This is a genomic window from Acinetobacter sp. H1(2024) (assembly GCF_046557555.1).
Lineage (GTDB): Bacteria > Pseudomonadota > Gammaproteobacteria > Pseudomonadales > Moraxellaceae > Acinetobacter > Acinetobacter seifertii.
In genome coordinates, this window is the sequence record NZ_JBKGFO010000004.1 from 173,015 (window position 1) to 288,357 (window position 115,343).

A 115,343-nucleotide genomic window follows, 5' to 3' on the forward strand; every position below is an offset into this window, starting at 1 on the left:
TTTCAAGTCATATCGATGTCGAATGGCTTAAACAGCACAGTAATAACGGTGCAACTCCACGCCTTTCCCCTTCAGCATTCCGTCATGAGTTAGTGCAAAAATCAATTGCAGCAAAAAAACGAATTGTGCTTCCAGAAGGCGATGAGCCACGTACTATTGAAGCAGCTGCTATTTGTCAGGCTCGTGGTATTGCACATTGTATTTTGCTAGCAAAACCAGATGCAGTTCAAGACGTTGCAAAAGCACGCGGTATTGAACTACCAGCTGACCTAGAAATTATTGATCCGGACAGCATTCGCAACCAATATGTTGCATCTATGGTTGAACTCCGCAAAGGTAAACTCAACGAGTTACAAGCCAAAGATCAATTACAAGACACTGTTGTTCTTGGCACTATGATGCTGGCTCTAGATCATGTAGATGGTTTGGTTTCTGGTGCAGTTCACACAACCGCGAACACCGTGCGCCCTGCTTTTCAGCTCATTAAAACCGCACCGTCTTACTCTTTAGTTTCGTCCATATTCTTTATGCTTTTACCAGATGAAGTTTATGTTTACGGTGATTGTGCAATTAACCCAGACCCTACAGCCGACCAGCTTGCTGAAATTGCGATTCAGTCTGCTGACTCTGCAAAAGCGTTTGGAATTGACCCACGTATTGCCATGATCAGCTATTCAACTGGTACATCTGGCACTGGTGCTGATGTTGAAAAAGTACAACAAGCGACTCAAATTGCACAGCAACGCCGCCCTGATTTACTGATTGATGGCCCACTCCAATACGATGCAGCTTCTGTTGAAAGTGTAGGACGCCAAAAGGCACCAGACTCACGCGTAGCTGGTCGTGCCAATGTATTTATTTTCCCAGACTTAAATACAGGTAATACGACATATAAAGCAGTACAACGTGCAGCAAATGTAGTCAGCGTTGGACCAATGCTGCAAGGCCTAAACAAACCAGTGAATGACTTGTCTCGTGGTGCTTTAGTAGATGACATTGTCTTTACTATTGCATTAACAGCAATTCAGGCTGAACAACAAGCTGCTGCCAAATAATTAATATCATTTAATCTTTTCTACCTCTCGCCATTTGATGTCCGCTCAAATGGCTTTTTTTACTCTTAAATAACTGCCTTCGCAGTTGGTTGTTCTTAGTTTTAAATCACTTAGCACTGGTCCTATTCGACTTTCGGTCAAAAGATCAACCAATCCCCCACAAGTTTGTGTTTTTGTCATATAATTTAGCCCGCTAGCTAACAGCCCGCTCAAGAGATTTTCTGGTATGACAACGATTATCAAACAAGATGACTTGATTACATCAATCAAGGACGCCCTACAGTTTATTTCGTACTATCACCCGCAAGACTTTATCCAAGCGATGAGCCGTGCTTATGATCGCGAAGAAAACAAAGCTGCAAAGGATGCAATTGCACAGATTTTAATTAACTCTCGCATGTGTGCGGAAGGTCATCGTCCAATTTGCCAAGATACTGGTATTGTTAACGTTTTCCTTGAAGTGGGCTTAGATGTTAAATTCGATTTAACAATGAGCTTAGACGATGCAGTAAATGAAGGTGTTCGCCAAGGTTACCTTGAAAACAGCAACGTTCTTCGTGCATCTGTACTTGCTGACCCTGCATTTGGTCGTAAAAATACAAAAGACAACACCCCTGCTGTTATTCACTACAAACTCGTACCGGGTAACAAAGTAGATATTACTGTTGCTGCTAAAGGTGGCGGTTCAGAAAACAAATCTAAACTTGCGATGCTTAACCCATCTGACTCGATTGTTGACTGGGTTCTTAAAACTGTTCCAACTATGGGTGCAGGTTGGTGTCCTCCTGGTATGCTCGGTATCGGTATTGGTGGTACTGCTGAAAAAGCCATGATGCTTGCTAAAGAAGCACTCATGGAAGAAATCAACATGGACGAATTACTTCGCCGTGGACCAGAGAACAAAATCGAAGAACTTCGTATCGAAATCTTTGAGAAAGTAAACGCTCTTGGTATTGGTGCTCAAGGTCTTGGCGGTTTAACGACTGTTCTTGATATTAAAATCAAAGATTACCCATGTCACGCTGCTGGTAAACCAGTAGGCATGATTCCGAACTGTGCTGCGACTCGTCATGCTCACTTCCAGCTTGATGGTACAGGTGTAGCTCATATTCAAGCACCAAAACTTGAAGACTACCCTTCAGTAACTTGGGACTCTTCACAGTCTAAACGTGTAAACCTTGATACCATTACTCAAGAAGAAATGGATTCTTGGAAACCGGGCGACACATTACTTCTTAGCGGTACAATGTACACAGGTCGTGATGCTGCGCACAAACGTATGGTTGAAATGATCGACAACGGTGAAGAATTACCAGTTGATCTTAAAGGTAAATTTATTTACTACGTTGGCCCTGTTGATCCTGTGGGTGATGAAGTCGTTGGTCCTGCTGGTCCTACAACTGCAACACGTATGGACAAATTCACACGTAAAGTATTAGAGCATACTGGTCTATTCGGTATGATTGGTAAAGCTGACCGTGGTCCAACAGCAATTGAAGCGATCAAAGACAACAAAGCAACTTACCTTATGGCAGTTGGTGGTGCGGCTTACCTCGTATCTAAAGCTGTTCGTGAAGCTGAAGTTGTTGCCTTCGCTGACTTAGGTATGGAAGCAATCTACAAATTCGTAGTTGAAGATATGCCTGTATCTGTTGCAGTTGATGTAAACGGTACTTCAATTCACGCCGTGGCTCCAAAAATCTGGCAAGCGAAAATTGGAAAAATTCCAGTGACTGATGCAACTGCATAAATAATGAAAAAGGAACATCAATGTGATGTTCCTTTTTACTTCAATGATTATACTCTTAAATAAAAAAATTTATTGAGCTCGCATGGATTATAAATATACGTTATCTTTATTTTTTGGATTATTCTTCTTTAGCTTAACAAGTGCTTGCGCAAAACCCGCAAAACCAGAAACTATTAATAAATATCTTGAAGTGACTCATTCAAGAGAAACTTTTGAACTATTACATGAAATAAGAAAAGCTTATTATTTAGAACTTGCTACTCAACGCGTTCTTTACCACATTCAAGCACCCACTCTTGATGCACGTTTACTTACACCCCAGCAATATCAAGTCGCTGAAAGAATTGCAGCCTTATATCTCAAAGAAGACCCTATTTTCAGCTCATCAGAAAAACAATATCAACTTGTATTTAAACAACTTCAACAATATGTTTCAGAAGAGAGTCTTCTCTATTTTATTGAACACTATCAAACTGAGTCTGGACAAATACTTGTTAAAAAAAATCTTTTAAAAGAATTATATTTAGCAGATCATCTCCCTAAACTTTTAACTAATTATTTAGATGAAAGTAAGTTCATGCTTTATATTTTTCGAGATATTTTGACGTATAAAAAGCCGTATACAGAGGAACAATAAAAAAATGTCTTTTAATATTAATCTATCATTATCAATGTCTAGCATCTTATTAGGTATTATAACCACTACAAGCTTTGCAATACCTCCAACTCAAGACACAGCAATAGAAGTATTAAAAACAAGTTTATTTGATCAGACTATACAACACTATCAAACTGAACGTTTGGCACAAAGCTATAGCAAAAACCTTTTACAAGGTATTCCTTCAAAAGATTTAGTTGAAGATAAAGCGTATTATGCGCCTAAAATAGAAAGACAATTATTAGAGCGAATGCAAAGTGATGATTTTAAAAATTATTATATCCAACAGCTAATTCAACCTTATTTAAATTTTTTTGAGGAGGAAGAGTTAGTTTATCTACTACACATATATGAACATCCTTTAGCCCAAGAGTTTTTCAAACAAAATCAAAAGGCCATAAAAAACCAACAAGATGAAAATTATAAACCTGAGCAAATAGTAAAATACTATCAACAAGAGCAACAAGTACTTAAAATACTAAAAACATTGACTCCCGAATAAAAAAGCAGGCTAATACCAGCTCATTTTTAACAAAGTTAAAGAATTCCATAATTTAGTTGATGTAAACGGTACTTCAATTCACGCCGTGGCTCCAAAAATCTGGCAAGCGAAAATTGGAAAAATTCCAGTAATCGATGCCGCAGCAGGCTAATCAAGAAAAGCACCGAATTCGGTGCTTTTTTTATGCCTTATAATTTTTTTTGGAAATTGAAAAGAATTGTAACAATTAGTTCGCCAATCTATGTTATTAATAAATACACCCACCCGCCATATATTGCATATAGGTCATTTCATGACTATCCGCCCTATTCTTAAAAATCTCTCAATCAGCCTCTGCCTAAGCTGTATTACAACAAGCTTATTTGCTTCTCCTGCCAAATTAAGTTCAGTGAAAGAACTCATGCAAATGAGCCAAATTGATTATTTGCTTAAAGAATCAATTAATGAATTAACGCCTTATTATGATCAACAAGCTGAACAGATCATTACTAATATTACGGGCATCAAAACTTTAGGTCCGAAAGAAAAAGAGGCCGCCAAAAAGTTAGGCTTACTTTTAAAAGATTCGAGTAACCAGCTCATTAGTAGCCCAAAAACCACGCAAGCCTTACAAGATATTTATTTAAAGACATATACTGAAGAAGAAATTCAGGTAAATCTGAAATTTTTAAAAACCCCAGAAGGTCAATCAATTACACGTAAAAACGTACAAATTATGGGACAAATTTCAGAATATATGATGGAGCTGGGTCAACAAACCTTTAATGACCCTAAAGCCCGCGATCATATGCAAGAAGAGATGCTTAAAATTATTGCGCCACTCATGAAAGATAAAGAAAAGTCTTAACTTTTCTTTATCTTTTGTAGGCCATTACCACGTTAAAGGGTTCCACAACTTAAATGGTTTAATCAGATGGACATCTGATTTTTCATCATATTTGGCTGGTTTTAGCTCTTGCGGTTTATGTCGAATTTTTCCTGAAGCATCTTCAGCTACAAAGTTGAAGCTAGAAGATTTAAGCTCCGTAAAAGCAATCTCTCTACGTCCGATATTGTCTTGCATTAACATAAATGGGCCAGTGTGTTCACCGCGGTCCATTTTGTTTTCTTCATCGTATTTTAAATAATAAGATGTTCCTGCATCGACCGTAATATCAATATATTTTGGCTCTTGAAAATGAATACCTAATAAAGGCCGACTTGCAGAAATACGATAACTTCCTGCTGGCAGTTCAATCCAATAATAATGGTTATGCAATAAGCTTGGAATTCGTTTGCCATTTACAAATAAATTAATTGCTGCAATTTCCTGACGGTTCCATTTGGTATCTGGCCGATAGAGATAGACTACTGCTGCATGTTCATTTTGCGGTTTAATCGGAACAAATGTCTGACCTAGTTTTTGGTTGACCCATCCCCCCATGCTAAAACCACCCACATGGTATTGATCAAATACACCAGGTGCTTTATCTACATCAACTTTCGGTAAAGTCGCAGTCAGCTCACCTGAATTTTTTGCTAAGTGTGATGAACTTTGGCAACCCACAAGTAATGCGGTACAACTTAATGCAATAATTAAATAACGCATGACATCCCTCAAAGCGTTTTCTTTTGATTTTTCTATATCGCAAAACTATGCGTATTTTGTTTTTTTAGATTAACACCACCTACGTGAATTGAAAACAAAAAAAGCATGAATCACTTACGCGATTCATGCTTTTTAGATGAATGAAATCTAAGCAGACTTCGAATCAATTACTTTTAAATCTGCCTTAGCAACACTTTCATGAGTTGCTGTTTCTTTAGGCTGACGTTCTGGCTTATAAACAGGTTCAGCTTCACCATTAATCACTGCTTCATTAATGAAAACTGTTCCCACATCTGTACGACTTGGTAAGTCATACATTGTTTCAAGTAAAACATTTTCCAGAATCGAACGTAGACCACGAGCTCCGGTATTACGCTCAAGCGCTCGCTTAGCAACTGCACGTAAAGCAGAGTCTTCAAATACAAGATCAACATTTTCCATATTGAACAAGTATTGGTATTGACGAGTTAATGCATTTTTCGGTTCTGTCAAAATTTGCATTAATGCTTCTTCATCAAGCTCTTCAAGCGTTGCAATAACTGGTAAACGACCAATAAATTCTGGGATCAAACCAAATTTCACTAAGTCAGTTGGCTCAACTTGACGGAACAGTTCAGCAATTTTCTTGCTTTCATCTTTTTTCTTCACGTCAGCTGTAAAGCCAATTCCGCCTTTCTCTTGGCGTTGTTGTACAATTTTTTCCAGTCCAGCAAATGCACCACCACAAATAAATAAGATATTTGAGGTATCAATTTGAATGAACTCTTGCTGCGGATGTTTACGTCCACCTTGTGGTGGAATTGAAGCTACAGTACCTTCAATCATCTTAAGCAATGCTTGTTGTACACCTTCACCAGAAACGTCACGCGTAATCGAAGGATTTTCAGATTTACGTGTAATCTTGTCGATTTCATCGATATAGATAATGCCCTTTTGAGCTTTTTCTACATCGTAATCTGCTTTTTGCAAAAGCTTTTGTACAATATTTTCAACGTCTTCGCCGACATAACCCGCTTCAGTTAAAGTGGTCGCATCTGCCATCGCAAATGGAACATCTAACAAACGAGCTAATGTTTGAGCAAGTAATGTTTTACCTGAACCGGTAGGTCCAATCAGTAGAATGTTACTTTTAGCAATTTCCACATCTTTAGACACATGACCAGATTGCCCGACTTTCAAACGCTTATAATGGTTATAAACGGCAACAGATAATGTCTTTTTGGCAAGATCCTGACCAATCACATATTGATCAAGCGCAGCACGTATTTCATGTGGTTTTGGCAATGCCTTGCTCGCCCAGTCACCTGCTTCAACCTGTTGGCTGGTTTGTACAAGGTCTAAGCAGACATCTACACACTCATTACAAATATATGCGTCCTCGCCCGCAATCAGTTTCCCGACTTCAGACTGCGTTTTACCGCAAAATGAACAATGTTTTTGTCCTTGAGGATGTTCGGACATATTCTCTCCACAAATAGAATCTTAAATATGAGGGCAAGCGATAGGGTTAAATGACTATATGGAGACGTTTTCTAACAACTCAAGCCACTTAAAAACTCCCCTTATGGACGCTTACTTAATACCTGATCGACTAAGCCATATTCTTTTGCTGCTTGTGCAGTCATAAAGTTATCACGATCAGTATCACGGGCAATCGTGTCATAGTCTTGACCACTGTGTTCTGCCATCAAACGATTCAAGCGTTCTTTAATAAATAGAATTTCACGAGCGTGAATTTCAATGTCTGATGCCTGACCACGGAACCCACCTAATGGCTGGTGAATCATTACACGTGCATTTTCAAGGCAATAGCGTTTACCTTTAGCACCAGCATTTAATAAGAATGCGCCCATAGATGCAGCCTGCCCCATACAGTATGTTACTACATCAGGTTTGATAAATTGCATCGTGTCATAAATCGCCATACCAGCAGTTACCGAACCACCTGGCGAGTTAATATAAAGATGGATATCTTTATCTGGGTTTTCAGCTTCTAAGAACAACATTTGAGCAACAATCAAATTTGCCATGTTGTCTTCAACTTCACCAGTTAGAAAAATGACGCGCTCACGTAAAAGTCGTGAATAAATATCAAAAGAACGTTCGCCGCGAGAAGATTGTTCAACCACAACAGGAACTAAAGCATTTTCAATTGTTGGAACATACATACGTTATTTATTCCTAAATTTTTTGTGACTTAACCTATGGCAACAATATGCGGGATAATTTCTCAAATTGCAAAAGGTTCGCACTGAAATATTATATTATTTATACCTAAGTACTGCATGGCGTACTCAAATTAACCACATACCCAAAAATGAAAAAGGCGCCTAAAGCGCCTTTTCCAGATTTCTCAAAAGATTAGCCCATACGGCGAGCTTGTTGTTCTTTCAATAAATCTTCGTAAGATACTGCTTTGTCAGACACTTTAGCTGCAGCTAAGATGTGATCAACAACTTGATCTTCTAACACAACAGCTTCAATTTGTTGACGTTGTTGAGCATCATTTTTGAAGTATTCGATCACTTCAGTTGGATCTTCATAAGAAGAAGCCATGTCGTCGATGTAAGCATCAACACGTGATTGGTCAACTTCAAGTTTAGCATCAGCTAATACTTTGCTTACTAAGATACCAAGCTTAACTGAACGCTCTGCTTGCTCTTTGAACAATTCGTCAGGAAGCATGCTCTTGTCGAAAGATTGAGCACCAGCACCGCCAAATTGTTGAGTGAACTGTTGAACCATTTGTTGACGTTGACGGTCAATTTCTTGAGCAACCATTGCAGTTGGAACTTCAACTTCGTTAGCAGCAACAAGAGCATCAAATGCAGCTTGTTTAACTTGGTTACGTAAACCATTGCGAACTTCACGTTCCATGTTTTTACGAACGTCAGCTTTTAATTTTTCAACGCCTTCTTCTTCAGTAACACCGAAGATTTTCAAGAATTCAGCATCAATCTCTGGAAGTTTAGGTTTTTCAACTTGCTTCACAGTGATTTTGAATTGAGCTGCTTTACCAGCCAAGTTCTCAGCTTGGTAATCTTCAGGGAAAGTTACATCAATTACTTTCTCTTCACCAGCTTTCATGCCAACGATGCCGTCTTCGAAGCCAGGAATCATACGACCTGAACCTAACACAAGTTTAAAGTCTTCAGCAGAACCGCCTTCAAACTTCTCACCGTCGATAGAACCTTCGAAGTCAAAAGTCACTTGCATGTCTTTTTTCGCCATACCCTTGGTCACAGCCCAAGTTTGACGTTGTTTTTGCAAGTTTTCGATCATAGTGTCAACGTCAGCGTCTTTAATTTCAGCTGTTTTACGTTCAACTTCTAAACCGTCAAATGCTTTTACTTCAACTTCAGGATAAACTTCTACAGTTGCTTCAAAAACTAAAGCATCTTCTTTATGTTCAACTTTCTCAATGTTCGGCATGCCTACCGCATTGATTTTTTCTTGTTGAATCGCTTCAAATACGCTGTCACGAATGATGTCATTCACAACTTCTTGATAAATACTTGCACCGTATTCGCGACGAACAACGTTTGCAGGTACTTTGCCTGGACGGAAGCCGTTGATCTTCACAGTTTTGGCAGTGCGCTTCAAACGAGCTTCAAATTGCTCGTTAACACGGCTCGTCGGTACAGAAACATTTAAACGACGGGCAACGCCCGAAACCGCTTCAGTCGTTACTTGCATGGCTTCCTCGATAAAAATTAGTTAGTAGGAACAGTTTTTAAAAAAGTGCTGTATTATATGACAACTTTCAAGATATACAAAATTAACCGATCAGATCAGTAAATTGAAGGCCGTTTTTTCAGTAAATTTCACAATAATTTTATGATTTTTTAATTTTTTTTAACTCAACCTTAAGCCAAAGTAATTTTTTAGTTATTCTTCATAAATCTAAAATTACAATTAATTTATCAATAATTATCGTTTTTCATAAAAATTAATAATAATTAATTAATTAGCAATTTTTAGCGACAAAACCCGATTAAATCTTTCATATTTTCTTCACAATCCTATCGGCAAATCCAATTAACACAAACTGTACATATAAATAAGAATTATTATTATTCGCATAACGTTTTGTATTTAAGTCCTGAAAGTCATGTCATTGATTAGAACACGTAAAAAAATTGTTTCATCTGCAATCGCATCATCCCTTTCTATGATCGCAACAACTGCAATGGCACAAGAAGCTGTTTCACAACTACCCACCATTCATACTCAAGCAACACAAGAAGAATCTTTAAAGGTAGATCAATCAGCAAATTCTAAATTTGTAGCTCCTCTTTTAGATACTCCCAAATCCGTTTCAATTATTTCAAAACAACTGATTGAAGATACAAAAGTAACAACCTTATCAGATGCATTACGTACAGTTCCAGGTATTACTTTAGGTGCTGGTGAAGGTGGTAATCCAAATGGCGATCGACCTTTCATTCGTGGCTACAATTCAGAAAGTTCGATGTATGTAGACGGCGTTCGTAACGCAACTTCCCAAAACCGTGAGATGTTTGCTGTCGACCAAGTTGAAGTTATCAAAGGTTCTTCATCTGCTTTAAGTGGTGCGGGTGGTTCAGGCGGTAGTATTAACCTGATTACGAAAGTTGCGAAAAAGGGTGACTCTCTTGAAGGTTCTGTTGCTGGGGGCACAGATAACTATGCACGTGTTACTTTAGATGGCAATAAAGACTTCGGTAATGGAGTGGCTGCCCGTGTTATTGTGATGGGACACCAAAATGACAAAGCTGGACAAAGTAATGGTGCGGAATATAAACGCGCTGGTATCGCACCAAGTATTAGTTTTGGTCTAGATACTGCTACTCGTGGAACATTGAGCTACTACTATTTAAAAACTGATGATACACCTGATTCTGGTGTACCTTATCAATATGACGTCATTAAAAAAGCAACAGTTGGTAAACCAGTTGATGTTAAACAAGGTATTTATTACGGTTGGAAAGATCGTGATTTTCAAAAACAAGAAAACCAGATTGGTACACTTAAACTTGAACATGACTTTAATGATAACCTGACCCTCAGCAATACCGCTGTATATGGTAAATCTAAAAATAACTATTTATGGACTCAACCAGATGACAGCCAAGGTAACATCGTTAATGGTAAAGTTTGGCGTCGTGTAAATACCAATCTTACTGATACAGACAGTTTTACTGATCAGTTATCACTGAAAGGCAAGTTTAATACGGGTTCGCTTAAACATAGTTTTAATATTGGTGCGGAATATAGTAAACAAGATTCAGATCGTGGCACAAACATCGTAACTGATCCAAATACTTCACAAATTGGTGGTAGCGGCACAAACAATGCTTGTTCACTTGCTAATTCAAATGGCTGGTGTACCGACCTAAATAACCCTAATCCAAATGATGCATGGTTGGGTCGTATACAAGCAAACCCAAATGTTACCAACATTACATCTAAGACCCAGTCAATTTACGCATTAAACAACATTGAAATTACACCTCAATGGTTAATTGACTTAGGTGTACGCTGGGACAAATTTGATACTGATGTTAAATATAATAAGGACTCAGGCTCAGGTGCAACGCTCATTAAAGCTGGCACAAAATACAGTTCAAGCAATGACTTCTTTAACTATCAGGCAGGTGTGACATTTAAACCTGTTGAAAATGGTTCTATTTATTTGAGCTATGCAACGTCAGCTAACCCAGTAGGTGTAGATGCTGGTGATGGTTCAGAAGGAATTAGCGTTCCAAACCGTAATACAACCGATGAACAAGCAAGAGCTATTAATAACCTTAAGCCAGAAGAAGTTAAAACTTATGAGCTGGGTACAAAATGGGATGTATTAAATAACCGTTTAAACTTAACTGCTGCAATCTTCCGTACTGAAAAGACCAATACACGCGCTTTAGGCACGGATGGTTTCACAAGAAATATTGGTGAAACACGTGTTGACGGTATTGAATTAGGCGCGAACGGTAACATTACTGAAAAGTGGGCAGTCTCTGCTGGTTATACTTATTTAGATAGTGAAATCGTTGATGGTGGATATGCTAAAGATAGTAACGGCAACTATGTTCCAAGTCCAACCAACGGTAATCAAGTACAAAACGTAGCGAAAAACTCAGCGACACTTTGGACAACTTATAAAGTATTACCACAAGTGACAGTAGGTGCTGGTGCAGTCGCTATGGACAAAGTATTTGGAGACGCTGCAAATACTAAATATGTTCCTGGTTATGTGCGTTACGATGCCATGGCTCGTTATGATGTAAATAAGAACGTTAATTTACAGCTTAATCTAAATAACTTATCTGATAAGCGCTATTTCACTAAAGCGTATGCTTCTCATTATGCAACAGAAGCAGAAGGCCGTAGCGCAGTACTCGCAATTAACTTCAAATACTAAGTTCATTTAGAATCCCATAATATTTTTATGGGTTCTGATATAAAATGGCCTCTATTGTTAGAGGCTATTTTAATTTTCTACTATTATTACTCGCAGGTATCACCGTGATCCACCATATTCCCAATGTATTGAGTAAAGAACAGGTCCAATATTTCCGTAATGAAATGGACAAAATTGAATGGGTCAATGGCAAAGTAACCGCTGGTACACTTTCTGCAACTGTAAAACGCAATCAGCAATTACCTGAAGATCATCCGCTTACTCACCATCTGAGCAATATTATTCTTGAGGCATTAGGGACTCACCCATTATTTTTATCTGCTGCAATACCACTTGATATTATCCCTCCCCTATTTAATAGATATGAAAATCAGGAGTCTTTTGGTTTTCATGTAGACAATTCTATCCGTCGCATACGTGGTACAAACGAACGGCTTAGAACCGATTTGTCATGCACTTTATTTTTAAGCGAACCTGAAGAATATGAGGGTGGTGATCTGGTCGTAGAAGACACTTATGGTTATCACGAAGTGAAACTTCCAGCAGGAGATATGATTTTATATCCATCTACCAGTCTGCATGAAGTGACAGCAATTACTTCCGGCTGTCGTATTGCTTCTTTTTTCTGGGTGCAAAGTATGGTGCGTGATGATGCTGAGCGACATATGCTTTTTAATCTAGATCAAACAGTACAAAATCTGAGAATGCAGCTTGGCGACAACCATAGTGAAGTGATTAAACTGACTAACCTTTACCATAATCTAATGCGTAAATGGGCTGAACTGTAACTCTATTTATTTTTGCCTTATTTAGTCTAATCAATTATTTTTATCTCAATAAGGCAAAATAGTGAAAATTATTTTCCATAAAACATCAAACAACGCAAAATTAGAAAATTATTTCCTGAACACTGAAATTAAAATGAGTATAAGACTTTTGCACAACGTGTAATCATTGTTCAGATGTGGTATATCTAGACAAAGAGCATATTCGCAAACCACTAAACTTACTATTTCATGGTCTATAGATGAAAACGAATTACTTGTTTGCCCCGCCTATCCAAGCAAGACATCATCTCGAACTCCTGATGCTGCGCCTCGCGCGCGTATAAATTTTTGTCTGCATTTTAGAGCAGACCTTTTCAAATTCGCTTTAATTTTTCTGTATTAGATACCATATATAACTGTAGAACGTTGCCTTTCACACGATACCTAGAGCAACCGTGCTACGAGATAAGGAGTTTTCTCATGATGTTGGCTGACCCAAGCAAAAAATACCGCCGTATGTACCAGCGAGTCGATTTACCAGACCGCCAATGGCCAAATAATGAAATTACAAAAGCACCGATTTGGATGAGCACGGACTTACGTGACGGTAACCAAGCAATTTTTGAACCAATGAACATGGAACAAAAATTCAAAATGTTCAAAATGCTTGTAAAAATCGGTTTTAAGCATATTGAAATTGGCTTCCCTTCTGCGTCTCAAATTGACTTCGATTTTACTCGTATGTTGATCGAAGAAAATCATATTCCTGATGACGTATACATTGAAGTATTGGTTCAGGCACGTGATCATTTAATTGAACGCACTTTTGAATCTTTAGTAGGTGCTAAACGCGCAATCGTACATATTTATAACTCGAACTCTCCAACTTTCCGTCAGAAAGTATTGAATGTAGATGTAAATGGTGCAAAACAGTTAGCAATTAATGCAGCTCAAAAAGTGAAAGAGTATGCAGCGCAATATCCTCAAACTGACTGGATTTTCCAATACAGCCCAGAATGTTTCTCTGCAACTGAATTAGAAGTTGCTAAAGATGTTTGTGATGCTGTGACAGAAATCTGGGATGCTCGTCCAGACCATAAAGTAATTTTAAACTTACCTGCGACTGTCGAAGTTTCTACACCAAATGTTTATGCAGACCAAATTGAATGGATGCATCGCAATTTGGCACGTCGTGATGGCGTGATCATTTCTGTTCACTGTCACAACGACCGCGGCTGTGGTATTGCAGCATCGGAACTTGCCATTATGGCGGGTGCTGACCGTGTCGAAGGTTGTGTGTTTGGTAACGGCGAACGTACTGGTAACGTTGACGTTGCAGCCATTGCATTGAACATGTATACCCAAGGTGTAGCGCCAGAGTTAGATTTCTCTAGCATTAATGAAGTCATTGCAACGGTTGAAGAATGTACTGGCTTACCTGTACACCCTCGTCATCCATATGCAGGTGACTTGGTATTTACTGCATTCTCTGGTTCACATCAGGATGCGATCAAAAAAGGCTTCGAGTACCAGAAAAACGAAGAAATCTGGGATATGCCTTACTTGCCAATCGACCCGAAAGATTTGGGCCGCGACTATGACGCAGTTATCCGTGTAAATAGTCAGTCTGGTAAAGGCGGTATCGCTTACTTATTGGAATCAAACTACAACGTTGTGTTGCCTCGTCGTTTACAAATCGAATTCAGCCAAGTTGTTCAACAATACGCTGATGAGAATGGTACAGAAATTAATGCCAAAGAAATCTGGACATTATTTAAAGACACATATGTTGATGTGAAAAACCAACATTACACAGTCAAACACTACAAGTTATCAGACATTAACGGTACTCAAATTATCGAACTTGATGTTGATGTCGAGGGTGAAACACAACAACTTCGTGGCGAAGGTAATGGTCCTATCTCTGCATTCTTAAACGCACTTCAATTACCAATTGACGTATTGAACTATGAAGAACGTAGTATTAGTTCAGGCGCAAATGCCAAAGCATTAACCTTAATTGAACTTCAAGTGAAAGGTACAGGTAGAGGCTCATTTGGTGCTGGCGTTCACGACAACACAGTTACCTCATCAATTGAAGCTATTATTGCATGTACCAACCGTTTGATTGATCAAGGTGTTCTAAGTACAGATCAGGTTGTTGCCGCCGCTGTTTAATTTAAAAAAACTCTTTTGAAAGGATACCTAGCTTGGTATCCTTTCTTTTTATTCCTGAAAGATTTAAAAGGCGAAATGTTCCCGTGTCTTTTCCAGCTGATTCAGTGGGGTTAGTCACTCCGCAAAAGTTCCAATTTGAAGAACCATTACATCTTGAATGTGGCCGTGTTTTGCCACGTTTTGAATTAATGGTTGAAACTTACGGCACTTTAAATGCAGATAAATCAAATGCCATTTTAATCTGTCACGCCCTTTCCGGACATCATCATGCAGCGGGTTATCACCACGAAGATGATAAAAAAGCTGGATGGTGGGATAGCTGTATTGGCCCGGGTAAAGCAATTGATACGAATAAGTTCTTTGTAGTTTCGCTCAATAATATTGGTGGTTGTAGTGGCTCAACTGGCCCAACTTCGCCAAACCCTGAAAATGACAATCGCCCTTATGGACCAGATTTTCCATTAGTAACGGTACGCGACTGGGTTAAGACTCAAGCCATGCTTTCCGACCGTTTGGGTGTAGATGTCTGGTATTCGGTTGTTGGTGGATCATTAGGGGGCATGCAAGCACTACAATGGTCTGTAGACTACCCTGACCGCCTGCAAAAATGTGTGATTATTGCTAGCGCACCAAAACTTTCAGCACAAAATATTGCATTTAATGAAGTGGCTCGTCAGTCGATCTTGTCTGATCCAGACTTCCATCATGGTCGTTACTTAGAAAATGATAGCTATCCGAAACGTGGCCTGATTTTGGCTCGTATGGTCGGCCATATCACCTATCTTTCTGAAGAAGCGATGAAACAAAAATTTGGCCGTGATTTAAAATCAGGCAAATTTATGTACGGTTTTGATGTCGAGTTTCAAGTCGAAAGCTATCTGCGTTATCAAGGTGAACAGTTCAGCCGTAACTTTGATGCCAATACTTACCTCATTATGACCAAAGCTTTGGATTATTTCGATCCTTCACGCGAATACGGTCATTCACTTACAGAAGCAATGGGTAAAACCAAATGTCAGTTCCTCATCGTTTCATTCACAACTGACTGGCGTTTTGCACCAAGCCGCTCTCAAGAAATAGTAGACGCGCTTATTACCAATCATAAGCCGGTCAGTTACTTAGATATTGATGCTGAACAAGGTCATGACTCGTTTTTATTTCCGATTCCACTGTATGTCAAAACCATGCGCGCTTTCCTAGGCGGTGAAGAACATTTAAAATCGACATCACTGGAGGCAAGCTAATGCGTATTGATCAACAACTGGCAGAAAAGTGGATTAAACCCGGCTCAAGCGTGCTCGATTTAGGGTGTGGTGACGGTGAATTACTCGCTCATATGAGCCAAAAACATCAAATTCGTGCTTATGGTTTAGAAATTGATCAAGAAAAGATTGCAATTGCCGTCAGTCGCGGGTTAAATATTATTCAACAAGATTTGAATCTCGGTTTAAGCCGCTTTGCTGACCAGTCTTTTGACTATGTGGTAATGGCACAAGCTTTGCAAGCCGTAGATGCACCCGATGTTTTATTAAGAGACATGGTGCGTGTGGGTAAACAGGCAATTATTACTTTTCCGAACTTCGCGCATTGGAAGACTCGCTCTTTTCTTGCATTAAAAGGAATGATGCCTGTGTCGGATGCTTTACCATATATGTGGTATAACACCCCGAACATTCATTTATGTACATTTAAAGATTTTGAAGCACTCTGTGCTGAAAATCAGATACAAATTATTAATCGACTCGCCGTCAATGGAAACCAGCAGGGAAGCCTGTTAAGCAAACATATTCCGAATTTGTTTGGTGAAGTCGCTATTTATCGAGTGAGTGCACTATGAAAAAGACATTATTTAGCACACTATTTGCAGGACTGCTAAGTATGCAGGCTCATGCAGATTATATCGCCCAGCCACAATCGGTTGCGAGTCAGGCTGCACGCTTTTCAACAATGGGGGTAAGTGACCTTCAGAAAGCTGCAAAATCTGGTCAAGCAGGCGCACAGTTTTACCTAGGTACACACTACCAATATGGTAAAGATGTAGAAAAAGATGAGAAGCAAGCTTTCGCATGGTTTAAAGCTGCTGCTGACCAAGGCTTATCACCAGCACAGTTAAATGTAGGTCGTATGTACGCCGATGGTATTGGCGTTAAGAAAGATGAGTCTATGGCTCGTAAATACTTCGAAAAAGCAGCAAGCAACGGTGATAACCGTGCAAGCTATAATCTTGCGATGATGGAAGAGCAAAAGAAAAACTACGTTGGTGCTTACCAATGGTATGAACTTTCAACTCGTGATGGCATGCTAGACAATAAAGTAATTAGTTTATCTGAAGGCAAGAAAACTGCGCTTGCAGCGAACTTAACACAAGAACAAATTCGTACAGCACGTGACCGCGCTGACAAATGGATCCAAGCACAATAATAACGGTTCATCTGTAAAAAACCTTACTCGACTAAAACCACCTTGTATGCTGTACAAGGTGGTTTTAGTTTTTATATTCTATTTATTTTCCTCTATATCCCCTCTTAAAAAACACGTAACATAACTCATGTTCGATATTAGCTATAAAGTTTGGTTTTATTATGTCTACCCCACATTGGTTTGATCAGGGCAGTTTAGTTCTTGCCAGCAATAACAAAGGTAAGGTCGCAGAGTTTGAAAAACTTTTTGAACAACTTAAGTTACCTGTAGAAATTATTCCTCAAGGTCGCCTTAATATTCCTGATGCCATTGAAGACGGCTTAAGCTTTATTGAAAATGCGATTATTAAAGCGCGTCATGCCTCTAAAATTTCAGGCAAACCTGCTATGGCTGATGACTCAGGTATTTGTGTTCCGGTTTTAGGTGGTGCACCTGGTATTTACTCTGCACGCTATGCTGGAGAACACGGTGACGATGCAGCGAATAATGCCAAATTATTAAATGATCTTTTACCATTTCGTAAAAATGGTGAAGTGATTGAAGGTATGTTTGTGTGCGTACTTGCTTTAGTCACACATGCAGAAGATCCATTACCACAAATTTTCCAAGGCATCTGGCACGGCGAAATTTTAGAAGCGCCGCGTGGTGAAAATGGTTTTGGTTATGACCCACTGTTCTGGTTGCCTGAGCTACAAGTTTCTAGCGCTGAACTTTCTAAAGAAGATAAAAATAAGATTAGTCATCGTGGGCAAGCGATGCAGTTATTTAGAGAAAGTTTAGTGTAATTTTTTCCATATAGCCTTTGAATATCACGTTAGAGAGTATTCGGCTTTGTATAGGCAATACTTTACTTTTGTTTTGGCAAAAGTAACAAAACCATTTATGTCACTGACGGTACATCCTTGCTACCGCAGTGACATGGCGGCATCCATGCCGCCTTCGCACAAGCAAATGTGGAGAAGAAAATTTAAAATTAATTATAGTACTACGTGCAAAAACACTGCATAAATCGCAATACACACACAACTCACAATCGTCCCCGAAGCGATATAAGCCGCCGATCTCCCCGTCCCTTGATAATGTGTTTCTAGTGCTACAATATTGGCTGCTGGCGGCAGGCAGAACATTAAAAACATCACCCCTATTTGCTGGCTTATATTTGGAATGGGTAAAAATCTATAAGTTAAGCCACACAAAATGGCTCCACAAGTAATTTTAAAAATTTGAGCTTTGGTACTGTAAATTAAATCTTTTGTATAAACTCTGGTACGGCGTAGCCACATTCCAAGCACACACATACCAGCAAAAGTCATCGCAAATTTAGCAATATCATAAATCCAGTGTATAGCAGGGTGTTGAATATGTTGAGCACCTAAAAGTCTGAGTACAACAGCGCAGAATATCGAGATACAAGGTGGAGAGGTTAAAACTTTTTTTAATATATTGAGTTTACTCTGTGGTTCCGTTGTTACGGCTGTCACACCCCAAGCATTGCCAAAAAGTGACATTCCAATATATAAGGCGACTATTGGTGCAGTTGCTTTAGGGCCAAATAAAGCCATCGCAAAAGGGAAACCTAGCCATCCAATATTGGTATAACTTACGCAAAGCGCCAATAGGCGGTCTTTAAATAAAACCAAATAGGCAAAGAAAATAATAAACGCTGAGCCAAAACTAAAAAGCATTAAACTCAAGCTTCCAGATTGATAAAATACGATGTTGTAAATAATCACAATCGGAATCAGGAGTCGTGCAAGCCAAGCAGAAAGAATAGGTTTTATAGTTTCGGAGATAGAAGTTTGGGCAAGTAATAATCCAGTGATAAATGCCAATATTGGCAATAGTAATGCCACGCTTTCCCCCACTTACATATCAAAAACAGTTTGTTATGCTACACCTTTTAATTTTGAAATGTATGACCGATTTCACCTAAATTTTCCTTAAAAATTAAACGAACTGAACAGTAAATAACTTTGTAAGAAATACTTTTAAAAATCTTATCTTGTCTAATTTACTTTAGATACTGTCTTAAAAATGAAATATAAGTGTCACATTCTTGTCATGGCAACCTGTTGAGATAAAGCGAACTAAAAAGAGGTATAAAATTATGGCCGGTTTATCTATTTGGCATGTGGTTATTTTCGCAATCGTCGTTATTTTATTGTTCGGTACATCTAAATTAAAAAATATCGGTAAAGATGTAGGCGGTGCAGTAAAAGACTTCAAAAAATCAGTTCGTGAAGAGGATGATGCTACATCTTTAAATACTCCTCGTACGATCGATGCACAAGTTAAAACATCTGAAAGCACTTCAGTGAAAAGCTAAAGGTTTCCCCCATGCTTGATGTAGGAATGACAGAGCTACTCTGTTTTGCAATTATCGCAATTTTAGTTTTAGGTCCAGATAAGCTTCCAGAGGCTGCACGTTTTGCTGGTCGCTGGTATGTTCGACTAAAACGATATATTACCAATTTGCAAAATGAGATTGATCAGGAGTTGCGTCTTTCTGAGTTCCGTAAAGAAATGCAAGAGGAACTTAATCGCATCGAAGCATTGGAACGGAAAGTACAACAACAGCTTGAAGAAATACAAAAACAGCAGACTTCTGAGCATTTAGAAGTTACTGAAAAACCGAAAACAACACAAAAGCATATTCGGAAATGTATTCCTATATCAGACCAATACAAGGTACCGTATGTTGCAAAAATTACGCCTTTCGTTCCTCAAACTGATATAGCCGAAACATCTCCTGTTGAATTGAAGATTGCCGTATGAACCAACTGCCTTCAACCACTGTAAATAGTCAAGAAAACCTAGACCAAATGCCAATCATGAATCATTTGGTCGTTTTAAGACGCCATTTATTCAGGATTGTAGGGGTAACATTATTCTTATTTTTTTGTTTACTACCCTTTCGAAATAATACTTACCAATTACTATCTGAGCCTTTAAGGTTACAACTTCCTGCATCATCGTCAATGATTGCAACAGATGTGACAGCAACCTTTATGGCACCTTTTAAATTAAATTTATTTGTCGCACTTGTGTTAGCCATGCCATTTATTCTTTATGAAATATGGTCTTTTGTTCGCCCAGCACTCTATCAAAAAGAACGCCATTTAGCACTTCCATTACTGGTTGGCAGTATTGTCCTATTTTATGCAGGGGTAGCTTTTGCTTATTACATTACCCTGCCTGCAATACTACATTTCTTTATTAGCGTTTCACCTGAAACAGTAGCACCAATGACCGACATTAATAGTTATTTAAGTTTCTGTTTAAAGCTATTTTTAGTGTTTGGTGTAACTTTTGAAATTCCTATCGCCACCTTATTACTGATTTTAATTGGCGTAGTAAATACTCAAAGTCTTGCTGAAAAGAGACGTTTTATTATTGTGGGATGCTTTTTTGTTGCAATGTTTATTACCCCACCAGATGCGATTTCAATGGTGATGTTAGCGATTCCAATGTGGTTACTTTTCGAAATAGGCTTACTCTTTGGAAGAATTCTTGAAAAGAGAAAAAGCCAGACTGCTGAATGATTTACAACTTTTCTTTAAAAGCCCAGATATTAAAATTTGGGCTTTTTATTTTTGAACATTTGTTTAAATCATCAAACTGTAAACTGTCTTCAAAGTGACTTAAAAATGTAAGAAAAGTGTCATTTCCAATCCATAGAATCAACTCAACAAATATACACACAAAAGTTACGGATTTATTATGACAACTGCTTCTAACCACCTAACACGTCGCGATATTTTAAAATGGTTTACGGGGATTCCTTTTCTTCCATTAGGTGCGATGGCTACGGCAGCAACGTTAGCAGGCTGTAATGACAGCAATAATGATTCAAATGTTGTTACTCCACCGCCAACAGTAAATTTTAAAAATGCAACCTTTATCTCAATGGCTGCACCTTCTTTAGCTAACCCAGCAGCAATGGCAACCACAACTGTCGGTTCAACCCTTTCAATCAGTTGGGAAGATGGCTCAAAAACTGACTATACATTAGCGTATAAGCCTTTCTTCACAACTGGCGATCTTGTTGCAGATGGTAAAGGTGGAAAAATTCTAGCGGGTGGTTATGTTGATATTAATAACCAGCCGATTATCGATAAATCAAAACCTGGTCAAGAACGTCAGTTCTTCTCTGATTGTCCAGATGGAAGCTCTTTAATTAGCTTTAAACAAGCAACAGGTCGTGATTTTACCGATGCAGACAAACAAGCTTTAGGTGTTACAGGTAACCCCGTATTTCACGTTGTTCAATTTGAATATACGACTCGTGACCAAAGTTTGCCGCCTATATCTATGTATGGCGTATTACCATCTCCAATTGCGATTTTAACTTTAGACCAAGACCCTAAAACTGGTCATTTAACACTTATTAAATACCACAATGTCGATACTTCTAAAGTAAACGGTCTATGGATTACTTGTGGTGCAAGCTTATCTCCATGGGGAACTCACCTTTCTAGTGAAGAATACGAACCAGACGCAAACAACGTTGCTGGAAGCTACTTACCAGTATTTAGCAAAAACTTATTTGGTGATAGTACTAAAGGCAACCCTTACCACTACGGTCATTTACCAGAAGTAACTGTAAATACAGATGGTACGGGTTCAATCAAAAAACATTACTGTTTAGGCCGTATTTCACATGAGCTTATCCAAGTTATGCCAGATAACCGCACTGCATTGATGGGTGATGATGCAACCAATGGCGGCTTATTCATGTTTGTTGCCGATAAAGAAAAAGACTTGTCTGCGGGTACACTCTATGTGGCTAAATGGAAGCAAACCTCAGGTGTAGGTGCTGGTGCAGGTGATATTTCTTGGATTAACCTTGGTCACGCGACAAGTGCTGAAGTAAAGAGCTGGGCTGATCAATACAAGATTACCGACCTGATGGATGTAAAAACATCTGATCCAAAAGATGCAAGCTATACCAAAATCCGTTTTAGCGGCAAAGATAACTGGATCAAACTTGTACCAGGTAAAGAACGTGAAGCAGCTTTCCTAGAAACGCATCGTTACGCAGCTTTAGTTGGTGCAAGTATGGGTTTCACCAAGATGGAAGGTACAACTGTCAACATTAAAGACAAAATTGCATATTCTGCGATGTCTTACATCCAGACTTCTATGGTTGATAAAACTACTGATATTCAAGTGCAAGGTCCAAAAGCTGGTGCAGTTTATGCTCATACGTTAAAGGGTAGCCAAGTCGATAACAAAGGCCAGCTCATTAACAGTGAATGGGTATCAACTCACATGGAACCACCAGCAGCTTTAGTGGGTGAAGACCTCACTACTGCTGACGCTCTAGGTAACACTGCAAACGCAGATAAAATTGCCAACCCAGATAACCTTAAGTTCTCTGAAAACTTACGTACGCTCTTCATTGGTGAAGACAGTGGTATGCACGTAAATAACTTCTTATGGGCATATAACGTAGATACCAAACAATTAAGCCGTATTCTATCAACACCTGCTGGTGCTGAATCGACAGGTCTTCACGCGGTAGATGCGGTAAATGGCTGGACTTACATTATGAGTAACTTCCAGCACCCTGGTGACTGGGAAGCTCCATTACACGATAAAGTAAAAGCGACTCTTGATCCTCTTATTCGTGCAAACTATAAAGACCGTTTTGCTGCTGCGGTTGGTTATATTACGGCAGACCCTGTAGCACCATCTGTTGTAAAAAAATAATTCTTACCACAACTCAAAAGAAACCTGCTTTATGCAGGTTTCTTCTATGGGATTGCAGGTTCATTTACTCCTATCTATTAAAGGCACCTGCTGCTGTACAATTTGGCCGCTATGTTCGCCTTGCTGTGTCTTTTCCAACCAAATCCATTCATTATTAGTCATTCTTAAAAAATTCGAACAACGTGTTCCATATACTGGGCTTTGGATAAAAGTCGATGATAGCAACTCTTCCATTTCTGGTTGAATACCCGTATTTGGCAACAATGCTGTGGTGACTTTACGCTCATCTTCTAAAATATCCCACGCTGAATGTTGCAAGCTTAGCTCTTCTGTTTTGTGCTGATGCATAGGCAAGAACTCTTGCGTAAAACGAGTTCTTAAATGTCTGGTTTTCTCCCAGTGATCGGACATCAAACCATTCGAAACTACATACACACCATTGGCTAATACTTGAGGTGCTTCTCCGCGGTTACTCATATAAACCGCTTGATCAGCCGTTCCCATAAACAAGTTAAAACCAGCAAAGTTCTGTTGCTGTTGTTCTAATTGTTGGGCAAAGCGAATCGGCAATAAATCAGACTCTAGAAAAGCCTGAACTAAATGACCACGAGAAGTCTCGTATTGTTGTTTATCACGTCCATCACGGAAATTAGTTAACACAGCCCATCGGCCCTGCGGCGTAACCCCCATCCAAGTACCACCTGACTGTAAATCTTGCCCTGCAATGATGGGTGTATGTTCCCATTGATGCAATAATGCGGTTGGTCGATGATAAAACTCATCACGGTTTGAAATAAGACACAAGGGCATATCATCCAGAACATGCCATGCTAAAGCCACAATACACATTGATTCTTGTTCCCTATGTTTACACATTGAATGTACAACATTTTTCACATCATTCCGCTACAATCTGTCAAAACGTAAGATCAAGGAGCAGCAATGCTGACCTATCCTAATATCGATCCGGTCGCAATACATCTAGGACCTCTTCAAGTCCATTGGTATGGACTCATGTATTTATTGGCATTTTTATGTGCTTGGGGACTTGCTTCCTACCGTGCCAAACAGCGTGATGGCTGGACATCGGACATGGTTTCCGATCTGGTGTTTTACGGCGCTCTAGGTGTTGTACTCGGCGGACGTATCGGCTATGTGCTTTTCTATGAGTTTGATAAATTCCTTGAAAACCCAATTTGGCTATTCCAAGTCTGGACTGGTGGTATGAGCTTCCACGGCGGCTTCTTAGGCGTCATGATTGCAATGCTATTCTGGTGTAAAAAATATCAAAAAACATGGTTCCAAACACTCGACTTTATTGCCCCTTGTGTACCGACAGGCTTAATGTTCGGACGCTTCGGTAACTTTATTGGTGGAGAGTTATATGGCCGTGCGGTTACAGATCCGAACTATCCATTTGGAATGATTTTCCCAACCGATCCATTACACTTGGTTCGCCATCCTTCTCAAATTTATCAAGCGCTTTGTGAAGGTTTAATTCTATTCATTATCTTATGGTGGTTTAGTTCAAAACCTCGCCCACGTATGGCCGTTTCATCACTATTCTTGATGGGTTACGGCGTTGCACGTTTTGTAATGGAATTCTTCCGTCAACCAGATGCCGACCAAGGTTTCATTTTATTTGGCTGGATGACTAAAGGTCAGATCCTTACCGTTCCGATGCTACTCATTGGCCTTTGGATGATGTGGTATGCCTATCAAAAGAAAATTTATGACTGGGGCCCACAAAAGAACAGTTAACATCTAAATCAGAGGAGTTTCGACTCCTCTTTTTTATGCTACAGTTTTTATCTCCCAAGAAAGAAGATACACCATGCTGGAATTCTGGTTTAACAAGCAAGTCCCGTCTTTTAAAAAATTAATGATCTTAATTGTTACCCTCTTAATCTGTATTGGGTTATATCAATATCAACCATTACCGTTAGATACTATTTTAATGTTTACGGGAACTGGGGTTATTTTTTTAATCTGCCGTTACTTTAAATTGCATTTTGCTCAAAGTAACCCAACCGGTTTACTTTACCGTCTATTTACATGGGTCCCTATTGCCCTCTTGTTTGCACTTATTTTTGTGAAAGCCATGCCGAACTTGCTGATCTGGGGTGTTCAAGGCATCGCATTTATGGCGCTTGCTGCTTTTATTTTTTCACCACAATCGTTATTTAACAAATAGGCTCATTCTTTATGTTGGCTTATTGGTACAACGCACCGCGTCACATCAAACTCATCTTCATTATTGCGGTTTGTGCTGCAATTTATGTAGCCAATCAAGTCCAGCCTTTATCGCCGAGTTATACTATTCTTAGCCTTGTGTTAGGTTTCGGACTTCATTTTGGGCAATATTTACAAACAAAAATTCCAGCTCGTAGTTCATATAAATCTAACTTCCAATTTCTGCTTAGAATTTATCCTCTTATTATTGTTGCTATTGTGGTATGGATATTACCGCCTCAGCACAATTGGATCTTAACGATACAAGCTTTAGGCTTTGTACTGGTTGGATTTTTTCTTGTTTCAATTTATCAAAATCGTGCCAAGCGTTTTTAAGCATAAAGTTTAGCTCGTTTTTACTATTCCTAAAGCATGCTATTATCTTCCACGGTTTATTGATCCAGAAACCGTCTCCCTTTTATTTTATGGAATTAATCCGAACTCGAGAGTGTTATGCGTGCATATTTAGACCTACTACAACATATCCTTGATAATGGCGGTGACAAAGGCGACCGTACAGGCACAGGAACCCGTTCTGTTTTTGGTCATCAAATGCGTTTTGATCTCTCTAAAGGTTTTCCTTTACTCACTACAAAAAAAGTTCACTTCCGTTCTATTGTGATTGAGTTACTTTGGTTTTTAAAAGGCGACACCAACGTCCAATATTTAAAAGACAATAAAGTTTCAATTTGGGACGAATGGGCAACAGCAGAACAAACGGCTCGTTTTGGCCGTCCAGAACATGAACTAGGCCCAGTTTACGGTCATCAATGGCGTAATTTCGGCGCAACTAAAAATGCTGATGGTACCTATAACAAAGATGGTTTTGACCAAATTAAATGGTTAATTAACGAAATCAAAACTAACCCGAATTCACGCCGTTTAATCGTTTCTGGTTGGAACCCGAATGAAGCTGGACAAGTTGCATTGCCACCTTGCCACACACTCTTCCAATTTTTCGTACAAGACAACAAATTGTCATGCCAGCTTTATCAACGAAGTGCTGACGTATTCTTGGGCGTACCTTTTAACATTGCTAGTTATGCTCTACTCACTCATATGATTGCTCAAGTGTGCGGTTTAGGTGTAGGTGATTTTGTTTGGACTGGTGGCGATACACATCTTTATGCCAACCATTTTGAACAAGCACGACTACAATTAACGCGCGAACCATTACCACTTTGCCAATTAAAACTTAATCCGGAAGTTAAAGACCTTTTCGATTTCAAATTTGAAGATATCGAGATTGTAGGTTATGAGTCACATCCAGCAATTAAAGCACCGGTTGCAGTATAACAACGGCTTAAATTTCATTTGATTACGGTTTAGAGAATAAGATTATGGCATGGCAAAATGTAGAAGTTGTCCACGTTGTGGCAATGGACAAAAATCACTGTATTGGTAAAGGCAACGCGTTGCCATGGCATATCTCTGCCGATTTAAAACACTTTAAAGAAATCACTCAGGGTGGTGTGGTTATCATGGGCCGTAAAACCCTTGAGTCTATGGGCCGTGCTCTACCGAACCGTGTGAACTGGGTAATTACCCGTGACATTAACTGGCACTTTGATGGTGTAAAAATTGCGTATTCAATTGAAGATGCTTTAAACGCAGCTTTAGAAGATGCCAAAAACACCGAAAAGCAGGCGCTTTTCATCATTGGTGGTGGTGAAATATTTAAGCAAACTTTGTCAATTGCAGACCGTCTTGAACTCACTCATGTTGACTTAGATGTCCAAGGTGATGCACATTATCCAACTATACCGAGTGAATTTCATAAAGTTGCGAGCGAGCAGCAAGTAGATGAAAAAACAGGAACTTCATTCGAATTTGCAACTTATGAAAAATAATTTTATGGCCGCCTATGCACAATATCGGAACACGTGAATTTATTATCGCCCTCCTCTTTGGCGCTTTACATGGTCTATTCACGTTGTTTATTGTGCTTTCCAGCATTTGGGTGTGTTTAGCACTTTGGGTGCAACAACCTTTTGGCTGGTTAGGCAGCCGCATTATTATTGGCATATGGATTGCCTTTGCTTTAAGTATGGCTGGCTTATATTTTAATGGCCATATCATTAGCCGCCGTACAGACATTTTGATCTATCTGTTAGCTTTTGCTTGTTCTTTGGCTTGGTATTTCTCGATTACAGCACGTCAAGATCGTGACTGGAATCCTGAAGTTGCCAATATGCTAAGTTACGAAAAACACGGCGATGTAATTACCTTGCACAATGTCCGTAACTTCAACTGGCACCCTGATGGCACTTATGATGTCCGCTGGGAAACCCGTACTTTTGACCTGAACCAGTTAAATGGCATAAATATTATTACCTCTTACTGGATGGGGCCACAAATTGCCCATACTCTGGTCAGTTTTGAGTTTAAAAATCAACAACCCTTAGTTTTTTCAATCGAAATTCGAAAAGAAAAGAACGAAGAGTTTTCGGCAGTGGGTGGTTTTTTTAGAAAATACGAACTGAGCTTAATTGCGTCCGATGAAAAAGATATTGTCTACACACGCAGTAACATTCGTAAAGAGCAAGTTTATAATTTCCCAATTAATATGCCCCGTTCTGAACAGAAAGCGCTATTTTTAGAATATCTTAAAAAGTCAGATGAGCTAGGTGCTCAACCAAAATGGTATAATACGCTCACAAGTAATTGTACAACCTTGATTTTCGATATGGTTCAAGCGATTAATCCATATCAACTTCCTAAAGATTATCGTTTAATAGCCTCAGGTTATTTACCTAATTATTTATATGATCTTAAAGCCCTTAATCAAAATATTAGTTTAAAGCAGTGGTATCAAATCGCACATATCAATCCACGTACTGAGCATTTTGAACAACTTTCAGATCAGAGTAGTGAACATTTCTCTCAAATCGTTCGACAAGGTTTACCTAAAGCAAAATGAAATAAGTAATGCACTTTTCTTTACTTTTTTATACATGCTTTACTTTGTAATCTAAATAGATAGACCCTATTGTAGTAGGCAGGAAATAGAGGGAAACACAATGCAACAGGCATTATTTGGCGGCGGCTGCTTTTGGTGTGTCGAAGCCGTATTTTTACAGATCCGTGGTGTAGAAAAAGTAACTAGTGGTTACGCAGGTGGACATACGATCAACCCTACCTACGAGCAAGTATGTCAAGGCGATACTCAGCATGCTGAGGTTATCTTGGTTGATTTTGATGAAAAGCAAGTAACATATTCACAGTTACTCGATGTATTCTTTGCAACACATGATCCAACGACTTTAAACCGTCAAGGTAATGATATTGGTACTCAGTACCGCTCTGTTATTTACTATTATAACGAAGAGCAAAAGCAGGCAGCGGAACACACGATTCAAACGCTAAAAGAAGACGATCTTGATATTGTGACTGAATTGTCTCCTGTGCCAACATTCTATCCGGCTGAAGAATATCATCAGAATTACTATGCAAAGAACCCTTCACAAGGTTATTGCAACTTTGCGATTCCACCTAAGCTATTAAAGCTATATAGTAAATTCCAGCATCTGATGAAAGATCAATAAATCAGAGTAATAAAAAAGCAACCAAATTGGTTGCTTTTTTATTGAGTCAACTAAATTTTAGTTTTCACTTACAAAGGCAATATCGCTCAGTCCGGCTTCACTGGCGCGAGACATTACCTGAGCCACAGTATCGTACTTCGACTCTTTATCAGCACGAAGTTGAACCGTAGGTTTAACCGCACCTTGACCTGCTTCTTGGAAACGTTTTTGAAGCTCATCAAGGCTAATTACTTGAGTATCCCAAGCCACTTCACCATTTGCATTAATACTAATCGTAATCGCTTTTGGTGGTGGATCAATAATTTCAGCAGTTGTTTTAGGCAGTGTTAATGGAATCGATGGGTTGGCAACTGTTGCTGTGACCAAAAAGATGATCATTAACACCAACATAATGTCGATTAGCGGAATGAGGTTCATCTCATTTATGCCACTATCGTGGTCTTCACCCAATTGAAAAGCCATTAAGCTTGACCTCCAACATAACTTTGTTCTGCAGTTTTAACATCAGACTTTACAGTTGAGTCTTGCTGCAACATGGTATCGATTAACAAACTGTGTGCTTGATCTTGTAAATCATGAGCAAGGCCACGATTAGCACGTACACAAATGTTATAAGCCAATACTGCAGGAATCGCAACTGCAAGACCAAGACCAGTCATAATAAGCGCTTCACCTACTGGTGTAGCTACTTGAGCCAATCCTGCTTGTCCACTCTTACCTACAGCAACCAACGCGTGGAAAATACCCCATACCGTACCAAACAAACCAACGAATGGTGCAATTGAAGCAATTGTTCCTAAAACAGAAATACCTTTTTCAGCATTGACTTTTTCAGCAGAAATTTGGCGCAATAATGCTTGCTCTGCAACTGCTTTACGCTGTTCAAAACTTAAAGGTTGTAACTTTGCCTTTAACGAAGTAATAGCCTTAGAAAGTTGAGCATAAGCTTGTTGTTTTAGTTGGCGAGTCCCCATCAAACGTAAGATGAAAACTGTCCAAGTAGCAATCGACATTGCCAATAAAATGAAATACAGGGTTTTACTCACTGCATCTGCATGTTGCCAATAGATTGAAAAGTTCATATTCGAACTCCTGATTAAGGTTAGCCGTTGGGACTCAAATTCGTTTAAGGGGTTAAATCAAAGGGTTGCTCTGCTTTAATTGGATAAGCAACACCATTTTCCATATAAGGTTTAAATTTCGCACCGCGAACAGCGCGAATCACTTTGTCATCTAGACTTGAAATACCGCTGCTTCGGGTCACACGCACGTTGATGATTTTGCCTTTTTCGTCAGCTTCAATTTGTACAACAACTGAGCGTGCTTCACCTTGTAAATCTTTTGGTGAAACAGTCAAACGTGGTGAGCGGCTCCACTGTACACCTGAACCACCAATTGAAACGCGTTTTGGTGACGGATCTGGTGCAGGTTGAGCTTTAGGCGCTTCTTGTACCACTGGTTTTGGCTTCTCAACGACTTTTTCAGTAACAGTTGTCGCTGGAGCGGCTATTTTGGGTTCAACTTTTGGTTCTGTCTTTACTGTTTGTTTAGGAGTTTCAGCCTTTTTCACCTGCTGGATTTTTTCCACTGGTTTAGGTGGAGTCACAGGTTTCTCAACAACTTTAACTTCTTTTACCTCTTTCTTAGGTTCCGGCTTTTTAGGCGGCTCCTTTGGTTTAGGAGGTAGTGGTTTCGGTTGCTCTTGAATTTTTACAAAGCGGACTTGTAAAGGTTTCTTATCAATTGGCTTTAGTTCAGCAGGCTTAATGTGGCTAACTGCCCATAAGACCCCGATATGACCAATTGCAACCGCAATTAGGGCCGTGATGACTTTCTTTTTCATCGGATTAGGAGAGTTTAAGGCTGCGGAAGATTGACTCATAAGAATCTAATTACCTAATGGATGATGATCTCGACCTTTAATTAAGAGAAACGATTTCAAACATCGGATAGAACAATAAAGTGCCACAATAATAAATGAGAAGTGTTTTCATTTGCAACTACTTTTTCGCGAAAAACACTACCCAGTATTGTGCTATCTAACTTCATAAAGTGATATCACCTTACTTTTCTCTTGTATAAACAGCACACTAAAATTATGAGTTCATTTCTTATTTATCAAACTGTGCTCAACATAAGCGTTGATTAAACAATTAAATATTAAGGCTAAGCAATCGAACATCAAATTTATGTTACGTTATAACATTTTAAATTTATTTTAGCCATAAAAAAAGCATGCCTAAGAGCATGCTTTTAAAAATATGAGGTAATTAGAAAACAACCGTCTTATTACCATCTACAATGATACGGTCTTCTAAGTGCCATTTAACAGCACGAGCTAATACATTACGCTCTACATCTTCACCAAGCTCACGCAACTGCTCAACATTATAATCGTGGCTTACACGTTCAACGTCTTGCTCAATAATCGGACCTTGGTCTAGGTCAGCAGTCACATAGTGAGCTGTCGCACCAATCAACTTCACACCTTTTTCATAGGCTTGCTTATATGGGTTTGCACCAACAAAAGCAGGTAAGAATGAATGGTGAATATTGATGATTTTCATTTCCCATTTTGCAACAAAATCTTCGCTTAAAATCTGCATGTAACGTGCAAGAACTAATAAGTCGTTACCTTGCATCATTTCATCAATTTGAGCATAAGCTTCAGCTTTATTGTCTTTAGTTACTTTAATTACAGTAAATGGAATACCGAAGTTTTCAACAGATTCACGCAAGTCTTCATGGTTAGAAATCACATGCGTAATTTCACAAGGTAACGACCCACGTGCATGACGCCACAATAACTCAAGTAAAGCATGGTCGACTTTAGAAACTAAAATACCAACTTTTTTAATTTCGTTTACGAATGCAAGACGCCATTGCATGCCATAACGCTCAGCAACGTTGACAGCAAATGTTTGAATTAATGCATCTTTACGCGACTGTAAATGATCAAGTTCAAATTCAACACGCATGAAATAACGCCCGCCTTGAGCTTCCGTCGCATACTGATCAAGCGCGGTAATGTTTGCACCTTGATGGTACAAAAAGCTCGATACAGCCTGTACGATCCCAGGCTTGTCTTCACAAGTAATCAGTAAACGGGCTGTATTGGCAGTGGTCATATTCATTTTGTTAATATCACTTAATTGAGACAAATTTTTGATAAGCCGAGTATTCTAGCGCTCTAAATAAACAAGCACAACTATTCATCTTTTAAGGATGACAAGCTTGCGAAAAGATCAGAAGGCCCAAGTGATTCGAGCAGTTGTTCATAAGTGGCACGGCTTTCACCCATTAAATAAGGGCCCTCTAAGAAAACCATCTGACGTAATGCCTGCCAAACCCATTTCTCTTCAAGATGATTGTTGTCACTAATATGTCCAGACATATATAAAAAATTAGTCCAGTTCGTTAAAACAATCCAAAGGTTAATAATGAGTGCTTCAATTTCAGAAGCCGTCATTTTCATAAGGCCTGCGTCGACAAAGGCTTGATAAATTTTTTGCCCTTGTTGCATGACTTGGCCTGCAAATCTCGGATAGATCTTTTTAAAGTCTTCATTGCTTTCAACTAAGTGATAAACATCACGATGAATAAAACGATAATTCCAGAGTTGACCACTCAACACTTGAAAGTAGTTAATTTTATCAGTAGTGGTTAAAGGTCTGTCTTCAGGTAAAGAGAGCATTTCTAAAGTCTCTACCTGATACTGATACATTAATTCCTTAATGATTTCATGCTTATTTCGAAAATGGTAATACAAGTTTCCAGGACTAATCCCCAACTCTGCAGCAATATGATTGGTTGTGACAGACCGTTCGCCACGCTCATTAAAAAGCTGCAAACTGATTTGTAAAATCCGGTCTTTTGTCTTCAGAGCTTTAGGTAGAGACATTTCAATAACCTTCGTTAATTCATATGGTTAAGACGTGAATACAGAAACCAACTTGACTCTTTAGAGTATTTACTCTAAAAACTAAGTATATCAGTATATTTGGTAAGTACCGATGAACAGTCAAACAAAAACAAATCCAGAGACTCAGGTTCCTTATGATGTTAAGCATTTACATGATTTGCTTGAGCAGCAAAAGATTGCCTACTTACGTCATCCGGTACCCACTGCTAAAGAGCGTATTGATCGTTTAGCTCGTCTTAAAAGAGTTTTGGTAAAATATCAAGATCAGATTGCCGAAGCAATTAACCTTGATTATGGTAATCGTGCCATTATGGAAACCAAAATTGGTGAATTGCTTACTTGTCTTGAACAAATCAAGTATTACAGTAAGCACTTAACCGGATGGATGAAACCATCAAAACGCCATATCAGTGTATTACATCAGCCAGCAAAAGGTTGGGTACAATATCAACCAATGGGTATTATTGGCATTATTACACCTTGGAACTACCCATTACTCTTATCAGTTGGGCCACTCATCTGTGCTCTCGCGGCTGGTAATCATGCCATGATCAAAATTTCGAGTGCTTCTCCAAACTTTGGACAAGTTCTTGAAAGTGCATTAGCGGAAGCATTCCCACAAGAGTTGGTCGCTGTTGTAAATGGTGGCGGTGTAATTTCCGATGCGTTTAGCCATTTAGCTTTCGATAAAATGATTTTCACAGGCTCGACTTCGGTTGGTAAAACCGTCATGGCAGCCGCAGCTCAAAACCTTGTGCCGGTTATTCTTGAGTTAGGCGGTAAATCCCCTGCTCTTGTCCATGCTTCCGTAGAGATGAAAGATGTCGCACAACGTATTGCTGTAGGTAAATTGTGGAACGCTGGTCAAACTTGTGTTGCGCCAGACCATATTTTCTTACCACGAGGCAAAACTGCCGAGTTCATTGAAAACTTTAAATTGATTGTCGCAGGAATGTACCCTCATTTCCGCAATAACCAAGACTACACTTCTATTATTAATGATAAACAGTACAACCGTATTCAAGGATATCTTGAAAATGCTCGTGATCAGGGTGCCCGTATTGTTGAAATTAATCCGCAAAATGAAATTTTAGATGATGTCCGCAAAATTCCACCGACTCTAGTAACTGGTGTAACGACTGCAATGGATATTATGCAAAATGAAATTTTTGGTCCTGTTCTACCAATTTTAGAATATGACCAAATAGAAGAAGTCATTGAGTTTATTAATAGTCGTCCGCGTCCTTTAGCAATGTATTATTTTGACTATGATCAGGCACGCGCCGATTATATCTCTCAGCATACTCATTCAGGACATTTCGGAATTAACATGGTCATCACCCATGTTGCTCAAGATGACTTGCCATTTGGCGGAATTGGGGCATCAGGTATGGGCAAATATCACGGACCAGAAGGCTTTTTCGGGCTTTCACATGAACGTTCGGTAATGTCGAATCCAAAACTTTATAGCCTGAAATACATTCTTCCACCGTTCAATAAACCAATTCATCGCTTCATTTCGAAAACCTTGTTGCGTTAACTGATCAAGGCATGATCTGTTACACTAGATCATGCTTCGTTTTTACCAATTTCGCTTGTCTTTTAATCGTATTTTTGGTATAAAACGCCCCTTGAATGAATTCATCCGTTTACATTTAGTATGACTGGCCACAGATTTGCTGTTGGCTAAATCAATGGAGTTACACCATGTCTAAGGTTTGCCAAGTTACCGGCAAGCGTCCAGTCGTTGGTAACAACGTCTCACACGCCAACAACAAAACCAAGCGCCGGTTCGAGCCGAACCTGCACCACCACCGTTTCTGGTTAGAAAGCGAAAAACGTTTTGTACGTCTTCGTTTAACCACTAAAGGTATGCGTATTATTGACAAATTGGGTATCGAAAAGGTTGTTGCAGACCTTCGTGCTCAAGGTCAAAAGATCTAAGGAGTCTGAGCAATGCGTGATAAGATTCGTCTCGTTTCTTCAGCTGGTACAGGTTATTTCTATACCACGACTAAAAACAAACGTACTATGCCGGAAAAAATGGAAATCAAAAAATTTGATCCAAAAATCCGTCAACACGTGATTTTTAAAGAAGCTAAAATCAAATAATTTTAGCGTCGAAAAAAACGACTTCTTAAAGAAGTCGTTTTTTTTTGCATTTTTTTTATACCCACCTTTTTGTTAAACTTTCTACATATTCCGCCTTGGCATTTTTTATGCTTGTCTTTAGCCTAACTCACGTAAAAGGAGTTTTTAGTGCCGCATGACGTAGATTTAATTATTTTACTTGCTGTTGGTTTCGGCGTTGCCCTCTTTTTTGGCTATATTGCCGCCCGACTACGACTTCCCCCTCTTATCGGCTATTTAATTGCCGGAATTATTATTAGTCCCAACACTCCCGGTATAGAAGCAGACATTCATCTAGCCAACCAACTTGCTGAGCTTGGTGTAATGTTTCTGATGTTTGGCGTTGGGATGCATTTTTCATTAAATGATCTTTTACAAGTTCGACGTATTGCCTTACCAGGTGCAATTTTACAGATAGCCGTTGCTACCTTACTTGGTGTTGGCGTTTCAATGCTATGGGGCTGGAGCTTTGGCTCTGCACTAGTTTTTGGCTTAAGCTTATCGTGTGCGAGTACTGTTGTATTATTAAAAGCTTTGGGCGACCGTGGTCTTTTAGACTCTGTAAACGGCAAAATTGCTGTAGGTTGGCTGTTAGTTGAAGATTTGGTAATGGTACTTGTTTTAGTACTTCTTCCAGCTACAGCGGTTTTACTTGGTGGAAAAGCACCAGCAGGCGCAGAAGGAAACATCTGGCTAACACTGGGAATCACTCTATTAAAAGTGATTGGCTTTATTGCGTTTATGCTTATTGTGGGTAAGCGTGTTGTTCCTATCATTATGCAGTTTGTTGCGCGCTTAGGTTCAAGAGAGCTATTTACGCTGACTGTCGTAGCAGCTGCTGTTTCGATCGCTTATGGCTCTTATGCCATCTTTGGGGTTTCAATGGCCTTAGGAGCCTTCTTTGCAGGTATGGTCGTAAAAGAATCAGACTTTAGCCACCGTGCAGAAGAAGAAACCCTTCCTCTACGTGAAATTTTCTCGATTTTATTCTTCGTTTCGGTAGGAATGTTGTTTGACCCACATATCCTTATCGAGCGTCCACTGCATATTTTGGCAGTTATCGCGATTATTATGGTGGGTAAAACGCTTGCTGCAATGGCTTTAGTTTTATTCTTCCGCTATCCAATCAATACTGCTTTGACCGTCGGGGCCAGCCTTGCACAAATTGGTGAGTTCTCATTTATTTTGGCAACACTTGGCGTTTCTTTAGGTCTATTAACGCTAGAAGCTCAAAACCTGATTTTAGCAGGCGCTTTGTTCTCTATTACGCTTAACTCTTTTGTTTTCTCGGCAGTTGAACCTGTACAACGCTGGATTCGTGAACGCTCTCATTTAGCACGTCTTCTCGAGCGCAGTGGTGACCCACTCGCAATGTTGCCAGATGAAGTTGACCAAGCTTATCTACGCGATCAAGTGGTGATTGTAGGGTATGGTGGTGTTGGACGACGTATTACTGAAAATTTAATTAATCAGAATATTAAAGTCGTTATTGCAGAAGAAAATCGTGAAATTGTAGAAAAGCTACGTCAAGCAAATATTGCTGCCGTGAGTGGTGTCGCAACTGAACCTGGTGTTTTAATTCAGGCTCATATCATGCATGCACGACTATTGGTGATTTCCCCTATGGATATTTTAGATATTCACCGAATTGTGGATATTGCCAAACAATTAAATCCTCAAATTCAGGTTTTAATTTGTGCAGAAAGTAAAGAAGAAGCAGCAGTTATTCGAGATGAAAATATTGGCGAAGTATTCTATGCAAAAGAAGAAATGGCAAAGAATATGAGCCACCATATTTTAAATCAAATCGAACTGGCGCATCAGTCAACACAGCATTAACGTATACAAAAAAGCGTACTCAAGAGTACGCTTTTTTTAACTTAGGAATTTAGGCTGCTCATCTACAACCTCAGCCTGCCATTCATTGACCTGCTTTTCGAGCAGTCCAAATAAAGCAGCCTGAATCATATGCTGTGCAACTACAGGCGTTTGCTCGCCTAAAATCTCTTTTAGTTCATCACTAAACTGAATTTTAACCAAGGGTTCTTTTTCAGAACCAGCATTACGCAAGGCAAGCTCACCACCTTCGAGTTGGACTAACTCCAACACTGCTTCTTGATTGCCAAATAACTCTTTCAATTGCTGTATAGACATATACTTCCTCCATGTTTCAACATGGTGGCAAAGCACCCTTGCACTTTGCATCTCTCGTCTTATTTATATAGGCGCACTAGGATTAAATTTCAAGCGCTTAAACAGTTTAATTTTAGAACTCGACCATTTCGTTACGAAAACCATCAATTAAATGACTTAATTCTCTATGCCATTCACGCAAGATTTTCACATCGGGCAACCATGACTGAGGTCCCTGAGTCACTTTAATGATCAAATTAGAAGATGTTTCTTCTTCTGGCGTTGGTTCAGTTGGTTCTGGTGCGTACTGACACATACGGTAAGCGCGCTTTAACTCTGCAACAAAGCCATCTTTGGCTAATTGCTGCAAAACAGAAACCTCAGGAGAAACCTGACCTTTTGCCGCCATGAGTTCTTCAATCGATTTTAATGTCGGCTGCGAGTCATTTAAACGGTAGTAACGTACCAGTTCTTGCAGAAAAGCTAGCATTGCACCATGCAAGTGAAAGACAGCTGTTTCACGATAAGCTTGTACCTGCTGTACATGATCAGTTTGCTCTGCTTGTTGACACGCTAAGCGCGCAAAATAGAGTTTTTGATTGGTACGATCGGCATGATAACGAGCAACACGTGACATAACTAAACTTTCCTGTTCTAAAGATTGCCATCAATATGGCTATTCTTAGCTTAACGACTCCATTGATAAAATCAACGTTATTTATGGAAAATCCAAAGCGACTTGATAAATTTTTCGGTATTACTCATCACCATCATTGATTAAAAAATTCTGGTTTTCAACAATTAATAGATCTTTAAGAGGCAACTCTGTAGGAACCCATGAACGAACTTATAGTGTCTTTACACCTTGGGCTATACGGGTTCCATTTGGAGCAACCACAGAAAGAGCTAAAAATTGTTGCATAAACGCATTACTCTTCAGCGGCTTTAACGCGAATTCCGTAACCTTTTACTTTAAGTGTATTTAAGCCTTTAATGGCTTTGATCGCTTCACGTGGATTCGGCATTTCGACAAAGCCAAAACCTTTTGATTTACCTGTCTCTTTATCGGTTACAACGACGCAAGAATCAACTTTACCATAAGCCTTAAACAGCTCTAAAACTTCGGCTTCAGTCACTAAGCGATCTAAATTACGAACTAATATTTTCATTTTCCAACCTTCACTGGCCTTCAAAATAAGGGCCAATATACATTTGAGTATTCACAGTGTCTTATACAGTAGTTTAGTCGAGATCGATACCAAAACCTAAGTTTACTGTTCGTGAAGTGTTCCATTGTTTTTTGGCAAATGGCTGTGGAACTTGACGATGAATTTTTGCCTGAACTAAATGTGCGGGTAGATCATTTAGGAAATAACTTTCGATTTTACGACCTTGTTCATCATACGTGTCTTGTGACCATGTATTCAGGTTTTGCTTCGTCAGAATCAATTCATTTTCCGCACGTGTTAATGCAACGTATAACACACGGCGTTCTTCTTCGACATCATCAAAATCCCCCTGTGCGCGTGCATATGGAAACTGATTTGGCGAAACATGCGGTACATAACATACCTTTTGCTCTGCACCTTTAGCCGAATGAATTGTAATTAAAGTCACTAAATCATCATCACCTGCTTTTTCAATTTCAGAAACTGAAATCGGCTCAAGCACATATTCTTCAAGAAATTCACCCAGCGATGCATGCTTACGCGCAAGTTGTTTAACCAAATCAAAATCTTTAGCGCGACGTGACCAGTCTTTCGTTTTATAGTTTTGCTCTAACTGTTCACTTAGGGCATCGAGTGCCAAACCAATACTTGCTTCAACATGCTGCTGTAACACATCAAGCTGTTTCAAAATTAAAATAGCCTGTAAAGGGACTTTTCCATGACGCTCCAAACGCTGACAACGTTCTTCAACCTCACTAATGCCCATTAACTCTTGTGCTAACTTACTAGCACCAACATCACCAATCCCATCCCATAAGGTTAAAAAGCGCATCCAAGCCAAGTCATCCTGCGGGTTACTCACAATACGCAATAGACTGAGTACATCCTTTACATGTGCGGATTCCAGTAACTTTACGCCACCAATAAAACGATAAGGAATTTCAGCGGCAATAAATGCACCTTCCAAATAGCGAGCACTGTAGCCAGAACGAACTAACACCATATGGTCGTACCAATTTGCGCCCTGCTGATGTCGCTCTATTAAGTCTTGTGCAATCCAATTAGCTTCTTCAAATTCATTACCAAATAAGTGGAGCTGTGGCTTTTGCCCTTTGCCACGATATGCCTGTAGCTGTTTTTCATAATCGATTGGGCTATGCGCCAATAACCAATTAGATAAGTCTAGTATTTCTTGGGTCGAGCGGTAATTTAAATCTAAAGTATGAATAACCGCGTCAGGAATCCGTTCTTTAAAAGAATGAATGTTTTCAAAGTCGGCACCACGAAAACCATAAATGGACTGAGCATCGTCACCCACACAAAATAATTTCACCTTACCAATGAGTGGCTGCAAAAGTGCCCACTGTAAAGGGTTAGTATCTTGCATTTCATCGACCAACAAAGCTTGGCAAAAACCTGCAACCCAATCTGTGAGTGCTTCCGAGTTTTGCAAATGAACAGCGACAATCGACAAAATATCGTCATAGTCTAAAAAATTGCGCTCTCTTTTACGTTGCTCATAGGTTTTCATTAGCTCCGCAATTTGTGCCTTGTACTCATATGCTTCAGGTAATTGCTTGAGTAATGCCTCTGAAAGCTTAGATTGCGTATTACGGGCATAAGAATACAAATCACACAGCTCTGCTGCTTTAGGTAAAACGTTATCTTTGTCTTTACCTCTCAATAAGCGAAACATGAGTAACTGATCATCACGATCAATAATACTAAATTGGGTTAAACCAAATGCTTGTGGATTACGACGCAGCAAGTACATGCAAAAGGTATGAAAGGTTGATGCACGAAGACCTTTGGCTTGTGCCCCAACATGCTGTTCAACCCTTGCTACAATTTCACTCGCAGCACGGCGCGTGAACGTTAAAATTTGGATTTGATTTGCAGGTAACCCCTGATCAATTAAATAAGCTGCGCGAGCAACAATGGTTTTAGTCTTGCCACAGCCTGCTCCAGCCAAAACCAGACAGTTTTGAGCCGTAGTCGTTGCTGCCTTTTTTTGCTGAGCATTTAATTCATTAATTAACTTTGCAAGACTCATAACACACATCGCTAAAACACCAAGGCCTAGTTTAACAGACCCATGCCACGAGATGGACCTTAGCTCACTAAAAACAAAAAAGGACACCTTAAAGTGCCCTTTATTCGCTATTTAATTTAAGAAACTGTTTTTGAGCTAGAAGGTAAATGTTTAATTGCAGAAGCCAATCCTAAAAAGTTAATACCCTGAAATAAAATATCTACTGCCAAAAACATTCCCAATACCCAAAACGGTGAGTCCTTAGAAACTAAAATTAAAATACCTGTAGCTAGGGTTAATAAACCTGAAAATAATGTCCATCCCCACCCAGCAATTGGTCTTAATAAAAATGCGTTTATGGTGCGGATGACCCCAGCAATAATCAGTGCAATCGATAACAGACTAGTTAAAACTACAGCTGTAGTCACAGGTGTAGAAAATGCGTAATAGCCAGCCATTAAATACAGCACCCCAAAAAGTGCCCAAAGCCATCGACTACCACCTTTAAATACACTTAAGGCAGCAATCAAATGCAGAACACCGCCTATCATCATTAAAATACCAAATAGGAAAACAACCGAAAATGTTGCAAATGGTAGTGAACTAAATAAGACTAAACCGAAAATAATGAGCACAAAGCCTAATATTAGATACCATTTACGATCAGCATGTAGCTGATTACGAACTAAATCATTACCTACAGTTTTCATCATGGCTACTCTTATTATCAGGTATTAGGAAGTTTATATATTGTCATTATAGTGATTTACTTCACATTTATTGTCTGTATAAGATCTGCATCGTTTATTAACAATTGATGTGGATAAAACAGTATTTATCCACAATTTTATTTCAACCAACCAATTTCTTGAGCTGTTGGTAAACCTATTACGGTTTCTTGTAAATCTCTTGGCATTTTATTGGTCTGCTCAGACAATGGAGTTTTACCCCCCATGATTTCTGCTTGCTTTTGTGGGTAAAGAGGTACTTTTTCGGGTTGTGCATAACCCAATGGATAAATCGGCTGCCCTGTTTTTAAATCATATTTATCTTTTGCGCCAAAGCCATGCAATAGCTCATGAACAAGAACGACCTGATTTTCTGATGCCTGCTCACGTGCAGCAAACAAATTGACGCTACCAATACGACCTTTTTCTAAAGCAGTCGAATGGACCAAAACTTTTTGATAACGTGGATCATAATAATTTAAATAAAGTTTAAGTGACGCTCCGCTATCTTCAGGCTGTTGTTGTCGCCATGCATAAAAACGAAACTTCAAGCTCCACCAGATTACATTCAAAATATTGGCATTTTGCGGAACCACAGGTGGACGATGCTGTAGTTGTTGCCCTAAACGAATCTCAAAGTTGCTGGACTGTCCACGATAATGCTGTGACCATTCACTTAAATAGCTTTTGAGCGTTTGGAAATCAGCGTTTTGTAACTGATGAATATAAGCTTGCGTGGTTTGTAAACCATCTGCATTTACTGGGTGCAATACCACAACAATAGGCTGATTCCAGTCTTGATTCTGATCTCGCCATGCCTGAACCGCAACGATTAATAAAATAATCAATAGGCATAAAATCCGAATGTTTTTCCACATTCTTTTTCCCCATAAAAATTAAATTTTCTTTTATTGTTGTTGATATAAAAAATGCTAGCTGAGCTAGCATTTTTTAACTGTCTTATTTAGCCTTCAATCCATTTACCGTCTTGATAAATCAGGCTCCATTTGGTTTGTTTACCTTCTGGTGTTTCAGATCCTACATATTGTGATTGGTTCTTACGACTAAACTTCACAATAGTCGGATTACCTTCAGGGTCTACATCTGGAGCTTGTAAAATAAACTGGTATTTTGGATCAAGTTGGTCAGCAACACTGCGAAGCTCAGCAACTTTTGGTGCACGTGTTTCACGAATTTTCGGGAACTTACTTGCAGCCAAGAATAGACCAGCAGCACCATCACGTAACACGAAATAGTCATCATGCTTCGTTGAGCGCAAATGTTCCATCTTGATTGGTTCTACACGCGGAGGTGCAGGTTGACCACTCTTCAAGACTTTACGGGTATTGTCACAACTGGTACAAGCGAAATACGGGCCAAAGCGACCAGTTTTAAGCTGCATTTCGCCGTCACATTTATCACATGGAATAGTTGGGCCATCATAACCCTTAATCTTGAACTCGCCTTCTTCAAGCTCATAACCATCACAATCTGGATTGTTACCACAGACATGAAGCTTGCGACCACCATCAATCACATAGCTATCCATTGCTGTACCGCATTTTGGACAGCGATGCTTTGACATCAAGTCAGCCGTTTCAGCTCCATCATCATCAGATAACGCAGCTAAAGACTCAACTGGTGTTAAGTTCAAAGTGCCTTTACAGCGTTCTTTAGGCGGCAAGTTGTAACCAGAACAGCCTAAAAATACGCCAGTTGTACCTGTACGAATCTGCATTGGTCGTGAACATTCAGGACAATGTACTGCTGGTACTTCAACTGGCTGGTTACGGCGCATGCCTTGCTCGCCTTGAGCATTGGTCAAACGCTTTTTAAAATCACCATAGAAAGTATCGAGTAACTCTTTCCAGTTACGCTCACCTGTAGCAACTTTGTCGAGCTGTCCTTCAAGGTCTGCTGTAAACGCATAGTTCATCAGGTTATTAAAACTTTCATCAAGACGATCTGTCACGATCTCGCCCATCTTCTCTGCAAAAAGACGACGATTTTCTAATTTGACATAACCACGTTCTTGAATGGTAGAAATAATCGCTGCATAAGTCGATGGACGACCAATACTACGTTTTTCAAGTTCTTTTACTAAAGATGCCTCAGTAAAACGTGCAGGCGGCTTAGTAAAGTGCTGACTTGGGTCTAACTTCTCTAATTTTAAGATTTCGCCGACTTTAATAGCTGGCAAAATAATATCGTCATCAGACTTGTTGGCACCACGAACTCGCGTAAAACCATCAAATACAAGCGTACGACCTTTTGCTTTTAACTCAACGTTGCCTGCCTCAACTGTTAAAGTTGAAGACAAATATTCTGCTGGTGTCATTTGACAAGCAACAAACTGACGCCAAATCAAGTCATATAAGCGCTGAGCATCACGCTCTACACCCGCAAGTTGATCACCTGTAAGTGAAACATTTGAAGGGCGAATTGCTTCGTGGGCTTCTTGAGCACCCGCTTTGTTACCATAGCGGTTTGGCTTTGCTGGTAAGTATTTTTCACCAAACTGGCTTTCAATATGAGCACGTACCATATTTACAGCGTCATCACTCAAGAATGTTGAGTCCGTACGCATATAGGTAATAAAACCAGCTTCATACAAACGCTGCGCCAGCATCATGGTTTTCTTCACAGAGAAACCTAAGCGTGTACTTGCAGCTTGTTGTAAAGTTGAAGTGATATATGGTGCGCTCGGATTCACCTTAGTCGGCTTATCTTCACGCTGTGCAACTTTATATTCAGCGCCTTTTAAAACTTCTAATAAAGCATCAGTTTCAGCTTTATTTTTCAGTTTAAGCGTTTTACCTGCTTGTCTCACTGCTTCAAGACGGATGTCATCTTTTTTGGCTTGGGTATCTGCAAAAACTTGCCAATATTCTTCTGGAATAAAAGCACGAATTTCACGTTCACGTTCCACAACAAGTTTTACAGCAACTGACTGTACGCGACCTGCCGATAAACCACGGGCAATCTTTTCCCAAAGTAATGGCGAAACCATGAAACCCACTACGCGGTCTAAGAAACGACGTGCTTGCTGCGCATTCACACGGTTTAAGTCTAGGCGCGTTGGTTGTTTAAATGCTTCTTGAATGGCATTTTTAGTAATTTCGTTAAATACCACACGGTGATAACGACTATCGTCACCACCAATCACTTCGCGTAGGTGCCAAGCGATTGCTTCCCCTTCTCTATCCAAGTCCGTTGCGAGGTAGATTGCATCTGCATCTTTAGCAAGTTTCTTGAGTTCAGCAACAACATTTTCTTTGCCAGGTAGAACCTCGTAGTGTGCTTTCCAGTCATGTTCCGGATCGACACCCATACGATTAATCAGCGCAGATTGGGCTTTTTGTTCTTTTTCAGCTTCAGTGAGTTTTGTCCGGGCAGCCGGCTTTTTCTCTGTTGATTTGCTGCCGCCTGTTGGCAAGTCACGTACGTGACCCACAGAAGACTTAACAATGTACTGCGAACCTAAATATTTGTTGATGGTTTTCGCTTTGGCAGGCGACTCCACAATCACTAAGGCACGTTTATGTGCAGCAGAGGCAGTAGATGCTGTGCTTTGAGATGCAGAGCGCGAGGTATTCGCCATATAAAATGTTATTCCTATACCAATAAATTTAAAAATCAGGCTTCAGCCAAGGCCAACAGATAAGCCTTCATCTCATCTAATTGCGTGGCTTTTAGGTCCGATTCCTCATCCCAATAAAGGCCTACACAGTTTGCCTGCATATCAATAGCATAAATCCCTTTTAATGCAATGGGAGAATCATTAAATTTCTCATCGCCCTGCACTACTTTTAATTTTCCGTCTATAACACGAGCACGCATGAGCGTTAAACGAGCATCAGGGATTAATACACTATAATAAGCAACCATGCTGGCACGCTTTTCAGTTGCCATCGGGACATGTGTCCATTCAGGTGCGGCAATTATGCGTGGATGTAGTCCCATTTTACGGGCTTTGTCTCGCATAATACCGAGTGCCTTTTCACGCGGACTCACTCTTAAACCAAAAATGGAGCCTAGCACGAAAAGAACAATGATAACGGTAACCCAAATTCCCATATTGTCCATAGCAAAACCTATTAATCTCTTTTATTAGAGTTGCATAAGCTGACCAGAAAACGCAAGTTACATCATAAAAATAATGTCCCATTAACCTGCGAGGTTAAAAACTACAACATTTTCTCGTAGATATTCTTAGCAATCTAGACACAATATTTAGGCAGACTTTTCAGTTTCAAGAGTGGATAACTTACCGAACCGATCCAGATGGGCATCTCCCCATGTTTTTAAAGCAAATAGAATCTGCTCAAGACCTTGTCCTAAATCTGTCAGGCTATATTCGACTTTAGGAGGAACTTGAGGATAAACCTCGCGATGAATAATGCCATCTTGTTCTAACTCACGAAGCTGATTGGTGAGCATTCTTTGCGTAATGCTTGGAACTCGTTTACGGATTTCATTAAATCGCAAAGTTCCTTCATTTAGTAAATGCCAAAGAATCACACATTTCCATTTACCATCAATCAAACTGATTGCGGCTTCAACTGAACAACCCGGTGAACAGTCAAAACTTGAATGTCGAGCTTTTGCCATTTTACAGTATCCTTTTTGACACTATGAGCGTTATTTGTCTGTAGTCACTATTTTTAAGCTTACGTTATGATCAAACTCTCAACAAGAGGAATCACAATTATGAAAGCTGTGGCATATCAAAAAGTAGGGCCTATTACATCGCCAGAGGCACTCGTAGATATTGAACTCGACACTCCCGTTGCAGAGGGCCATGATCTGCTTGTTCGCGTACAGGCAATTTCGGTCAATCCAGTTGATACCAAAATACGTAAAAATGTAAGTGCTGAATCTGGTTGGAAAGTGCTTGGCTGGGACGCTGTAGGTGTGGTTGAAGCGACTGGAGATAAAGTCACTCAATTTAAAGTAGGTGATGTAGTCTGGTATGCAGGTGCTTTAAATCGCCAAGGCAGTAATAGTGAGTTGCAATTGGTTGATGAACGTATTGTTGGTCATAAACCAAAAACTTTAGAAGCAACTGAGGCTGCAGCTCTGCCTTTAACAGCAATCACGGCTTGGGAAATGCTATTTGATCGTTTGCAAGTTCCAAAGACTGCACCAGAAAACACAACAATATTAGTGATTGGCGGGGCTGGTGGTGTAGGCTCTATTACCATTCAGCTTCTTAAACAGTTAACTAACCTTACGATTATTGCGACAGCTTCACGCCCTGAAACGAAAGAATGGGTAAAACAACTAGGTGCTGACTATGTATTAGATCATCGAGAGTCTTTAGTGCCACAAATCAAGCAATTAGGCTTAAATGCACCTTCATATGTGTTCTCGACCACTCAAACAGATCAGCATTTGGCAGATATTGTAGAGTTGATTGCACCACAAGGGCATTTTGGACTCATTGATGACCCTGAGCAGTTAGATATTAAACCGTTTAAATCGAAGTCTGTATCGGTGCATTGGGAGTTTATGTTTACGCGTTCAATGTTTCAAACTGAAGATATGCAAAAACAAAGTGAACTATTAAATGAAGTCAGCAAGCTAGTTGAGGAAGGGAAAATCAAAACAACTGTGACTGAAGTTTTAAGCCCTATTAATGCTGAAAATTTAAAACAGATTCATCAACAAATTGAGAGTGGTAAGACAAAAGGGAAAATTGTTTTACACGGTTTTTAACTAAAATTAAAAATATCCTCTAGTTAAAAAGGCAAGTATTGAACTTGCCTTTTTATTAATAGTGAGGAGGTTTATTGGTTAATGGGTCAAAAGGCGCAATACCTTCTGATAAATCTGAAGATTCCACACGTAGGTAAAGTAATTGCATTTGTTTTTTCAAATCAGCTATTTCCTGAGTTTGAATAGCGAGTTGTTGATTTAATTGTTCAACTAAATCATCCAAAAATGTAATTCGCACTTGCAAATCTTCAATGGGTGCGGAAAATGACGCTTGATCATCATGATATGGTGGTTTAGTCATTTAAATCCTCATTTGAGATTCTGGAAAACATTATGGCCTATATTACCCTAAGGGATGTCCAACTTGCTTTTGGCGGACCTGCCCTGCTCGATGGCGCGAACTTTAATCTAGAACGTGGCGAACGAGTCTGTTTAATTGGGCGTAATGGTGAAGGTAAGTCTACTTTACTTAAACTCATCGAGGGAAGCTTATTACCAGATTCTGGTGAAGTTTCTATTCAAAATGGTCTAACAGTTTCTATGTTAGCCCAAGACGTTCCAATGGATTCTGGCAAAGTTGCTGACATTGTGGCAGATGGCGCAGGAGAAGCTGCCGAAGTACTTAGAGCTTACCATGAAGCAACCGATGCTTGTATGCTAGGAGACATGGAAGCTTGCGACCGTATGGGTAACCTTCAGCACAAGCTAGACCAACTAGATGGCTGGGCATTAGAAAATAAGGTGAATGCCCTACTAAGTAAAATGGGTCTCGACCCAAACGCAGATTTGGCAGACTTATCTGGTGGACGTAAACGTCGTGTTTTACTCGCTCGTGCTCTTTTAACGCAGCCAGACGTATTACTTCTAGACGAACCAACCAACCATTTAGATGTTGAAAGTATTGAATGGTTAGAAAAATTCCTACTCGATCAAAATAATTTAACACTTCTATTTATTTCGCATGACCGTTCTTTTGTAGATAGCATTGCGACTCGAATTGTTGAACTTGACCGCGGCATTTTACGCGGCTATGAAGGTAACTATTCACGCTATTTGGAGCTTAAAGCTCAGCAAATGGAAGCAGAAGAGAAACAAAACGCTTTATTTGATAAAAAGTTAGCTGAAGAAGAAGCTTGGATTCGTCAAGGGATTAAGGCACGCCGTACCCGTAATGAAGGTCGTGTTCGTGCATTAAAAGCTTTACGTGAAGAATCAAAAGCACGCCGTTCACAACAAGGCAAAGTGAGCATGGCGACTCAAGAAGCAAATCGCTCAGGTAAATTAGTATTTGATATTGAGCACTTAAGCGTATCTTATGATGATAAACCACTCATCAAAGACTTCTCTACCCTTGTCATGCGTGGTGACCGTATTGGCCTAGTAGGCGATAACGGCGTTGGTAAAACGACTTTAATTAAAGCCATTTTAGGTGAAATCGAACATGGCGGTTCAGTTAAAACAGGTACACAATTAGAAGTTGCCTATTTTGACCAGTTGCGTAATGCCTTAGACCTTGAAAAAACAGTCATGGCAAACGTTTCAGAGGGTTCTGACTTTGTTGATGTGAATGGCAACCGTCGTCATATCTACAGCTATTTACAAGATTTCTTGTTCTCACCTGAACGTGCACGTACACCAGTAAAAGCCCTTTCTGGTGGTGAGCGTAACCGTATTTTGCTTGCTAAATTATTACTTAAACCATCGAACCTGATTGTGATGGACGAACCAACCAATGACTTGGATATGGTGACTCTTGAGCTACTTGAAGAGATGCTGTCTGATTACAAAGGCACGCTATTACTTATTTCGCATGACCGCGCATTTATGGACAACGTCGTAACATCGACTTGGGTATTTGATGGCAAAGGTAATATTGCAGAATACATCGGTGGCTACCAAGACTACTTACTACAACGTCCAGATGACAAAGTAGTAGATCAGAAATCTGACGTTAAAAAAGCTCAGGCAAAAGCTGAAGCTGAAAAAGCTGCTGCTCAAAGTAACGTTAAAAAGATGAAATTGAGCTATAAAGACCAACGTGAACTTGAGCAACTTCCTGCTGAAATTGAAAAGCTGGAAGTTGAACAAGCCGAGCTTTCTGACAAACTTGCAGATGGTTCATGGTTTGTATCTGATGCAGATGCTGCGACTCAAGCAAGCCAACGCCTCGCAGAAATTGAAGAATTACTGCTTGAAAAATTAGAGCGTTGGGATGAACTTGAGCAAATGAGTAAAGGCAGTTAATCAATAAAAAAGGGCTTTAATTAAAGCCCTTTTTTTGGATTTAAAATTTCTAGTAATTTCATAAAAGGTTTATAAACAAATAAAGAGATGAAGCGAATTAAACGTTCAAATATCTGTAACTGCAAAATCATACAAGTGAGGATAGCCAAAACAAGACTAATGAAAATATTGATCTCGACCGAATATTTAAAACTTAATTGATGAATCAAAATAATAATTACAAAACCATGCAATATATAAACTGGCAGCGTTTTTTGGCCTAAACCGATCCAAGGCCGTTTAAAATTTTGAGTGAGTACAAATAAACTCAAAACACCCATAGCCGATAGCAACATAAGTACACAGCGAATCAGCATTCCCTGCCATAAATCTACATGTAGTTGAAAATATGACAAACTACCAAATAGCCAGTAATAACTATAATGACTTATAGCCGCTACAGCAGTAATGATTAATAATGTGATAACAGCAAATAACTTTGCATAAGGCAACTGCGGAATATACTGAAAAATGGTTTTACCATAGATCACCCCAGCCATAAAAAAAGGTAGAAAAACAAAAATTCGACCTATCGAATAGCTGTAATTATTGATGGGTGAGCATCCAATAAGTAAAGCTAAAACTATTGAAAACAGAACTGGATATGCCGTCTTTTTTAGGAAAAAAGCGAGAACCGTCCAAGCCCCCATGCCAAACAAATACCATAGCACCCAATAAGGCTTAGCAAACCATACCAAATGGAATGACCAATTCCATAAACTTCCGCTATAAAAGGCATCAAGCAATTGAAATAAAATTTGAAATGGCAAATACAACGATAAAAAGTAAATTACCTTTTCTAGGATTTTCTCTTCTTTAAAAAACATGCCTGATATAAAGATAAAAGCTGGCATATGAACAAAGTAAATACTCCCTAAAATCGCTTGATTTAGAGGTTCGTTCCAGCCAATTAACCTTTCAAGGTAATGACCCAATACAACCAGAAAAATTAAGACACCTTTTGTGGCATCGATATGGAGATTTCTCATAAATTTCTATGAATTCCGGATATTCATATCATACTGAATTATTCTTATTTTTTGATTCAAAAAGACAATCAATAAAGTTTCACTGTATACAAAATAATTATGATATACCTACCAGTATAATAATATTTAAGGATATTTACGTGCTAGATCTCTCTCAAATTTTGGCATTCGGACTCATTTGCTTGGCGATGGTACTCACCCCAGGTCCAAACATGATTTATCTTATCTCTCGTTCCATTAGTCAAGGCAAAATCGCAGGTTTTATTTCCCTCGGGGGCGTTGCTGTTGGTTTTGTATTTTATATGCTCTGCGCTTCTTTCGGGATCACAGCGCTTGTCGTGGCAGTTCCGTATGCCTATGACACGATTCGGATTGTAGGGGCGATATATTTACTCTGGCTTGCATGGAAAGCCTTACGTCCAAATGTAGCGCCTATTTTCAGTGTAAAAGACTTATCTATCGATTCACCATTAAAACTATTTTTAATGGGCTTTTTGACAAATTTACTTAATCCTAAAATTGCGATTATGTATTTGTCTTTATTGCCACAGTTTATTCACCCACAACAAGGCAGTATTTTAGCGCAGTCTATTCAACTCGGAACCATACAAATTTTTGTAAGTGTTTCAGTCAATGCACTGATTGTGTTTTCTGCAGGTAGCATTGCGCTCTTTCTACAGCAAAAACCACTTTGGGCAAGCATCCAACGCTGGATTATGGGTACCGTATTAGCTGGACTCGCTGTTCGTATTCTTTTAGAACACCGCAGATAACCTACTTTATTTGTCTTTACAGCTCTAAACCTTCAATTTACTCCTGTGTATTACGACGATAAATTCAGTTCGTGATACACTTTTGGCTGTTTTAACTTTTAGATTTTTTATATCGTTATGAGCCAAAAGCAGCCTTATACGCCCGGTGAGTTTCAGTGGTCCTTTTTATTACCTAAATATTGGGGTGTATGGATTGCGATTACTTTCCTCATGCTTTTGGCTATTTTACCATGGGCGATTCAATGGCGTTTGGCTCACGGGTTAGCAAATATCGCTTGGAAATATTTAAAATCTCGTCGCAAAACTACTATTCGTAATTTAGAAGTTTGCTTTCCAGAGTGGTCATCTGAAAAAGTACAGCAACAAGCAAAACAAGTTTTTGTAGATATGATGCTTGGTATTTTTGAGACATTAAATGCTTGGTATAAACCGTATTGGTTTAACAACCGTGTCACGATTGAAGGTTTAGAACATATTACCAATGCTCAAGCTCAGGGCAAAGGCGTTTTATTACTGGGAACTCACAGTACTTTGCTTGATGCTGGTGGTTATGTATGTGCTCAATATTTTGAGCCAGATGTTGTGTATCGCCCTCAAAACAACCCTCTACTCGACATGCTGATTTATCGTTGTCGAGCAACGATTTATAAAGCTCAAATCGATCATGATGATATGCGGGGCTTAATTCGCCACCTTAAAGATGGTGATGCCATTTGGTATAGTCCCGACCAAGATTTCGGACTCAAGCAAGGTGTTATGGCACCTTTTTTTGGAGTGCCAGCTGCTACAGTCACGGCCCACCGTCGTTTATTAAAAATTTCAAAAGCAGTTGCAGTCCCTTTATATTTTTATCGTCATGGCGATGTACAGAACCCTAAATATCATATCTTGATTGAACCTGCTGTCGACAATATGCCAAGCGAAGATGAAGTCGACGATGCAACCCGCGTGAATAAGATTATTGAGAATCAGCTTCGTATCGCACCAACTCAATATATGTGGTTTCATCGTCGATTTAAGACACGTCCTGAGGGATATGAAGAGATCTACTAAGATAAAACCGTAATGATTTTAAATTGGTAGTAGGCACAACATTATTTATATGACTCGCGGAAACGTCATCCACAACCTGCCCAAAATCAGTGAAGATACTGTTTCTGCGATATAATTTGATACACACAAGCAGTGAACAGGTTTTGTGGATGAGAATGGTTTTGCCTACTTTTGCCAAAACAAAAGTAGGTCGAACCGAAGGTTAATCTCTAAATTTCGACTTCAAAATTGCAAGATCCCGCTTTGCTACAACCTAAAGGCAAAAAACAATGAAAGTGATGCAACTTCTCCCAGAACTCAATAGCGGTGGCGTAGAACGCGGCACACTGGAAATTGCACGTGCACTGGTTGCACAAGGTCATCAATCTTTGGTTGTATCAAACGGCGGACGATTAGTATCCCAACTTGAAGCTGAAGGTTCTAAACACTTAGCCCTACCGATTCATAAAAAATCTTTATCGAGCTTGTGGCAAATCCGCCCTTTACGTCGACTTATTGAAGAGCATCAGCCCGATATTGTTCATGTACGCTCACGTGTGCCAGCTTGGCTTACCCATTTTGCCTTAAAAGGAATACCAGCACATAAGCGTCCTCACCTCATTAGCACAGTACATGGTTTCTATTCAGTTAATCGTTATAGTGCAATCATGACTCAAGCTGAAAAAGTAATTGCCGTTTCTGACAGCGTAGTTAAATACATCACTGACCATTATAAAAACTGTCCACCACAAGATATTGTCCGGATTTATCGAGGAATTGATCGTGCTGCTTTCCCGCATAACTATCAACCTTCAGCACAGTGGTTTAATCAGGTTTTTAATGATTTTCCTGAACTCGAAAATAAATTTTTACTATGCTTGCCTGGTCGTATTACCCGCTTAAAGGGACATGAAAGCTTAATTGAGTTAATGCAACAACTTCAGTCGCAATATCCTCAATTACATGCTGTGGTTGTGGGTGGTGCCGATGCTAAAAAACAGGCCTATTTAAGTGAGCTGCAAAGCACCATTCAAAACAAAGGACTCGCAGATAAGATCACCTTTGTAGGACATCGCTCAGATATACGTGAATGGCTCGCTTTTAGCGACATCGTGCTCTCTCTATCCAATCAAGCAGAAACATTCGGTAGAACAGCATTAGAAGCGCTCTCAGTCGGTACACCAGTCATTGGCTGGAACCGTGGAGGTGTTGCCGAGATTTTATCGAATGTATATCCACAAGGTCTGGTTGAAGCAGAAAATGAAAAAGCCTTAGTAGAAACAGTAAAGCATCATATTGAACAACCTCAAACAGTCGCTCCTGTGACCATGTTCAGTTTAAAAGATATGTGTGACCAGACTCTTGAGCTATATCAAAGTATACTGAAATAACGTAATAAAAAACCCGCGATGATCGCGGGTTTTTTTACAACTAAAAGAAAGCAGTCTTATTTAAATGTTGCTTCATAAGCAGCAGCTTTTTCATAGTCGTATTGTTTTTCCCATTTACTGATTACAAGTACCGCAAGCGCGTTACCTACAACGTTCAACGCAGTACGAGCCATATCCATAATACGGTCAACACCAGCAATAAATGCTAGGCCTTCTACAGGAATACCAACACTACCTAATGTCGCTAATAACACAACAAACGATACGCCAGGAACACCCGCGATACCTTTAGAAGTGATCATTAATGTTACAACCAAAATAACTTGTTGGCTGATTGACATTTCGATACCGTAAAGCTGTGCAATAAAGATTGCTGCAATACTTTGGTAAAGCGTAGAACCATCAAGGTTAAATGAATAACCTGTTGGAATTACAAAACTAGAAATTGCTTTTGGCGCGCCATAAGCTTCCATTTTTTGCATAATACGCGGTAAAACTGTTTCTGAACTTGCAGTCGAATATGCCAAAATTAATTCATCTTTCAAGATCTTAAGCAAAGTAAAGATATTGATACTGAACATTTTTGCAGTTAAACCAAGTACCACTAAAGCAAAGAACAAGATTGCACCGTAAACCAATACAACCAATTTGCCTAATGGAATAAGTGAAGCAAAACCGAAGTTTGCAACAGTTACAGCGATCAAACCAAATACACCCACTGGCGCATATTTCATGATGATGTGCGTTACACGGAACATTGTTTCCGATACAGCATGAAATACATTTAATAATGGGTCTTTAGTTGTAGCTGGTAATGAAGATAGACCAATACCAAAAAGTACAGCAAAGAAAATCACTGGTAACATTTCGCCATGCGCCATTGAACTAATAATGTTCGTTGGGATAAGCGATAATATTGTCTGCATGATGCCATGAGACTGTGACTGAACTTCTTCAGTTGTATGCTTATATTGAGAAATATCTGTTTGAACCAGCTGAGACATATCAATGCCTGAACCTGGGTGGAAGATATTCGCTGCAACTAAGCCAACCAAAATAGCAATAGTAGTAATAATTTCGAAATAGAGAATGGTTTTAAAACCAAGACGCCCTAGACTTTTTGTACTGCCTACACCAGCAATACCTAAAATCAATGTAGAGAAAACGATTGGAATAACAATCATTTTAATCAGGCTAATAAAGATCTTACCTAATGGAGTAAGAACGTTATTTACAATGCTATCTTTGATTTCAGGCTGATTATGTAAAACAGCCCCGACAACTATCCCTAGGATTAAAGCAATTAAAATTTGCCACGCAAGGCTAAATTTAAAATTCTTCATAAGACAATCCTTATGCACCGCAAAGTATCAAATATGAGAGGGAGAAGAACACTATTTTTATAGTGAAACCTCAATATGTACACTAATTTCCAAACAGAAATTTAAATGCACAAGCAAATCACAACCCGCCGATCCGGCGAAGTAAACAACAATGCCTGTTGACGATCCAACATGTCAACGATCGGCACATTCTATTGAGATTTGCCAATTAAACAAGTCCAATTTATACCTAAATAGATCAAAGCCTATATTTATTCTTCAATAATCTATAAAAACAAAAACTTATTTAAAAAAATTTTTGTATCTATTTTCATTGAAAAAGGGCTCGGATATATAAAAAAATTTATGGACTACTACCTATAATTAAATAGATTTTTAAATTAAGAGAACCTTAAAATATTTCTTTAATTTATAATTAATTAAATGGTACTTATATAAGATATCAACCCGAGTTCTGCGTCCTGCAAAACTCGGGTAAATGAGGTTGTGCTTTCAGGGTATATAATTCTTTTTATCGCTTCCGTTCTAACATCTTATCCGTGATGTCGTTCCATATCAGCTTAGTGCATCCTTACTTGGGATAATCCATTCCCGCTTCCGTGTGCCGATGAATGTAGAATAAGGGTTTTAGCTCTCCCTGCCTATTGGACCTAGACTCAAATCTTTGTACGATATTGCTTACAACTCGCTTTTATATAGTTTTCCCTTTATAAGGTTCTGTAATTTCATCAGTCACGACTTTTTCTTCTTTTTCAGCCTTAGCAATACCCTCTTGTATTGCAGCTTGGGCTTCTTTTGCATCTTCTTCAGTTTCTTCAACTTCTTCTTGAATTTGTTCAAATATTCGACCTGTTTGTAAAACCACATAAACAGGAAAATGGTCCGATCCAATATGAGATAAACGTTGCATCTTTATCAAACCAAAATCTGTGCTATGAAAGATATGATCAAGTGACCAGCGTAATAAAGGATAGTCTGCATGAAAAGTATTTATAAAATGTCGTCCAACACGCGGATCGAGCAACCCACTAATACGTTGAAATAAACGAGTTGTGCGTGACCATGCGACATCATTTAAATCTCCCATCACGATACAACTTTCATCTAGATCTTTAATCTGATCTCCAACAATTAAAAGTTCTGCATCTCGTAGTGTTGAATCTTTTGCTTCAGTTGGACTAGGTGGTTTAGGATGCAAACAGTAGAGCTGAACAGGCATTCCAGAGGACAAGATTACAGTGGTGTGAATAGAAGGAATTTCATTACTTAGAATGAATTTAACCTCTGTATTTTTAAGAGGGAGTCGACTATATAAATGCATGCCATATAAATTATCTAATGGTACAGGCACACGGTATGGATAATCTTCCTCAATTTCTTTTAATGCATTTTCCCAAGTCTTGTCAGTTTCTAACGTCAGCAGTAAATCAGGTTTTAATAATTCAACATGTTCAAGAAGTAAATGATATTTATCATTAGGTGTAAGTACATTGGATACAATAAGTGAAATTTGCTTTTGAGGATCTAATTGCTTTGGTTTAACTTTTTTAACCTGCTTTTTCCAAAACAATGTATAAGGTAAAACCATTTTAAGTTGATAAGCAATTGCTGCGATAAGTACCGCAAGTAAAATCTCACGCCATAGATTCCATTCAGTTGGCCAAAACAACATGCCCATTAAAGCAATTAGCCCAACAAACAAAATTTGTAACCGTGGAAAATCAGCGCCTCGAAACCACCATTCATCACGAGGGATCAGTGACCAGAAAGTCAACCAAATCACCACTACAGACACAACTTCGATATAAATCATTGAAATTTCTCTTTTAAGATGATTTGTTTTTTAATGTTTTTGTCATCTTTATCAATTTTGTATGTAACATAAACAAGATATTCTACTCAATAAAATTGCTGTTTTGATTCTGTAACGCTTGCAGTTGTGAGCACTTTTGATACACTCAACTCCCCCTAACAATTTTAACGCACCGAGGCAAAATGACATGAAAGTAGGTCTGGTCGGTTGGCGCGGGATGGTCGGTTCCGTCCTTATGCAACGTATGGTTGAAGAGAATGATTTTGCTCATATTGAGCCATTCTATTTCTCTACCAGTAATGCAGGTGGTGAAGCTCCTTCATTTGGTGGTAAGACTGCTCCAGCACTTATGGAAGCTACAGACATTACTAGTCTGAAGCAAATGGATGTCATTATTACCTGCCAAGGTGGCGACTACACATCTGAAGTTTTCCCACAGTTAAAAGCAACTGGTTGGGATGGCTACTGGATTGATGCAGCATCTACTTTACGTATGTCTGATGATGCAATCATCGTTCTTGATCCGGTTAACCTTAATGTGATTAAAGACGGTTTAGCGAAAGGTACTAAAACTTTCGTTGGTGGTAACTGTACCGTATCACTTATGTTGATGGGTGTAGGCGCACTTTTCCAAAACAATTTGGTTGAGTGGATGACTGCTATGACTTATCAAGCAGCATCAGGTGCTGGCGCACAAAACATGCGTGAGTTGTTAACAGGTATGGGTTACTTATACAACAATACCAAGACTTTGTTAGATGATCCTAAATCTGCAATTCTTGATATTGACCGCCAAGTTGCTGAGTTACAACGTGGTGAAGGCTTCCCTTCTGCAAACTTTGGTGTGCCACTTGCGGGCTCATTAATTCCTTACATTGATAAACAGCTTGAAAGCGGTCAATCTAAAGAAGAGTGGAAAGGTCAAGTTGAAACCAACAAGATTTTAGGTAACTCTCAAATCGTTCCTATTGATGGTCACTGTGTTCGTATCGGTGCAATGCGTTGCCACTCTCAAGCATTAACGATCAAACTGAAAAAAGATGTTCCGCTTGATGAGATCGAAGATATGATTCGTAACTCAAACCAGTGGGCTAAAGTTGTACCAAATACACGTGAAGCATCGATGACTGATCTTACACCTGTAGCTGTGACTGGTACCTTAACTGTACCTGTAGGCCGTTTACGTAAACTCAATATGGGTAAAGAGTATCTTGGTGCATTCACAGTAGGCGATCAGCTACTTTGGGGTGCTGCTGAACCTTTGCGTCGTATGTTGCGTATTTTAGTTGAATACAAAAGCTCATAATTTGACCTGAATTATTCAGTCAAAATAAAAAGCCGATCACATTTGATCGGCTTTTTCGTAACTGGTTTGTGAAAAATTAACAATTTATTTACATTTCATTATTGTATAATTTTGAACGACTTTACGACTGATCAGGTCATGGATTGAGATGACTGCATATAACAAATTAAAAATTGCCATTTTCACCATTATGTCTTCGCCTTCTGTTTATGCGATTACATTAGATCCTATTCAAATTCAATCTGCACCTGGGGAATTACTTTATGCAGAAATGAATTTTCAGCAAGCGGATCCTAACACTCCCTTGCAAGTCAGTTTAGCCACTCAAGAAGATCTCAATGGTTTGGGAGTCACTCACCAACCTCCTGGTAATCTAAATTTTTATACACGTCAAAATGGCCAAGGTTCTGGTGTTATTGTAATTACCTCATCTCGTCCTATTATTGATCCCGAACTAAATATTGTCGTAAAAGTCAGTGAGGGTAATGCAACTCGCCTTCAACATATTAAAACTGTTTTAAAGCCATCGCCTATCAAAAAGGTGGCTGCTAACGAAACTCCACTTTCACCACAATTTATCGTAAATGAAAAAGACATTGCGTTAAACCTACCTGAAAGTACTCGGTATACACCTGCTGAGACAGCAACACCTGTAGCCGAAACTACAGCTAGTGAGCGCAATCTAAACATTAGCACTGGAACTGCTCCTGCTTTGAATAACTCGGCTCCAGCAACGCCTTTTACCGAAAAACCTGCGACTCAAGCGCCACAGCAGACTATCGCAGCAATGAGTAATGAACCATCTGCTGTAGAAAAACAGCCTGCCGCTTCTCTTAAACCGAGCAGTGACAATCAAACAACTACAGTCAAAAAAGCGGCTCAACCTAAGCCTGCTCAACAAAAAAATGCATTAAGTAAAAATACACCGAAAAAGCAGAAAATCAGTACCTATAAAGGTCCAGCCCCTACAGGTAAATATGTCGTGCAGCGTAATGAATCTTTATGGACTATTGCCAATCGTATTGCAGCACAGACCAAACAACCTGTGGCTAAAGTCATGCGAGATATCCAAGCTCAAAACCGACATGCTTTTATTCAAGGTGATGTAAACCGTTTGCGTCAGGGAATTTCACTAAATTTAACAACAGCAAATACAGCTAAGGCTTCACATACAAAATCTAAATCGAGTGAAACTAACTTAGCAAAAGCATCTTCTGGTAGAGCTAAATATCGCTTACAACAAGCAGAAATGAGCATTGTGGCAGAGAACAGCCCAAATTCTACTCATGGAAGTGCAAAAAAGAGCACACAACAAGGTCAAAACAATACTGAGTTAGCAGTAAAAGTTATGACAACTCGCAAAAAAACCGTTACATTACAAAGGAATGTAACCAAACTAAATCAAACTTTAAGTTTAAAAGACCAACGTATTCAACTTCTGAATGCGCGTTTGGCAGAGTTACAACAGCAGTTAAAAGCACAGCAACAAACTCACAAGCAAAAACATTAAGTTAAAACCAGAGTTAGCTCGCTTTATATTGCAAAATTTTATTTTTTAAGGGGAAAGTAATGTTATATGTGATTCCGTTTATCATATTACTCGTGGTCGCCGTTGTTTTAAAAAAGCGTGAGAATGGCCAAAAACAAGAGACCACCTCCCCAAAAAGTATAAGTAAAAAATCGGGCAAAAAAGCGAGTAGTAAATCGAGTAAAAGCTCGCGCGAAAAAAGTAAAGCCAATGTAGTTGAAGAAGTCGCTCCTGCTCTTCCACAAAGCAGTCCTGTACCTGAGACTGTTCGTCAAAATATTCTACAACTCATTCGAGAAAAACAGTTTTCAGCAGCTGAAGCTCAAGTCAATCAGGCACTAAAAAAAGACAACACCCAGCATGAATTGTATTTATTACTTCTTGAAGTTCATATTGCTCAAAAAGATGAATTTGCGATTCAACAACTTATTAGCCACATTCGCAGCTTGGCATTAAATGAAATAGCGATTAAAGCAGAAGCAAGACAAAAAGAATATGAGTCATCAAGACAACCTGATGCTATTGATTTTCCTCAAGCTAAAGCACATGAAGAACCACAAGCTATATCGGACACAACTGCTCAGTTTGACCAATTAACAACAAGCTCTTCTGAGACTTCTTTTGATGACTTGCAGAAAGACTATGCTCCTGTAAAACAAGAATCTGCTGTTGAAGTTGAACCTTTAGAATTTAACTTTTCATTTGAAAAAACTGCAACTACAGAAAATACCAGCCAACCTGTACATGAAACAGAAGTATCAACTTCTCCGCAAGAACCAGAAGTATCTTCATCTCAAGAAACAAATGAGTTAGCTGATTTAGAGTTTTCTTTTGACTTGGCACCTCTGCATGAAACTGAGAATAAGACTCAAGCAGTAGAGGTAAAAGCAGATCAAGACAGTAGCATCAATCCATTAGATTTTAATCTTGACTTAAATCCTTCAAGTTCAGAGACAAAACCTGCTGAACAAGCTCCATCATTAGATGAAATTAAACTCGTAGAACAAGCGCCATTAGAAGCAGCTTCAATCTCACCTCTTGAGTTTTCGTTAGATGAGCCTGCATTAGTTACAGTATCAGAGCTTGAAACTCAAAATTCTATAGATGTAGTCAATGAAGCAGTTACGCAAGCTCAAACAGAGGATCCACTTCTAGAAGCTTTTCCAGAATTAAAACAAGTAAATGAAAATGAGCTTAACTTAAAACTGGCTGAGCAATACATCAAGTTTGGAGCGAACCAAGCAGCGCGCAATTTACTACAAGCTGATGAGCAAAAATTCAACACAGAACAACAACAACATGCGAAAAACCTACTTAATCGCATAGCTTCTTAGAACTGTTCGATTTACCATAAGCAGTCAGAGATGACTGCTTTTTTATGCCTGCAAAAATATGAAAAAAATAGCCTTATTTTATATGGGTGGTACTTTTGGTTGCATTGGTGAACCTTTAGCGCCTATGCCTTACGACCAATTCTTGCCTCAACTTGAAAAAGTGATTCCACCACACTTAACGGTTGACTGCTTCGCTGCACCCAATATTGTCGATAGCAGTGCCTGTACGGCTCCTGATTGGTTACGCCTCATTCAACGGATACAACAACTACAACTTGAAGGCTATCAACATTTCGTTGTTATTCACGGTACAGATACGCTCAGTTATGCGGCTGCGACCCTAGCTCGCTTTTTAGGCCAAAGCTGTCATATTGTAATTACTGGTAGCCAATACCCGTTACTCAATATTCAAGGTGATAATACTCGTGAATTTACTGATGCAATTGAAAACTTATATCTTGCATTAGAACAAGTGATTAGCTTACCTGTAGGTGCTTATCTTGCATTTCATCATCAAGTATTCCATGCACAAACTGCATTAAAAACGCATACGACTGAACTCGATGCATTTTCAGGTTTAAGTAGTGAAGTTGAGTTTACACCTCAACAAAATGAATTGATCGTTCAAGATGCTCAAATTGAAAGAGCTGCTTCATTCCAGATTTTAAACTGGATGATGCAACCAATTGCAACACAGCACTTGGTACAACAGTTACGTCACTTACTTCCTGCCACACCACACTTTTTGGTGTTACAAGGCTTTGGTACAGGCAATATTGCAGTAAACCCTGAACTATTGGCAACCTTAGATGAACTGTATGCTCATGGTTGTGTTCCAATCTTGGCGACACAAGTGACCTTTGGCGGCATTGACCAACGTTATGCAATTAGTGCTTGGGCCAAAACTGCAAAAATTGTCATTAATGATGCGCATAGTCATGCAGATCTTTATGCAAAAGCACTTCAAATCTATTTAAAATACCCAACCCCAGAACAATGGTTCAGCCATTGGAATGAAAATTTGCATTAAATAGAGGTAAAGCTATGCAACGTTATGCGGTCGGTATTGAGTTTAGCGGAGTTCAATATCGAGGTTGGCAAACACAACAGCCAGGCGTTGCCAGCGTTCAGGAAACGATTGAGCGTGTACTCAGCAAAATTGCAGATGAACCTATTGCACTTCATGGTGCGGGTAGAACAGATGCAGGTGTACATGCAACCAATATGGTAGCTCATTTCGATACGAATGCCATTCGTCCAGAGACAGGATGGTTAAGAGGAGCAAATAGCCAGTTACCTAAAGATATTTCCATTCAGTGGATTAAACTGATGGATGAAAACTTTCATGCGCGCTTTAAGGCGACGGCTCGACGTTACCGCTATGTTATTTATAACGCTCCTTGTCGCCCAGCCCTCTTACATAAACAGGTCACGCACATTTACCAACAGCTAGATGTGCAAAAGATGATTAAAGCTGCTAGCAAATTTGAAGGAACACATAACTTTGAAACCTTCCGCGCCGCAGCATGCCAGTCCAATAAGCCTGTACGACATGTAACGCATTGCCGTCTATTTGAACATGGTCGCTACTTGGTCTTAGATATTCAAGCAGATGGTTTTTTACACCATATGGTACGCAATATTGTCGGATGCTTACTCGAAATTGGTCAAGGTATGTATGAAATAGACCATATCGATGCGATGTTTGCGGCACAAGATCGTAAAGCGGCAGGAGTCACTGCTCCGCCTGACGGCCTCTACTTTATTCAATGTTATTACCCTGAGCAATTCGACTTGCCACAGCCACCACTTGGCCCACATTGGTTAAACCTACCTGAGTAGGCTTAACCAATTTTAGTATTTAACGATGCTGTTTACGCTTACGGTATTCAACTGGCGTTTCATTGGTCCAGCGTTTAAACGCACGATAGAATGTACTTGGTTCAGAGAAACCCGTTAAATACACAATACGCTCTACGCTCTCACTGGTATTTGCCAAAAGTTTTTTAGCTAAACGACAACGATAGTCTGAAAGTATTTGCTGGAAACTAGTATTCGCTTCACTTAACTGCGTCCGTAAACGGCGCGGTGTAATATTTAATTGTGCTGCTACAGTTTCTAGCGTGGTTTCTCCACTTTCCAGTGTCGAACCAATCGCACGACGAACTTCCCCCACCAAATCATAACGAGCCAGTTCTTGTAACTTTTCAATTGCGAGCTGCTCATGCAATTGTAATAGTTCAGGTTCTGCTTGCCAAAGTTGGAAGTCTAAAATGGCAGGGTCAAAATATAACCTTGTTTCTTTTTGTCCTAAACTTACTGGGCAGCCATAAACACGGAAATATTCATCTTCAGAAGCACCTTCACTGAAATTAAAATCGATGAAGATTGGATGAAATTGCCCTTCGGTAATAAATTTGAAGAATCGAAGCACACCTGAAATCGCACATTCTGAAAAATGACGATTAACAAGATTATCAGCACCAATTTGTTCACCATTGGTCAAATAACAACGTCCATCTTCGACGACCAGTTTTGCATCAAATGCATCACTAATGAGACGTTGGTAAGCCAAAGCTCGTTTAAGCCCTTCACCAAAGGTTTCACTACTAATAAATAAGTGTTCAATGACCTGACCACGGTATAAAGGCAAATGTTCACCTAAATGCAAACCGATGTCTGGATCTTTACTGACTTCCTGAGCTGCAGTCCAAAAGGCATACTGTGCACTTAACGGAGTACGTGCATTGGTATCGACCTGATTTAAAGCGACTCCCGCTTTAGTTAATATTTCTTCTGTTGGCAATCCTGCACGACGAATTGCTTGATAGCCAAAACGTAATACAACTGATGCATCTGTTAGCTGACCCACGCAGTGCCCTTCCATGTAGATACTTCATTGATACTTAGGAGCTGTTGACTCTTTTTTCATGAACAGTCCCTAATAACTATGATTTTAGATTAGCGTTGATTGACCAAACTGACAACAGAATTAGAGTTGTTTTGTGAAAAAAATTACATCTTTTTTTACTAGTCATAGTTTAACCAGATGCTTTAACAAGAAGATGTCTATCTTGTTTTTTTTAAATAAATTGACTATAATTTGCGCCTTTCCAATTTGATCATCAGGTAGGCTATGGCCAATAAAGAGGAACTCATTGAGTTCGAAGGCGTTGTCACCGAAACGCTTCCTAATACGATGTTCCGTGTACGTCTTGAAAACGGTCACGAAGTTATTGCACACATTTCTGGTAAAATGCGTAAACACTATATCCGTATTCTTACTGGCGACAGTGTGAAAGTCGAAATGACTCCATATGACTTAACTAAAGGTCGTATTACGTACCGTGCTCGCTAATTAGTGAATGCAAAAAAGCCACATCATGAAGTGGCTTTTTTATTGCGTTATTTATTCACTTAATCGACTGGTTTTACATCCAACTGTTTGGCATTCACGCAATCTTTCTTGCAGCCAATGGTTTCTTTCTTGCGTTGTCTGTAAACGGCATTGCACGTCTACACTATTTCTATTTGAATCTGTACATTCAGCATCACGTTGACGTATCCAAGCAAGTTGAGACTTCTTAAGCGTATTTTTTTGCGCCGTATTCAATTTTGCTCTTAATGCCTGATAGTTTTTATTCAAGTCTGCATCAGCACTCGCATAGATTTTATTTGTACAGTAAATATCATCATAAGTATTACGAGTAGTGTCACAATTATCGGCATATACTGCTGTTACTCCAAAGCTGCATAAAAATGCTAAAAGTATTTTTTTCATCATGTTTTCCTTAAGTTTTTTGCAAAATAATTATAAAGCCTTTTGGATATGAGTATGAATCCCTAGATAAACTCATTCTCCATTTATCATAAACTTCCTTTTTTTCTTTACAAGCTAGGCAATCCAACCTACCGTTATCTAATAATAAATATAATGTGATAGAGAGAAAAATGAATATACAGACCCTATGTCGAATAAGTTTACTCTCAGTGATGCTTATTTATTTGAACGGTTGTGCAACTCATCCACGGCAATCTATAGATTTACAAGAATATTTAAAAGGCTTTCTGGGCAAATCGTCGACCACCATTCAACAAGAACTAAACTTACGTGGTCTTGGTTTTCAAATTGCTCATGTTCCACAAAAAACACCAAATCAACTCATCTACACAATTTTGCGGCCCTTAAGTATTCCAATTCCTATGGTGAGCAATGTTGAGATGGGTGGTAATCCAGTCCCTATTCAATCGGGGTCTTTAGGGAGCAATTCTTACGATGTTAATTTTAGTTGCAAAGTTATTTTTCAGCTTAAAAATGACATTGCTGAATCAATCCAGTATCAGGGCAAAGCCTGTTAAAACCTTTCGACAATAAAAAAACGCGGCTTAAAGCCGCATTTTTTTTTAGCAAAGTAGCGATTAAGCAAGAGCAGCAACAACTGCTGCACCCATCTCGGCTGTACCTACTTTAGTCATGCCTTCAGACATAATATCGGCTGTACGGAAACCTTGATCAAGTACTTGCCCTACTGCATCTTCAATTGCTTTAGCAGCAGCTTCTTCACGGAAGGTATAACGAAGCATCATTGCAACAGAAAGAATCGTTGCTAATGGGTTTGCCACATTTTGACCTGCAATATCAGGCGCCGAACCATGACAAGGTTCATACATGCCTTTACCGCTTTCATCCAAAGAAGCTGATGGCAACATACCAATTGAGCCTGTAAGCATTGCTGCTTCGTCAGACAAGATGTCGCCAAACAAGTTGCCAGTAACGATTACGTCAAACTGTTTAGGCGCACGTACAAGTTGCATTGCAGCATTGTCCACATACATATGTGAAAGCTGAATATTTGGATAGTTTGCTTGCTGTAAGTCAGTAACCGTTTGCTTCCAAAGCTCCGTCACTTCTAAAACGTTTGCTTTATCTACAGAACAAACTTTACCACCACGTAATCCTGCAAGTTCAAAAGCCACTTTGGCAATGCGTTTAATTTCACTTTCAGAATAAACGTCAGTGTTATAGCCTTGTTTTTCACCATTTTCGAGTTCACGAATACCACGTGGCTGACCAAAGTAGATACCACCAGTAAGTTCACGAACAATTAAAATATCTAAACCAGCAACAATCTCAGGCTTTAAGCTAGAAGCATCGGCTAATTGTGGGTATAAAATCGCTGGGCGCAAGTTAGCAAACAAGTTAAGTTCACTACGAATTTTTAAAAGACCACGTTCAGGGCGAATAGAGCGTTCAATGGTGTCCCATTTTGGTCCGCCAACGGCACCTAATAAAATGGCATCAGCTTTCTTTGCTTGCTCACTTGTTACAGCTGGGTACGGTTCACCATGAGCATCAATCGCTGCACCACCCAATAGGCCATGTTCCCAAGTCAACGACAAATTAAATTTTTCATTTACTTTATTTAATACTTTTTCTGCTGCCCCAACAATTTCAGGACCAATACCATCGCCAGCCAAAATTAAAATCTGTTTAGACATGAAGTTTTCCATTTTCAAAGACAAGACAGCGTTATGACTGTCGTGGTGTTAGTTTTTTCTGTTCGAGAAATTCACCGAGTCCTGTGGTTACATCAAATGGTCGACAAAAACGGCGAATGACACGCCCATCCTGCTCTAAGTCAACACATAATGGATCTGGTACAGAAACATTGAGCAAACTGCCCGAACGGTTAGATTTGTCTCGGTACATTTTAAACATATAGCGATGATTAGCTTTAAATTGGTGAATAACATGGATCGTTTCTGCCCGATCTGGAGAGATCGGATAAAAACGAATGACCACTTCATATTGCTTAGCAGGCACAGACAGATACAAACTATTGCTTTGACTCAACAGCGATCCATTTAATCTCACAATTCCTTGATGAATTGCCTGATTACTAATTCTGCGTGTCTGAGCATCAACGACAGTAATATCATTTAGTCGTTCGAATTCGCAACTTTTTGCACCCGAACAATATATTGCTGCATTCTGCCCCAAATTTTCATGTTTGGCCTGCTTAATACGAACAGTATCGACCACATTGTAAGTGCTCTGACAAGCACTAAGTGTTATTGCGCACAGGCCCAACAAAAAGCTATGAGTAACGTTCCTCTTCATTGTTCAAGCCCAATCCTCATCTAGTGCATAATTTTAAGGTGTTTTTATGCTTTAGCATGTTAGCAAGAGTTTGAACACGACGCCATGACTATGTTTAAAATGTACCAAAAGGTTAATTTATCTCTTGGAATACCCAAGGACGAACCTGTTTAGTTTTTTCTTCATAAGCGCGAATTGCATCCGCATTTTGAAGAGTTAAACCAATATCATCCAAGCCATTTAACAAGCAATGCTTACGAAATGGATCTACCTCGAATTTAAATGCTTCACCATTTGGTGTACGAACTTCTTGCGCAGCTAAATCAATAGTTAATTGATAACCTTCATTCGCAGCACATTCTTTAAATAACTGATCAACAATGTTCTCAGGCAAAATGACTGGCAACATGCCGTTTTTAAAACAGTTATTAAAGAAAATATCCGCAAAACTTGGAGCAATAACAGTACGGAAACCATATTCGTTTAATGCCCAAGGTGCATGTTCACGACTTGAACCACAACCAAAGTTAGTACGAGCAATTAAAACAGTTGCCCCTTGATAACGTGGCTGATTCAAAACAAAGTCAGGGTTCTTTGGGCGTACTGAGTTATCTTCACCTGGGTAGCCTTCATCTAAATAGCGAAGTTCATCGAATAAGTTGTCGCCAAAACCAGTACGTTTAATCGATTTTAAAAACTGTTTTGGAATAATTAAATCTGTATCAACATTGGCACGATCTAATGGTGCAACGATACCTTGTTCAACTGTATAAGCTTTCATGGTTTGCTCCAGACCGAATTAAAATGAACGAACGTCAACAAAATGACCCGCGATTGCAGCAGCCGCTGCCATTGCCGGACTCACCAAATGAGTACGACCACCATTACCTTGACGACCTTCAAAGTTACGATTTGATGTCGACGCACAGTGTTCACCCGGTTGTAACTTGTCTGCGTTCATTGCTAAACACATTGAACAACCCGGTTCACGCCACTCGAAACCAGCTTCCAAGAAAATTTTATCCAAACCTTCTTTTTCTGCCTGTTGTTTAACTAAACCAGAACCCGGAACAATCATGGCTTGCTTAATGCTAGAAGCCACTTTACGGCCTTTAACCACTTCAGCAGCAGCACGAATATCTTCAATACGTGAGTTAGTGCAAGAACCAATAAACACACGATCAAGTTGAATATCACCCAATGCCTGACCTGCATTTAAACCCATATATTGATACGCACGCGTCCAGTCACTACGTTGTACGTCATCTTTGGCTTGTTCTAAAGTTGGTACAGCTTTCGACACTGGAATCACCATCTCAGGTGAAGTACCCCAAGACACTTGTGGCTCAATCTCTGCGCCATTTAATTCAACAACTGCATCAAAAACAGCATCATCGTCTGAATGCAAAGTATTCCAGTAAGCAACCGCTTGTTCCCACTGCTCACCTTTTGGTGCGTAGCTACGGTCTTTTACATATTCAATAGTCTTATCATCAACTGCGACCATACCCACACGAGCACCCGCTTCAATCGCCATGTTACATACCGTCATACGTCCTTCAATCGACATATCACGGAAAACTTGACCACCGAACTCAATTGCGTAACCCGTACCGCCTGCAGTACCGATTTTACCGATAATGGCCAACACAACATCTTTTGGTGTTACACCCTTACCTAAAACGCCATCAACACGAACCAACATATTTTTTGATTTTTTCTGAATCAAACATTGTGTCGCTAAAACGTGTTCAACTTCAGATGTCCCAATACCATGCGCCAAACAACCAAAGGCACCGTGAGTCGCTGTATGCGAGTCACCGCATACCACCGTCATACCTGGTAATGTTAAGCCTTGTTCAGGACCAACAACATGCACAATACCTTGACGAATGTCATTAATACCAAATTCAACAATATTAAAAGCCTTACAGTTATCATCTAAGGTTTGAACTTGAATACGAGACGTATCATCTTCAATTCCTGCAATGCCCTGATCTCGCTCTTTTTTAGAGGTTGGAACGTTATGGTCTGGTGTAGCCACGTTTGCGCTTAAACGCCACGGTTGACGACCCGCAAGTTGCAAACCTTCAAATGCTTGTGGACTTGTTACTTCATGCAATAAATGACGGTCGATATAAAGTAAGCACGAACCATCATCACGCTCTGTAACTACGTGGTCATCCCACAATTTGTCATATAAAGTTTTGCCTGCCATGTCGTCTTGCTCCATTGGACTGGGTAATTCTAATCTTTCTTCGATTATAGCCAGAGTTTCACATAAATCTAATTTATCATTTTTATAAATTAGAAAACTTTTAGGAATCATTCCCGTGTTTATTAATATTACTCAAAAATATTTAAATCGGCTTTGGTAATGATTATCATTTGCATAATCCATTTTTAATCTTATACTCTCATCTCTATACTAAAAATATCAAATATAGGTAGAGAGAATGATGATGGCTAATATTCAAAAATTCGTTGTAAAAAATCAACGTACATTAAAGAAAACCTTAAGTTACTACATTATGCATATTACAGTAGCAATGCTAGTCGCGTACTTTGTAACAGGTAACATTTGGATGGCTTTAACCTTAAGTATGTTAGAACCAACCGTACAAGCATTTGCATTTTTCTTTCATGAAAAAGTATGGGCAGCAAAAGACCGCCGTATATCAGCTTTAGACGAAAAAGAGACAACTGCTTAGGTTAAGATTAATACGCGAAATCACAAGTTTATAGAACGTTTAGCTGCAAGCATGATACGATTTTGGCTTGGCGACTTTAGCCTCTCTCGATTTTTCTATTCCAAGTAGAGTTGTATTATGAATCTGGCAGCCTTTGAAGCTTTTGTAAAAGTTATGGAAACAGGGTCTATCTCTGTTGCTGCAGATCAACTCTTTATTACCCAGCCTGCTGTCACCAAACGTATTCATAGCCTCGAAGAATACTTCGGCGTAAAGCTATTTGAGTCGGCAGGACGTGGGGTTCAAGCTACTCATGCTGCACATTCGTTATTACCAAAAGTCAAAAACTGGTTAAATGAACTTAAAGATATTCACCACACACTGAGTCATGAACAAACGCAAATACAAGGCCGTTTAAAAGTCGGTACGAGTCACCATATTGGTTTACATCATTTACCTGCACCACTTAAGCATTTTGTTCAGCAGTTTCCACAAGTCACTCTAGACGTGCATTTTGTTGACTCTGAACAAGCACACGAACAGGTCCTTGCTGGTGATTTAGAACTTGCATTTTTAACGCTTCCTCCTTCAGGAGATGAGCGTCTTAACTACATTACCATCTGGAATGACCCTTTAGTTTTTGTAGCTGCCCCATTTCATCCATTGGCTCAAAAAAAGAATTTGACCTTACAAGACTTAATCGAATACCCAAGTTTGCTGCCTGCCGCACAAACTTATACAGCTCAAATCACTTTAGCCGAGTTTGAAAAACAAGGACTTAAACCAAAAATCACCATGAGTAATAACCCGCTTGAGTCTATTCGTATGTTGGTGTCGATTGGTTTAGGTTGGTCAGTACTACCAAAAACATTGCTGAATCAAGATATGCAACAGCTTGACTTAGATGTCGAGATGAATCGACAGCTAGGTATGGTATGGCACCCTGCACGTACACAATCTAGAGCTATGCAAGAGTTGATTAAAATGATGCAGGAATAACTGTATTAATGACTATATTTTTTAAAAAGGATATAAATCAAAACTGCGAAAGGCAGTAGTAAAAACAGAACTCCCCAACTGAAAAATATAGCAGCAAAAATAATTCCACCAATTGCACTCATAAACAGTAAGGCAATGATATAAATAAATAATTCACCAAAAATAGCGGTAATAAGCTGATCTATAAATTCTTCAAAGAAATTATTGCTGCTTTCATTTTTAGTACGTCTGTTTTTAGCCATGCTATTTTAATTAATAAAGTCATATATTGATCGGAAATGATACTGTAAATATATACCCTTTACTCTACTATCATTACACTTTTCACTTAAGATTCATGATCGTGAATAATCAATATTCAAAGACAATTAAAATTGGTTTATACGGATTCGTAACTTTAGCGGTCTTAATGCTTGCAACATTGATCTGGTTTAAACCGATACGTGTTGTTTTCGCACATCATCTTTCACTATTACATTGTGAAGATCATATATGTGTAGATGATCCAAAGACAGAGCCTCTTGCAAAGACACTTTATAATCGTGCATTACAAGAAACCCAAGATAAAGTAGGTGCTTTTCATCAACAGCCCACTATGGTTTTTTGCTCAACTCCACAATGTGCAAATACCTTTGGTATGGAAAAAGCAGCCGCGAAAGCAGTTGGTAATTTGGGGTTATTGGTTGCACCGCGTGGCTGGAAAGATTTCTACATCACCCATGAACTTATTCATCACCGACAAGCCGAAGAATGGGGAAATATTGCAATGCTGACTAAACCTAAATGGCTAGTAGAAGGCATGGCTTATAGTCTAAGTGATGACCCACGCCCTACTTTATCGGAGCCCTTTCAGCAATGGCAGGCTCAATTTAAGCTTTGGCATCAACAAAACCCTGATCCAAATATTTGGTATACCACAGGCAAAGTTAAGTAATTTATTAAAGTGCATTATCTCCAGCGAGCTGAATCTGACCATCAGCAATTTCATTCATAAATTGCTGATAGTCGTTTAAATTACGCTCTGCATATTCTTCTGCATAGGTTTGTAATACGTCTACAATCGTATCACCCTCTCCAAGATATCCCATAAGTACATCTGCATTTCCAGATTTTGCATGGGCATGCGCTAAAGCTAAGCCACAATCTTCAGCATACTTATAGAAATACTCTTCATCCATATCATTAAGATTAAAAGAGATTTTCATATCACGTAACTGACGTACATGAAAATGTTGAGTTGATATTGAGGAAAATCCAAGAAATATATCACTTGCGGCCTGCATCAGTTGCTGTCCATGTATTACACGTTCACCTTCGTGATTTACTTTTTCTACAAATAACGGACTAAGAATTGATGGATTCGCTTCTTTCATTTGTAAAATTAACGGCTCCCGATCTGCATCTTGAAATAATGCAATCGCAGATCTGGTACCAACACTTCCAATACCAACCACTTTAAAAGCCACATCTGTACATTGATAACGATCAAAAAGGACTTGGCGATCATATTTCAAAGAATCACGGTATTGTTGAAAGAATACATCAACATCTTTACTAAATGGTTCATCTGCACTGGGGTGCCATAATAACGGCACATCATCTACAAAATGACGCAATCCTGTCTCTTGGTCTTGCTGGGTAAGCTTCGGCAAAACAGAATACACAGTTTTTTTCTGTGCCGAATCAATATCCTTTTCGCTTTTCTTTCTAAGTTTTCGGCATTCAGTATTTTCTAATAAGGTAATGGCATCAATTTTTTCATACCAAACTTGTAGTGGTGAAAGTTTCGCATTTTCTAATAAGTGCTGACGGTAACTATTCAGCATTATTTTAATTGCCCTTAAACCCACCTTATCTGCAAGATTAATATCACGAGCTGCAATCACAAAACTGGTTGCTAAACGCTTTACATCCCATTCAAATGGGGCAACTAAAGTTTCATCAAAATCATTGAGTCCAAATAACAAGTTACGTTCTGGACTCGCAAAACCACCAAAATTACTTAAATGACAATCACCACAAATTTGCTGAAATAAACCTGTATTTATTTGCTCCCATGCTTGGTCAAATAACATCAAAGAAGGCATGCCACGATAAAATGTAAATGGTGAAACACTCATCCGTTTTGCACGAATCGGTTTGAGTTTCTCTAACCTTCCTTGGTTACTCCAATCATAGATCGTTAAAGCAGTTGTATCTTTTGGTCGTTCAGAAAGTTTTGACAACTGTTCACGTGGTACTTTTTTACGTTGAGCCTTACCTAATTTAAAACCTTCACTTTTGCTCAGTAATTTCCCCTGATAGCGATGGCGTGTTAAATCAATACTTTGATCATTCCAAAGTTGGCTTGGTAATTTAATCTGTGGTGTCTTTGACATTATTACCTCATTTTTAAAATTTATTTTTATTGAACTTATCAATATTTATTTTTGGATTAGGATTTTCAAGAAATATAAAAAAATGATTTAAACCTAATGAATTAAAAGTTGGAAGAGCTTATCTAACCCATAGCTCTTCCGACTCGATCATCTTAAATCGACCAGTCCTGAATTTCCCAGTTATGCTCTTGAGCTAACTTTTCTAGACGATCATCAGGATTTACCGCAATCGCATGTGTTGCATATTCAAGTAAAAAACGGTCATTGATTGAGTCTGAATAAGCCCAAGACTCAGACACACTGCGTCCAGCCAACCAATCGTCAAGACGTGCTAGTTTACCTTTTTGATAACATGCCAAGCCCGCAACTTTACCAGTATATTTACCGTCAACAACTTCAGCATTGGTCGCTAAAATTTCAGTAATACCAAATTCACGAAAAATTGGCGCGGTAATAAAATCACTTGTTGCCGTAATACCCACAATGGTATGACCTAAGTCTTGGTGTTTCTTAATCGCATCGAAGCCTTTAGGGCGCATTTGTGGACGAATCACTTTTTGCATGAACAATTGGTGAAGCTCTGTTAAGTAGCTATTGTCATGTTTTGTTAAGAAACCAAAAACGAATTCATTATAAGCATATGGGTCAAGTTGCCCTGCTTTGTAATCTTCATAAAATTTATCATTCATCTGACGATGATGAACCGGATCAACCAAACCTTCATTGACTAAAAATTCACCCCACGAGTGGTCTGAATCGGTATTTAACAAGGTATGGTCTAAATCAAACAACGCCAGTTTCATGAAAATTCTCGTTTAAACTGAAATTTAAGAAAAAAAATGTAAATCTATCTCCGCTAGTCGATAGAAATTCGTTAAGATCGTAGCAATTTAAACATTTTACTTTGATCTTTTCGAGCTGGACATAAAAAAGTGTTTGTCCCCGCGATTAAAGTCAACGATATAGATAAATATTTAGGTAGCCAAATGATCGACTCAGAAGGTTTCCGACCCAATGTCGGGATCATTTTGGCAAACGATGATGGACAGGTTTTATGGGCAAAGCGCATTGGTCACAATGCTTGGCAATTTCCACAAGGAGGCATCCAGTTTGGAGAAACCCCTGAACAGGCACTTTTTCGAGAACTGAGAGAAGAAATCGGCTTATTGCCCGAACATGTCCAGATTATTGCGCAAACCAAAGGATGGCTGCGTTATCGTTTGCCACATCGGTACATTCGGTCAGACTCTGACCCTGTATGTATCGGACAGAAACAAAAATGGTTTTTACTGAAGTTAACTGCACCTGCAAAAAACATTCAGTTAAACCTCTCTGACCCGCCCGAATTTGACGAATGGCAGTGGGTTAGCTATTGGTATCCTCTTGGTCAAGTGGTCAACTTCAAGCGTGATGTTTACCGCAAAGCCATGGTGGAGTTGTGTACACAGTTGCCGTTGCAACAATTACCCTAAAAATCATTTATCTAGCAAATGATTTTTATTAAAAGTGCTGTTATAAATACATTCATAGTCTAAAAAATACTGGAGTATACATCCATGTCAAACATGCAACTCGAAACTCTAAGACGCATTGTCCAAGAGATTAATGCGTCCGTGAGTTTGCATGAATCGTTAGACATTATGGTCAATCAGGTTGCTGAGGCCATGAAAGTGGATGTTTGCTCTATTTATTTACTCGATGAACGCAACCAGCGTTACGTCTTGATGGCCTCAAAAGGCTTAAATCCAGAATCTGTTGGTCATGTCTCATTGCAGATAGGTGAAGGCTTGGTCGGCTTGGTTGGGCAACGTGAAGAAATTGTTAACCTTGACAATGCCCCAAAACATGAGCGCTTCTTGTATTTACCTGAAACGGGCGAAGAAATTTATAACTCATTCCTCGGCGTACCTGTCATGTACCGTCGTAAAGTTATGGGCGTTTTAGTTGTCCAAAATAGACTTCCTCAAGACTTTAGCGAAGCAGCCGAATCCTTTTTAGTTACGCTCTGTGCTCAGCTTTCTGGGGTGATTGCGCATGCTCACGCGGTTGGCAACATCGATGTATTTCGTAAGCCAAGTAATGGGCCTGCCTATAAAACCTTCCAAGGTGCGTCAGGTGCAGGTGGTGTTGCTTTAGGTCGCGCTATTATTTTGTATCCACCTGCCGATTTGGGCGCTGTCCCTGACCGTGAAGCAGAAGATATTAGTCACGAACTTCGCCTTTTAGATCAAGCGATCTCATCAGTTCGTTCAGAGATTCGTTCTTTAGACGAAAAAATGCATGATTCACTCATGGCAGAAGAACGCGCTTTATTTAGCGTTTTCTTAAGAATGCTAGATGAAAATGCATTACCCGCAGAAATTAAAGATCTGATTCGTGATGGTCATTGGGCACAAGGTGCTGTACGTCGTGTCATTGAAAAGCACACTGCCCTATTTGCACAAATGGAAGATGACTATCTTCGCGAACGCGTTTCCGACCTTAAAGATTTAGGCCGACGTATTTTAGCGTGTTTACAAGAAGAAGATTCTAGCCACCGTGAACTCAGCCCAGACAGTATTTTAATTGGTGAAGAAATTAGTACTGCTGCACTCGTCGAGTTACCGGTCGATAATATCGCTGCTATTGTAACCTCAGAAGGTGCTGCTAACTCGCATATGGTAATTGTGGCACGCGCATTGGGTATTCCAACAGTGGTTGGGGTCACTGAACTACCTGTTAACACGCTTGATGATGCAGAAATGATTGTGGATGCTTATCAGGGCCGAGTTTTTGTAAACCCGCCACGTCGTTTACGTCAACGTTATAAAGAAATTCAAAAAGAAGATGAGCAAATCGCAAAAGATCTCAAGCAATACGAGACCAAAGAAGCGATTACTCCAGATGGTGTATCTGTTCAACTTTATGTAAATACAGGTCTCATGATTGATGTCGTTCGCGGCGTACAACGTGGCGCGCAAGGTGTAGGTCTATACCGAAGTGAAATTCCATTCATGTTACGGGAACGTTTCCCTGGTGAAGAAGAACAGCGTGCTATCTATCGTCAACAGTTGAGCCACTTTGCCAATAAACCAGTGGTCATGCGAACTCTCGATATTGGTGCCGATAAAGACTTGCCATACTTCAGTATTGAAGAAGAAAACTCGGCATTAGGATGGCGTGGTATTCGTTTTACACTCGATCATCCAGAGATTTTCTCGGCGCAAATTCGTGCAATGCTTAAAGCAAGTATTGGCTTAAATAATTTGCATATTCTCTTACCAATGGTGACAACAGTAAGTGAAGTCGAAGAAGTGCTTTATTTACTTGAGCGTGATTGGATCGCTGTACAAGAAGAAGAGCAAGTTAAAATTACTAAACCAAAAATCGGGATTATGGTAGAGGTACCAAGCGTACTGCTACAAATTGATGAGTTTGCAGAGCTTGTTGATTTCTTCTCGGTTGGTTCAAATGATTTAACTCAATACTTACTTGCGGTAGACCGTAATAACCCGCATGTGGCCAGCGTATATTCACACTTCCATCCATCCATTTTGCGTGCCTTAACCCGACTAGTGAAGGAATGTCACAAATACCAAAAACCGGTAAGTATTTGTGGTGAGATGGCAGGTGATCCTTTATCCGCAATCTTACTGATGGCAATGGGCTTTAATACCCTTTCTATGAGTTCAAGCAACATCTTACGTGTGCGTAAAGCAATTTGTCATGTACCAATGACAGATGCTCAAAAATTACTTGATGATGTGATGAAAATGAATAACCCGCTTATTGTAAAAAGCTGGCTTGAGTACTACTTTAAAACGCATGGTTTAGCCGATATGGTTAAATCTAACCGTCTTGTCACCGTCTAAATACTTTAAAAGGAGAGTTTTAACTCTCCTTTTTTATTGAACTATTTTTTAGATTTTCTCGTTATTTCAAACTCTCATTTACTGTACTCAACAATTTTGCTTAACTCTTGAAATCGGTTTTACCTATCAATATAGACAATTTAATCCATTTGAAAAATAAATATTCAGATTTTAGTATATTTAAAGAACGAAGTTGAAAGATATTGCGATGTTTCAATGATTAAGGAGCTCATGCTATGCATCATTATTTGCAAAAGTCGAACCATTTTCCCTCTTGTTTTTTAGTCTTCATGCAGTAAATTGAAGGAATAATAAACAAAGGAAACTTATGTAGTATTGAATAAAAATGATGAGCTGACATAACAGTGAAAAAAATTTAAACGGTTTACTTCACCACTTGTTCTCTCATTTCTTTATTTGATACACATCGTTTTTTAACCCAGAAGTCCAGGAAAATGAGCATTCGGTTCCATTTAAAGCTCAAATAAATATTACCCAGAGAGAATATAATCATGTCAAACGAATCAAAATGTCCCTTTTCAGGTCATAACTCAAAACCACAAGTAGCCCTCGGTGGTGGCACGACTAATTTACACTGGTGGCCAAATCAATTACGTGTTGACTTGCTTAACCAACATTCAGAACGCTCTAATCCACTTGGTAAAGATTTTAATTACCGCGAAGAATTTAAAAAAATTGACTACTACGCCCTTAAAGCTGATATCAAAAATGTATTAACCGACTCCCAAGACTGGTGGCCAGCCGATTGGGGAAATTACACAGGCTTATTTATTCGTTTAGCATGGCATGCTGCGGGTACCTATCGCATGGGTGATGGCCGTGGTGGTGCAGGTCGTGGTCAACAACGTTTTGCACCATTAAATAGTTGGCCTGACAATGCGAGCTTAGATAAAGCACGTCGTTTATTATGGCCAGTTAAACAGAAATATGGTCAAAAAATATCGTGGGCAGATTTATTTATTCTTGCCGGGAACATTGCACTTGAATCTTCTGGCTTCCGTACCTTTGGTTTTGGTGCAGGTCGTGAAGATGTTTGGGAACCAGATAACGATGTAAACTGGGGCGATGAAAAAGAATGGTTAGCTCACCGTAACTCTGAAGCTTTGGAAGGCAGTAATCTTGCTGCAACCGAAATGGGTCTAATTTATGTGAACCCTGAAGGTCCAGAAGCCAGTGGTGATCCAAGGTCGGCTGCTCCATTTATTCGTGCGACTTTCGGCAACATGGCAATGGATGATGAAGAAATTGTTGCTTTGATTGCAGGTGGGCACACCTTAGGTAAAACACATGGTGCAGCCCCTGCTGACCATGTTCAGGCTGATCCTGAAGGTGCTCCAATTGAACAAATGGGCTTTGGCTGGTCAAATAGCTTTGGTACAGGTGTTGGTAAAGATGCGATCACTTCAGGTTTAGAAGTGATTTGGTCACAGACTCCAACACAATGGAGCAATTACTTCTTTGAAAACCTATTCAAATACGAGTGGGTACAAGAACGCTCACCTGCTGGTGCAATTCAATGGGTAGCAGCAGATGCTGAAGCGATTATTCCTGATCCATTCGATCCGTCAGTTAAACGTAAGCCAACTATGCTGACTACAGATTTGACTTTACGTTTTGACCCTGAGTTTGAAAAGATCTCTCGTCGCTTCCATGACGACCCTCAAGCATTCGCGAATGCATTTGCTCGCGCATGGTTCAAGTTAACTCACCGTGATATGGGGCCAAAAGCACGTTATTTAGGCCCTGAAGTACCTGCTGAAGATTTAATTTGGCAAGACCCATTACCTGCTGCTAGCGCTATACCATCTGCTGCAAGTATTGCTGATGCAAAAGCAAAAATTGCTGCGTTAGGATTATCTGCTGGTGAGTTAGTTTCTCTTGGTTGGGCATCAGCATCAACATTCCGTGGTGGAGACAAACGCGGTGGTGCAAACGGTGCACGCATTGCTTTAGCGCCTCAGCGTGGTTGGGAAGTCAATAAAAAAGCTGTTGAGACTTTAACTAAAATTGAAGAGCTCAAAGCATCGACCCAATTGTCATTGGCTGACTTAATTGTGCTTGCAGGTAACGTGGGTGTAGAGCAAGCTGCTCAAGCGGCAGGCTTTAACATTAGCGTTCCATTTGCTCCTGGTCGTGTTGATGCATTACAAAGTCAAACTGATATCGAAACTTTCCAATTGCTGCTCGGCGCTGCTGATGGCTTTAGAAACTGGAAGAAAGAAGGTATCAACACACCAGCTGAAATCTTATTGATTGATAAAGCTCAGCAACTGACTTTGACTGCACCAGAGTTAACTGCATTAATTGGTGGTTTACGTGTATTGGGCACCAATTGGGACGGTTCACAACATGGTGTATTCACTCAGCAAGTGGGTGTACTCAGCACAGATTTCTTTACAAACTTACTCGACATGTCGAATGTATGGGCACCTGTTGATTCAACAAGTGAAGTATTTGAAGGCAAAGATCGTAAGACAGGTACAGTCAAATTTACTGCGACACGTAATGACTTAGTTTTTGGTTCAAACTCAATTTTACGTGCCTTGTCAGAAGTTTATGCTCAAGCCGATGGTAAAGAAAAATTTGTTCAAGACTTTGTTGCAGCATGGACAAAAGTCATGAATCTTGACCGTTTTGACTTAGCTTAATTTAAGTCAAAATCAAAAAAGCCAGTTCACATTGAACTGGCTTTTTTATATACAACATTGAGGTTTTAGACAGTCAATTTATGCCCTTCTCGAATACAATAAAAAGGATTAGCAAGTTTTGAAGAAGCTTTAATAGCGTGAGCTAAAGCATGCTCTGGATCTTCACGATTTTCATCTGTTAACTGAAAGGTTCGATAGTGAATCGCAACGGAACGATGGGCTTGTAAATCTAAATGTGCATGGACTGCGTCTTGAGGATTCATATGAACATAGCTCATTAGTTTACGAGGTTCATAAGCTCCAATTGGAAGTAAAGCAACACGCGGTGCCCCATAACGTGCATGTATCTGTTTGAAGTGCCCTGCATAGCCAGTGTCACCAGCAAAAAAACAATGTCCTGTTTTTGCTAAAACCGAAAACCCGCCCCAAAGTGCTTTATTTTGGTCACGTAAACCACGCCCCGAACCATGCTGAGCAGGTGTATAAACAATTCTTAACTCGTGATAAGGAATTTCCTGCCACCAGTCCATTTCAATGACATGGAACTCTTTAGGCAAGTAAAACCCGTTACCTAGCCCTGTATAAATCGGCATTGCGAATTTTTTATGTAGCCATTCAAGCGTTGCTAAATCCATATGATCATAATGATTATGGCTCAGTAAAACTCCATGAATAGTTGGTAACTGTTCCAAGGCAAAACCTGCTGGACATACACGACGTGGACCACGACCATGCAGTGGACTCGCATAATCACACCATACTGGGTCAGTAATAAAGTTATATGGTCCAATTTGAATAAGTACAGTCGCGTGACCGACAAACCAAACTTGCCAATCATCTAAGTCCGCATGAGGGCGATTTTGTGGCAACGCAATTGGTGTATTAATGCGCGCTTCGTATTCATGTTGAATATCTACATTCCATGTATAAGATTCACGGGTAACTAACCAGCGTAATAGCTCTTTCGATCCCCGTGCTGGTGACCTAGGCTGCTGATTATAAAAACGAGTATCTTTTTCGTGGCCCAATTCAGGATGGCAAAAAGGCGGCTTTATCCAAGTATGCGTCCAACAGGACTGAGTCGGCAATTGATACGTTAATGTCGGCTTGTCTTTCATGGGCTTATTCTATGGTTGTAGCATCGAGAGGATGAATCATACTGTCTTCTATCTTAGCGATTTAAATAAATTAAGCTATGAAACTTACATTTATTTATCATATAAATATCCCTTTTATTTTCATCGCCACCCACACACATCAATCTAAACTGCCACAAAAGAATGTCTAGATATGTTGAGTTTGTGATTCATTAATTACAGCGTTTATTAAAAGCTACTGTATAACATAACAATCCTATATAATAAGCCGCCTATAACGAAAGGAGGAATTGTTTTTATCTCAGTTAATCAATTTTTATAAAATTGCTGACTTTTTTGATATGCATAAAATCGAAAAATACAGCAACATACAAGCGATACATTTATTAACAAAATACTATTGATACACAACTATACAAAGATTTCCTTCTATCAAAGCTTCTACAAATAATAGTCTTTTTCATAATATGAGAAAATTACATATTATTTTTCAAGAGTAATTAAAATTTATGACTAGAATTTAAAATAAATTTGATTGTGAAGCTGGATTAATATATTTTATAAATTAATAATTAAAAAATTTTTCATATTAAATTAATAATGATTTATAAATTTTCATTTATTTTATAAATATCTAAAGCATCTTCACGCTATATACTTTTATGCTTTATACTTTACTTAAATCATAGTAAGACATTTTTTGGATTAGTCTTATGGAATTACGCCATCTTCGATATTTCATCACTGTTGCTGAAGAATTAAATTTTAGTAAGGCCGCTCTCAAACTCTATACCGCGCAACCCTCCCTTAGCCAACAAATTAAAGATTTAGAAGAAGATGTCGGAGTACGACTTTTAAATCGCACAAAACGTAAAGTCGAATTAACAGAAGAAGGTGAAGTATTTTTAGAACATGCTCGTTTAACACTAGCCCAAGCTGATAAGGCAGTCGCTTTGGCACGCCAAGTCTCGAAGGCTAAACAACAGCTATTACGCATTGGTTTCGTCCCCATTGCAGAAATGAAAATTTTCCCCTATGTACTGCCAAATCTACGCTTACAACACCCAGACCTTACGATTGAACTATCAAGCTTAAACAATACGGAGCAACTCAAAGCCTTAAAAAGAGGTGAACTCGATATCACGTTTACTCGTGACAATACTGAAACTGATGAAATTCAAAGCCAATTTGTTTTAACAGAACCTCTAATTTTTCTATTACCAAGAAATCATCCCCTCGCCAAATATGAACGTATCCCCGTAAAAGCGTTAAATGGTATTGATTTCATTATTCCTGCTGCTGAACAATCTAGTACGTTACATAATACTATTTTAGAGTTTACTAAAACTTATAATATTGACCTCAATATTGTACAAAAGGCAGATAGTATTTTACTGAACATTAACTCTGCTGGATCAGGACTAGGATGCACGATTTTACCAGCCTATATTGCTCCGTTAGGCGTTGCTAACACAGTGGTTCGTCCTCTCGATGTTGAATTACCTTCTTTAGATTTATTTGTGAGTTATCGTAAAAATACACAATCTGTTGGTGTTAAAAGATTTATTGATCAGCTCAATAAAGTATTTCATCTTGATAAGAATCAAGATTAAACACCAAAGTTAAATCTACTTTTACTCTTAAATAATAAATTAGTTAGAAAATCTAAATTAAAGTATAAAATAAATGCATTTAATATTTATTTTATACTTTAATGAAGTAATTTAATTTTCGATAAATATATTATCTTTAATTTATAAAATATTATTAATAAGCATAAAGCATATATAAAACTTAATGTTAAATTAACCAAACAGTAAAAAATATTTACTAGAGCATATGGAGTGTCGAGTAAATGGTAGCACTATTAAAGCATTTGGGTCGTAGCGTGCGAAATCGACCTCACTTCTTTATTGCTTTATTTGTGGGAGTTATTGCAGGAACTTTATTGACTTGGTTCACCTCATGGAAATGGTCTACTATTTTATTAGTCAGCTGGAATGGTTCGATTGGTTTATATTTATTGCATGTTTTCAAACTAATGAAAAATGCAGATCACTCTCAAATGCAGCAACAAGCTAAAAAACAAGATGAAAGCAAATGGGTGATTATGCTGATTGTTTTACTGGCAATTTCTATGTGTTTAGTTGCTATTTTAGTACAGTTGTCCCAGCTTCCTTCTGACCATTATGCAAAATTAGGACACGTTGCTTTAGCTTTACTTACGATTGTTTCAGCATGGCTTTTTATGCACACAGTTTTCGCCTTGCATTATGCACATGACTTTTATATGGCTTTATCAAGAAATGAAGAAAGTGGCGGATTAGAGTTCCCAGGCACAAAAAATCCAACTTATCCCGACTTCTTATATTTTAGTTATATTATTGGTACTTCAGCACAAACAGCAGATGTATCGGTCACGACTAGGCATATGCGTTTGCTCAACTTATTTCATTTCGTGCTGGCATTTGGCTTTAACACAACAATTTTAGCAATTTGTATTAACGTGGCTGCTGGTTTTATCAGTAACTAAAACGCTTGGTTTAAAAAACAGAAAGCCACCCTAAAGGGTGGCTCGAAGTAGTATAAATTTACAGTAACTCGCCCATGCTACTTTGTTTTAAGCCTTCACGTTGCTTAATCGTTTCAACATAACGTGTAATGGTAGGGTGTGATTCAATCGCGTTCATTTTCAATTGCCATAACAGCATCGCGCCCACACTTACATCTGCTGCCGTAAACTGTTCACCACATAAATATGGATTGGCTTCATTTAATCCTTCAACTAAAGCTTGGTAGGCATCGTTGTAATCACCATAACCAACAAACATTTTTTGCTCAGGTGTTACTTCTATTCCTAGAGCTTTATCAACGCCAGCAGCTTCCCAAGGACCTGCCATCATAAACAACCAACGGTAGTACAAACCACGCTTTGGATCATTCAAGGCTGGTGCTAAACCTTTGTCACTAAACTTGTCGGCTAGATATGCACAAATTGCCCCTAACTCATAAATAACCACATCGCCATCTACCAATACAGGTACTTTTCCAAAAGGATTAAGTTTTAAATATTCTGGTGATTTCATCTCAGTCTTGTATTCGACTTCAATACGCTCACATTCAACACCAAGCTCGACTAAAAGCCAGTCGACAACCACACCACGCGATTCTTTGTTAGTATAAAGTTTAAGGCTCATTTTTTATGGCTCCTTGTTTATCGTGATGCTAGTCTACAAGTGTCTTTTGTCAGTTTTTGTCAGTAGTCTTTTGCGATTCTTGCGCCCACCATTGCTGGAACAGTTGTTGTTTAAATGATGGATATAACTCTTGGGTTAAACTTAAGTGTTGAATACGATCCATTCTAAAATGTCGAAAGTCCTGTCGTAGTTCACACCATGCGGCCAACACAATTTTGTCATTAAAATATCCCAAAGCAAAAGGCCACAAGGTTCGAACACTACTTCGCTGTTGTTCATCATGATAATGCATCGAAATTTTGACTTGCTGCCGAATAGCTAACCGCACTTGTTCGACTCGATTTTCATCTACAGGCAGCCATGTGTTAAACGCTCTTAGGGTCGTTTGCTGTAATAAATATTGGCGATGCTCAGGCAAAATAGAATTTAATTTAGCCAAGATGGATGTAGATGATGATTGTAAAGACTGGTCAGGCACACTCTTTAACCAATACAGTGCCAAAAAAATAGCTTCAACTTCATCTTCATTGAGTGTCATTGGTGGTAATACAATGTCTTCTTTAAGCTGAAAACCTAAACCTGCCGATGCATCGATTCTCACACCTTGTGCACGTAGACTATCAATATCACGGTAAATACTACGAACACTAATTCCCATACGTTCAGCCAAGACTTGGGCAGTAACTGGATAACGGAATTCACGGAGTTGTTGTAAAAGATTTAATAAACGAATCGAACGGCTCATTTTTCTCGTCTTATTGTTATTGGACTTACAATAAGAGGGAATAAATTCCCCCTTCTTATATGATTCTAAATTACGCTACATCTGCATTAGATAACTTTGCGTACTCTCTTAAAAAGTTATGCAGCTCAGGTACATCTTTAGCAATCGTTAAAGGCTGGAACTGTTGTAATACTTCGATTGAATGCACACCATAGCCTACACCAATACGTGGCATCCCTAAACGCTGTGCCATCTCAAGATCATAGCTACTATCACCAATCATGACTGCACGCTCAACACTCACCCCAGTGACTGTTAATATTTCTTGCAACATAAGGGGATCTGGTTTTGAACGAGTTTCATTGGCTGCGCGAGTAACATCAAACAAATGAGTACTTTGTGTTTTTGCGATTACACGATCCAACCCACGACGGTTTTTACCTGTCGCTACGGCAAGCTTTAAACCTTGGGCTTTTAAGTCATGAAGTAGTTCAGAAACACCCTCAAACCATGCATCACTAGTCGAGTTCGCAATATAGTGATCGCCATATGCTTTTAAAATCGATTCATGTAGCTCGGGCGCTTCCGGAAACAAAGTTTGCATCACTTCCGGTAAACCTAAACCGATAATACTTTTTGCAGCTTCATCAGTCAGAGTTAACTCATGCTGCTCTGCCGCATGCTGTAAACTTGCAACAATCTGACCAACAGAATTATATAAAGTACCATCCCAGTCAAAAATCACTAATTCGGTTTTCAGACTCATTTTGCTACTCTCAAAGCATCTAATAACTGGGTCATGTCTTCTGGTAAAGGCGCTTCGATCGTCGGATAACCCGGAATATCTAAACGCATGGCATGTAAACACAAACGGCGTGCTTCAGGGCCTGCATAAGCTGTGTTGTGTCCGTATTTATCATCACCCACCAAAGGATGACCAATACTTAAACCATGTACACGAATTTGATGTGTGCGACCTGATAAAGGTGAAGCATGAACCAACGTGGCATTTTTAAAGCGCTCTGCAACTACCCATTCAGTTTTACTTGGTTTACCTTCTTTAGATACACGTACACGACGCTCGCCATTGGCTAACTCATAGCGGAATAAAGGAGCATCAATGAGTTGCTTATCAAGACTTACCTGACCTTTTACAATAGCTGCATAGGTCTTACGAATTTTGTGTTCACGCAACATATCTTGTAGCAACTTTAAAGTGCTACGTTTTTTACTGATCATGACCAGACCAGAAGTATCACGGTCAATACGGTGAATGAGTTCTAAATATTTTTTGCCTGTCGCCGCACGTAGTGCCTCAATCAAACCATAAGCCACACCACTGCCGCCATGTACAGCAATACCAGATGGTTTATTTACAACTAATAGACCTTCATCTTCGTAAACCACACGGCTTAACAAACTTTGTGCCACACCATCACTTACAGGAACAGCTGTTTCAGCTTTTTGTTCATAGCGAATAGGCGCAACACGAATTTGATCTCCAATTGCGAGTTTGGTCTCGGCTTTAATACGTTTTTTATTCACGCGAACCTGACCTTCACGAATCAAACGATAAATTCGACTCTTTGGCACACCCTTTAAACGTGAAAACAGGAAATTATCGATTCGTTGTCCTGCTTGATGCTCATCCACCTCAAACCAAGTGACACTTTGCCATTGCTGTGTAGAATTCATACTAATATTTAAACCTGAAATTTTACGAAATTTGATTAATAAATGACCGATTAGCTTAGTTTTTTCACAAGAAATCTAAGCTTAGCCCATAGGCAGATGCTGCAAGGTTTGATATAGTCAGCGCACGGATACCGCCGTAAGTGAACATCTAATGGGAATTTTCCCTGATTGAAACCTCAATCAAAATGATGCTTTCATCACCAGCTCGGATTGGTCCTAAAGAATTATGCCGACGCCGAAGGCTTATTATATCGGCAAAATGACAAACTGTTGCGTTTAATTCAGTTTGTTCAAAAAAATATGTTACCAACTCTAGTTGGTTATGGAACGTAAACTGATACACATCAGACAAATCGATCCTTAATGTTGCCTTCAGGCTAAAGCGTTGATGCATTGGAACTGCCGAAAGCACCGATACGATGAGCATTCCGTATCAAACTTCCAATAAAGAAGTCACTTCGCGGCCAATGACAGTGAAAGTCATTAACCAATGCACCGCTCACCCGCCAGTGAAGCAAAAAGGAATTCCGATTTAAAGGTTGAAGCAGTATTGCCTACATCACAGACGAGAATCGAAGCTAAGGCTAAATGTAGCCGGTAACAGATGACTCAGACCACAAGTATTTTGAGATCTGGGAAATGATCCGTCATGTTCGATGTTCGTTCAGAACCTTTAAGTTTGTTTGGTTTGTTTGTGTGAGTCACTATTAGGTGTCACACCCATGAAACGTATGTTGATTAATGCAACTCACGCCGAAGAAGTTCGCGTTGCACTTATCACTGGTAATCGTCTTTACGATTTTGATTTAGAGAATCGTACCCGAGAACAGAAAAAATCCAATATCTATAAAGGCCATGTCACCCGCGTAGAACCTTCTTTAGAAGCTGTTTTTGTTGAATACGGCGCAGGCCGTCAAGGCTTCTTGTCTATGCGTGAAATTGCGAATAGCTATTTCCAGGCAGATCCTCGTCAGACTTCAAACATTCGTGAACTTATTACTGAAGGCACAGAGCTTTTAGTTCAGGTTGAAAAAGAAGAACGTGGCAATAAAGGTGCAGCGCTTTCTACTTTTATTTCTCTAGCAGGTCGCTATTTAGTTCTTATGCCAAATAACCCTAAAGGTGGCGGTATCAGCCGTCAAATTTCGGGTTCAGTACGCGAAGAGTTAAAAGAAATTTTAGCCTCTTTAAATGTACCTCGCGGCATGAGCGTGATTGTACGTACTGCTGGTATTGGTCGTACTCAAGAAGAATTACAGCTTGATTTACAGCACTTACTTGACCTTTGGGCACAAATTCAAAGTACAGCAAGCTCTGGCCCTTCTCCAATGCTTGTTCACCAAGAAGCTGGTGTTGTAACACGCGCAATTCGTGATTACTTACGTGATGACGTTGCTGAAATCTTAATTGATAGCGAACAAGCTTATAACGAAGCTTATAACTTTGTTAAAGCAGTCATGCCTCGTCAATTAGACAAATTAAAAACTTATACTTTAAATGAGCCATTGTTTGCTCATTTTGGTATTGAAAGCCAAATTCAAACTGCTTACGAGCGTGAAGTAAAACTTCCATCTGGTGGTTCAATCGTAATTGACCAGACTGAAGCTTTAGTTTCAATCGACATTAACTCTGCGAAATCGACTCGTGGACATGACGTTGAAGAAACTGCGCTTAATACAAACCTAGAAGCAGCAGAAGAAATTGCTCGTCAACTTCGTCTTCGCGACATTGGCGGTTTAGTTGTCATCGACTTCATCGATATGACTAAAGAACGCAACCAACGTATGGTTGAAGCAAAACTTCGTGAAGCAACCCAAAGCGATCGTGCTCGTATCCAGTTCGGTCAGTTGTCTCGTTTTGGCTTAATGGAAATGAGCCGTCAACGCTTACGTCCATCGCTTGAAGAAGCAACAGGTTATGTATGCCCTCGCTGTCATGGTACAGGCATGGTTCGTGACCTACGCTCGCTTTCTCTTTCAATCATGCGTAAAGTTGAAGAGATTGCTCTTCGTGAACGTCATGGTGAAGTTCAGGTTGAAGTTCCAGTTGAAATTGCAGCCTTCTTGCTTAATGAAAAACGCCATAGTCTGGTGTATTTAGAGCAAACTTCTGGTGTACGCGTCACTGTATTACCTCACCCGCACTTAGAAACTCCACATTACGAAATTGCTTATAACCCAGACGGTTTTGCTCCATCTAGCTATGAACGTACTGAAGCAACTCGCTCAAGCGAAAAAGAGCTAGGTTATGAGTCTTCTGAATGGCATTTAGAAGAAGCAGATCACGGGCATGCACATGCAACAGCTCAAACTTCAAATAATGCTCCAGCTCAGAAAAAAGCAAACCAAGCAAGTCAACCTGTAGCACAGCAAGCTGTAGCTCAAAAAGCGGCAAGTCCTTGTGCATGGTTAGAAAACTTATTTGTTCAAAAACAAGCGCAAACTGTTGATCAATCTCGTTCAGCACAAAATGCCGCAGCTGCGATTGAGCAAATGGTAAATACTGGTGCTGTTAGCCGTGGTCAGTTTGGTCAAGTGGCTGTACCTCCTGTTGCAGAAGTTGCGCCAGTTCAGTCAAATAATGCTTATATTTCACAGTCACCTGTGAAACAAGAAGTTCGTGAACATGTTGAAAAAGATGATAGATCTCAACAACAACGTCAGAACAACAAAAAGCGTAAACATAAAGAGCAACGTGAACAGCATCACCAAGCTCATGAACAACAACATCAAGTTCATGAAGAAGTGGTTCAATTGTCACGCCAAGAGCAACGTGAATTAAAACGTCAGCAAAAGCGTCAACAACACCAAGATCAGCAACATCAAAATAATGATGTACAACAAACTGAGAATGTTGTTCCACGCCGTGATCGTAATAATCAACAACGTCCAAACCGTCCAAATCGCCATCGCGATCCAAGCGTATTAAATGAAAATCAAAATACGCCAGCGGCACCAGTAGTTGTTGATGAAAAACAAGTTAAAGTGGATGTAATTGACGCACCTAAACATGATGTCATGAACACAGCTTTAATCATCAACGTTGACCAAGGTCAAAGCGAAATTGTTGCGCTAACGCCTGAACAAAAGGTTGAACGTATTGAAGCGGCTCCTGTTGAAGTTGCTCAAGAGCCAACTCCTGCACCAGTTGTAGAAGAGAAAGCTGTTGTTGCAGAAACAAAAGAAGCGCAACCAACTAAAGAAGCTACTCAGCCTCAAATCCAACGTGCTAGCAACGATCCTCGTATGCGTCGTCGTCAGCAACGTGAAGCTAAACAAGCTAAAGCAGCTACTCCAACTGTTACGCCATCGCAAATTCCAACTTTGGCACAATACACAATTGGTAGCTTAATTCGTCACGTATATGGCGAAGACTGCACTGTGTTAATTGAACAATTTGGTTTAGTACCAACGTTTAATCGTGCTTTGCAGAAGTTTACGGAACAGTACGCAAGTACTTTGGTGGTTGAAGTAACTTCAGAAACAGAAGAGAAAAAACCGGTAACTCGTGATGCAGAACTTCCAAGCCATAAACCAGCTGAAGAAGCAGAACCAGCACCAGTGCTTCCGCTTACTCCATCGCAAGCGCCGACTCCACGTGTTGCAAATGATCCACGTGAACGTCGCCGTTTAGCAAAATTGGCTGCTGAGCAAGCATTTGAGCAAGTGAAACAACAACATTCTACCCAAGAGGAAGTAGCTACCCCTGCTCCTGTAGTAGAAGAAACTGTTGTTGCTCCTGTTGCTGAAACACAAGCTCCTGTTGAATCAAAGCAACAACCGCTTGAGCTTGATCAAGTAACTGAGGTGGCAACTAGCGTAGAAGAAGCACCAGTTGAAGCTGTAGTAGAAGCTCCAATTGCGAAACAGCCAAAAGCAGCGGCAAAAGCTAAAGCAGCTCAAGAACAAGCTGCTGAGTCAACTGAAGCTCCGACAGAGAGTGAATCAGAAGATTCTAAAGCTGATAAGGACAAACCAAGTCGTCCTCGTCGTCCTCGTGGCCGTCCACCAAAAAAAGCTAATCCTGTAGCTGAGTAAGCCATTTGCTCAATTGCAGCTAATTTAAACAAACCTAGTCATTTCGATGACTAGGTTTTTTTTGTTATTTTTAACCAATTAGGTTGATTGCACTAGAAGAAAAGTTTTAAAAGCATGGTGAACCATGAAAACTATTGGACTTTTTGCCCACACAACCTTTTTTGGATTGATCGAAAAATAAATAGGATTGATATGAGCCAGACAACACAGACCGATATCATTACTCTTGGTGATGTTGCCACAAGACTTCCTAGCTTCATTCCCAAAGTACCCCATATCCTAAATGGTCTTAAACAGGCTTATTTAAGAACATCACATACTCCAACAGGTTTGGGTATTGCTTTTGAAAAAGCTGTTAAACGGAATCCGAAAGGCACGGCATTATTATTTGAAGATCAAAGTTATTCTTATGAAGCTTTAAATGAATGGGCAAACCAGATTTCTCATTACTATCTTTCTATTGGAGCGCGTAAAGGGGACGTCATTGCTGTAATGATTGAAAACCGCTCCGAGCTAATCGCAACAATTGTTGGTTTGGCTAAAATTGGGGTGACCATTGCACTTGTGAATACATCTCAAGTCGGTAAAGTTCTCGCTCATAGCATCAATCTCGTAAAGCCAATTGCTGTTATTGCGGGTGAAGAAGTTCGAGCAGCTATTGATGAAATTCGCCAAGACTTAAATGTTCCTAAAGACCGTTTTCATTGGTTTGCAGATCAAGCAACACGTCAAAATGCAGGTAAAGCACCTCAAGGTTATGCGAATCTAGCTGAACAAATTGATCAATTTCCAAAATTTAACCCATCGACTACTCGTTCTGTGACGGGTAATGATGGCCTGTTCTATATCTACACCTCTGGTACAACAGGTTTGCCAAAGGCTGTTATTTTCAAGCACAGTCGCTGGACATTAGCGTATGGCACTTATGGTCATATCTTAAACTTAGGCCCAGATGACGTTATGTACGTTACCTTGCCGCTTTATCATGCAACAGGTGTGGTGGTTTGCTGGTGTGGTGTAATCGCAGGCAGCTCTACTCTTGCTATTCGACGTAAATATTCGACTAGCGCATTCTGGAAAGACGTTCAAAAATTTAATGCGTCTGCAATTGGTTATGTTGGCGAACTTTGCCGTTACCTAATGGATGCTCCAGTTACCGAACTTGACCGTAACCACCGCGTCACCAAAATGATCGGTAACGGCATGCGTCCAAACATCTGGGACAAGTTCAAACAACGTTTCGGCGTTAAAGAAGTTCTTGAACTTTATGCATCGAGCGAAGGTAACGTTGGATTTAGCAATATTTTCAACTTCGACAACACAGTTGGCTTCTCTCCTACACCATATGCCATTGTTCAGTTCGATAAAGAGAAAAATGAGCCTATCCGCGACAAAAACGGCTGGTGTCAAAAAGTTAAAGCAGGTGAGGTTGGCCTGCTAGTTGGAAAAATTACTAGCCGCTCTCCATTTGACGGTTATACAGACCCTGAAAAGAACAAATCTGTAATTTGGAAAGATGTTTTCAAAAAAGGCGACTCTTATTTCAACACAGGTGATTTAGTTCGAGATATTGGTTTCCGTCATGCTCAGTTTGTGGACCGTCTAGGCGACACTTTCCGCTGGAAAGGTGAAAACGTATCCACCACTGAAGTGGAAAACATGGTATGCGAATACGAAAAAATTGCTGAAGCTGTCGTTTATGGTGTAGAAATTCCAAATACCAATGGTCGTGCTGGTATGGCAGCAATTACGCTGGCAGATGGTGAAGAGTTAAATGATGCAGATTTAACCGAAATGGTCACTGTGTTTAAGAAGTGTTTGCCTGCTTATGCTGTACCGGTATTTTTACGTGTACAAAAAAAGGTCGAAACAACAGGCACATTTAAATATCAGAAGAATAAACTGAAAGAAGATGCGTTTAATCCGAGCAAAACTTCTGAACGTTTACTCGCTTTATTGCCTGGTGCAAGCAGTTACTGTGACATCACAACTGAAATTTTTGACAACATTCAGGCATATAAATACCGTTTTTAGTTCATTTTTTAGCTAAACAAGAGGAAATCGTGCTTTTTATAGGCAATCATGCAAATGTTTTTAAATTTCCTCTTGTGTTAGTTGAATAACTTGCTAAAATACGCGACATCAAAACGATACGGGTCGTTAGCTCAGTTGGTAGAGCAGCGGACTTTTAATCCGTTGGTCCCGCGTTCGAGTCGCGGACGACCCACCACTTATCTGTTTTGAACCTATTTGGGTCGTTAGCTCAGTTGGTAGAGCAGCGGACTTTTAATCCGTTGGTCCCGCGTTCGAGTCGCGGACGACCCACCAAATTCTAAAAAGCCTCTCACAATTTGAGAGGCTTTTTTTATTGTTATCTTATTTTCTTTTTATGACTAAAAGATGACGATACATTTTCGATTTAAAACCTCTCCCACCCAATTCATAAAAACTTCTAATCGTTTCGGAATATAAGTCCTGTTGGGATATAAAATATTAAGTGGAAGTGACGGTGCACTATAAACACTCAGCACCTCAACTAAAATTCCCTGTTCAATTTTATCTTGAACATCATAGTAAGGAACTTGAATAATCCCTAAACCTGCACAGGCCGCAGCACTATAAGCTTCGGTATTATTTACACTTAAAGCACTATCCATCATCACGCTTCCTCCTTGATATACAAACTCCCCCTGCTTTTCACCTACGGCTCCTGCATAGTTAATGAGTTTGTGCTGAGATAGATCTTCTAATTGTTCAGGCATACCGTACTGTTCTAAATAGCCTCTACTTGCACAATTCACCATGACCAAATGGCCAATAAATCTTGCAATTAAACTACTGCTATCTAGCTCACCTACCCGAACAACACAGTCAATTCCTTTTTCAATTAAGTCAGTCATGTCATCAGAACTATTGAGCTGCAAATGTATATCTGGATAGCGATGATAAAAATCTGACAGTTCAGGAATAATTACTTGATGCACAATCCGACTGGGCATCGAAATTTTTAATGTGCCTCGGTAATGCTGTTTTTGGGTCTGAATGAGTTGTTCTAATTGTTCATAGTCCAATAAAAGATTTTGGCATTCTGGCAATATTCGCTGTCCATCTTGCGTAAGACTGACTTTACGTGTAGTTCGATGAAATAAGCGTACGCCATAGTGAGTCTCAAGCTGTTGAATAGCACTCGTTACTGTTGAGCGCGGTAAATCGAGTCGATGTGCAACCTCACTAAAGCTTTGTCGTTTAGCGACTTCTGTAAAAATAAAAAATTGCTGCAAACGATCCATTTAATTGTTCGTATTTTCTGAATAGTTAAACCAAACTAGCACAATTGATCAAAAATTACCGCCAATCTAGACTAAAAATACATTAAAACAAGTCATCATAGGAACAATCATCATGACAACTCATAGCCTCAAAGATAAAGTTGTATTGATTACTGGCGGTGCTAAAAACCTCGGCGGACTCATTAGTCGAAAATTTGCAGAACAAGGAGCAAAACTCGCAATTCACTATAACAGTTCAGAAACTCAAGCAGATGCCGTGCAAACACTCGCAGACGTAAAAGCCTTGGGTGCAGATGCAATTCTAATTCAGGCAGATCTAACAGATATCGATAACATCGAGAAGCTATTCTTAGACACTAAGCAGCATTTTGGTGGAATAGATATTGCGATTAATACAGTTGGAAAGGTCTTAAAGAAGTCATTTTTAGAAACGACAGAACAAGAGTTTGATAGCATGAGTGATATCAACTCAAAAATTGCCTATTTCTTTATTCAATCGGCGGGTCGTCATTTAAATGATGGCGGCAAGATTTGTTCAATCGTGACTTCTCTTCTTGCAGCCTATACTGGGTTCTATTCAACCTACGAAGGTTTAAAAGCACCTGTTGAGCATTACACCCGCGCTGCATCGAAAGAATTTGGAGATCGCCAAATTTCTGTGACTGCTGTTGCACCCGGTCCCATGGATACACCTTTCTTTTATGGTCAAGAATCTGCCGAAGCAGTCGCTTACCATAAATCGGCTTCAGCTCTAGGTGGACTTACTAAAATTGAAGATATCGAACCTTTAGTTCGCTTCTTAGTCACCGACGGCTGGTGGATTACCGGTCAAACCATTTTCGCAAATGGCGGTTATACCACTCGCTAAAATTAAAAAAGCCGCATCTCATCATGCGGCTTTTTCTTTAAGACTATTGGATTATAAAAACTCTTCTAGTACCGAATTTAAGAAAATATGTCCCTGCTCTGTACAAGCCAAACGAGCACTATCCTCTACCAATAACTTTCTCGAACGTAGTGAAGTAAGTACCTCTTTTAGCCTCTCTAAACTTAAACCAGTACGCTGTTCGTATAAGTCAGCGTTTACCCCATCATTTAAGCGTAAGGCATTCATCATAAACTCAAAAGGTAGTTCATCTGCCTCAATCTTTTTCATTTGCAAATGTTCAGCAGGAACTTTAGCTAAATAGTCTTTTGGCAAACGAGTTTTTTGGAAACGGTACACACCATCTGGTCGTGTCACTTTTCCATGTGCACCTGCACCAATCGCAAGGTAATCACCAAACTCCCAGTAATTTAAATTATGGGCTGAAGGTTGTTCTTTACGCCAAGCCGACACTTCATAATTTACAAAGCCATTTGCTTTTAAATATGCTTCGCCTTGCTCTTGAATATCTTCTAACACTTCATCTTGAGGTAAAACAGGCTGAGTTCGAAAAAATACGGTATTTGGCTCAATGGTAAGTTGATACCAACTGATATGTGTCGCACCATGCTCTACAGCCATCTTTAAGTCATAAAGTGCTTGCTCTAACGTTTGCTCAGGCAGACCATGCATCAAATCGACATTAACTCGCTTAAAACCTACTTGTCTTGCCTGCTCTATTGCATCCATAGCATTGTTTGCTGAATGAATACGCCCAAGCTTTTGCAAGTGATCGGTATTAAAAGTCTGTACACCAATCGACAAACGGTTAATACCCGCTTCTAAATAGCCTGCAAACGGGTCATGTTCCAGTGTTCCCGGATTAGCTTCTAAGGTAACTTCACAGTCATCTTCAAAGTTAAGTAATGACTTGAGCTGCTCAAATAGCCATGCATAACCTTTGGCAGAAATGAGTGAAGGCGTTCCACCCCCAATAAATACACTGTGAATTGAACGCCCTTGGGCCATCTCAACTTGAGTTTCAAAGTCGGCTACCAATGCTTTTAGATAAGTTTGCTCAAGTTCTGCCGAAAGCGCCCCATCAGGCACGGCATGCGAGTTAAAGTCGCAATAAGGACATTTACGCACGCACCAAGGCATGTGGATATACAAGGATAACGGAACAGAAGCAGGATTTAATACAGCCAAGGAACAAGGTCCAATTTACACAATATTTCTATTTTAACATGACTGCATCAATGGGCTTATGAAAACATACCTTAATTGCTTTAGACTGTTTTTAAACATACTTAAATATTGATAAAAATGATGAAATTCTCTAGTCAACTTTTCCTGATCTTACCCTTAGCTATGGGAATCGGTGTTGCCATGGCTTTTCAAACCGCAATTAATGCTCAGCTTCGTGAGCAATTACACTCACCTTTACAAGCGGCATTATTATCATTTTTTATAGGTACTATTGTTTTAGCCATTATGGTGTTCTTCCAAAGTGCCGAGAAACCCACTTTAAATGAAATATCTAATATTCCGTGGCTTCTTTGGACAGGAGGATTCCTTGGGGTTTATGCAATTAGCATGAGCATTTATACTGCACCTAAGCTTGGTTTTTTAACCTTTACAGGGCTAGTCGTTTTTGGACAATTGGTTATTTCTATGTTGCTTGACCATTTTGGATGGTTAGGTACAGACAAAACTCCTGTTACATGGCAACGGTTCCTAGGTGGAGTGGTGATCTTTGTTGGTGTGTTACTCACCCTACAGCGCTAGTTTCATTTTTATATTTATAAAGAGTATCTTTTGTGTCGAATGTCACGTCGTTTCGGACTGAATTAAAACAACTCTTCCATTTAATGCTACCTATTTTAATTACGCAGTTTGCTCAAGCAGGGTTCGGATTAATTGACACCATTATGGCAGGGCATTTATCTGCAGCAGACTTAGCTGCTATTGCAGTAGGTGTAGGTCTATGGATTCCTGTTATGCTCCTTTTTAGCGGGATCATGATTGCCACTACACCGCTAGTTGCAGAGGCAAAAGGCGCTAGAAATACAGAACAAATTCCTGTCATTGTTCGTCAGTCATTATGGGTTGCGATTATTTTAGGTGTAATGGCTATGCTCATTTTGCAGCTTATGCCTTTTTTCTTACATGTGTTTGGTGTTCCAGAAAACTTACGACCTAAAGCAAGTTTATTCTTGCATGCCATTGGTTTAGGTATGCCAGCCGTCACCATGTACGCAGCGCTACGTGGCTATTCAGAGGCTTTAGGTCACCCTCGCCCTGTCACCGCAATTAGCTTATTGGCCTTAGTGGTTTTAATCCCTCTAAACATGATTTTCATGCATGGCTTAGGGCCAATTCCTGCTTTAGGTAGCGCAGGCTGTGGCTTTGCAACATCCATTTTACAATGGCTCATGCTGATTACTTTAGCTGGCTATATTTATAAAGCTTCAGCTTATAGAAATACGTCTATTTTTAGCAGATTTGATAAAATTAACCTGACTTGGGTTAAAAGAATCTTACAGCTTGGTCTGCCAATAGGTTTAGCAGTATTCTTTGAAGTGAGTATTTTTAGTACAGGAGCATTAGTCCTTAGTCCACTGGGTGAAGTGTTTATTGCCGCGCATCAAGTGGCAATTTCAGTTACTTCGGTACTGTTTATGATTCCGCTTTCACTTGCAATTGCCTTAACCATTCGCGTGGGAACGTATTATGGTGAAAAGAACTGGGCTTCCATGTACCAAGTGCAAAAGATTGGTTTGAGTACAGCAATACTTTTTGCTCTATTAACCATGTCATTTATTGCCCTAGGCCGTGAACAAATTGTCTCGGTTTATACTCAAGATATAAATGTTGTGCCTGTTGCGATGTATTTACTCTGGTTTGCAATGGGTTATCAGTTGATGGATGCCCTACAGGTCAGTGCTGCCGGCTGTTTAAGAGGTATGCAAGACACCCAAGCACCGATGTGGATTACGCTTATGGCGTATTGGGTGATTGCTTTTCCAATCGGGCTTTATTTGGCACGTTATACCCATTGGGGCGTAGCTGGCGTGTGGTTAGGTTTAATTATTGGTTTAAGCATTGCCTGTGTTTTACTGCTCTCACGGCTCTACCTAAATACAAAGCGCCTAAGTCAAACCTAATAAAAAAGCCGATGAAACATCGGCTTTTTTATTTTATGCAGACTTTGCCCGCGGGCTTGCTCCAATTTGCCAAACAAATGGTAAATCTGTACGGTTTACCTCCCAATCTCCAATCACTTTTTCTTTGTAAATAAGCGGATTATGTGAAGACACAGTCCGTGCATTACGCCAGAAACGGTCAAGTTGTTTCACTTGGCTACTTGCCGATGCACCCAAGGCATTAAATAACTGACTTGTTAAATCAAGCACTAAGTTAGAAATTACGACCTGCCCTTGTGCCGACTCAAGCTCGGCATCTACATTAAACTGATGCTCTTTCACTTCAGACTCGGCAAAATGACTTTCATAGGCTTTTTGCAATGCCTCAGCAGTTTTTAAGGTAATTGCTTCACTTGCATACGCTTGAGCTGATGCCTTGCCCACTACTTGTAAAACTTGTGGATCGTGACGAACCAGATCACCATTACCATGACTAAAAATACGTTTACGTTCACGAATTTCCTGACTAAACGTTTCAACTGCGGCACGCGCAATACCCGTTAATGTTGCAAGGTGCACCACCTGATAAAAAGCGGTTTGATACTTAAAACGTTGATCAAATGGAATAAGGTGTGAAGCTGGCAAATGAACCTGATGTACTTTTAAAGTACCACTGCCCGTTGTCTTTTGACCAAAGCCATCCCAGTCATCAAGCACGCTCACGCCTGTTTCATGGCGGTAAATAGCAGCAATGACATGACGGTCATTCACTTCATCGTAAGCAAATAAATCAATCCAGTCTGCAAAAATACTTCCTGTTGAATAGTACTTTTCACCATTCACCACCAAATTACCCGAAGCGTCTTTAGTGACTCGTGTCACGACATCACCAACCTGTACATTTCCAACTTCTGTCCATGCATTTCCGACTAAATCACCTTGTACAAAGCGCTGAAACCAAACCTCCTGTGAATGCTCTTTATGAGCAACCAAACGGTCTTCAACAAATGCAAAATGCCCTCGTAATGCTTGTACAATATTGGAGTCAGCTTCTGCTAACTCTGCTAAAAGCTGGAACAACTGAGGTAATGAAACCCCATCTCCACCATATTTACGGGGTACTCGTACAGCACCCAACTTGGCTTCTTTTAGCCACTGAATCGGCTCAAAAGGCAAGATTCGTTCTTTTTCCCGTTGAATTGCCCCTTGTGCAATTTTTTCAAAAACTGGACGAAATCTATTTGCTACCTTTTCATAATCAGCGCCTACCGATAGCTCTTCTAATTCAATTTGAGCTGTTGTCATCGTTATTCTCCTAATCTTATTTTTTCTTCACTTTAACTCCATGCATGACGCGGTGGATGGATGCCATTGAGGTAATAATTACCGACAATGTGATATTTCCAACGCACAGGGTCATGCAAGGTATGGGTACGGGCGTTGCGCCAGTGACGGTCAAGGTTGAGTTCAGATAAAGTAGAACGCGTACCCGATAACTCAAAAAGTTTATTGGCTGCCAAAATAGCAATTTCTGTAGTGAGTACTTTTGCCTCGGCAACCAATAATGTGGCTTGGTTTACATGTTCTTCGGTGGTTTCAGCAATGGCTTGATCAATTGCATCTCCAGCCAAGTCCAGTACCGCTTCTGCTGCACGCAATTTAATTTTTAAATCACCAATGTTTGCAATGGTGTAAGGGTCATCAGTGGCTTTTTCCAGACCTGAATCAACCCATGCACGGCTATGATTTTTAACGTATTGAATCGTTTCTTCAATTGCACCACGCGCAATACCAGCATCAACCGCAGCCTGAATAAACTGAGAAATAGCGCCTGCTGGTGTTGGACGTTCAAATGCTTGATAAATTGGAACTAAATATTCTTCACGTACTGGAACCTGATTTAGTTCTACCGTGCCACTCGCTGTAGTACGTTGTCCAAAACCAGACCAGTCATTAATAATATTGACCCCAGATGTTTCCCGTGGAACAAGCGCGGCATAAGGTTGCCCCTGTTCATTTACAGCAACAATTGGAATCCAATGTGCGAGCAAAGCACCCGTTGCAAAGAATTTTTTGCCGTTAATTTCATAACCCTGTTCGGTCTTTTCAAGTTTAGTTGTGAGGTCCGCTACGGTTTTACTATGTTTTTCGGAAAATGCGTTGCCAAAACGAATTCCTCTTAACACCAAGTTAAAAAAGAATTGTTGCTGTTCAGGTTTCGCATCTAGTCTTAAATGCTCAATAAAAGCCAAATGGTTTTGAGGCAACTGAGCAAGAGATGGATCAACACTCGCAATTGTTTTGATCACTTCCGCTAAAGTTCGATATTTGACTTGCGCGCCACCAAACTGCTTCGGCACAGTAATGGCCCAGAGACCACTTTGTGAGAACTGTTGAATTTCATTTAAGGGTAAACGGCGCTCTCTGTCCCGCTCAGATGCTTCTTGAGCAAACTCTTGAGCAAGTTGCTTGGCAACCTCAATTGCCTCTTCATCAGAACGGATAATTTGTGCGTCTTTCGTCTGTTCAAATACAGATAAAGGAACCGCTTGAGAGCGACCATAGGATGAGTTTAGACTGGTCATAACTTTTATTGTCTCTATTTCTTATTTAACATGCCATTCACCTTAGCACTAAAAAAACAGTGACTTTATAGATATTAAAGCTTTGTTTATGAAATGAATTTTAAAAAGCTTTTCACATTTTTTACTTTAAAAATAACATATTGTTTTTCGAAAATATTCTTACACGCGCTAAACAATTTCATATAGGCTTTTTAAGTTTTGTCACCTATGATCAAAACTAGACAATATTATGTTGTAGTCAACGAGGTATCGAAGATATGGCAAAGAGTGCAAGTTCACCTGGCAAACGATTTATGAAACTTGCAGGAATGACCGCGAGCATTGCAACAAAAACCGTTTCTAATTCGATTCGAAACCTGACTGCGGATGAAGAACAGAAACTAGCTGCAAAAACTAAATTGTTTCAAGATATCGGTCTACAGATTGCAGACACCTTAGGCGAAATGAAAGGTGCTGTCATGAAAGTTGGGCAAATTGCATCGCAATATAAAGATATCTTCCCGCCAGAAGTTGCTAAAGCGATATCAAAACTACAACGCCAAGCTCCAGCCATGCCTTTTGCAGCGATTCAGCAACAAGTTGAACGTGAGCTTAGGAAACCACTCAATGCCGCCTTTAAATCTTTTGATGAACAGCCTTTTGCCGCTGCATCAATTGGACAAGTCCACAAAGCAGTTTTGCCAAATGGCCAACAAGTTGTGGTTAAGGTTCAATATCCCGGTGTTGATGAAGCCTGTGAAAGTGACTTAAAACAAGTGCGTTTAGCCCTTCGTTTAATGGGTGTACTTAAAATTGATAAAAAGCTGCAAGATCAACTTTTTGCAGAGATTCAAGATAGCCTGTCAGCAGAGCTTAACTATGAAATTGAGGCCCAAAATCTTGAGGTCTTTAAAACTTTTCATAGCCAGTTAGATGATAAAATTATTATCCCGACTGTTTATAAAGATTACTCTTCAAGACGAATTTTGACTTTAAGTCTTGAACAAGGTGATAGCATTGAAACTGCGAGTTCTTGGCCTATCGAAATTCGAAACACTATTGGACGTCGTTTAATCCGTGCTTTGGGGCAGGAAATGTTTTTTTTAAAGCGTTTTCACTGTGACCCTCACCCAGGTAACTTTGCCTTCCGCCAAGATGGTAGTGTCATTATTTATGACTATGGCAGTGTTAAAACACTTTCCAATGAAATTGTCTATAGCTTTAAACGATTGGTGAATGCAGCTCGTCATGAAGATATTGATCTTATTGAAACTGAGTTACTTGCCCTGCACTCTTTGACCGAGAAAGGTAAATTCCCGAGCGATCTTTATAAACTCTGGATTGAAGTGTTGTTGCGTCCACTTACCACAATCTATGACTTTGCAGAGAACTCATCACATCATGATGGCATGTTACTTGTGAAAAAGTCTTTAAAATATTGGGATGTCTTTAAACCTTCACCAGATACATTAATGGTTAATAGAACCATTTCAGGACACTACTGGAACCTCATTCACTTAAAAGTACATGACAACCTGAATGATTTATTTGAAGAACTTGTTCCACCTTCTAACTAATTCAATGATCTGATTAATGTAGCCTTTTCAGGGTTACATTGACTTATTAAATGTTATGTTATAACATTTCTTTAATCAAAAATAATTTAGGACAATCTCTCATGCGTAAAGATATTCATCCTGCTTATCAACAAGTGTTATTTCATGACACCAATGCAGACGTCTACTTCTTAATCGGTAGTACTCTTCAGTCTAAACAAACCAAAGAATATCAAGGAAAAGTCTATCCTTATGTGACTCTTGATATTTCGAGTGCTTCGCATCCTTTCTATACAGGTGAAGTTCGTCAAGCAAGTAATGAAGGCCGCGTGGCAAGCTTTAATAAACGCTTCGGTCGCTTCAATCGTAAGAGTTAATCTTGCGTTAAGTTTTGACCAATACACTAAAATCATTGGAAGCCTAAGACTATCTCCTCCACTTAGGCTTCTTTTTTTATGTGCATTTTTTCTATACTTTTTTCAGTTGTGTATAAACTAAAACTTATCCACAATTTGTCTAAAAACGCTTCTGATTATTTTCAACAACCCATCATTTTTTTATAGCTCCCAAGCTTTCAAAGCATGTATTCGATGCTATGCTTAAGCCCCATTTGATAGGAAGTTTAAGATTATGACACAAGAGTTACTTGCCCAATTACAAGCAGGCACAGCAAAATTTTCAGACGTTTTAGCTCATATTGAAGCACGTTACCAACATACTCCAACAGCTTTTCAAAATGGTGCACAGCATAACGCTGCGACTGAAAATCAAGGCAGTGCGAAAGTTTTCTCTTTTGCCAAGTTACAAGGTTTAGACCAAGCACAAACTTTAAGTTTATTTGCAGAGCACTACACATCTGTATTAGCTACCCCAGAGGGAACTGACCACCAAAATATTCGTCAGTTTATGCAAAATGGTTGGGATGGTGTGAAGTTTGAAGGTCAGGCTTTAACTGAAAAGTAATTAAGTATTTGTGAATACACGACGGAGTCTTACCGTTTATTCTCAAATGAAAGTAGCTAATTCTGTTACTTTGGTTTTGCCCTGAATGGCGATTAAAGCCATGCAAGACCAAAGGCATTTGTCATCAACAGAACCTGTTTCCCGTTTGCACTTATCCAATATTTTGCAAAAACAATATATAGCTGATTTCAGTCAGGCTGTTGATGACTTTAACGCGTATCAAATACCAAATTTTAATTCGTCATTTACTATCGTGACAAGCGGCATGGATGCCGCTGTTTTGCTGTGCTACATGGATGTAGCATCAGCGAAACAAAAGATTTTTGCTTACTTTTGATCTCTCAAAAGTAAGGTATGCCTATACAAATGGTCTTGGAGAATATCTTAAAACGGAGGCAGTGCAGTATGTATCGCTCCTTAAACATTTGAATAATCAGTTGCCTGCTATCCAATAATAAGTCGCCAAACCCAAACACGTAAAAATTAACGACCCAATTAAATGAATAGAAATTGCCAACATCGCCATTCCCAACTTACCGCTTTGCAATAAAGTCACAATCTCAATCGAGAACGTTGAAAACGTAGTTAAAGCACCACAAAAGCCGGTGATTACGAAAAGCTTATAGTTCGGACTTAAATCACTATGAGCAAAATAAGCCATCGCAAAACCAATAATAAAGCCACCGACTAAATTAACAGTGACAGTACCCAGTGGAATTTGCGGATAAATTGAGTTGAGTTTTAAACCTAAAAACCAACGCAACCACGCCCCTAGAACTGAGCCTAAAGCAATTGAAAGTAAAGGATAATACATAGAACCACCCCTTTAGTGAGATGCTAAAAGAGCAAACAAAAATGATGGGAAACGTGACATGGCGTACTCCAAAAATAAGCAGAGTACGCAATAACCTACGTACCCAGCGATATAAATACATGAGGGTAACGTAGGCATCATTAGCCAATACGGCGGTTTTTCAAGGGAGGAATGCCATCTCCCCGTTTTAAGTATATTAAATCATCTAAAAGTTGATTAAAACATACTTTTTAAATCATGGACGTTCATCGTATTGCGGTAAATCGTCACAAATGCTTTCCCACTCTGCTTTTGAAGCAGCAAAAATATGCATTGTCGGCTTTTGGTCTAATGGTGTATCGAGTGACCCAATTCTTACACGATATAGTTCAGGCTGGGCATCACGCGAACTAATAAGCGGTGAACCACATTCGCTACAAAACCAACGGTACACACCATTCACAGCAAATTTTTTGACAAGGTCTTCACCTTGGGTAATTTTAAAATCTGTACTTTTAACAGGAGCATTGGTGGCAAATGCTGTTCCATTGGATTTTCGGCACCGTTGGCAGTGACACTGAATAATATCTCCGATATCGCCTTTAATTTCATAGCGAATACCCTGACATAAACAACTTCCTTGATAAACTGGCGATGCTTGAGACATGTCCTTTTAAATCCTATTATTATTGATCGCTCAAAAATAACACTTTTCACATATCAAACATAGCAGCAAATTTGCCGTTATTTCTCTAAGAATGAATGCACGCCTTCACCAGCCGCTCGTCCCGTAGCAAAACATGCTGTAAGCAAATAGCCACCTGTAGGAGCATCCCAGTCCAGCATTTCACCACAGCAAAAAACACCTGAGGTTTGTTTAAGCTCTAGGCTTTCAGTTAATGCACCTTGCTTAACACCACCAGCACAGCTAATCGCTTCCTCAATAGGTCTAAAGCCACTTAATTTGATTTGAAGTGCTTTAATTTGCTGAGCTATAGCCTCTGGTTGGTTCCATAGCGTTTTATCAACCACTTCTCTAATTAAGTTAATTTTGGCCGTGTCTAAGCCTGCTTTACGCCAAATATTAGTAAGCGATTGTTTTTTGCTAGCCTGCAATTTTTTAATTAACTGTGACAACTCTACATCAGGTAATAAATCTAAAAACAGATTAAGACCTTGCCCTTTTTTTTGTTGTTCTCTTAAAGCTCGTCCAAGTTTATAAATGACACCACTTTCTAAACCATAGTGAGTAATCACAATATCACCATGAGTAACTTGGCTAGGCTCAACCCACGCATTGATACGCTTTAAAGGTTCACCAAAACAGCTTTCCATAAAAGCTGACCAAGTGTGTAATACCCCTGCATTACTTGCTTGAAAAGGTTCAATACTGGATTGATCTATCCATTGCTGCCAAGCACCATCACTACCCAATTGAGACCAAGATACAGCCCCACAAGCCAATACGACTGCATCGTATTGTTGAGTAAAAGTCTTGCTGCTTTGATTATTTTGGTTTTCTAAAGTCACAGTTGTACCTTGCAAATTAATACAACGATGACGATAAAAGAATTTAACTTGTTGCTCTGCCAAGCGTTTTAGCCAAGCACGCAGTAAAGGAGCAGCTTTCATTTCGACGGGGAAAATACGACCGGAACTACCCACATATGATTCAATCCCAAGACTTTTCATCCAGTTCTGAATCCAGACTGCATCCCATTTCTCAACCCACGGTTTAAGCCATTCTGTATGGTCATAACGCTCAATAAACTGCGCTAAAGGTTCAGCATGCGAGATATTTAAACCCGTTTTACCAGCCATCAAAAACTTACGCGCAGCCGAAGGTTTTTGCTCAAACATATCAATTTCATAAGCATACTGGCTCAGTACCTCAGCTGCCATTAAACCAGCCGGACCAGCACCGATAATGGCAACCCGCTTATTCGACATGTGTTTGCCCTTGCAGCGGTGCAAACTCATCAAATCGAGTTTGATAACCTTCAGGCTTGCTGATTATGAGCTGTTGGCAAAGCTCACCACGCTCTAAATATTTAATTTCAAAATGAGTACGTGCAGAAGTTTGTGCAATTTTTTCTTTTTGGTAAGGCAGCTTCCACACATTTAATAACTGTTGTTGAGCTTCTTCAATATATTCAGGAATATTACTTGCCAAAGTAATGGTTCCGCCTGTTTTCAGACGTGATAACAAAAACTCAAAAAATGGCATATTCAACCAGCGTTGTGCCGGATTATGCGGTTCTGGGTTCGGATAAAGAATAAAGAAATGTTCAACTTGAGCAGGGTGTAAAGCATGTACAACCCACGGTAAAGCATCTGCATGTACAGGTACCAAATTATCTCTTGGCTCCAAACCATGCTGCTTTTGCATTGCCAAGAATTTTTCTCGGGTTCGTTCAATCGCATATAACGTGTGCTGTGGATTTTGCCCACTAAATAGCAAAGCATGTTTACCTTTGCCCGCCCCAATTTCTACACAAATTGGAGTATTTTCAATTGGGGTAAAATCACGAGGCGCTTGCATACGTTGTGCTTGAAATTGACGAATCTGCATAATCACATCAAACTAAATAAAAATCGGCACAAGTCTAACAAGTCACCTGACTTTTGCCTAATCTATTTCTCTTCACTTTGAGGATATCGCTTTATGCCACGTACATTCCCCTGCCCACGTTGTGGTGAACCAAGTGTTTGGGAAGGCAATGAATTTCGTCCATTTTGTTCTGAACGTTGTAAACTCATTGATTTAGGCGCTTGGGCAAACGATGAATATAGACTGCCTACCCAAGATGCTCCTCAGCAAAACAAGGGTAGTCAGCATGAAGATGATTATGAGGATTAACCCGCTTTACCTGCGACAAATGGATTAAATTTTTTTTCATAGCCAATGGTACTCATTGGGCCATGACCTGAAATAAATTGAGTTTGATCTGGCAAGCTAAAGCATTCACGTTGAATCGATTCAATGAGTTGCTCATGGTTCCCACGTGGAAAGTCTGTTCTTCCTATTGAGCCTTTAAACAGGACATCGCCAGTCCAGAGTAAGCCATGATTCTTGTTATAGAACATGACATGCCCTGGTGTATGTCCTGGTGCAAAACGCACCTCAAACTCATCTTCACCTAGTTTTAGCACTTCGCCGCCTTCAAGCCATTGATCAACTTTTACTGGCTGTGGAATTGGAAAGCCATAACGTGCTGAAACTTCCTGAATCATATCTAACCAGAACTGATCTTCTTTATGTGGACCAACAACAGGAACACTCCATTCTTGTGCGAGTTCACCCACTGCCCCTGCGTGATCTAAATGCCCATGAGTCAACCAGAGAGCTTTAACCTTTAAACCTAAAGCTTCTACTTCTTTCTTCAAAACAGCAGCGTCACCGCCTGCATCAATCAAAACTGCTTCTTTTGTTTCACTGTCCCAGACTAAAGAACAGTTTTGAGCAAAAGCAGTAACTGGAACAATTTTGACTTGCAGCATAAGAACCTCTGGCTAAAACGCAATTAACGGTGGGCTAAGGTATGGGTAAGGGCATCAAGATTAGCCTGAACTAAACCTGCAAGCAAATCAATATGAGCCTGATCACTATTTAAAGCAGGAATGTAAGCATAGCTTCCGCCACCCGCCTCGTGAAACAACTCAGCGTTTTGGATGGCTAACTCTTCAAGTGTTTCTAAACAATCGGCAGAAAAAGCGGGACTTAAAACCTGAACTGACTTAACATCCTGCTTCGCCCAATCTTGTAAAAGCTGGTCAGTATAAGGTTTCACCCATTCTTGTTTTCCAAAACGTGACTGGAAACTAATTGCCCATTCATCATCGTTTAAATGTAAAGCTTCAGCGACTAACTTTGCGGTAATGCGACAACGGTCTGCATAAGGGTCGCCTTTGTCTGCATAAGGCTGTGGAATACCATGAAAAGACATTAACAATTTCTCAGGTTTACCATGCTGTGCTTGATAAGCTAAAACACTTTCTGCTAGTGCTTGAATAAACATTGGGTGCTGGTAGTAGTCTTTAATAATGGTTAGACCCGGTAAATTGCGCTGACTAGGAATCCATTTGGCAAATGCGTCGTATAACGGTGCTGTCGACGTCGCAGAATATTGAGGAAATAAAGGCAATAAAATGACATGCTCTTGTGGATGAGCTGCCAGTTTTTCTAAAACTGCATCAATACCCGGATTACCATAAGTCATTGCTGGTAATACAGTTAAATCAAATTGTTTATTTTCACGCTCTAAATAAGCCTGCACACGTTGAGTTTGTTCAAACACAATTTCACGCATGGGTGAATCGGTAGACCATACCGAAGCATAGGCATGCGCTACTCTTTTTGGGCGAAAAGGCAAAACAAACAGATTTAGAATAATCCACCAAATCAGTTTTGGAATTTCAATCACACGTGAATCAGATAAAAACTGCTTTAAAAAACGGCGCACCGCAGGGACAGTTGCCTCATCCGGTGTGCCTAAATTCGCTAAAATGACAGTAACTTTCGGTTTTTGTTCAAATGACATGTGCAAATGCCTTTCAGTTCATCTTATGACACTAATGTAACAGTTTTCATGGTCATATCTAAATTGAATTGCTCTAAGCTTTTAATCGAGTCACCCGATGATTCCATTTATAACTCAGCAAGAGCTTTTGCGCTTTTGTCGTCACCTTCCATAAACTATGTTGTTGATCAGTCTTGGTTGGAACAATCCAGCCTTGTGATTGCATTTGATTTTTAATGCGGAATAGCGCTTTATGATTAATCTGTGCACCAGCCACCGCATGTGCTCTTGGTAGCTCCTGACGGGCATCTTCTAGCCCAGCATGATTGAGATATTCATTGAGACAAGTGCCGAAGTTTTCTTCTGGCATAGCTGTCTCAAAATGTTTAGCCAAAATACTTAAAAGTTGTGACCAAGTCATTTGTCTCTGGCGCTTAAGCTCTTTAAAGTTACCATCTTGAAAAGCTTGAATCTGATATTCAAACGCAAAAACATCTTGCGGAGCCACTTCATTGGTTTGAGTTGATGACTCTGTGAGTTGTTGTTCTAACTGTAGAACTTTACCTTTTAACCGATTAATTTCATCTTCTAACTGATGCGCTTGACGTGCAGGTACCCAACCCTGTCCCACATGTTGTTCAACCATTAGAGGTATATTTAAACGGACAGCTAGCTCTAAATCACGCGGGCTTTTAAAGTAAAATACGTGGTGAGCTTCGTGTAATAGTTTCTTTCTAAATGCTAGAAATTTTTCTTTAAGCTGTGGATGAGTCTCTTGCAAATGCATATCGCGGCTTTCAGGTTGCTCATGCATGAATACCACAATAGGTTTAGCTCGGCTTAAAGCATATTCATACTCTTGGGCAAAATAGCTAGCGCCAGAAATAGATTGTTCACCGTACTGGCTGCCTAATAGTAAGACAACGTAATCCGATTCATCAATTTGTCGACGGGAAAGTGTTGTAGTTAAAGGACTTCTATACTCTAAACCCCAAGCAAAGAAACCCATACTGACTAAAGTTTGAGAGAGAACTACACGTTCAGGTTGCATCTCGCGACCTGACGTTGAAATAAAAATCTGATAGCGTGTATCGAGCATAACAATACCCTTATCGCCCCATAATCTTAATATGGCCTAAATAAGCCAAGACTATGAACCGCCCCAAATAAGAAAAAATAAATATAAAAAACGCTTTCTTCTGAATGCCTACAACAGAGTTCAACTCAGATTGTGCAGCGTCCATGTCAATTCTTGTGGCATCATATTCTGTAAAACAGGTTGCAATGCATCGGCATTATTACCACTTACATAACATTCAATACGTGCAACATTCTGACGTATTTGGTCACATAATAACTCATTTTTTATTAAAATACGGGCTGTTTGTCGGGCAACTGCTAATCCCGAATCAACCAGTGTGAATTGGTTATCAAAAAGATGCTGAATTGCTTCATTTAAGAACGGATAATGCGTACAACCGAGCACTAAATAGTCAGCCCCTTGATCGGCTGCAGGCTGTAAAACCTCTTTTAATGCATTCAAACAAACAGGACTCATTTGCTGCCCTGCTTCAACACAAGGAACAAGTTCCAGATTGGTTAAAGTCATGACTTTAACACCCGCTGGAACAGCAAATTTTTCTACAACATCTTTAATAAGTTGCCCACGAAAAGTAGCAGGCGTTGCCAATACTGCCACTACTTTAGAACGTGTTTGTAATACGGCAGGTTTTAATGCCGGTACTAAACCAACAATTGGGAAGTGCTCGCCATAATGTTCACGTAAATGGTCAAGACTAAATGCAGAGGCAGTATTGCATGCTACGACTGCAATTTTACAACCTTGGCGGTATAACCAATCGACAGCGCGAGCGGTAAGCTCTCTAATTTCTTCATCAGAACGAGGGCCGTAAGGTACATAGGCTGTATCGGCATAATAGACAATACGTTCATTTGGCAAATATCTGGCAATTTCTGCTGCAACCGACATTCCTCCAATTCCCGAATCAAAAATACCAATTGGGGCATCTGCTGATGCTTTAGGCATAGATTCTAATTCAGTAAATAAAGGCTGTATGGCTGTCATGGCAGTACTAGAGAGTGTCGGAAAATTTCACTCTATAAAGCTTAAACCTCAAGTGCCTAATTGCAAGTGCAAATTACCACTTTTTAACTGCAAAATGGTTTCACCTTTATCATTTTCGACCAGTGTTCCATAGTTCACGAGATGATAAAAAGCTTGACGTTGAATAAGGGCATTAATACCAAATCGGACATGCACATAGGGGCGTAACTCTCCTGCATATTCACGCATAAAAATTGGATGTTCTGCATCAACCACAATCACATCTTGATTGGTCGTCGTGAGTTGTAAAAACTGATCACCTGAAATTTCGACCTGATCCACCTGATTGACCAATAAAGGTTCATCTTCAACTTCGATTTCAATTTGTTCTACAGGGGTTTTCAGGTAGAATTTACCCTCTTCTTTCCATAGGACTTTGGTAAACAAATCCAATAGGGCTTGGCGCTTGATTAATTGACCTTCGTGCCACCATTCTCCATTGGCTTTAACCGTTAAATCCATTTTACCGCAATGCTTTGGATGCCATTGCTCTAGAGGTGGAATTGACCTTTTGTGACTTTGCTGTACATCTTTTAAGTATTGTGCAATGTTCATTAAGTTTTTATCATCAGATAACGGTATTTTTCCCATATCCGATGGGGAATTATTTTGATTTACCATAGTTTATGCCTTGCTGACGAGAAAATATGACGACTCAGCCAATTGGCTAGATCATGGTTTAAAACTATACTAGCCAAAACGATAAAAGGCACAATAGCATATTTGCGCCTATGGATTAAAACTCACGGCAGCACCGGATGATCTGACATTACGGTTGCCACCTTTAAGTATTGAGGAGTCCTACATGGAACACATCGAACGCGAATCGATGGAGTTTGACGTTGTCATCGTAGGTGCAGGGCCTGCAGGTCTATCTGCTGCGATTAAGATCCGTCAATTAGCGATTGAGAATAACTTACCCGATCTTTCAGTTTGTGTAGTTGAAAAAGGCTCTGAAGTAGGTGCGCATATCTTATCTGGTGCTGTACTTGAACCGCGTGCTATTAATGAACTTTTCCCAAACTGGAAAGAAGAAGGTGCGCCTCTTAACGTGCCTGTAACTGAAGACAAAACTTTCTTCTTGCTTTCAGAAACTACGTCTAAAGAAGCACCTCACTGGATGGTTCCAAAAACCATGCACAATGACGGTAACTATGTTATCTCGCTAGGTAACGTTGTTCGCTGGTTAGGTCAAAAAGCTGAAGAATTAGAAGTTTCTATTTTCCCTGGTTTTGCTGCATCTGAAGTGCTTTACCATGAAGACGGTACTGTAAAAGGTATTCAAACTGGTGACATGGGTATTGGTAAAGATGGCGAACCAACGCATAACTTTACTCCGGGTTATGAGCTTCACGCTAAATACACCCTCTTTGCCGAAGGTTGCCGTGGTCACTTAGGTAAACGCCTGATTGCAAAATACAATCTTGATAAAGATGCTGACCCTCAGCACTACGGTATCGGGATTAAAGAACTTTGGGAAATTGACCCAGCAAAACATAAGCCGGGCTTAGTCATGCACGGCGCTGGTTGGCCATTATCTGAAACTGGTTCGTCTGGTGGTTGGTGGTTATATCACGCTGAAAACAACCAAGTGACTTTGGGTATGATTGTGGACTTGTCTTATGAAAATCCACACATGTATCCATTTATGGAAATGCAGCGCTGGAAAACTCATCCACTCATTAAACAATACTTAGAAGGTGGTAAACGTATTTCTTACGGCGCACGTGCTGTAGTGAAAGGCGGCTTCAACTCATTGCCTAAATTAACTTTCCCAGGTGGTTGCTTAATTGGTGATGACGCAGGTTTCTTAAACTTTGCAAAAATCAAAGGCTCACACACTGCCATGAAATCAGGTATGTTATGTGGTGAAGCTGTATTTGAAGCAATTGCTGCCGGAGTTGAAAAAGGTGGTGATCTTGCGGTTGCTCGTGTAACCGAAGGCAAAGATTTATTCGTTAAAGAATTAACTTCTTACACAGACAAATTTAACAACAGCTGGTTAAAAGAAGAGCTTTATAACTCTCGTAACTTTGGCCCAGCAATGCATAAATTTGGACAATGGATTGGTGGTGCATTTAACTTTATCGACCAGAACGTCTTTAAAGTTCCATTCACTTTGCATGACTTGAAACAAGACTTCGCTGCATTGAAAACTGTTGATGCAACGAGCTTCAAGCCAAACTATCCAAAACCAGATGGCAAGCTTACATTTGACCGTTTATCTTCGGTATTTATCTCAAACACTGTACATGAAGAAAACCAGCCAGCTCACTTGAAGCTTACTGATCCTTCAATTCCAGTGAATGTGAACTTACCAAAATGGGATGAGCCTGCACAGCGCTACTGCCCTGCTGGTGTTTATGAAATCATGGAAAATGATGATGGTTCTAAACGCTTCCAGATTAACGCAGCAAACTGTGTTCACTGTAAGACTTGTGATATTAAAGACCCATCTCAAAACATTACTTGGGTAACGCCTGAAGGCGGCGGTGGTCCGAATTACCCTAATATGTAATAAAAAAGCCCCGATTATTCGGGGCTTTTTTATTAGTATCCACTTATTGAAAAGGCGGTATTTTTGCTACGTTTAAATTAAAATTCTTTTTATAGAAAATAAATGTGCCTAATAAAAATAAGCCAAGAAAACCAAAGTTTCGCGCTAAGTCGAAGTACCAAACCGATTTACCAAATAATAAATCAAGAATTAACATCAGCCCGATAAACCTTGTATGCAAGATCAAACTCATCTTTATCTTTGGTTCAGGAGCAAAATATGTATTTCTATAACCTAATATAATTGAACCGAGAATTATAAAAGTGAATAAAATTATTGTAGCCATAGTCTCAGTTAACCAAGAAACTTTTATACTTAACAAACCAGCAAGACATGCGAACCAAAGGAAAATAAATAAGCTTCGTTTTAGAAAATAATCTTTCATTTTTATATGCCATTTATATACTTAATTTTATAGATTATATAATGATTCTTATTTGTAAAAAATTATCATTTTAAAATAATTTAAATGTTTAATGGCTCCCAACATTATTCATTAGAAGCCTTATTTATTCTATTAACCCTTTTTCACCAGATAATGAAATTCTTTATGACCATTTTCATCTAAGCGTTCTTCTTGCAAAAGTAACTCGTGACCTAAATGCATACAAAATTTAGGAATATCCCACGAAGTCGAATTGTCTGTTGCGAAGACCTCAACCACATCTCCAGACTTAGATTTACGAATGGCTTGATGCAACATCATGACAGGTTCCGGACAACGTAAACCACGCGTATTGAGTTGTACAGTAGGTGAAATAGGTTGTTCTGACATAACAAACTCGAACAAATAGAATTTTCACATTTTAGCATAAACCGATCACGGACTTATGAACTGTAACTGGTGTTTACATAACAATATGTGTTTTGTCTTTTACTTTGTTTTATAGATGCATAAGGGCCTTTTCTTCGGTATGATCAATGTATTCATTTGATACATTGAGTCTTTAGGAAAGATCATGCAAGAGGAACCGAGTCCGTCGTGGGGAATGCGAGGCTTACGAAAGTGGTTAGGTACAGCGCCCGAAACCCGAGATGAATTATTAAAACTAGTCCAAAATTCACGTCGTTTTTTAGAACCTGATACTGTTGCCATGCTTGAAGGTGTTCTTGACCTTCCTGCTACAAAAATTCGTGAAGTTATGACGCCACGAACAGCAATGATCAGTATGCAAGAAGATGATCAGTTACTTGATATTCTTCACGTATTGGTTGAGTCTGCTCACTCACGTTTTCCAGTTTTCTCAGCTGACCAACCCGATAACGTCGTCGGTATTTTATTGGCAAAAGATTTACTGCCATTTTTGACTGAACCGAATACCAAATTAGATATTGGCTCGCTTATGCGCCAGCCATTATTTGTGCCTGAAAGCGCACGTTCAGATCAAGTTCTTCGTATGCTCAAACATACCCAAACCCATATCGCAATTGTCATTGATGAATATGGTTCAACGGCTGGTCTTGTTACGCTTGAAGATATTCTTGAAGAGATCGTTGGTGAAATTGAAGACGAACATGATACTGCTGATGAAGATGCACAGTACATTGTTCCAGATAACGACCATACTGTAGCGAATGCATGGATGGTGCAGGCACTTACACCAATTGAACACTTCAACACTGTTTTAGATGCTGATTTTTCTGACGATGAAGTAGAAACTGTCGGCGGTTTATTGCTTCAAGAAATTGGTTTAGTCAGTGATTTACAAGGTCAGACTGTTGAACTTGGAAAGTGGTTATTTACGATTGTTGAAGCAGATGCCCGCACTATTCATCTGATTCGAGCTGTACGTCAATGAGAGCATACTTTGAAAAGCTGTTAGATTCTTCGCAACAACAAAAACAGCTTCCTTTAATTTTTCCATTGCTCATTGCTTTATTTTCAGGTGCCGTGTTCAGCTTTGCACTGGCACCTTATTATTGGTGGTGGCTGGCAATTTTGTCTCCTGCCCTACTCTATGCGACATTGCATAAACGCTCAGCCAAACAAGCATTTGCGATTGGCTGGAGTTATGGTTTTGGTTTATGGTTTGTAGGGGCTTTCTGGCTCTATACATCTATCCATGTATATGGCGATACCAATGCCTTTTTAAGCGTATGTATGATTGCTGTTATGGCTCTTGTGATGGGGTTATTTACAGCATTTCAAACTTGGGTTTATCGACGCTTCTTCCCTGAAACACCACTGACTTTCGCACCTCTCTGGATTGTTTTTGAGTGGGCTAAAACTTGGGTATTTACGGGTTTCCCGTGGCTATTTGTAGGTTACGCTTTTACTGAACGCCTACTCGATGGTTATGCACCGCTATTTGGTATTTATGCAATTTCCTTCGTGGCAATTGTTCTAGCGTGTGCTTTAGTCGAAGTTCTACGTAAGCGTATTTTTTGGGTTATCCCTGCTACCCTATTGGTTTTGGGCGCATGGGGAGCATCATATATTCAGTTTGTACAACCTAAAGCCGCTAAACCGCTTAGTGTTTCGCTTATTCAAGGTAACATTCCACAAGATTTAAAATGGCTGACTGAATATCAAGTTAGAACATTAGAAATTTATGCAGGTTTGACTCAATCTGAATGGGGCCGTGACCTGATTGTATGGCCTGAGTCTTCAATTCCACTCTTCCAAACCGACATTGAACCGTTTTTGGATGCCATGGATGCACAAGCTAAAAAGAACCATACCGCTTGGGTAACCGGTATTCCTTATTGGGATGTTGCAAAATCACATCAAGTCGGCAGTCCTCTGTATTACAACAGTATTATGGCGTCTGGCAGCGATTCAAGCGGCCTTTATAAAAAGCAGCGTCTTGTGCCGTTTGGTGAATATATTCCGCTTTCAGGTTTACTCTCTTGGGTGTTACCAGCCATGCAAAATGATATTAGCATGAGCGGTTTTACACGTGGTGAGAGCAACCAGAAACCACTCTTAATTAAAGGGCATGCGCTTGCTGCTGCAATTTGTTATGAAGTGGCATATCCGAACCTGACACGACGTAATGCAGAAGATAGCGACTTCTTGGTGACTGTATCTAATGATGCTTGGTTTACGGGTACTGCTGGCCCATGGCAACATTTACAAATGGTACAAATGC

The 115,343-nt window shown here is 39.6% G+C and carries 112 protein-coding genes, 2 tRNA genes, 3 pseudogenes and 1 riboswitch (2 of these 118 running past the window's edge); of the genes and pseudogenes, 62 read left to right on the forward strand and 55 right to left on the reverse strand.

Going from position 1 to position 115,343, the window contains the following annotated elements; translation table 11 throughout:
* The 6 genes and pseudogenes from pta to ACLCEG_RS12710 form a co-directional block, all read left to right on the forward strand.
* Positions 1-1,055, forward strand: partial view of a phosphate acetyltransferase gene (gene pta, locus ACLCEG_RS12685; protein ID WP_410567762.1) — the end only. The gene continues 1,090 nt to the left of window position 1, outside the view; only the last 1,055 of its 2,145 coding nucleotides appear in the window; its start codon lies off the left edge, out of view; it ends in the stop codon at positions 1,053-1,055.
* 226 nt (positions 1,056-1,281) lie between these two features.
* Positions 1,282-2,805 (forward strand): fumarate hydratase, encoded by a 1,524-nt coding sequence (locus ACLCEG_RS12690; protein WP_004698789.1) that lies wholly within the window; start codon positions 1,282-1,284, stop codon positions 2,803-2,805.
* 82 nt (positions 2,806-2,887) lie between these two features.
* Positions 2,888-3,442, forward strand: coding sequence for a hypothetical protein (locus ACLCEG_RS12695; protein ID WP_039250383.1), 555 nt, complete (start codon positions 2,888-2,890; stop codon positions 3,440-3,442).
* A gap of 4 nt (positions 3,443-3,446) precedes the next feature.
* Positions 3,447-3,965 (forward strand): hypothetical protein, encoded by a 519-nt coding sequence (locus tag ACLCEG_RS12700; protein ID WP_039250381.1) that lies wholly within the window; start codon positions 3,447-3,449, stop codon positions 3,963-3,965.
* Between the two features lie 55 nt (positions 3,966-4,020).
* Positions 4,021-4,116, forward strand: a pseudogene (locus ACLCEG_RS12705) (hypothetical protein); the annotation flags it as partial.
* A gap of 141 nt (positions 4,117-4,257) precedes the next feature.
* Positions 4,258-4,812 (forward strand): DUF2059 domain-containing protein, encoded by a 555-nt coding sequence (locus ACLCEG_RS12710; RefSeq protein WP_410567764.1) that lies wholly within the window; start codon positions 4,258-4,260, stop codon positions 4,810-4,812.
* A 24-nt stretch (positions 4,813-4,836) separates the two neighbouring features.
* Here the strand turns inward: ACLCEG_RS12710 and ACLCEG_RS12715 are convergent, their stop codons facing one another.
* From ACLCEG_RS12715 to tig, 4 genes are all read right to left on the reverse strand, one after another.
* Positions 4,837-5,553, reverse strand: a complete 717-nt coding sequence (locus ACLCEG_RS12715; RefSeq protein WP_410567766.1) for a DUF2846 domain-containing protein — start codon at positions 5,551-5,553, stop codon at positions 4,837-4,839.
* A gap of 147 nt (positions 5,554-5,700) precedes the next feature.
* Positions 5,701-7,014 (reverse strand): ATP-dependent Clp protease ATP-binding subunit ClpX, encoded by a 1,314-nt coding sequence (gene clpX, locus ACLCEG_RS12720; protein ID WP_002053318.1) that lies wholly within the window; start codon positions 7,012-7,014, stop codon positions 5,701-5,703.
* 101 nt (positions 7,015-7,115) lie between these two features.
* On the reverse strand, positions 7,116-7,721 hold the full coding sequence (clpP, locus tag ACLCEG_RS12725; protein ID WP_000289452.1) for an ATP-dependent Clp endopeptidase proteolytic subunit ClpP: 606 nt from the start codon (positions 7,719-7,721) through the stop codon (positions 7,116-7,118).
* A gap of 193 nt (positions 7,722-7,914) precedes the next feature.
* On the reverse strand, positions 7,915-9,249 hold the full coding sequence (tig, locus tag ACLCEG_RS12730; protein ID WP_004698800.1) for a trigger factor: 1,335 nt from the start codon (positions 9,247-9,249) through the stop codon (positions 7,915-7,917).
* Between the two features lie 415 nt (positions 9,250-9,664).
* Here tig and ACLCEG_RS12735 point away from each other — a divergent pair, with 415 nt between their 5' ends.
* From ACLCEG_RS12735 to rdgB, 7 genes are all read left to right on the forward strand, one after another.
* Complete coding sequence (locus tag ACLCEG_RS12735) at positions 9,665-11,956, forward strand: TonB-dependent receptor (RefSeq protein WP_191012561.1); 2,292 nt, start codon at positions 9,665-9,667, stop codon at positions 11,954-11,956.
* Positions 11,957-12,060: 104 nt separating this feature from the next.
* Positions 12,061-12,744 (forward strand): Fe2+-dependent dioxygenase, encoded by a 684-nt coding sequence (locus tag ACLCEG_RS12740; RefSeq protein ID WP_001984475.1) that lies wholly within the window; start codon positions 12,061-12,063, stop codon positions 12,742-12,744.
* A gap of 459 nt (positions 12,745-13,203) precedes the next feature.
* Complete coding sequence (gene leuA / locus ACLCEG_RS12745; protein WP_410567768.1) at positions 13,204-14,901, forward strand: 2-isopropylmalate synthase; 1,698 nt, start codon at positions 13,204-13,206, stop codon at positions 14,899-14,901.
* Positions 14,902-14,984: 83 nt separating this feature from the next.
* Positions 14,985-16,145 (forward strand): homoserine O-succinyltransferase MetX, encoded by a 1,161-nt coding sequence (locus ACLCEG_RS12750; protein WP_039250371.1) that lies wholly within the window; start codon positions 14,985-14,987, stop codon positions 16,143-16,145.
* Positions 16,145-16,738 carry a methionine biosynthesis protein MetW gene (metW, locus tag ACLCEG_RS12755; protein WP_031947306.1) on the forward strand — a complete coding sequence of 198 codons (594 nt, stop codon included), beginning with the start codon at positions 16,145-16,147 and terminating at the stop codon, positions 16,736-16,738. Before ACLCEG_RS12750 ends, metW begins: the two co-directional genes overlap by 1 nt.
* The gene (locus ACLCEG_RS12760; RefSeq protein WP_019458061.1) at positions 16,735-17,322 is read left to right on the forward strand and encodes a tetratricopeptide repeat protein; all 588 of its coding nucleotides are present in this window, start codon (positions 16,735-16,737) and stop codon (positions 17,320-17,322) included. Before metW ends, ACLCEG_RS12760 begins: the two co-directional genes overlap by 4 nt.
* Before the next feature lie 161 nt (positions 17,323-17,483).
* Positions 17,484-18,107 (forward strand): RdgB/HAM1 family non-canonical purine NTP pyrophosphatase, encoded by a 624-nt coding sequence (gene rdgB, locus ACLCEG_RS12765; protein ID WP_000106720.1) that lies wholly within the window; start codon positions 17,484-17,486, stop codon positions 18,105-18,107.
* A 192-nt stretch (positions 18,108-18,299) separates the two neighbouring features.
* Here the strand turns inward: rdgB and ACLCEG_RS12770 are convergent, their stop codons facing one another.
* Positions 18,300-19,175 carry an AEC family transporter gene (locus ACLCEG_RS12770; protein ID WP_410567770.1) on the reverse strand — a complete coding sequence of 292 codons (876 nt, stop codon included), beginning with the start codon at positions 19,173-19,175 and terminating at the stop codon, positions 18,300-18,302.
* A 254-nt stretch (positions 19,176-19,429) separates the two neighbouring features.
* On the opposite strand from ACLCEG_RS12770, the gene ACLCEG_RS12775 reads away from it, so the two are divergent.
* The 4 genes from ACLCEG_RS12775 (at position 19,430) to ACLCEG_RS12790 (ending at position 23,034) form a co-directional block, all read left to right on the forward strand.
* Positions 19,430-19,648 carry a Sec-independent protein translocase subunit TatA gene (locus tag ACLCEG_RS12775; protein WP_004698818.1) on the forward strand — a complete coding sequence of 73 codons (219 nt, stop codon included), beginning with the start codon at positions 19,430-19,432 and terminating at the stop codon, positions 19,646-19,648.
* An 11-nt stretch (positions 19,649-19,659) separates the two neighbouring features.
* Entirely contained in the window at positions 19,660-20,097 is a 438-nt protein-coding gene (tatB, locus tag ACLCEG_RS12780; protein ID WP_410567772.1) for a Sec-independent protein translocase protein TatB, read from the forward strand.
* The gene (gene tatC / locus ACLCEG_RS12785; protein WP_004698824.1) at positions 20,094-20,864 is read left to right on the forward strand and encodes a twin-arginine translocase subunit TatC; all 771 of its coding nucleotides are present in this window, start codon (positions 20,094-20,096) and stop codon (positions 20,862-20,864) included. Before tatB ends, tatC begins: the two co-directional genes overlap by 4 nt.
* Before the next feature lie 178 nt (positions 20,865-21,042).
* Positions 21,043-23,034, forward strand: a complete 1,992-nt coding sequence (locus tag ACLCEG_RS12790) for a PhoX family protein (protein ID WP_410567774.1) — start codon at positions 21,043-21,045, stop codon at positions 23,032-23,034.
* A 60-nt stretch (positions 23,035-23,094) separates the two neighbouring features.
* Here the strand turns inward: ACLCEG_RS12790 and ACLCEG_RS12795 are convergent, their stop codons facing one another.
* A complete protein-coding gene (locus ACLCEG_RS12795) occupies positions 23,095-23,883 on the reverse strand; it encodes an NRDE family protein (RefSeq protein WP_410567919.1) in 789 nt (262 codons plus the stop codon).
* Positions 23,884-23,976: 93 nt separating this feature from the next.
* Here ACLCEG_RS12795 and lgt point away from each other — a divergent pair, with 93 nt between their 5' ends.
* The 7 genes from lgt (at position 23,977) to msrA (ending at position 28,811) form a co-directional block, all read left to right on the forward strand.
* On the forward strand, positions 23,977-24,795 hold the full coding sequence (gene lgt / locus ACLCEG_RS12800) for a prolipoprotein diacylglyceryl transferase (RefSeq protein ID WP_004698831.1): 819 nt from the start codon (positions 23,977-23,979) through the stop codon (positions 24,793-24,795).
* 73 nt (positions 24,796-24,868) lie between these two features.
* Entirely contained in the window at positions 24,869-25,228 is a 360-nt protein-coding gene (locus tag ACLCEG_RS12805; protein ID WP_410567776.1) for a hypothetical protein, read from the forward strand.
* Between the two features lie 11 nt (positions 25,229-25,239).
* A complete protein-coding gene (locus tag ACLCEG_RS12810; RefSeq protein WP_410567778.1) occupies positions 25,240-25,602 on the forward strand; it encodes a hypothetical protein in 363 nt (120 codons plus the stop codon).
* A 117-nt stretch (positions 25,603-25,719) separates the two neighbouring features.
* Entirely contained in the window at positions 25,720-26,562 is an 843-nt protein-coding gene (thyA, locus tag ACLCEG_RS12815; RefSeq protein ID WP_348888251.1) for a thymidylate synthase, read from the forward strand.
* 44 nt (positions 26,563-26,606) lie between these two features.
* The gene (locus ACLCEG_RS12820) at positions 26,607-27,116 is read left to right on the forward strand and encodes a dihydrofolate reductase (protein WP_410567780.1); all 510 of its coding nucleotides are present in this window, start codon (positions 26,607-26,609) and stop codon (positions 27,114-27,116) included.
* Between the two features lie 14 nt (positions 27,117-27,130).
* Positions 27,131-28,186 carry a DUF4105 domain-containing protein gene (locus ACLCEG_RS12825; RefSeq protein ID WP_410567782.1) on the forward strand — a complete coding sequence of 352 codons (1,056 nt, stop codon included), beginning with the start codon at positions 27,131-27,133 and terminating at the stop codon, positions 28,184-28,186.
* A 100-nt stretch (positions 28,187-28,286) separates the two neighbouring features.
* Complete coding sequence (gene msrA / locus ACLCEG_RS12830) at positions 28,287-28,811, forward strand: peptide-methionine (S)-S-oxide reductase MsrA (RefSeq protein WP_198071665.1); 525 nt, start codon at positions 28,287-28,289, stop codon at positions 28,809-28,811.
* Positions 28,812-28,868: 57 nt separating this feature from the next.
* On the opposite strand, the gene ACLCEG_RS12835 is transcribed toward msrA, so the two are convergent.
* The 5 genes from ACLCEG_RS12835 to ACLCEG_RS12855 form a co-directional block, all read right to left on the reverse strand.
* Complete coding sequence (locus tag ACLCEG_RS12835) at positions 28,869-29,273, reverse strand: ExbD/TolR family protein (protein ID WP_002053449.1); 405 nt, start codon at positions 29,271-29,273, stop codon at positions 28,869-28,871.
* The gene (locus tag ACLCEG_RS12840; RefSeq protein WP_019458050.1) at positions 29,273-29,893 is read right to left on the reverse strand and encodes a MotA/TolQ/ExbB proton channel family protein; all 621 of its coding nucleotides are present in this window, start codon (positions 29,891-29,893) and stop codon (positions 29,273-29,275) included. Before ACLCEG_RS12840 ends, ACLCEG_RS12835 begins: the two co-directional genes overlap by 1 nt.
* Positions 29,894-29,937: 44 nt before the next feature.
* On the reverse strand, positions 29,938-30,693 hold the full coding sequence (locus tag ACLCEG_RS12845) for an energy transducer TonB (protein ID WP_240287846.1): 756 nt from the start codon (positions 30,691-30,693) through the stop codon (positions 29,938-29,940).
* A gap of 388 nt (positions 30,694-31,081) precedes the next feature.
* Positions 31,082-31,945, reverse strand: a complete 864-nt coding sequence (gene purU / locus ACLCEG_RS12850; protein WP_004698860.1) for a formyltetrahydrofolate deformylase — start codon at positions 31,943-31,945, stop codon at positions 31,082-31,084.
* Between the two features lie 74 nt (positions 31,946-32,019).
* Positions 32,020-32,712: a TetR/AcrR family transcriptional regulator gene (locus tag ACLCEG_RS12855; RefSeq protein WP_019458048.1), complete on the reverse strand. Its 693-nt coding sequence runs from the start codon at positions 32,710-32,712 to the stop codon at positions 32,020-32,022.
* Between the two features lie 112 nt (positions 32,713-32,824).
* On the opposite strand from ACLCEG_RS12855, the gene ACLCEG_RS12860 reads away from it, so the two are divergent.
* The 4 genes from ACLCEG_RS12860 to ACLCEG_RS12875 all read left to right on the forward strand — a co-directional run bounded on the left by ACLCEG_RS12860 (position 32,825) and on the right by ACLCEG_RS12875 (position 36,702).
* On the forward strand, positions 32,825-34,273 hold the full coding sequence (locus tag ACLCEG_RS12860) for a coniferyl aldehyde dehydrogenase (protein WP_077169073.1): 1,449 nt from the start codon (positions 32,825-32,827) through the stop codon (positions 34,271-34,273).
* Positions 34,274-34,440: 167 nt separating this feature from the next.
* Entirely contained in the window at positions 34,441-34,677 is a 237-nt protein-coding gene (gene rpmB, locus ACLCEG_RS12865) for a 50S ribosomal protein L28 (protein WP_000048256.1), read from the forward strand.
* Positions 34,678-34,689: 12 nt separating this feature from the next.
* Positions 34,690-34,845 carry a 50S ribosomal protein L33 gene (rpmG, locus tag ACLCEG_RS12870; protein ID WP_001205031.1) on the forward strand — a complete coding sequence of 52 codons (156 nt, stop codon included), beginning with the start codon at positions 34,690-34,692 and terminating at the stop codon, positions 34,843-34,845.
* Positions 34,846-34,992: 147 nt separating this feature from the next.
* Positions 34,993-36,702, forward strand: coding sequence for a cation:proton antiporter (locus tag ACLCEG_RS12875; RefSeq protein ID WP_410567785.1), 1,710 nt, complete (start codon positions 34,993-34,995; stop codon positions 36,700-36,702).
* Between the two features lie 36 nt (positions 36,703-36,738).
* On the opposite strand, the gene ACLCEG_RS12880 is transcribed toward ACLCEG_RS12875, so the two are convergent.
* The 10 genes and pseudogenes from ACLCEG_RS12880 to ACLCEG_RS12925 form a co-directional block, all read right to left on the reverse strand.
* The gene (locus ACLCEG_RS12880) at positions 36,739-37,017 is read right to left on the reverse strand and encodes a hypothetical protein (RefSeq protein WP_004698869.1); all 279 of its coding nucleotides are present in this window, start codon (positions 37,015-37,017) and stop codon (positions 36,739-36,741) included.
* A 112-nt stretch (positions 37,018-37,129) separates the two neighbouring features.
* Positions 37,130-37,633 carry a DUF6586 family protein gene (locus ACLCEG_RS12885; protein WP_004698871.1) on the reverse strand — a complete coding sequence of 168 codons (504 nt, stop codon included), beginning with the start codon at positions 37,631-37,633 and terminating at the stop codon, positions 37,130-37,132.
* A 123-nt stretch (positions 37,634-37,756) separates the two neighbouring features.
* A pseudogene (locus ACLCEG_RS12890) lies at positions 37,757-37,918 on the reverse strand (ASCH domain-containing protein); the annotation flags it as partial.
* Between the two features lie 7 nt (positions 37,919-37,925).
* A complete protein-coding gene (locus ACLCEG_RS12895; RefSeq protein WP_019458044.1) occupies positions 37,926-38,165 on the reverse strand; it encodes an RNA recognition motif domain-containing protein in 240 nt (79 codons plus the stop codon).
* Between the two features lie 73 nt (positions 38,166-38,238).
* Entirely contained in the window at positions 38,239-40,218 is a 1,980-nt protein-coding gene (locus ACLCEG_RS12900) for an ATP-dependent helicase (RefSeq protein ID WP_025465190.1), read from the reverse strand.
* A gap of 116 nt (positions 40,219-40,334) precedes the next feature.
* Complete coding sequence (locus tag ACLCEG_RS12905; protein WP_049066792.1) at positions 40,335-40,907, reverse strand: HdeD family acid-resistance protein; 573 nt, start codon at positions 40,905-40,907, stop codon at positions 40,335-40,337.
* Between the two features lie 137 nt (positions 40,908-41,044).
* Entirely contained in the window at positions 41,045-41,803 is a 759-nt protein-coding gene (locus tag ACLCEG_RS12910) for a hypothetical protein (RefSeq protein WP_151740634.1), read from the reverse strand.
* An 86-nt stretch (positions 41,804-41,889) separates the two neighbouring features.
* A complete protein-coding gene (topA, locus tag ACLCEG_RS12915; protein ID WP_019458040.1) occupies positions 41,890-44,526 on the reverse strand; it encodes a type I DNA topoisomerase in 2,637 nt (878 codons plus the stop codon).
* A 35-nt stretch (positions 44,527-44,561) separates the two neighbouring features.
* Positions 44,562-45,011, reverse strand: a complete 450-nt coding sequence (locus ACLCEG_RS12920; RefSeq protein ID WP_004698883.1) for a hypothetical protein — start codon at positions 45,009-45,011, stop codon at positions 44,562-44,564.
* A 147-nt stretch (positions 45,012-45,158) separates the two neighbouring features.
* On the reverse strand, positions 45,159-45,536 hold the full coding sequence (locus ACLCEG_RS12925; RefSeq protein ID WP_347913951.1) for a winged helix-turn-helix transcriptional regulator: 378 nt from the start codon (positions 45,534-45,536) through the stop codon (positions 45,159-45,161).
* 99 nt (positions 45,537-45,635) lie between these two features.
* On the opposite strand from ACLCEG_RS12925, the gene ACLCEG_RS12930 reads away from it, so the two are divergent.
* Positions 45,636-46,643, forward strand: a complete 1,008-nt coding sequence (locus ACLCEG_RS12930; RefSeq protein ID WP_410567788.1) for a zinc-binding alcohol dehydrogenase family protein — start codon at positions 45,636-45,638, stop codon at positions 46,641-46,643.
* 55 nt (positions 46,644-46,698) lie between these two features.
* Here ACLCEG_RS12930 and ACLCEG_RS12935 read toward each other — a convergent pair whose 3' ends face one another.
* Positions 46,699-46,944, reverse strand: coding sequence for a SlyX family protein (locus tag ACLCEG_RS12935; protein WP_004698888.1), 246 nt, complete (start codon positions 46,942-46,944; stop codon positions 46,699-46,701).
* A gap of 32 nt (positions 46,945-46,976) precedes the next feature.
* Between ACLCEG_RS12935 and ACLCEG_RS12940 the strand changes: the two genes are divergently transcribed.
* Entirely contained in the window at positions 46,977-48,887 is a 1,911-nt protein-coding gene (locus ACLCEG_RS12940; RefSeq protein ID WP_410567790.1) for an ATP-binding cassette domain-containing protein, read from the forward strand.
* A 20-nt stretch (positions 48,888-48,907) separates the two neighbouring features.
* Here ACLCEG_RS12940 and ACLCEG_RS12945 read toward each other — a convergent pair whose 3' ends face one another.
* Complete coding sequence (locus tag ACLCEG_RS12945) at positions 48,908-49,915, reverse strand: acyltransferase family protein (protein ID WP_410567792.1); 1,008 nt, start codon at positions 49,913-49,915, stop codon at positions 48,908-48,910.
* A gap of 140 nt (positions 49,916-50,055) precedes the next feature.
* Here ACLCEG_RS12945 and ACLCEG_RS12950 point away from each other — a divergent pair, with 140 nt between their 5' ends.
* The 3 genes from ACLCEG_RS12950 (at position 50,056) to ACLCEG_RS12960 (ending at position 53,111) form a co-directional block, all read left to right on the forward strand.
* Positions 50,056-50,688 (forward strand): LysE family translocator, encoded by a 633-nt coding sequence (locus tag ACLCEG_RS12950; RefSeq protein WP_410567794.1) that lies wholly within the window; start codon positions 50,056-50,058, stop codon positions 50,686-50,688.
* Positions 50,689-50,805: 117 nt separating this feature from the next.
* A complete protein-coding gene (gene lpxL, locus ACLCEG_RS12955; protein ID WP_410567796.1) occupies positions 50,806-51,741 on the forward strand; it encodes an LpxL/LpxP family Kdo(2)-lipid IV(A) lauroyl/palmitoleoyl acyltransferase in 936 nt (311 codons plus the stop codon).
* 269 nt (positions 51,742-52,010) lie between these two features.
* Positions 52,011-53,111 carry a glycosyltransferase family 4 protein gene (locus ACLCEG_RS12960; protein ID WP_410567798.1) on the forward strand — a complete coding sequence of 367 codons (1,101 nt, stop codon included), beginning with the start codon at positions 52,011-52,013 and terminating at the stop codon, positions 53,109-53,111.
* Between the two features lie 56 nt (positions 53,112-53,167).
* On the opposite strand, the gene gltP is transcribed toward ACLCEG_RS12960, so the two are convergent.
* Positions 53,168-54,454, reverse strand: a complete 1,287-nt coding sequence (gene gltP / locus ACLCEG_RS12965) for a glutamate/aspartate:proton symporter GltP (RefSeq protein ID WP_004698899.1) — start codon at positions 54,452-54,454, stop codon at positions 53,168-53,170.
* 691 nt (positions 54,455-55,145) lie between these two features.
* Positions 55,146-56,267 carry an endonuclease/exonuclease/phosphatase family protein gene (locus tag ACLCEG_RS12970; RefSeq protein WP_410567800.1) on the reverse strand — a complete coding sequence of 374 codons (1,122 nt, stop codon included), beginning with the start codon at positions 56,265-56,267 and terminating at the stop codon, positions 55,146-55,148.
* A gap of 187 nt (positions 56,268-56,454) precedes the next feature.
* Here ACLCEG_RS12970 and asd point away from each other — a divergent pair, with 187 nt between their 5' ends.
* The 5 genes from asd (at position 56,455) to truA (ending at position 62,277) form a co-directional block, all read left to right on the forward strand.
* Positions 56,455-57,573, forward strand: coding sequence for an aspartate-semialdehyde dehydrogenase (gene asd / locus ACLCEG_RS12975; RefSeq protein ID WP_002053322.1), 1,119 nt, complete (start codon positions 56,455-56,457; stop codon positions 57,571-57,573).
* A gap of 148 nt (positions 57,574-57,721) precedes the next feature.
* Entirely contained in the window at positions 57,722-59,083 is a 1,362-nt protein-coding gene (locus ACLCEG_RS12980) for a FimV family protein (protein WP_410567802.1), read from the forward strand.
* Between the two features lie 59 nt (positions 59,084-59,142).
* Complete coding sequence (locus ACLCEG_RS12985) at positions 59,143-60,435, forward strand: hypothetical protein (RefSeq protein ID WP_410567804.1); 1,293 nt, start codon at positions 59,143-59,145, stop codon at positions 60,433-60,435.
* A 58-nt stretch (positions 60,436-60,493) separates the two neighbouring features.
* On the forward strand, positions 60,494-61,465 hold the full coding sequence (locus ACLCEG_RS12990; protein ID WP_410567806.1) for an asparaginase: 972 nt from the start codon (positions 60,494-60,496) through the stop codon (positions 61,463-61,465).
* A 14-nt stretch (positions 61,466-61,479) separates the two neighbouring features.
* Positions 61,480-62,277, forward strand: coding sequence for a tRNA pseudouridine(38-40) synthase TruA (gene truA, locus ACLCEG_RS12995; protein ID WP_216985725.1), 798 nt, complete (start codon positions 61,480-61,482; stop codon positions 62,275-62,277).
* A gap of 19 nt (positions 62,278-62,296) precedes the next feature.
* Here truA and ACLCEG_RS13000 read toward each other — a convergent pair whose 3' ends face one another.
* Complete coding sequence (locus tag ACLCEG_RS13000; protein ID WP_004883404.1) at positions 62,297-63,307, reverse strand: AraC family transcriptional regulator; 1,011 nt, start codon at positions 63,305-63,307, stop codon at positions 62,297-62,299.
* Between the two features lie 264 nt (positions 63,308-63,571).
* Between ACLCEG_RS13000 and infA the strand changes: the two genes are divergently transcribed.
* Positions 63,572-63,793: a translation initiation factor IF-1 gene (infA, locus tag ACLCEG_RS13005; protein ID WP_001284370.1), complete on the forward strand. Its 222-nt coding sequence runs from the start codon at positions 63,572-63,574 to the stop codon at positions 63,791-63,793.
* A 51-nt stretch (positions 63,794-63,844) separates the two neighbouring features.
* Here the strand turns inward: infA and ACLCEG_RS13010 are convergent, their stop codons facing one another.
* Entirely contained in the window at positions 63,845-64,219 is a 375-nt protein-coding gene (locus tag ACLCEG_RS13010) for a lysozyme inhibitor LprI family protein (RefSeq protein ID WP_086495926.1), read from the reverse strand.
* Positions 64,220-64,386: 167 nt separating this feature from the next.
* Between ACLCEG_RS13010 and ACLCEG_RS13015 the strand changes: the two genes are divergently transcribed.
* Positions 64,387-64,794, forward strand: coding sequence for a hypothetical protein (locus ACLCEG_RS13015; protein ID WP_410567808.1), 408 nt, complete (start codon positions 64,387-64,389; stop codon positions 64,792-64,794).
* Positions 64,795-64,854: 60 nt separating this feature from the next.
* Here ACLCEG_RS13015 and leuB read toward each other — a convergent pair whose 3' ends face one another.
* From leuB to leuC, 4 genes are all read right to left on the reverse strand, one after another.
* Positions 64,855-65,934, reverse strand: a complete 1,080-nt coding sequence (leuB, locus tag ACLCEG_RS13020) for a 3-isopropylmalate dehydrogenase (protein ID WP_077164956.1) — start codon at positions 65,932-65,934, stop codon at positions 64,855-64,857.
* A 31-nt stretch (positions 65,935-65,965) separates the two neighbouring features.
* A complete protein-coding gene (locus tag ACLCEG_RS13025) occupies positions 65,966-66,556 on the reverse strand; it encodes a hypothetical protein (protein WP_004698919.1) in 591 nt (196 codons plus the stop codon).
* 112 nt (positions 66,557-66,668) lie between these two features.
* Positions 66,669-67,316 carry a 3-isopropylmalate dehydratase small subunit gene (gene leuD / locus ACLCEG_RS13030; protein WP_410567810.1) on the reverse strand — a complete coding sequence of 216 codons (648 nt, stop codon included), beginning with the start codon at positions 67,314-67,316 and terminating at the stop codon, positions 66,669-66,671.
* Positions 67,317-67,334: 18 nt separating this feature from the next.
* Positions 67,335-68,753 carry a 3-isopropylmalate dehydratase large subunit gene (leuC, locus tag ACLCEG_RS13035; protein ID WP_212511959.1) on the reverse strand — a complete coding sequence of 473 codons (1,419 nt, stop codon included), beginning with the start codon at positions 68,751-68,753 and terminating at the stop codon, positions 67,335-67,337.
* Positions 68,754-68,991: 238 nt separating this feature from the next.
* On the opposite strand from leuC, the gene ACLCEG_RS13040 reads away from it, so the two are divergent.
* Positions 68,992-69,246: a DUF2061 domain-containing protein gene (locus tag ACLCEG_RS13040; protein ID WP_171220341.1), complete on the forward strand. Its 255-nt coding sequence runs from the start codon at positions 68,992-68,994 to the stop codon at positions 69,244-69,246.
* A 117-nt stretch (positions 69,247-69,363) separates the two neighbouring features.
* Positions 69,364-70,224: a LysR family transcriptional regulator gene (locus ACLCEG_RS13045; RefSeq protein ID WP_191012538.1), complete on the forward strand. Its 861-nt coding sequence runs from the start codon at positions 69,364-69,366 to the stop codon at positions 70,222-70,224.
* 5 nt (positions 70,225-70,229) lie between these two features.
* On the opposite strand, the gene ACLCEG_RS13050 is transcribed toward ACLCEG_RS13045, so the two are convergent.
* Positions 70,230-70,466 carry a hypothetical protein gene (locus tag ACLCEG_RS13050; protein WP_039250304.1) on the reverse strand — a complete coding sequence of 79 codons (237 nt, stop codon included), beginning with the start codon at positions 70,464-70,466 and terminating at the stop codon, positions 70,230-70,232.
* A 95-nt stretch (positions 70,467-70,561) separates the two neighbouring features.
* On the opposite strand from ACLCEG_RS13050, the gene ACLCEG_RS13055 reads away from it, so the two are divergent.
* On the forward strand, positions 70,562-71,158 hold the full coding sequence (locus ACLCEG_RS13055) for a hypothetical protein (protein ID WP_410567812.1): 597 nt from the start codon (positions 70,562-70,564) through the stop codon (positions 71,156-71,158).
* Positions 71,159-71,162: 4 nt separating this feature from the next.
* Here ACLCEG_RS13055 and ACLCEG_RS13060 read toward each other — a convergent pair whose 3' ends face one another.
* Positions 71,163-72,602, reverse strand: coding sequence for a DUF2252 domain-containing protein (locus tag ACLCEG_RS13060; RefSeq protein ID WP_410567814.1), 1,440 nt, complete (start codon positions 72,600-72,602; stop codon positions 71,163-71,165).
* 152 nt (positions 72,603-72,754) lie between these two features.
* Positions 72,755-73,405 (reverse strand): HAD family hydrolase, encoded by a 651-nt coding sequence (locus ACLCEG_RS13065; RefSeq protein ID WP_019458020.1) that lies wholly within the window; start codon positions 73,403-73,405, stop codon positions 72,755-72,757.
* Positions 73,406-73,588: 183 nt separating this feature from the next.
* Here ACLCEG_RS13065 and ACLCEG_RS13070 point away from each other — a divergent pair, with 183 nt between their 5' ends.
* The 3 genes from ACLCEG_RS13070 to katG all read left to right on the forward strand — a co-directional run bounded on the left by ACLCEG_RS13070 (position 73,589) and on the right by katG (position 79,122).
* Positions 73,589-74,074 (forward strand): RNA pyrophosphohydrolase, encoded by a 486-nt coding sequence (locus ACLCEG_RS13070; protein ID WP_019458019.1) that lies wholly within the window; start codon positions 73,589-73,591, stop codon positions 74,072-74,074.
* Positions 74,075-74,158: 84 nt separating this feature from the next.
* Positions 74,159-76,453 (forward strand): phosphoenolpyruvate--protein phosphotransferase, encoded by a 2,295-nt coding sequence (gene ptsP / locus ACLCEG_RS13075; RefSeq protein WP_410567816.1) that lies wholly within the window; start codon positions 74,159-74,161, stop codon positions 76,451-76,453.
* A gap of 512 nt (positions 76,454-76,965) precedes the next feature.
* Positions 76,966-79,122, forward strand: coding sequence for a catalase/peroxidase HPI (katG, locus tag ACLCEG_RS13080; protein WP_077164960.1), 2,157 nt, complete (start codon positions 76,966-76,968; stop codon positions 79,120-79,122).
* Between the two features lie 65 nt (positions 79,123-79,187).
* Here katG and ACLCEG_RS13085 read toward each other — a convergent pair whose 3' ends face one another.
* The gene (locus tag ACLCEG_RS13085) at positions 79,188-80,240 is read right to left on the reverse strand and encodes an MBL fold metallo-hydrolase (RefSeq protein WP_004698935.1); all 1,053 of its coding nucleotides are present in this window, start codon (positions 80,238-80,240) and stop codon (positions 79,188-79,190) included.
* 692 nt (positions 80,241-80,932) lie between these two features.
* Here ACLCEG_RS13085 and hcaR point away from each other — a divergent pair.
* Together hcaR and ACLCEG_RS13095 are read left to right on the forward strand one after the other, a co-directional pair.
* A complete protein-coding gene (gene hcaR / locus ACLCEG_RS13090) occupies positions 80,933-81,832 on the forward strand; it encodes a DNA-binding transcriptional regulator HcaR (protein ID WP_019458017.1) in 900 nt (299 codons plus the stop codon).
* Between the two features lie 242 nt (positions 81,833-82,074).
* Positions 82,075-82,752: a DUF1345 domain-containing protein gene (locus ACLCEG_RS13095; RefSeq protein WP_004698937.1), complete on the forward strand. Its 678-nt coding sequence runs from the start codon at positions 82,075-82,077 to the stop codon at positions 82,750-82,752.
* A gap of 58 nt (positions 82,753-82,810) precedes the next feature.
* On the opposite strand, the gene ACLCEG_RS13100 is transcribed toward ACLCEG_RS13095, so the two are convergent.
* The 4 genes from ACLCEG_RS13100 to ACLCEG_RS13115 all read right to left on the reverse strand — a co-directional run bounded on the left by ACLCEG_RS13100 (position 82,811) and on the right by ACLCEG_RS13115 (position 85,835).
* The gene (locus ACLCEG_RS13100; protein ID WP_107972849.1) at positions 82,811-83,416 is read right to left on the reverse strand and encodes a glutathione S-transferase family protein; all 606 of its coding nucleotides are present in this window, start codon (positions 83,414-83,416) and stop codon (positions 82,811-82,813) included.
* Positions 83,417-83,465: 49 nt separating this feature from the next.
* Positions 83,466-84,161 (reverse strand): helix-turn-helix transcriptional regulator, encoded by a 696-nt coding sequence (locus ACLCEG_RS13105; RefSeq protein WP_410567818.1) that lies wholly within the window; start codon positions 84,159-84,161, stop codon positions 83,466-83,468.
* 70 nt (positions 84,162-84,231) lie between these two features.
* A complete protein-coding gene (locus ACLCEG_RS13110; protein WP_039251825.1) occupies positions 84,232-84,906 on the reverse strand; it encodes an HAD-IA family hydrolase in 675 nt (224 codons plus the stop codon).
* On the reverse strand, positions 84,903-85,835 hold the full coding sequence (locus tag ACLCEG_RS13115) for an RluA family pseudouridine synthase (protein WP_410567820.1): 933 nt from the start codon (positions 85,833-85,835) through the stop codon (positions 84,903-84,905). Before ACLCEG_RS13115 ends, ACLCEG_RS13110 begins: the two co-directional genes overlap by 4 nt.
* A gap of 722 nt (positions 85,836-86,557) precedes the next feature.
* Between ACLCEG_RS13115 and ACLCEG_RS13120 the strand changes: the two genes are divergently transcribed.
* From ACLCEG_RS13120 to ACLCEG_RS13135, 4 genes are all read left to right on the forward strand, one after another.
* On the forward strand, positions 86,558-89,872 hold the full coding sequence (locus ACLCEG_RS13120; protein WP_410567822.1) for an Rne/Rng family ribonuclease: 3,315 nt from the start codon (positions 86,558-86,560) through the stop codon (positions 89,870-89,872).
* Between the two features lie 192 nt (positions 89,873-90,064).
* Complete coding sequence (locus tag ACLCEG_RS13125; protein ID WP_410567824.1) at positions 90,065-91,906, forward strand: long-chain-acyl-CoA synthetase; 1,842 nt, start codon at positions 90,065-90,067, stop codon at positions 91,904-91,906.
* Between the two features lie 120 nt (positions 91,907-92,026).
* Positions 92,027-92,102: transfer RNA gene (locus tag ACLCEG_RS13130), tRNA-Lys, on the forward strand.
* 22 nt (positions 92,103-92,124) lie between these two features.
* Positions 92,125-92,200: transfer RNA gene (locus ACLCEG_RS13135), tRNA-Lys, on the forward strand.
* A gap of 65 nt (positions 92,201-92,265) precedes the next feature.
* Here the strand turns inward: ACLCEG_RS13135 and ACLCEG_RS13140 are convergent.
* Complete coding sequence (locus tag ACLCEG_RS13140) at positions 92,266-93,162, reverse strand: LysR family transcriptional regulator (protein WP_410567826.1); 897 nt, start codon at positions 93,160-93,162, stop codon at positions 92,266-92,268.
* A gap of 112 nt (positions 93,163-93,274) precedes the next feature.
* On the opposite strand from ACLCEG_RS13140, the gene ACLCEG_RS13145 reads away from it, so the two are divergent.
* On the forward strand, positions 93,275-94,030 hold the full coding sequence (locus ACLCEG_RS13145) for an SDR family oxidoreductase (RefSeq protein WP_410567828.1): 756 nt from the start codon (positions 93,275-93,277) through the stop codon (positions 94,028-94,030).
* Positions 94,031-94,081: 51 nt separating this feature from the next.
* On the opposite strand, the gene hemW is transcribed toward ACLCEG_RS13145, so the two are convergent.
* A complete protein-coding gene (gene hemW / locus ACLCEG_RS13150) occupies positions 94,082-95,236 on the reverse strand; it encodes a radical SAM family heme chaperone HemW (protein ID WP_410567830.1) in 1,155 nt (384 codons plus the stop codon).
* Between the two features lie 117 nt (positions 95,237-95,353).
* Here hemW and ACLCEG_RS13155 point away from each other — a divergent pair, with 117 nt between their 5' ends.
* Positions 95,354-95,815: a DMT family transporter gene (locus ACLCEG_RS13155; RefSeq protein ID WP_174742971.1), complete on the forward strand. Its 462-nt coding sequence runs from the start codon at positions 95,354-95,356 to the stop codon at positions 95,813-95,815.
* Positions 95,816-95,847: 32 nt separating this feature from the next.
* Complete coding sequence (gene abeM / locus ACLCEG_RS13160; RefSeq protein WP_410567832.1) at positions 95,848-97,194, forward strand: multidrug efflux MATE transporter AbeM; 1,347 nt, start codon at positions 95,848-95,850, stop codon at positions 97,192-97,194.
* A 33-nt stretch (positions 97,195-97,227) separates the two neighbouring features.
* On the opposite strand, the gene ACLCEG_RS13165 is transcribed toward abeM, so the two are convergent.
* Together ACLCEG_RS13165 and ACLCEG_RS13170 are read right to left on the reverse strand one after the other, a co-directional pair.
* A complete protein-coding gene (locus ACLCEG_RS13165) occupies positions 97,228-98,478 on the reverse strand; it encodes an acyl-CoA dehydrogenase family protein (protein ID WP_410567834.1) in 1,251 nt (416 codons plus the stop codon).
* A 32-nt stretch (positions 98,479-98,510) separates the two neighbouring features.
* Entirely contained in the window at positions 98,511-99,758 is a 1,248-nt protein-coding gene (locus ACLCEG_RS13170; protein ID WP_410567836.1) for an SfnB family sulfur acquisition oxidoreductase, read from the reverse strand.
* 257 nt (positions 99,759-100,015) lie between these two features.
* Between ACLCEG_RS13170 and ACLCEG_RS13175 the strand changes: the two genes are divergently transcribed.
* The 3 genes from ACLCEG_RS13175 to ACLCEG_RS13185 all read left to right on the forward strand — a co-directional run bounded on the left by ACLCEG_RS13175 (position 100,016) and on the right by ACLCEG_RS13185 (position 102,256).
* A complete protein-coding gene (locus tag ACLCEG_RS13175; RefSeq protein WP_410567838.1) occupies positions 100,016-101,314 on the forward strand; it encodes an ABC1 kinase family protein in 1,299 nt (432 codons plus the stop codon).
* A gap of 101 nt (positions 101,315-101,415) precedes the next feature.
* Positions 101,416-101,670 (forward strand): type B 50S ribosomal protein L31, encoded by a 255-nt coding sequence (locus ACLCEG_RS13180; RefSeq protein ID WP_077169157.1) that lies wholly within the window; start codon positions 101,416-101,418, stop codon positions 101,668-101,670.
* A 253-nt stretch (positions 101,671-101,923) separates the two neighbouring features.
* Entirely contained in the window at positions 101,924-102,256 is a 333-nt protein-coding gene (locus ACLCEG_RS13185; protein ID WP_410567840.1) for a HopJ type III effector protein, read from the forward strand.
* Positions 102,257-102,407: 151 nt separating this feature from the next.
* Here the strand turns inward: ACLCEG_RS13185 and ACLCEG_RS13190 are convergent.
* From ACLCEG_RS13190 to ACLCEG_RS13210, 5 genes and pseudogenes are all read right to left on the reverse strand, one after another.
* Positions 102,408-102,523, reverse strand: a pseudogene (locus tag ACLCEG_RS13190) (hypothetical protein).
* Between the two features lie 166 nt (positions 102,524-102,689).
* A complete protein-coding gene (crcB, locus tag ACLCEG_RS13195; RefSeq protein ID WP_077169103.1) occupies positions 102,690-103,070 on the reverse strand; it encodes a fluoride efflux transporter CrcB in 381 nt (126 codons plus the stop codon).
* A 124-nt stretch (positions 103,071-103,194) separates the two neighbouring features.
* Positions 103,195-103,261: riboswitch (Fluoride riboswitch) on the reverse strand.
* A gap of 44 nt (positions 103,262-103,305) precedes the next feature.
* Positions 103,306-103,716 (reverse strand): GFA family protein, encoded by a 411-nt coding sequence (locus ACLCEG_RS13200; protein WP_000075988.1) that lies wholly within the window; start codon positions 103,714-103,716, stop codon positions 103,306-103,308.
* Between the two features lie 77 nt (positions 103,717-103,793).
* Complete coding sequence (locus ACLCEG_RS13205) at positions 103,794-104,999, reverse strand: TIGR03862 family flavoprotein (protein WP_410567842.1); 1,206 nt, start codon at positions 104,997-104,999, stop codon at positions 103,794-103,796.
* Positions 104,989-105,627, reverse strand: a complete 639-nt coding sequence (locus tag ACLCEG_RS13210) for an SAM-dependent methyltransferase (protein ID WP_410567844.1) — start codon at positions 105,625-105,627, stop codon at positions 104,989-104,991. Before ACLCEG_RS13210 ends, ACLCEG_RS13205 begins: the two co-directional genes overlap by 11 nt.
* 87 nt (positions 105,628-105,714) lie before the next feature.
* On the opposite strand from ACLCEG_RS13210, the gene ACLCEG_RS13215 reads away from it, so the two are divergent.
* Positions 105,715-105,909, forward strand: coding sequence for a DNA gyrase inhibitor YacG (locus tag ACLCEG_RS13215; protein ID WP_004698974.1), 195 nt, complete (start codon positions 105,715-105,717; stop codon positions 105,907-105,909).
* Here the strand turns inward: ACLCEG_RS13215 and ACLCEG_RS13220 are convergent.
* The 5 genes from ACLCEG_RS13220 to ACLCEG_RS13240 form a co-directional block, all read right to left on the reverse strand.
* A complete protein-coding gene (locus tag ACLCEG_RS13220; protein WP_019456911.1) occupies positions 105,906-106,550 on the reverse strand; it encodes an MBL fold metallo-hydrolase in 645 nt (214 codons plus the stop codon). The genes ACLCEG_RS13215 and ACLCEG_RS13220 overlap by 4 nt on opposite strands.
* A 23-nt stretch (positions 106,551-106,573) precedes the next feature.
* Positions 106,574-107,590, reverse strand: coding sequence for a ferrochelatase (hemH, locus tag ACLCEG_RS13225; protein ID WP_410567846.1), 1,017 nt, complete (start codon positions 107,588-107,590; stop codon positions 106,574-106,576).
* A gap of 73 nt (positions 107,591-107,663) precedes the next feature.
* Complete coding sequence (locus ACLCEG_RS13230) at positions 107,664-108,668, reverse strand: DUF4062 domain-containing protein (RefSeq protein WP_348902428.1); 1,005 nt, start codon at positions 108,666-108,668, stop codon at positions 107,664-107,666.
* A 120-nt stretch (positions 108,669-108,788) separates the two neighbouring features.
* On the reverse strand, positions 108,789-109,655 hold the full coding sequence (gene murI / locus ACLCEG_RS13235; RefSeq protein ID WP_410567848.1) for a glutamate racemase: 867 nt from the start codon (positions 109,653-109,655) through the stop codon (positions 108,789-108,791).
* Between the two features lie 48 nt (positions 109,656-109,703).
* Entirely contained in the window at positions 109,704-110,315 is a 612-nt protein-coding gene (locus tag ACLCEG_RS13240; RefSeq protein WP_410567850.1) for a DUF1285 domain-containing protein, read from the reverse strand.
* A 184-nt stretch (positions 110,316-110,499) separates the two neighbouring features.
* Between ACLCEG_RS13240 and ACLCEG_RS13245 the strand changes: the two genes are divergently transcribed.
* Positions 110,500-112,212 carry a 4Fe-4S dicluster domain-containing protein gene (locus tag ACLCEG_RS13245; RefSeq protein ID WP_410567852.1) on the forward strand — a complete coding sequence of 571 codons (1,713 nt, stop codon included), beginning with the start codon at positions 110,500-110,502 and terminating at the stop codon, positions 112,210-112,212.
* Positions 112,213-112,255: 43 nt separating this feature from the next.
* Here ACLCEG_RS13245 and ACLCEG_RS13250 read toward each other — a convergent pair whose 3' ends face one another.
* Entirely contained in the window at positions 112,256-112,636 is a 381-nt protein-coding gene (locus ACLCEG_RS13250; RefSeq protein ID WP_410567854.1) for a hypothetical protein, read from the reverse strand.
* A 132-nt stretch (positions 112,637-112,768) separates the two neighbouring features.
* A complete protein-coding gene (gene tusA, locus ACLCEG_RS13255; RefSeq protein ID WP_002053527.1) occupies positions 112,769-113,026 on the reverse strand; it encodes a sulfurtransferase TusA in 258 nt (85 codons plus the stop codon).
* Between the two features lie 184 nt (positions 113,027-113,210).
* Between tusA and ACLCEG_RS13260 the strand changes: the two genes are divergently transcribed.
* Positions 113,211-114,050, forward strand: a complete 840-nt coding sequence (locus tag ACLCEG_RS13260) for an HlyC/CorC family transporter (protein WP_002156911.1) — start codon at positions 113,211-113,213, stop codon at positions 114,048-114,050.
* A protein-coding gene (gene lnt, locus ACLCEG_RS13265) for an apolipoprotein N-acyltransferase (protein WP_410567856.1) crosses the window boundary here: on the forward strand, positions 114,047-115,343 show its 5' portion. It continues 263 nt past the right edge of the window; only the first 1,297 of its 1,560 coding nucleotides appear in the window; the start codon lies at positions 114,047-114,049; its stop codon lies beyond the right edge, outside the window. Before ACLCEG_RS13260 ends, lnt begins: the two co-directional genes overlap by 4 nt.

Coding starts and splice junctions, on each gene's coding strand:
- ACLCEG_RS12690 (WP_004698789.1), top strand. CDS start 1,282: ATGACAACGATTATCAAACAAGATGACTTGATTACATCAATCAAGGAC.
- ACLCEG_RS12695 (WP_039250383.1), top strand. CDS start 2,888: ATGGATTATAAATATACGTTATCTTTATTTTTTGGATTATTCTTCTTT.
- ACLCEG_RS12700 (WP_039250381.1), top strand. CDS start 3,447: ATGTCTTTTAATATTAATCTATCATTATCAATGTCTAGCATCTTATTA.
- ACLCEG_RS12710 (WP_410567764.1), top strand. CDS start 4,258: ATGACTATCCGCCCTATTCTTAAAAATCTCTCAATCAGCCTCTGCCTA.
- ACLCEG_RS12715 (WP_410567766.1), bottom strand. CDS start 5,553: ATGCGTTATTTAATTATTGCATTAAGTTGTACCGCATTACTTGTGGGT.
- clpX (WP_002053318.1), bottom strand. CDS start 7,014: ATGTCCGAACATCCTCAAGGACAAAAACATTGTTCATTTTGCGGTAAA.
- clpP (WP_000289452.1), bottom strand. CDS start 7,721: ATGTATGTTCCAACAATTGAAAATGCTTTAGTTCCTGTTGTGGTTGAA.
- tig (WP_004698800.1), bottom strand. CDS start 9,249: ATGCAAGTAACGACTGAAGCGGTTTCGGGCGTTGCCCGTCGTTTAAAT.
- ACLCEG_RS12735 (WP_191012561.1), top strand. CDS start 9,665: ATGTCATTGATTAGAACACGTAAAAAAATTGTTTCATCTGCAATCGCA.
- leuA (WP_410567768.1), top strand. CDS start 13,204: ATGATGTTGGCTGACCCAAGCAAAAAATACCGCCGTATGTACCAGCGA.
- metW (WP_031947306.1), top strand. CDS start 16,145: ATGCGTATTGATCAACAACTGGCAGAAAAGTGGATTAAACCCGGCTCA.
- ACLCEG_RS12760 (WP_019458061.1), top strand. CDS start 16,735: ATGAAAAAGACATTATTTAGCACACTATTTGCAGGACTGCTAAGTATG.
- rdgB (WP_000106720.1), top strand. CDS start 17,484: ATGTCTACCCCACATTGGTTTGATCAGGGCAGTTTAGTTCTTGCCAGC.
- ACLCEG_RS12775 (WP_004698818.1), top strand. CDS start 19,430: ATGGCCGGTTTATCTATTTGGCATGTGGTTATTTTCGCAATCGTCGTT.
- tatB (WP_410567772.1), top strand. CDS start 19,660: ATGCTTGATGTAGGAATGACAGAGCTACTCTGTTTTGCAATTATCGCA.
- tatC (WP_004698824.1), top strand. CDS start 20,094: ATGAACCAACTGCCTTCAACCACTGTAAATAGTCAAGAAAACCTAGAC.
- ACLCEG_RS12790 (WP_410567774.1), top strand. CDS start 21,043: ATGACAACTGCTTCTAACCACCTAACACGTCGCGATATTTTAAAATGG.
- ACLCEG_RS12795 (WP_410567919.1), bottom strand. CDS start 23,883: ATGTGTATTGTGGCTTTAGCATGGCATGTTCTGGATGATATGCCCTTG.
- lgt (WP_004698831.1), top strand. CDS start 23,977: ATGCTGACCTATCCTAATATCGATCCGGTCGCAATACATCTAGGACCT.
- ACLCEG_RS12805 (WP_410567776.1), top strand. CDS start 24,869: ATGCTGGAATTCTGGTTTAACAAGCAAGTCCCGTCTTTTAAAAAATTA.
- ACLCEG_RS12810 (WP_410567778.1), top strand. CDS start 25,240: ATGTTGGCTTATTGGTACAACGCACCGCGTCACATCAAACTCATCTTC.
- thyA (WP_348888251.1), top strand. CDS start 25,720: ATGCGTGCATATTTAGACCTACTACAACATATCCTTGATAATGGCGGT.
- ACLCEG_RS12820 (WP_410567780.1), top strand. CDS start 26,607: ATGGCATGGCAAAATGTAGAAGTTGTCCACGTTGTGGCAATGGACAAA.
- ACLCEG_RS12825 (WP_410567782.1), top strand. CDS start 27,131: ATGCACAATATCGGAACACGTGAATTTATTATCGCCCTCCTCTTTGGC.
- msrA (WP_198071665.1), top strand. CDS start 28,287: ATGCAACAGGCATTATTTGGCGGCGGCTGCTTTTGGTGTGTCGAAGCC.
- ACLCEG_RS12835 (WP_002053449.1), bottom strand. CDS start 29,273: ATGGCTTTTCAATTGGGTGAAGACCACGATAGTGGCATAAATGAGATG.
- ACLCEG_RS12840 (WP_019458050.1), bottom strand. CDS start 29,893: ATGAACTTTTCAATCTATTGGCAACATGCAGATGCAGTGAGTAAAACC.
- ACLCEG_RS12845 (WP_240287846.1), bottom strand. CDS start 30,693: ATGAGTCAATCTTCCGCAGCCTTAAACTCTCCTAATCCGATGAAAAAG.
- purU (WP_004698860.1), bottom strand. CDS start 31,945: ATGAATATGACCACTGCCAATACAGCCCGTTTACTGATTACTTGTGAA.
- ACLCEG_RS12855 (WP_019458048.1), bottom strand. CDS start 32,712: ATGTCTCTACCTAAAGCTCTGAAGACAAAAGACCGGATTTTACAAATC.
- ACLCEG_RS12860 (WP_077169073.1), top strand. CDS start 32,825: ATGAACAGTCAAACAAAAACAAATCCAGAGACTCAGGTTCCTTATGAT.
- rpmB (WP_000048256.1), top strand. CDS start 34,441: ATGTCTAAGGTTTGCCAAGTTACCGGCAAGCGTCCAGTCGTTGGTAAC.
- rpmG (WP_001205031.1), top strand. CDS start 34,690: ATGCGTGATAAGATTCGTCTCGTTTCTTCAGCTGGTACAGGTTATTTC.
- ACLCEG_RS12880 (WP_004698869.1), bottom strand. CDS start 37,017: ATGTCTATACAGCAATTGAAAGAGTTATTTGGCAATCAAGAAGCAGTG.
- ACLCEG_RS12885 (WP_004698871.1), bottom strand. CDS start 37,633: ATGTCACGTGTTGCTCGTTATCATGCCGATCGTACCAATCAAAAACTC.
- ACLCEG_RS12895 (WP_019458044.1), bottom strand. CDS start 38,165: ATGAAAATATTAGTTCGTAATTTAGATCGCTTAGTGACTGAAGCCGAA.
- ACLCEG_RS12900 (WP_025465190.1), bottom strand. CDS start 40,218: ATGAGTCTTGCAAAGTTAATTAATGAATTAAATGCTCAGCAAAAAAAG.
- ACLCEG_RS12905 (WP_049066792.1), bottom strand. CDS start 40,907: ATGAAAACTGTAGGTAATGATTTAGTTCGTAATCAGCTACATGCTGAT.
- ACLCEG_RS12910 (WP_151740634.1), bottom strand. CDS start 41,803: ATGTGGAAAAACATTCGGATTTTATGCCTATTGATTATTTTATTAATC.
- topA (WP_019458040.1), bottom strand. CDS start 44,526: ATGGCGAATACCTCGCGCTCTGCATCTCAAAGCACAGCATCTACTGCC.
- ACLCEG_RS12920 (WP_004698883.1), bottom strand. CDS start 45,011: ATGGACAATATGGGAATTTGGGTTACCGTTATCATTGTTCTTTTCGTG.
- ACLCEG_RS12925 (WP_347913951.1), bottom strand. CDS start 45,536: ATGGCAAAAGCTCGACATTCAAGTTTTGACTGTTCACCGGGTTGTTCA.
- ACLCEG_RS12930 (WP_410567788.1), top strand. CDS start 45,636: ATGAAAGCTGTGGCATATCAAAAAGTAGGGCCTATTACATCGCCAGAG.
- ACLCEG_RS12935 (WP_004698888.1), bottom strand. CDS start 46,944: ATGACTAAACCACCATATCATGATGATCAAGCGTCATTTTCCGCACCC.
- ACLCEG_RS12940 (WP_410567790.1), top strand. CDS start 46,977: ATGGCCTATATTACCCTAAGGGATGTCCAACTTGCTTTTGGCGGACCT.
- ACLCEG_RS12945 (WP_410567792.1), bottom strand. CDS start 49,915: ATGAGAAATCTCCATATCGATGCCACAAAAGGTGTCTTAATTTTTCTG.
- lpxL (WP_410567796.1), top strand. CDS start 50,806: ATGAGCCAAAAGCAGCCTTATACGCCCGGTGAGTTTCAGTGGTCCTTT.
- ACLCEG_RS12960 (WP_410567798.1), top strand. CDS start 52,011: ATGAAAGTGATGCAACTTCTCCCAGAACTCAATAGCGGTGGCGTAGAA.
- gltP (WP_004698899.1), bottom strand. CDS start 54,454: ATGAAGAATTTTAAATTTAGCCTTGCGTGGCAAATTTTAATTGCTTTA.
- ACLCEG_RS12970 (WP_410567800.1), bottom strand. CDS start 56,267: ATGATTTATATCGAAGTTGTGTCTGTAGTGGTGATTTGGTTGACTTTC.
- asd (WP_002053322.1), top strand. CDS start 56,455: ATGAAAGTAGGTCTGGTCGGTTGGCGCGGGATGGTCGGTTCCGTCCTT.
- ACLCEG_RS12980 (WP_410567802.1), top strand. CDS start 57,722: ATGACTGCATATAACAAATTAAAAATTGCCATTTTCACCATTATGTCT.
- ACLCEG_RS12985 (WP_410567804.1), top strand. CDS start 59,143: ATGTTATATGTGATTCCGTTTATCATATTACTCGTGGTCGCCGTTGTT.
- ACLCEG_RS12990 (WP_410567806.1), top strand. CDS start 60,494: ATGAAAAAAATAGCCTTATTTTATATGGGTGGTACTTTTGGTTGCATT.
- truA (WP_216985725.1), top strand. CDS start 61,480: ATGCAACGTTATGCGGTCGGTATTGAGTTTAGCGGAGTTCAATATCGA.
- infA (WP_001284370.1), top strand. CDS start 63,572: ATGGCCAATAAAGAGGAACTCATTGAGTTCGAAGGCGTTGTCACCGAA.
- ACLCEG_RS13010 (WP_086495926.1), bottom strand. CDS start 64,219: ATGATGAAAAAAATACTTTTAGCATTTTTATGCAGCTTTGGAGTAACA.
- ACLCEG_RS13015 (WP_410567808.1), top strand. CDS start 64,387: ATGAATATACAGACCCTATGTCGAATAAGTTTACTCTCAGTGATGCTT.
- leuB (WP_077164956.1), bottom strand. CDS start 65,934: ATGTCTAAACAGATTTTAATTTTGGCTGGCGATGGTATTGGTCCTGAA.
- ACLCEG_RS13025 (WP_004698919.1), bottom strand. CDS start 66,556: ATGAAGAGGAACGTTACTCATAGCTTTTTGTTGGGCCTGTGCGCAATA.
- leuD (WP_410567810.1), bottom strand. CDS start 67,316: ATGAAAGCTTATACAGTTGAACAAGGTATCGTTGCACCATTAGATCGT.
- leuC (WP_212511959.1), bottom strand. CDS start 68,753: ATGGCAGGCAAAACTTTATATGACAAATTGTGGGATGACCACGTAGTT.
- ACLCEG_RS13040 (WP_171220341.1), top strand. CDS start 68,992: ATGATGATGGCTAATATTCAAAAATTCGTTGTAAAAAATCAACGTACA.
- ACLCEG_RS13045 (WP_191012538.1), top strand. CDS start 69,364: ATGAATCTGGCAGCCTTTGAAGCTTTTGTAAAAGTTATGGAAACAGGG.
- ACLCEG_RS13050 (WP_039250304.1), bottom strand. CDS start 70,466: ATGGCTAAAAACAGACGTACTAAAAATGAAAGCAGCAATAATTTCTTT.
- ACLCEG_RS13055 (WP_410567812.1), top strand. CDS start 70,562: ATGATCGTGAATAATCAATATTCAAAGACAATTAAAATTGGTTTATAC.
- ACLCEG_RS13060 (WP_410567814.1), bottom strand. CDS start 72,602: ATGTCAAAGACACCACAGATTAAATTACCAAGCCAACTTTGGAATGAT.
- ACLCEG_RS13065 (WP_019458020.1), bottom strand. CDS start 73,405: ATGAAACTGGCGTTGTTTGATTTAGACCATACCTTGTTAAATACCGAT.
- ACLCEG_RS13070 (WP_019458019.1), top strand. CDS start 73,589: ATGATCGACTCAGAAGGTTTCCGACCCAATGTCGGGATCATTTTGGCA.
- ptsP (WP_410567816.1), top strand. CDS start 74,159: ATGTCAAACATGCAACTCGAAACTCTAAGACGCATTGTCCAAGAGATT.
- katG (WP_077164960.1), top strand. CDS start 76,966: ATGTCAAACGAATCAAAATGTCCCTTTTCAGGTCATAACTCAAAACCA.
- ACLCEG_RS13085 (WP_004698935.1), bottom strand. CDS start 80,240: ATGAAAGACAAGCCGACATTAACGTATCAATTGCCGACTCAGTCCTGT.
- hcaR (WP_019458017.1), top strand. CDS start 80,933: ATGGAATTACGCCATCTTCGATATTTCATCACTGTTGCTGAAGAATTA.
- ACLCEG_RS13095 (WP_004698937.1), top strand. CDS start 82,075: ATGGTAGCACTATTAAAGCATTTGGGTCGTAGCGTGCGAAATCGACCT.
- ACLCEG_RS13100 (WP_107972849.1), bottom strand. CDS start 83,416: ATGAGCCTTAAACTTTATACTAACAAAGAATCGCGTGGTGTGGTTGTC.
- ACLCEG_RS13105 (WP_410567818.1), bottom strand. CDS start 84,161: ATGAGCCGTTCGATTCGTTTATTAAATCTTTTACAACAACTCCGTGAA.
- ACLCEG_RS13110 (WP_039251825.1), bottom strand. CDS start 84,906: ATGAGTCTGAAAACCGAATTAGTGATTTTTGACTGGGATGGTACTTTA.
- ACLCEG_RS13115 (WP_410567820.1), bottom strand. CDS start 85,835: ATGAATTCTACACAGCAATGGCAAAGTGTCACTTGGTTTGAGGTGGAT.
- ACLCEG_RS13120 (WP_410567822.1), top strand. CDS start 86,558: ATGAAACGTATGTTGATTAATGCAACTCACGCCGAAGAAGTTCGCGTT.
- ACLCEG_RS13125 (WP_410567824.1), top strand. CDS start 90,065: ATGAGCCAGACAACACAGACCGATATCATTACTCTTGGTGATGTTGCC.
- ACLCEG_RS13140 (WP_410567826.1), bottom strand. CDS start 93,162: ATGGATCGTTTGCAGCAATTTTTTATTTTTACAGAAGTCGCTAAACGA.
- ACLCEG_RS13145 (WP_410567828.1), top strand. CDS start 93,275: ATGACAACTCATAGCCTCAAAGATAAAGTTGTATTGATTACTGGCGGT.
- ACLCEG_RS13155 (WP_174742971.1), top strand. CDS start 95,354: ATGATGAAATTCTCTAGTCAACTTTTCCTGATCTTACCCTTAGCTATG.
- ACLCEG_RS13165 (WP_410567834.1), bottom strand. CDS start 98,478: ATGACAACAGCTCAAATTGAATTAGAAGAGCTATCGGTAGGCGCTGAT.
- ACLCEG_RS13170 (WP_410567836.1), bottom strand. CDS start 99,758: ATGACCAGTCTAAACTCATCCTATGGTCGCTCTCAAGCGGTTCCTTTA.
- ACLCEG_RS13175 (WP_410567838.1), top strand. CDS start 100,016: ATGGCAAAGAGTGCAAGTTCACCTGGCAAACGATTTATGAAACTTGCA.
- ACLCEG_RS13180 (WP_077169157.1), top strand. CDS start 101,416: ATGCGTAAAGATATTCATCCTGCTTATCAACAAGTGTTATTTCATGAC.
- ACLCEG_RS13185 (WP_410567840.1), top strand. CDS start 101,924: ATGACACAAGAGTTACTTGCCCAATTACAAGCAGGCACAGCAAAATTT.
- crcB (WP_077169103.1), bottom strand. CDS start 103,070: ATGTATTATCCTTTACTTTCAATTGCTTTAGGCTCAGTTCTAGGGGCG.
- ACLCEG_RS13200 (WP_000075988.1), bottom strand. CDS start 103,716: ATGTCTCAAGCATCGCCAGTTTATCAAGGAAGTTGTTTATGTCAGGGT.
- ACLCEG_RS13205 (WP_410567842.1), bottom strand. CDS start 104,999: ATGTCGAATAAGCGGGTTGCCATTATCGGTGCTGGTCCGGCTGGTTTA.
- ACLCEG_RS13215 (WP_004698974.1), top strand. CDS start 105,715: ATGCCACGTACATTCCCCTGCCCACGTTGTGGTGAACCAAGTGTTTGG.
- ACLCEG_RS13220 (WP_019456911.1), bottom strand. CDS start 106,550: ATGCTGCAAGTCAAAATTGTTCCAGTTACTGCTTTTGCTCAAAACTGT.
- hemH (WP_410567846.1), bottom strand. CDS start 107,590: ATGTCATTTGAACAAAAACCGAAAGTTACTGTCATTTTAGCGAATTTA.
- ACLCEG_RS13230 (WP_348902428.1), bottom strand. CDS start 108,668: ATGCTCGATACACGCTATCAGATTTTTATTTCAACGTCAGGTCGCGAG.
- murI (WP_410567848.1), bottom strand. CDS start 109,655: ATGACAGCCATACAGCCTTTATTTACTGAATTAGAATCTATGCCTAAA.
- ACLCEG_RS13240 (WP_410567850.1), bottom strand. CDS start 110,315: ATGGTAAATCAAAATAATTCCCCATCGGATATGGGAAAAATACCGTTA.
- ACLCEG_RS13245 (WP_410567852.1), top strand. CDS start 110,500: ATGGAACACATCGAACGCGAATCGATGGAGTTTGACGTTGTCATCGTA.
- ACLCEG_RS13250 (WP_410567854.1), bottom strand. CDS start 112,636: ATGAAAGATTATTTTCTAAAACGAAGCTTATTTATTTTCCTTTGGTTC.
- tusA (WP_002053527.1), bottom strand. CDS start 113,026: ATGTCAGAACAACCTATTTCACCTACTGTACAACTCAATACGCGTGGT.
- ACLCEG_RS13260 (WP_002156911.1), top strand. CDS start 113,211: ATGCAAGAGGAACCGAGTCCGTCGTGGGGAATGCGAGGCTTACGAAAG.